The organism is Brevibacterium daeguense (genome assembly GCF_021729135.1).
Classification (GTDB): domain Bacteria; phylum Actinomycetota; class Actinomycetes; order Actinomycetales; family Brevibacteriaceae; genus Brevibacterium; species Brevibacterium daeguense.
The window spans coordinates 57,672-170,558 of sequence record NZ_JAJTWW010000004.1; the positions used below are offsets into that span (position 1 = coordinate 57,672).

Genomic DNA, 112,887 nt, shown 5'->3' on the forward strand with positions numbered 1-112,887 from the left:
CCAGCGGCGGCAAGCGGCGCAGAGGTGTGCGCTCGCTGCTCAGCACGCGTCCGGCGAGCAGCAGGGCGGCCATGTCGGGCCGGGCGGCCAGCAGCAGCGAGGTGTCGGCGAGCTGTGCCCGGGTCCGGGCGAGCGCCTGGGCGGCAGACAGGTGCAGGGGGCGCATGAGACTACTCCATCACACGGCGCCGGCCGTCGCGCGGGTACGGTCAGATCACCCGGCCGTCGTGGCCAGCGCTTCCTGCTGCCACGCCCAGCGGTCAGCGGACATCACCGCACCTCCGATTCGAGGGCGGGCTCCTCAGCGTCCTCGCGATTCGCCCGGCCGGGCCAGCGCATGAGCGGCACGGCGCGCACGGAGAACGCCAGGGTGATGAGCAGCACCACGGTTGCCATGAGGTTGATCCAGAGGAATCCGCCGGCCTCCAGCACGGTTCCGGCCATCGCAGCCATCAGCGCCCCGCCCAGGTTCATCGCCGAATCCGAGGCGCCCTGCAGCGTGACCTTCGCCCGCGGGGACACCGAGGACGTCAGCAGCGCCGAGCCGCCGATGAGGAACATCGACCAGCCCACGCCGAGCAGCAGCAGGGCGGTGCTCAGCAGCGCCATCGAGGACTGGGGCGCCACAGCGTCGATGACCCCGAGCGTGATCGTCACGATGAACACGACGACTCCGGCCGCGATCACCGTTCCCGGGCCCCAGCGGTCGGCCATCCAGCCGAACACCGGCGACAGCGCGTACATGCCCGCGATGTGGATGCTCACCACGATGCCGATCGCGCCCAGCGAGAACTCCTGGTGGTCCATGTGCACGGGGGTCATGACCATGACGTTCGTCATCATCATCTGCCCGGTCACGATGGTGACGATCGCGAACAGGGTCACCGGCCGCGAGGCCGCGTACCGCAGCGCCTCCCCCAGCCGGAGCGGAGCCGCCGAGGCGGGTGCCGGGTCGGGACTGACCGTCGAGGCGGGTGCCGGGTCAGCAGCTGCGCTCGGGCCCGAGGTGGTCGCCGGGGCAGCAGCTGCAGCCGGGCTCGTGGCGCCTCGGCGGCCTCGCCCGCGCGGCGCCTGCGCACCGAACTCGACCCCCGGACCGATCCCGCGACTCAGGGTCGAGGCCGCCAGGGTCGCGATCGCGAAGGCCGCCATGGAGATCAGGTACGGCCCGGCCAGCGCGTTCATCCCCAGCGCCTCGCCGAATCGTGCGCCCGGCTCGGTGAAGCTCGGACCCAGCACGGAGCCGACGGTCGTCGCCCACACCACGAGGGACATCGCGCGCCCGGTCTTGGCGGGGTCGGCGATGTCGACGGCGGCGTACCGGGCCTGCAGACCTGCAGCCGTCGACGATCCGCACATCATCATGCCCAGCATGAACAGCGGGAGGAACTGCACCGCGACGCCCACCAGCACCACGGCCGCGCCGAGCGTGCCGATCCCGAATCCCAGGGTGAGCGCCGTGCGCCTCCCGGTCCGCCCGGCCAGCGCCGCCAGCGGGTAAGCGACCAGTCCGGCGCCGAGGATCACGCTCATCTGCGCGAAGCCCGCCATGGCGGTGCGCCCGGTGATCTGCTCGGCGAGCAGCCCGCCCACGGCGTAGCCGGAGGCGATGCCTGCCCCGGAGAACAGCTGCGCGGTGATGAGCTTGGCCTGCGCAGCGGCACGCGATGTCACAGATGATCTCCTTCGACCCGGGTGGACAGGTGACCGCAGTCCGGGGACCGCAGTCCAGGGAACGCAGTCGGATAACCACGGTGAATCCGCCGGCAGTCACGATGACCGGCGTCACACACACCAGGATAGGCGTCGGAGGCGCCGGATCCGCCACCGGTCCCACCCGTTCCGTCCCACCCGTTCCGTCCCACCCCGGTCTCCCCCGTTCCACACTCCCGCTCTCCCCCCGTTCCGCCCTCCCGCTCTCCGTCACCCGACCGCACCGACAGCCGACCCACCGACATGCGAAACTGACCTCATGCGACTCGGCGTCATCATCCCCGCCTACAACGAGGCCGCCGGCATCCAGGCCACCCTCACCGCCCTGGCCCGGCAAGCGGATCAGGACTTCCTCCTCGTCATCTGCGACAACTCCTCGACCGACGCCACCGTCGAGGTCATCGAGGCGATCCGCAGCTCCTACCGCCTGCACCGGCCCGGCAGCCCGCTGGCCGAGCTCACGGTCGTCGGCGAATCCCTCAAGGGCACCGGGGCCGCTGCCGACACCGCCGCCCGCGCGGCCATCGGGCTGGGCGCCACTCACCTCGCCCGCACCGACGCCGACTGCCTGCCGGCCGCCGACTGGGCGGCCCGGGTGAAGGCAGCGTTCGCCTCGGGCCTGGAGCTCGTGTCCGGGCAGCTGCTGCCGCGCACCGACGACTATCACGTGCCCGCAGCCAAGCGCTGGAGCCTGCTCGCCGCGGTCGAGGTCGCGAGTGCCTTCGGCAGGGTCCGGCCCGGCAACCGCTCGAACCCGGAAGCCGGGTATTTGGGCCCCTACGTCATGACTCCGGGGTGCAACATGGCCATCACCTCACAGCTGTACGAGGAGATCGGCGGGTTTCCGCGGACCGCGATCGAGGACCTCCACGAGGACCGCGCCGTCGTCAACGAGGTCCGCCGGCGCACCCGCGCCTACGGGCTGCGCCGCGACATCCGCGTCCACGGCTCGATCCGCCGGGTCCACGCCTGGGGGCTCGTCCGGACCCTCGGCTGGTACGCCGACCACCGGTACAAGCCCGCCCACGTGGACATCCGATGAGCGCCGCATCGCCGAGCCTGCCTGCACAGGCCCAGCCCATCTTCCCCGCGCCGCCGGCCTTCCCGCTCGCCGAGCCGCCGGTGACGCCCGGGCTGACGCAGGCCGCGCAGTACTTCGCGATGGCACAGGAGAACCGGGTCCTCTACGGCGCTCACCCGTGGGTGCTGCCGATGCTCGATCGGATCGCCGCCCGCGGCCCGATCGTGCGCATTCCCGGCCTGGGCGTCGTGGTCTCCGAGGCGCGGCTCGCCCGGTCGATCCTCATGGACCGGGACCATTTCTCGAAGACCGGGCGGACCGCCTCGGCGGGGCTGTGGACTCCCGTGCTGGGGCCCAGCGTGCTGCTCAACATGGAGGGTGCGGACCACCTGCGGCTGCGCCGCACGATCTCCGGGATCTTCACCCCGAAGGCGGTCGCGGAGCTCACCGCCGACACCGCCGCAGGAGAGCTCGCCGAGGCGGTCGCCCGCCTGGAATCGGGCCTGCCGGTCGACGTCGTCAAGGTTGCCACGCGGATCGCAGGTGCCATCATCTGCCGGCTCACGGGGCTGCCGGTCAGCGAGGAGCGGATCGGCCGGATGCTCGCGGCGATCCACGGGGTCACGTCGATGGTGCGGCTGCACCGGCCCAGCCTCACTCCGCGGCAGGTCGAGCAGGCCAAGGCGGCGATGAGCGACATCGTCGACCCGGCACGCCAGGCGTGGCGGGCGCAGGACGAGTCGACGATCCCGGGGCGGATGGCAGGGCTCGGGCTGACCGAGGACGAGGCGGTCGGGGCGGTCGGCGCCTTCATCGTGGTCGGCACGGAGACGATCGTGTCCTTCCTGCCCAGGCTGCTGGCCCTGGCGCTGGACTCCCGGCTGTGGAACGACCTGGTCGCCGAGCGGGCCGCGGGATCCGCCGACCGGCGGGACCTGCTCGTGGAGGAAGCGCTGCGCGTCACCGTCCCCACGCCGGTGATGCTGCGCGAGGCGACGGCGGATGTGCGGGTGGGCGGCGCCTCGGCGGGCGGCTTCGGGATTCGCGCCGGGGAGCGCATCATCATCGCGACCCTGATGTGCTGCCGGAATGTGGGGCCGTTCGACCCCGCCGCTCGACGGGCGGGCGAGCTCAAGCAGCTGTGGTTCGGCGCCGGGCCGCACTTCTGCCTGGGCGCACCGGTCGCCACCGCGCAGACCGACGCGCTCCTCGACGCCCTGCTCGACGTCTGCGCGCGCACGGGATCAGGCCTGCGGATCGTGTCGCGGGCGGAGGCGCGCGGGGTGCTCATCCCCGGTTACGCCCGGCTGGAGATCGCGCTGACGAAGAGGTCCCAAGGACCGCACCGACGCGGAGTCCGGCGATGACCGCTGACGCGGAAGGCGCGGCGGTCGGCCCGCACGGCGAGGTCGGGACGGTGGGCGCCCACAGCGAGGCCCGGACGACGGGCGCGCGGGGCGACATCATCGTCCGCTTGCTCGCCGCCTGCGAGGAGTTCGCCGACCGACCCGCCATCACCGGAGCCGACGGCACCACCTGGACCTTCAAGAGCCTCGGCATCCGGATCCGCAACACCGCCGCGGCCCTGCGCGACCGCGGCTTCTCGCCCGGCGACCGGGTGCAGTTCTCGATTCGGCCGCAGCCACGGGGCATCGTGTTCGCGCTGGGTGTGGTGGCCGCCGGCGGAGTCATCGCCTTCGCCGACCTCGGCGTCGCCGAGGACGTGTTCGCCGCCCGCCGCCGGCGCATCGGGCCCAACCACGTCGCCGCCGAATCCGTTCTCTACTCCGCCGGCCTGCCCGGAGTGCGCAGAATCGCGCGCCGAGCCGGGATCCTGCTGCCGGGACTGCGCGAGCACACGGGCGGGCACTTCCATGCCGGCCCGCGCCTGCCGGGTATGCCGCGGCACAGCGCCGACGTGGAGGCCCTCGCCGCCCGGATCGGGAAGATCGAGGTCGGCGCGGAACCGGACCGGCTGTGCCTGCTGGTGTCGACCTCGGGAACCACCGCGCACCCGCGGATCGTCGCCCACTCCCGCGGCTCCCTCGACGCGGCCATGCAGCTGTTCTCCGGCGCGGTCGACATCGCGCCCGGCGAGCGCGTGCACTCCGACCAGTTCTTCCTCGGTCTGGCCGCGCTGTGCGCGGGAGCCCACTGGAGCATGCCGGCCGCCGCCGCTCCGCCGCGGAAGGACCCGGCGGGATTCGTGCGCGGGCTGCGCGGTGCGCAGGTGAGCTTCCTCGTGCCGGCCGACGTCGAGCTCGTCACCGACGCCATCGCCGCCGGCGCTCCCGATCCCCGGCTGCGTTCGATCATCGTCGGGGCCGCCCCGGTGACGGCTTCGCTCCTGGACACGGTCGCGCAGACGATGCCCCGGACCCGGGTGCTCGCCACCTACGGCATGACCGAGGTCCTGCCGATCGCCGTCACCGATGCCGCCGACAAACTCGCTCACCCCGGACCGGGCGACTACGTGGGTCGGCTGCTCCCGGGAGTGGAGGCTCGCGTCGTGCGCGGGCGCCTCGCCCTGCGAGGACCCAACATGATGGTCGGCTACCTCGACGCCGAGGGTGAGCCGACGACCGAGGCGATTTCGGAAGGCGCACCGAGGGCGGAGGCGGGCGCCGAGGGTGAGCCGACGACCGAGGCGGGTGCCGGTCACGAGGCACACACTCCTCATTTCGACGGAACCTGGCTGCTGACCACCGACCTCGCCGAGCTGCTGCCCGCTGCGCCCGGCGGGGCGACGCCCCGGACGACGGCGACGCCTCGGACGCCCGGCTCCCCGGGAGGGACGCCTGAACCGAGCGGCGCCTCGGCCGGCTCCCACCGGCCCGGCGTCGTCCTGCTCGGCCGCAGCGGTGACATGATCATCCGCGGCAGCACGAATATCTACCCCGGTCTCTACGAGCCCGCCCTCGCGGCCCACCCCGCAATCAGCCATGCCGTCCTCGTCGGCATCTCGGACGACTTCGGCGATGAACGAGTCGTCGCCGTCGTCGTCCCGCGCACCCATGAATCTGCCGGCGGCACCGTCCGGCTGCCCGAGATCGCTGAAGCCCTTCGCACCCGGATCGACCATGACGCCCAGCCGGATGCCCTCGTGCTTCTGCCTGCCCTCCCCACGTCCGGCCGCTCCGCGAAGCTCGACCGCCCGGCCGTGCGGCGGGCCGTCGCCGGCCTCCTCGGACTGGTGCCGACGACATGGGTGGGGGCGGGCGCCTCGGCGCTCCCGGTGTATTCGGAGCTGGACACCGACGAGGGATGATCGGCACCGGCGGCCGGTCGGTCTAGCCTAGGGGTGGGGAAAGGAGCACCATGCCGATCGTTGTGACTGGAGCATCCGGATTCATCGGGAAGGCCGTTGCCGTCGAGCTGAGGCGGCAGGGCAAGACGGTGGTGAGCGTGGGTCGCACGGACCCGCTGATTCCCGAGGTGGAGCACCTTCACTGGGACATTCGGGAGCCTGCCGGGCCGGAGATCACCGGGCACTTCCGCTTCCTCGAAGCCGTCGTCCACTGCGCCGCGGATGTCGACGACTGGGGCGACCCTGCCAACCTGCACGCCGTCAACGTCACGGGGACTCGCAATGTGCTCGACGCGTTTCCGGACGTCCGGATCGTGCACATGTCCTCGGCGAGCATCTACGACCCGAGGGTCCCGCACCACATGCTCCACGAAGAGGCCGGACCGGTGGAGGAGAAGCGCTACCCGACCGCCTACGAGCTGACCAAGGCCCAGGCCGAGGTGGTGATCCAGCGGGTCCGCCCGCAGGCGGTGGTGCTGCGTCCCCACGCCGTGTACGGCCCCGGTGACACGACGCTGATCCCCCGGGTTCAGGCCAACATCAAGAACGGGGTGCTGCGGATTCCCGGCGGCGGCAAGCAGCTCATCACGCTCACGCACATCGACAACCTCGTCGGCGCGACAGTCGCGGCCATCGGCAGACCGGACGTGTTCGGGCCGATCAACGTCGGCGACCCCCGCCCGTACGTGTTCCGCGAGGCGCTCAACACCTTCTTCGCCCGGGAGGGTCATCCGCCGGTGGTCTTCGACGCGGTGGCAGGCGACCTGGCCATGATCCGGGCATGGGCCTCGGAGCGGCGGGCGAAGATGACGGGCAAGCGCCCCAAGCTCACCCGCTACGCCATCCGCCACCTGATCCACGAACGCACCTACAACCTCGCTCGGCAGGAGCAGCTGCTCGGCTTCGAAGCGGTTCAGCACCTGGCGCCGCGCCGCGTGATCCCGCCACCGGCGCAGAACGGGGTGTAACCAGCGGGTTGCAGACGACACCGAACGGGCCCCCGGCCGGCCCTGCCGATCGGATGCGCCGGCCGGATCCACGAACGAAAGGCAGCATATGAGCGCGGACAACATCACCTCCCAGACGTCGCCCCTCACCGATGATCAGCGCGAGCGGATCCTCCGTGCGGTCGATGCGGCATTCGACCGGCAGGTCGCGTTCACCCAGGAGCTGATCCGGCATCCCTCACTCCGCACCGCGGAGAAGTCCGCGCAGGACCTCCTGTACGGCGCGATGTCCGCCCGCGGCTTCGAGATGGACCGGTGGGACCTCGACCCGGCGGAGCTCGCCGAGCATCCGGGCGCCGGAGCCGTCGAGGTGTCCTACGACGGGGTCTGCAACGTGGTCGGCACGTACCATCCGCGGGAGCAGCAGGCCGCCCGGGAGCAGCAGGCCGCTGCGCAGGCCCAGGGCCGCTCGCTCATCCTCAACGGTCACATCGACGTCGTGCCCGAAGGCCCGGAGGACCAGTGGCAGCGCTCGCCGTGGGACGCGGCTGTCCAGGACGGATGGTTGTACGGCCGCGGCAGCGGCGACATGAAGGCGGGGCTGGTGGCCAACCTGTTCGCCTTCGACGCGGTGCGCGCCGCCGGGCTGGAGCCGCAGGGCCGAATCCACTTCGAATCCGTGGTCGAGGAGGAGAGCACGGGCAACGGCTCGCTGTCGGCGCTCATGCGCGGCTATACCGCCGACGCGGTGGTGATCCCGGAGCCGGAGGAGGACATGCTCGTCCGCGCCAATGTCGGCGTGATCTGGTTCCGCGTCCGCGTGGCCGGCCAGCCGACCCACCCGCGCGAGATGACCAGCGGCTTCAACGCGATCGACGCCGCCTACTTCGTCCTGTCCGAGCTGCGCACGCTCGAGGAGCGGTGGAACGCGCAGAAGAGCGAGCACCGCTACTTCGAGGACCTGGACCACCCGATCAACCTCAACGTCGGCAAGATCCAGGGCGGCGACTGGGGCTCCAGCGTCCCCGCGTGGTGCGAGCTCGACCTGCGCTGCGCCCTGTATCCCGGTGTCACCGCCGAGGACGCCTGGCAGGAGCTGACGGACGCCCTTGCGCGGATCACCCACGACGCGAACGGCAACCCGATCGAGGCGACGGCGACGAAGACCGGATTCTTCGCCGAGGGCTACGTCCTGGAGGAGGGCTCCGACGCCGAGGCGGTCCTCGAGCGCACCCACCGTGCCGTGTTCGGCCAGGAGCTGCGCTCGTTCACCACTCCCGGCTATCTGGACGGGCGGGTGTTCGTCCAGTACGGCGACATCCCGACCCTCGTGTACGGCCCGATCTCCCGGGCCATCCACGGCTACGACGAATGCGTGGACCTGGAATCGGTCAAGCGCATCACCAAGTCCATCGCCCTGTTCATCGCGGAGTGGTGCGGGGTCGCGGACGCCCAGTGAGCGCCGAACCCGCGAGCACTCGAATCACCGGAGCAGCCATGACCCTCGATCTCACCGCCTTCAGCGCCCTGAGCTTCGACTGCTACGGCACCCTCATCGATTGGGAGACCGGCATCGCCGCCGTCATCGGCCCCTGGGCCAGGCGCCACGACCCGGCGATCACCGACGAGGAGGCGCTCGTCGCCTACTCCGAGAACGAGGCCGCGGTGCTGCGGGAGACCCCGGGACTGCTCTACCCCGACGCCCTGCGCGAGGCGTTCCGACGCACCGGCAGGACGCTCGGGTTCCCGGTGGGCGAGGAGGACGCGGACGCCCTGGGCACCTCGGTGCCGGACTGGCCGGCGTTCCCCGACTCCGCCGAGGCGCTCACCCGCCTCCAGCAACACTACGACCTCATCATCCTGTCCAACATCGACCGGGACGGCTTCGCGGCGAGCGGCCGGCGCCTCGGCGTCGAGTTCGACGCGATCCTCACCGCCCAGGACATCGGCTCCTACAAGCCCGATCCGGCGAACTTCGAGGCGCTGGCCGCGAAGGTCGAGGAGATGGGGCATACGGGGCGCCTGCTGCACGTCGCGCAGTCGCTGTTCCACGACCACCTGCCGGCGCGGGAGGCCGGGCTGCCCGGCGTCTGGATCAACCGGCGCCATGACACGCCGGGGTGGGGCGCCACCCCGGATCCGGGGACGGCGGTGCAGCCGGATCTCGAGTTCCCCTCGATGCGCGCCTTCGCGGACGCCGTCGGCGAGGCGTTCGCCCGGATGGACTGAGGACCCATCGGGAAGATCGCCCGTCACCCTCGCTCAATCACGCCCTGCTTCAATCACGAGAGAGTCCCGACCATGAGCAGCAAATCCCCGGAGTACTTCGAAGACCTCGCCGTCGGCGATCGGTTCAGCAGCATCGAGCATCAGCTCGACACCGGGCAGATCGTCGAATTCGCCCGCCAGTTCGACCCGCAGCCCTTCCACACCGACCCCGAGGCGGCCGCAGAGTCCTTCTTCGGCGGTCTCGTCGCGAGTGGCTGGCACACCGCCGCGATCACCATGAAACTGATTGTCGATGCGCTGCCGCTCGCCGACGGCGTCATCGGAACCGGAGGACACATCGAACGCCCCAATCCCGCCCGACCCGGCGACACGCTTCACGTGGAATGCACCGTCCAGGAGGTGCGACAGTCGCGCTCGAAGCCGGATCGCGGCCTCGTCAAGGTCGAATGCAGGACGTTGAACCAGAGCGATGAGCTGTGCATGCGCTACGTCACCACGCTCGTGGTGACCCGCCGACCCGAAGGCGGCGCGGACGCCCTGCAGGTGTGATCCCCCTCAGGTGCGGCTGGTGAGGATCGCGGCTCCTGTGAGCAGAGCGGCCATCACCGCGGCCATCATCGGGTATCCGCCCAGCAGGCTGGCAACAGCCGGCCCCGCCACCGGGGCGAAGGCCCCGACGAAAGTCATCGGAGCGGTGAAGATGCCGTTGATCGTTCCGAAGTGCTTCGTTCCCCATCGATCGGAGACAGCGGTGGCCTGGAGCAGCGTGTGGCAGCCGCGCACGGAACCGGCCAGCACGGCAACGGTGATCAGCAGCCAGCCCGGCCCGGGCAGGAGGGCCAGCGCCCAGAGTCCGACCGCACCGGCAGCGAAGATGACGACCGTCCGCGCTCGCGCGCTGGTGGCTCGGGCGAACTGCGGATATCCGATCCGACCCACGACCTGGCCGACGCCGATCAGGCCCAGCGCCAGGGCCGCCATGCCATAGGACATCCCGCGTTCCAGGAACATCGGGATGATGTTGATGGTGACGGCAAAGAGCGTGAAGGTCGCGACCGCCATGGTGACCTGCAGCGTGATGAATTGCCGTGACCGGGTCACGGCCCGGATTTCGGCGCTCGGGTTCTCGTGCGGGCTCGCACCGACGGTGTCGGTCCAGCGGCCGTTGAGGAACAGCGCGTGCAGAGGCACGGTGACGACAGCGAGGATGCCGGCAATCACGAGGTAGCTCATCCGCCAGCCGAACTGGTCGATCAGATACGCGACGAACGGCGCGAACACCGTCGAAGCCAGGCCGCCGACCAGCGTCAGGGTCGTCAGCGGGCCGACGCGCCGCGGCCCGTACCAGCGGGTGATGACGGCGAAGGCAGACGGGTAGAGGACTGCGGACTGGGCCAGGCCCGCGACCAGCCACGCGGTGAAGAACATCAGGAGGTTCGGTGACCACGCGACCAGCAGCATCGCCCCGACGCCGAGCACGGAGCCGGTCGTCATGACGGCACGCGGACCATGGCCGTCGAGGAGCCGTCCCACTCGGATGCCTGCCACCGCGGATACCACCAGACCCGCAGACAGGGCCGCGGTGATGACGGTATGGCTCCACCCGGTCTCCGCAGAGATCGGCGCGACGGCTACCGGCAATGAGTAGTAGAGCAGCCCCCAGCTGACGATCTGAGCAGCACAGAGCGCGACGAGCCCACCACGAGGACGATCAGTCATGGCTGGAATCGTGTCGGAAGATTGCACGGGGATTCATCACTCCAGTAAGTCGATGCCGTCGAGACGGCGATGCCGGGTCGAGCACCAGGGGATGGGAGGTCGGACTCAAGAGCTTGTGCGCAGTCAGGTTCGAACGTCGGTCGATGATGGCAGGGTCGCGGTCGAGGTGAGGTGCCGGCACTCCGTGATGCCGGCGACTGTGGCTTTCGCCGTCGATCCGACTCCGATGAGGGTGGCCGAGCCCGGGCCGGTCCAGTCCCCGTAGCCGACGAAGTGGAGACCGGGGATTCGGGTCGAGGCGGTGCCATCGAGCCCGACGCTGCCGTCGGGCTCGTGGAGATCGAGTTCTCGCAGGTGGCGCAGGGCGGGTCGGAAGCCGGTGCACCAGATCACGGCATCGATGCGGCGGGTGCTGCCGTCGGGCCAAGCGACACCGTCGCCGGTGAAGCGCTCGAACATCGGGTTCGGCGTGAGCCGCCCCGCGTCCCGTGCTGCCCTGACGGGCGGGACGGCAACGATGTCACCGAGGTCTGCAACTCCTCCGGGATCCGGCTCGCCTGCCGCCATTGCGCGCACCCGCTGACTGGCCACGCGGAAGAGCTCACGCCCGTCGACGTCATCGGGCAGGTAGCGCGGCTTCCCGCGCAGACACCATGTCACGTCCGCCACGCCCGCGAGGTCGGCTGCGATCTGCGCGCCGGAGTTCGCGCCGCCGACGACGAGGACGGCGCGGTTCTCGAACCGATCGGGGCCGCGATAGGAGGCGCTGTGCAGCTGATCGCCGCGAAAGCTCCTCTGTCCGGGCATGGTCGGCCAGAACGGCTGGCACCAGGTGCCCGTCGCATTGACGACGACACGTGCCCGCCATTCACCCTGGTCCGTTGCCAATCGGAAGCCCTCGGGGGCTCGGACGACGTGGTCGACTCGAACCGGCCGCTCGACCGGCAGCGAATAGCGCTCCTCGTAGTCGGCGAGGTACCGGATCACGTGATCGGCATCGGGGTTGCCGCCGGGCGACCTCGGCATCAGCCGACCGGGCAGGGAGGAGTACTCTGCCGGCGAGAACAGACGCAGCGAGGACCACGTGTGTCTCCAGGCGCCGCCGGGGGCGTCCTGGTCATCGAGAATCACGAACGACATCCCGGCGCGGCGCAGATAATATCCGGTCGCCAGCCCCGCCTGTCCGCCGCCGACGACGGCGACATCCACTCCCGGTGCCGGGTTCACCGCGGGAGCGTCAGTCAAGGGCGAGGAACTGGCGCAGCTCGGCGAAGGCCTCGCGGACGACGGTGTAGTGGGCCCACTTGCCGCGCTGCTCGCGGGTCAGGAGGCCCGCTTCGACGAGCTTCTTGAGGTGGTGGCTGATCGTGGGCTGGCTGATGTCGAGCGTCTCGGTCAGGTCGCAGGCGCACACGGCGTCGCACCCCTGTGCAGCCACATGCGACAGCACCCGCAGCCGAGTAGGGTCGGACAGCGCCTTGAGTCTTCCCGCCATCTGCTCGGCGTCGTCTGCACTCAGCGGTGCGGTCGCCAGCGAACAGCAGTCGCCCGCATGGGGAGCGAGCAGTTTCACGTTCTCCAGTACAGTGCTCATGTGACCAGCATACATTGACGCTTATCGAAGTGTCAGGCTACTCTTCGGATAGACATTCATCGATACGAGGAGCTGGGATGAGCACCACTGCAACGACGGCCGCGCAGAACGCGGTACCGGTGACGAAGGAGATGTCATTCCTCGACCGGTGGCTGGCAGTCTGGATTCTGGCGGCGATGGCCGTCGGTCTGCTGCTGGGCCGCTTCGTGCCGGGTCTCGACACGGCCCTGGATGCGGTGAAGATCGGCGGGATCTCCGTGCCGATCGCCATCGGCCTGCTGGTCATGATGTACCCGGTGCTGGCCAAGGTGCGCTACGACGAGATGGATCGGGTGACCGGGGATCGGAAGCTGCTGACGCTGTCGCTGTTCCTCAACTGGATCGTCGGACCGGCGTTCATGTTCACGCTGGCCTGGATCTTCCTGCCCGATCTGCCCGAGTTCCGCACCGGCCTGATCATCGTCGGCCTGGCCCGCTGCATCGCAATGGTGTTCATCTGGAACGATCTGGCCTGCGGCGACCGGGAGGCCGCCGCAGTGCTGGTGGCCATCAACTCCGTGTTCCAGGTCGTGGCGTTCGGTGCGCTGGGCTGGTTCTACCTGCAGGTGCTGCCGTCCTGGCTAGGACTGCCGACCACCTCGGCGGACTTCTCGGTGTGGGCGATCGTGGCCTCGGTGCTGGTCTTCCTCGGCATCCCGCTCCTCGCCGGCTTCCTCACCCGCGTTTTCGGGGAGAAGGCCAAGGGTCGCGAGTGGTACGAGGAGAAGTTCCTGCCGAGGATCGGCCCCTGGGCACTCTACGGACTCCTGTTCACCATCGTGCTGCTCTTCGCCATGCAGGGCGAGGCGATCACCTCCCAGCCCCTGGACGTGGCCCGGATGGCGGTGCCGCTGCTGCTGTACTTCGTTCTGATGTTCGCCCTCAGCCTGTTCGCCTCGAAGGCCGTGGGGCTGAACTACGCGAAGTCGACCAGTGTGGCCTTCACCGCCTCGGGCAACAACTTCGAGCTCGCGATCGCGGTGTCGATCGGAGCGTTCGGGATCACTTCCGGGCAGGCGCTGGCCGGTGTGGTCGGCCCGCTCATCGAGGTTCCCGTCCTCGTCGGACTCGTCTATGTCGCCCTCTGGGTCGGTCCCAAGCTGTTCCCGGGCGACCCGACCCTCCCGAATCGCCGAATTGCAGGAGCGCGCTCATGACCCCCACTGCCGACAGCAAGCCCAGCGTCCTCTTCGTCTGCGTCAAGAACGGCGGCAAGTCCCAGATGGCCGCCGCGCTGCTGCGCCGCCACGCCGGCGACGCCGTCGAGGTCCACTCGGCCGGCACCAAGCCCGGCAGCTCCCTCAACGGATTGTCCGCCGAAGCGGTCGCCGAGGTCGGAGCCGACATGTCCGAGGATTCGCCCAAGCCCATCGACCCCGAGCTGCTGCGCCGGGTCGACCAGGTCATCGTCCTCGGCGAGGAGGCCCACGTCGAACCCGTTGACGGTATGCGAGCAGCCATCGAGACGTGGACCACCGACGAACCCTCCCACCGCGGCATCGAGGGCATCGAGCGCATGCGGCTGGTGCGCGACGACATCGACGCCCGCGTCCGCGAACTGCTTCCCGCACTCCTGAACGGCTGACTGCTCTCTCCTACTGATTGGATCGCCTGTGACCCCTGCACCCGAAACCACCCCCAGCGTCCTGTTCGTCTGCGTCCACAACGCGGGCCGCTCCCAGATGGCCGCCGGCTACCTCGCCGAGCTGTCCGACGGCCGGATCGAGGTCCGCTCCGCCGGGTCCGAACCCGCGGATCAGATCAACCCCGTCGCCGTGCAGGCGATGGCCGAAGAGGGCATCGACATCACCTCGGCGTCCCCGAAGATCCTCACCACCGAGGCGGTGAAAGCCTCCGACGTCGTCATCACCATGGGCTGCGGCGACGCCTGCCCGATCTTCCCCGGCAAGCGCTATGAGGACTGGGAGCTCGACGATCCGGCCGGCAAGGGGATCGATGCCATCCGCCCGATCCGCGACGAGATCAAGTCCCGCATCGAGCGGCTGGTGGCTGAACTGCTGCCGGCGTCGACCAGCTCGTCCTGATGCCGCCCTTTCCGCTCACCGCAGCCACCGCCCACCGACCAGGAGCCGAAATGAACACCAGCGCGACCGCGCCGAACGCCCTGCCCATCGTCGTCATCGGCGCCGGCCCCGTCGGGCTGGCCGCCGCCGCCCACCTGCGCGAACGCGGCCTGACCCCGCTGGTGCTGGAAGCCGGTGACACCGTCGCGGCCGCGATCCGGGACTGGGGCCACACCCGCCTGTTCTCCCCGTGGCGGTTCAATATCGACGACGCAGCCCGCCGGCTCCTCGAGTCCGGCGACTGGCAGGCACCGAACCCGGAGATCCTGCCCACCGGTCACGAACTGGTCGACGACTACCTCACCCCGCTGGCAGCCGCGCTGGGCGAAGTCATCCGCACCGACTCCCGCGTGATCGCCGTCTCCCGGGAGGGCATCGACAAGACGCGGAGCGCGGACAGGGAGAACACCCCGTTCCTCGTCCGCATCGCCCACTCCGACGGGACTTCCGAGGACGTGGCGGCACGCAGCGTCATCGACGCCTCCGGCACCTGGCACCAGCCCAATCCGCTCGGCCGGTCCGGCCTGCCTGCTCCCGGGGAGGCCGAGGCGGCAGCCCGCGGTCTCATCACGAAACCCCTGCCTGCCGTCACCGGGGTCGACCGGGACCGGTTCGCCGACCGGCATGTCCTCGTCGTCGGGGCCGGCCACTCGGCGGCGAACGCCCTGCTCGACCTCGCCGCCGTGGCCGAGGATGAGCCGGGCATGCGAATCAGCTGGGCCGTCCGCTCCCCCGACGTCTCCCGTGCCTTCGGCGGCGAGGACCGTGACGAGCTCGCCGCCCGCGGCGCCCTCGGCTCCCGCCTCCGGCACCTGGTCGAATCCGGCAGGGTCGACGTCCACACCTCGTTCGTCATCACCGGCTTCGAGACCACGGGCGAGCAGCTGCGCGTCCACGCCAACGGGCCCGACGGGGCCGAGGAACTGGTTGTCGATGTGCTTGTGCCGGCCACCGGGTTCCGACCCGAGCTGTCCATGCTGGCCGAGCTGCGAATCGACCTCGATCCTGCCGTCGACGCCCCCCGCGGGCTCGGCCCGCTCATCGATCCGGAGTTCCACTCCTGCGGCAGCGTGCCCCCGCACGGCGAACGCCTGCTCGCCCACCCCGAACCGGGCTTCTACATCGTGGGCATGAAGAGCTACGGGCGTGCCCCGACGTTCCTCATGGCCACCGGCTACGAACAGGTCCGCTCCATCGCCGCCGCGCTGGCCGGCGACCGCACCGCCGCCGACACAGTCCACCTCGAGCTGCCCGAGACCGGCGTCTGCTCCACCGACCTCGGCGGATCCTGCGACGTGCCCGCCGGGCCGATCCCGGTCACCATCGGCGGGGCACCCGCCTCGTCGTGCTGCTCCTGAAACAGCCGCGGACCCTGCTGAGAACGTCTCCTCCGAACTTCTGGAACCGCCACGAAAGGACGACGCCATGACCGCCGAAAACCCGCCGCTCGATACCAAAGTCCTGCAGCTCTCCGTCAGCGACCTCACGCGCAAGTACACGGGCATGTTCTCCGCGGAAACCATCGAGCGCTACGTCTACGAGTCCTACACCACCCTGTCGCGGACCGCGCAGATCCGTGAGCACTTGGCGATCCTCGCCGAACGGTTCGCGGCCGACCGACTCCGCGCCCTGGCCCTGGCCGAGGGCAAGATCGCGAAGACGGTTCCCCAGGTGCTGTTCGTCTGCGTCCACAACGTCGGCCGCTCCCAGATCGCGGCAGCACTGCTGGCGCACTATGCGGGAGACAGCGTCGAGGTCCGCTCGGCCGGGTCGCTGCCCGGATCCGAGGTGCACCCGCTCGTGGTCGACGCGCTGGTCGAGCGCGGCATCGATCTGTCCGGCGCATTCCCCAAGCCGCTGACCGACGACGTCGTCCGCGCCGCCGACTACGTCATCACCATGGGCTGCGGCGACGCCTGCCCGATCTACCCCGGCAAACGCTACCTGGACTGGGAACTCGACGATCCCGCCGATGAGACACCGGAACGAGTTCGCGAGATCGTCGACCAGATCGACAGCCGCGTCCACGACCTCTGGACTCAGATCCGGAGCTGAGAGCGATCGACCCCAGCCGACGAGGCCATCGTGCGAGTGGTCCCGTCAGCGGGGCCGTCGTGTTCTACACTGAGTAGAACCAATCCGATGGTCCCCACGGTGGAGAATTTCGGTCGTCTGGGCACCGGTTGCGTCGTCGCGGCAGGAGGTGGGCATGTCTGCGCAGTTGCGGTTCGTCCGCGGGCTGCTTGCTGCCGTGATCTCGCTCATCGTCGGCCTGATGTTCCACGAGTCGGCCGACGGCGCCGTTCCCGTGCCCGCAGTTGTCGTGTCCCTGGTGATGCTGACCTGGCTGTCGGTGCTGCTGGCCGGTCGCAGGTTCGGGTACTGGTCGTTGACGGCGATCGTCGCGGCGGCGCAGCTGATGCTCCACTGCACGATGGTGCTGTTCAGCGGTTCTCCGCCGACCCTGCGAGGCCACCAGCACGGAGTGAGCCCGGGGGACGCATTGGCTGACGCTCTCGCCTCGTCCGCTGCGGCCGGGCATGTCCACGGGACGGCCGAGGCGACCGCAGCGCATTCAGCGGCACCTTCAGGGGCCATGGCTCTCGCTCACGTGGCAGCGACCCTGGTCACCGTCCTGGTGCTCAAGCGCGGCGAGGACGCGCTGTTCCGGCTGCTGGTGCTGATGCTCGGCGCCGGTGTCGTCATCTTCTTCGAACTCGTTCCGATCCCTCAGCCGCCGCGGGTGGCGACGCCTCGGCCTGCACCGCGTCTGACTGTCACCGATGCGGTGCTCGAGAATTCCTATCGACGCGGGCCGCCCATGTCCTTGGCTGCCTGAAGACCTTCATCACTCTGCCTGCCGCAGCCGGCTGGGCCGCAGCCGCTGCTCGCACACCATGCCCGAAGGGCCAGTGAGGCGGCACCGGCGCCAATGGCGACACCGGCCGAGCGGGCACGCGCAGAGAATCCCCCAATCGCGAGGCGACTCCTCGCATGCAAAGGACAGACCCATGCGTACTTCTCGACCCCTTTTTCCAGTCATCTCCGCCGGCCTCCTCAGCATCGCGCTGAGCACCAGCCTGGCAGCCTGCAGCAGTCCGGCGACTTCACAGGACACCTCCACGCCCGGCAGCACTGTCGCCACGACAGCGAGTGCCGCGCCGCAGCTGACTCTGACCGACGGGTGGGTCAAGGCCACCGATGAGGACATGACCTCGATGTTCGGCGTATTGACCAACGGCACTGGTGCCGACATCGTGCTGGAGTCCGCAACCAGCGAGTCGGCCGGCATGGTCGAGCTGCACGAGACCACCACCGACCCCTCTGGTTCCTCGACGATGCGTCAGGTCGAGGGCGGTTTCACGGTTCCCGCAGGCGGGCACCTCGCGCTCGAGCCAGGCGGCGACCACATCATGCTGATGGAGCTGCGAGAGCCGATCGAACCGGGCGGCGAGGTCGCCGTCGAGCTGGTGACGTCGACCGGAGAAACGATCCCGGTGACCGTGGTCGCCAAGGACTACTCCGGCGCTCAGGAGGACTACGACATGCATGAATCGGAGCACTGACATGCCGACGGTGAATCGCCGCGACCTGCTCGGTGCCTCGGTCATCGGATTGGGCGCAGGGTTGGCCGGAATGGGGGCTGGCGCGCTCATCGAGCGCGAGACGTCCGCCCCGCCGGCGGCTGGGCCGGACACCGCCGGCCTCAACGGCTCCCGACTGGAGCCGTTCCACGGCAGGCATCAGGCCGGGGTGGAGACCAGCCCGCAGACCCACGGCCTGTTCCTGTCCCTGTCCCTGCGACCCGAAACCGACCGCAGCGGTGTGACCCGGCTGCTCCGGCTGCTGACCGAGGACGCCGCACGTCTGACGCAGGGTCGGGCGCCGCTGGCGGATCCGGAACCGGAGCTGGCCGAGGACCCGGCTCGACTGACCATCACCTTCGGCTTCGGACGCGACCTGGTCGCGCGGGCCGGCAGGCGGCACGTGCCGGACTGGCTGGCGCCGCTGCCTCAGTTCGGCATCGACAGGCTGCGACCGGAGCTGTGCCGCGGGGACCTGCTGCTGCAAGTCTGCTCGGACGACCCCACGACGGTCGCCCACGCCGCGCGGATGCTGCTCAAGGACGCCGAGGCGTTCACCCGGCCGGCATGGCAGAAGGCCGGATTCCGGCGGGCCTATGGGTCCGATCCCGCCGGCACCACGGCACGCAACCTGTTCGGCCAGGTCGACGGCACCTCCAACCCGGCCGCCGGATCGGCTGATTTCGCCCGCCTCGTGTGGGGCGAGACCGGCAGCGGGCAGCAGTTCGGCCCGCGCGGCGCACCGCCGACGGACTTGGCAACCGACTACCCGGATTGGCTGGTCGGCGGCACCTCACTGGTGCTGCGCGACATCGCGATGAACCTGGACACCTGGGACGAGGTCGATCGGCCCGGCCGGGAGTTCTCCGTCGGTCGGTCCCTGTCCACCGGGGCACCGCTGACCGGTGAGCACGAATTCGACATCCCTGATCTGTCGGCAACGACAGAGGCGGGGCTGAAGGTGATCTCGCCGGTGTCACACGTGGCCAGATCGCGGAACGTCGACGAGCCGGCCGAACAGATCCACCGGCGCGTCTACAACTACCACTCGATCCCGATCACAGGCGAGGTGTCGGAAGGCGGAATGATGTTCGCCTCGTATCAGGCCAGCATCCACCGACAGTTCCTGCCGATCCAGCGCCGCCTGGACGAAGCCGACCTCCTCAACGCCTGGACGTCCCCGATCGGGTCAACGGTATGGGCGATTCCGCCGGGTTGCGATGCCGGGGACTACATCGGGTCCCGATTGCTTGAGGCGTGACATCGCAGGTCCTCGCGGGACCTGAACCCGACTCCCTCCCGCCCGGCAACCTCCTGCCCGGCAACCTCCTGCCCGGCAACCTCCCGCCAAGCAACCTCCCGTCCGGCACGCACGCTGCCCAGTGTGCGTGCCGGACCTGCTCGCTCCCCACCACCCGACCGCGGTGATGACCGCACCGTCGGCGACACGCTCCCTGAATCCGGCGCGATCGGTATGCGGGAATACACAATATGAATAACAGGTGAACGGCAATCAACCAACCGGTATTGCATAGGTGGAATTCCGGCTCTAGATTGAGGTGACGAGCAACAGCCACGCTCGGGAGGGAACCGCCATGACTGAGACTCAGCAGACACGCGCCCACGCGCTGCGCGCGCTGCACGCGAAGCATCCAGCACATCCACTGCACGCCCGCCGAGCACCCGACCCGGACACGGCGGTCACGCCCCTGAACCTGCATGTGCTGGAGCAGGTCGTCGAATCCCTCAGCCGCGAGTACGAGGGGATGTTCTCCCCGGAGACCGTCGAGCGCTACGTCTTCGAGTCCTACAGCTCCCTGGCACGGACGGCCAAGGTCGACACATTCCTCGGGATCCTCACGGAGCACTTCGCGAACGATCGACTGCGGGCACTGGCGAAGTCCCAGGGCAAGATCGCCAAGCTGGTGCCCCACGTGCTCTTCGTGTGCGCTCCGAACATCGGCCGCTCACAGATGGCAGCCGCGCTGCTGGCCCACGCCGCTGGCGATGCCGTCGAGGTGCGCTCGGCCGGCATCACCCCCGGCACTCGCGTCCACCCGCTCACCGCCGAGGTGCTCCGGGAGCGCGGAGTCGAGCTCACCAAGTCCTATCCCAAGCCGCTCACCGACGATATCGTGCGGGCCACCGATTACGTGGTGACGATCGGCCACGACAACGCCTGCCCCATCTATCCCGATAAGCGCTACCTGGACTGGGACATCGCGGGGCCTGATGTCGAGCACCTGGACGACGTCCGGATCGAGGAGGTCCGCGGGATCGTGGACCAGATCGAGGCGCATGTGCACCAGCTGTGGGCCGAGATCAGGGAGCAGAGTCGAGCGACCGAGGACGAGCAGGCGCGCACAGCCGTCTGAGCACCAGCAGCCCTGCAGACCGTCACTCGTCTTCCGCGGTGCGGGTATGGATCCGCGCGCCCTCTCCGTTGAAGATGCTCAGCACCTCGGCCGACCGCGAGCCCGACGCGAAGATCGCATGCGGCGTGCGCGTGTCGAACTCGGCTGCCTCGCCCGGCGTCAGGATCAGGTCCTGATCGCCGAGCAGCAGGCGGAGCCTGCCGGTGAGCACGTACAGCCACTCGAACCCGTCATGCACCTGCAGCTCCGGCACCGTCGACACCGGCGGGTACGAGATCTTGAACGTGTGCACCGGTGACCCGACTGGGGCCAGCGGTGTGATGATCATGCCGCCGCGCTGGACGGTGGGACGGCGGACACGGGGGTCGGGCACCTCCGGACGCACCAGGTCGTCGATCCGGATGCCGAGCTGACGCGTCAGCGGCAGGAGCAGCTCCAGGCTCGCCTGTCGTTTCCCGGATTCCAGTCGCGACACCGTGCTCACCGACACCCCCGCCCGCCGCGCGAGGCCTTCGAGCGTCCAGCCGCGCGCCTTGCGCATCGCCCGCAGGCGGGGCCCCAGGTGCTTGAGCTCGTCCACCGCGCCACCATCCTTTTGCTGATTCTGCAAAACTGTTTGCCGAACCGTCCTTCTCGCGCACACACTACACGCATGAACACCCCGCAGAACACCCTTCACACCACCTCGAACCACTCCAGTGGCTGGGAGGCCGCCGTCTGGGACGCGATCGTGATCGGCGGCGGCCCGGCAGGACTGTCGGCCGCTCTCATGCTCGGACGAGCTCGTCGCCGCACCCTCGTCATCGACGCGGGCAGCCCGCGCAACCGCTTCGCAGAGCACATGCACGGAGTCCTCGGCAACGAGGGCACTCCCCCGTCCGAGCTCCTCAGCCGCGGGCGCACCGAGGCCGGAGCCTACGGAGTCGAGTTCCTCGGCGCCCGCGTCCAGCGGGTGGACGAGTCCGGTCGGGTGGACGAGCACAGTGGGGATGCCGAACGCTCGGGCCGCCACGACGCCCACGACGCACGCGGGCAGGCGACCCTCGACGGCACTGCCCTGATCACCACCGACGTCGGCCGGCTGCGGGCGCGCGCCGTCATCGTGGCGACAGGCGCCCGCGATGAGCTGCCGGCCATCCCCGGCCTGGCCGAGCGCTGGGGCACGACCGTGCTCCACTGTCCCTACTGCCACGGCTGGGAAGTCCGCGACCGGCGCCTCGGCGTGCTCGTGACCTCGCCGCACGTGCTCCACCTCGCCGAGCTCATCCGCCAGTGGAGCGCCCAGGTCACCGTGTTCACGGCCCCGATCGGCCCGCTGGACCCCGAGGTGTCCGCTCGGCTGCGATCCCGCGGCATCACCCTGGTCGACGAGCCGGTGAAGGAAGTGCTCGGCGAGGGAACGACGATCGAGGCGGTCCGACTGGCCGACGGCGGCCAGATCCCGATCGAGGTGATCTTCACCGGAGGACGGCTGCGTCCGCAGGACGAGTTCCTGGCGCACCTGAACCTGGCACGGAACGAGAGCCCACTGGGTTCGTTCCTCGCTGTGGACATGTCCGGGAGGACGAGCGCGAAGCACATCTGGGCGATCGGCAATGTCGTGAATCCGACCGCCTCTGTGCCGATGTCGATCGGGGCCGGCGCCCTCACCGGCGCAGCGGTGAACGGCGCGCTCGTCGCCGAGGAGTTCGATGCGGCGGTGGGCAGTGCGGCGAGCACCGGCAGCGCAGGCAGCCCAGGGAGTGCAGGCAGGGGTGGCAGGGGTGGCAGGGGTGGCAGGGGTGGCAGGGGAGGCAAGGGTGGCAGGGGAGGCCGCATGAGCAGAGGTGACGGCGGAATGAGGGGAACCGAGGGCGGCACCGATCCCGCTGAGTTCTGGGAGCAGCACTACGCCGGCGAGGATGCCGTCTGGTCGGGCAGGCCCAATCGGGTGCTCGTCGACGTCGTCTCCGGGCTCCGCCCGGGCCGGGCACTGGACCTGGGCAGCGGCGAAGGGGCGGATGCGATCTGGCTTGCCACCCGCGGCTGGGAGGTGACGGGAGTCGACATCTCCGCGACTGCCGCCGGTCACGCGACCGCGGCTGCCCGGGAGGCCGACGTCGAGGCTCGGCTCCGCTTCGTCGTGGCCGACCTCAGCCGGAATGACCAGGAGCAGAGCACCGAGGGGCCCTTCGACCTCGTGACGGCCAGCTTCTTCCAGTCGCCGGTCGCCCTGGAGCGCATCCGGATCCTGCGCCGTGTGGCCGCCCGAGTGGCGGCGGGCGGACACCTGCTCATCACCTCGCACGCCGCGCCTCCCCCGTGGACCTCGGGCCTCGCTGAGCACGATCACGGCGAGGGCAGGGGCCCGGTCTTCCTCCGACCGGAGGAGGAGGTCGCCGCACTCGACCTGGATCCCGCTGCCTGGTCGGTCGAGATCTGCGAGATCCGCGAGCGCGACGCGACCGGCCCGGACGGGCAGACGGGCAGGCTCGAGGACTCCGTGGTGCTGCTGCGCAGGCTCTGACGGCTCAGAGGTGCTGGCTTTCGGCCGCGGCCGCGTACTCGTCCACGGTGTCGTTCTTGAAGGCGTCCCGGACCTTGCCGAGCTCCCCCTCGTCGATCGTGAGGTAGGACTGCCCGTCCGAGGACGTCCCCAGGCCGGAGACCGGAGCGGAGAAGAACTCGATGTCGCCGGAGCGGATATCGCGCATCCCGAAGGCCATGCTCGCGATCTTGGAGGCGGACAGCCCGGAGTCCACGGTCATGTAGGGCGAGAAGTCGCGCACCATGCCGGCGACCTTGTTCGGATTGCTCAGCGTGTCGGCCGAGATGATCTCGTTCATGATCCCGGTGAGGAAGGCCTGCTGATTGCGCACGCGCTGCAGGTCGCCGTCAGCGAACTGCTTGCGGGCGCGGACGAACGCCAGCGCCTCTTCGCCGTTGAGGTGATTGGTGCCCTCGTCGAACGTGTGTCCGTCGACGCTGAAGGCCTGCTCGGACTCGACGTCGACCCCGCCGAGGGAGTCGGTCAGCGCCTGGAAGCCCTCGAAGTCGATGACCGCCACATGGTGGATGGGCGCGCCGATGAAGTCGCTGATCGTCGACGTGGCCAGCGACAGGCCGCCGTAGGACATCGCCGCGTTGATCTTCGCCTGGCCATGGCCTTCGACCTCCACCCAGGCGTCGCGCGGGATCGACATGATCTGGACTCCCGAGCTGTCCTCGGGCAGGTGCATGACCATGATCGTGTCGGACCGGCTGCCGCGGGCGTCCTCGAGGTCGTCGCCCTCCGCGCGGGTGTCCGAACCGAGCAGCAGGATGTTGGTGCCGGTGCCCTCCGGATCCGGACGGTCCCCGCCGAACGCCTCTTCGTCCGTGACGCCCTGCGACCCGGAGTCCCACAGGTTGGCGACGTAGAAGGCATAGACGCCGATTCCGAGCACTGCCAGCAGCACGAGCACGAGCACCACGATCAGCACATTGCGGCCGGTCTTGCGCTTCTTCCGCGTTCGACCGCCGTCGCCGCGCCGGGAGTCCAGGTCCCGCTCGTCGACAGGTTCATCCTCAAGGAAGATGCTGTCGAAATCCGAGTGGTTGTGCGATTCGGGCACGAGGCGCCTCCAGAAGGTCGAGCAGTATGCTTCCCCTACTTTAGGCCGATTTCGGTTCCGTCACGCATCAGGGTCGGTCGAGTCGGCGCCTGCTCCGTCGGGACATCAGCGTGATGAAGGCGAGGATGAGCGCCAGGACCCCGACGCCGATCGAGATGTAGCCGGCCATGGTCAGATCCATCACGGACCACGAATCCCGCACCGCGAAGGCGAGGATCGCGCCGATGAGAATGAGGAAGATTCCGACTCCGAAACCCATTGCTGGCTCCTGACGTTGGCTGATGCTGGAGGATGCAGGTTCCGCTTCAGTATTCCGGACCCGCTCGGAAGTCACAACAGGCGCGCCGCGATCGGCCGCAGCCTAACCGCCGGGATCCTCAGCAGCTATCCGCGGCCGTCAGCGGCGACGCGCGCCGATCACACCCGGCTCACAGGCCGACCGAGCGGATCCGCTCCAGCCAGGCCTGCGCCTCCGCGAAGGACTCGTCCGTGTTGTGCGGCGCGACGAAGACCCGGCTGCCGGTCGCTTCGGGATAGGAGCCGAGGAACTGCAGCCGGCGCGCGACTCGGTGCACGCCGGCGAGCGCCTCGGCGACCCGCGCCTCGGCCAGGTGGCCCTGCGCATCGATGGAGAACTGGTAGAGGCCGAGGCCGTCCCCGGTGGGGCGCGATTCGATGCGGGACAGATTCACGCCGCGGGTCGAGAATTGCTCGAGGAGTTCGAGCAGCGCGCCCGCGCGGTCGCTCGCGAGCTGGGCGACGAGCGTGGTCTTGTCCGCGCCGGTCGGCTCCGGCAGGGCTCCCGGCAGCTTGACCAGGACGAACCGGGTGACCGCGCCGGTGATGTCGCCGATGTCCTCGGCGAGCACCTCCAGACCGTAGCGCTCGGCGGCCAGCGCGGGGCAGATCGCCGCCTGATAGCGGACATCGCCGGCGGAGCCAGCGCCTGTCGGCTGAGCATCCGCGGCCGGCTGACCGTCCGAGCCGGGAGGCAGCGGTGCCAGATCACGGGCCGCGGCAGCCGTCGACGAGGCGGGCAGGTAGTGCGCGCCGGGCAGGTTCCGCGCCGTCCAGCCGCGGGTCTGCGCCTCGGCGTGGGGGTGCGTGGAGTAGGTCGTGATGTCGCCCAGCTGCGTACCCGGGCGGGCGCACAGCACGAACTTCACGTGGACGAGCGTCTCCGCGATGATCTGCAGGTGTCCATGGGAGGTCAGCGCATCGAGCGTTGCGGGCACACCGCCCTCCACGGAGTTCTCGATCGGCACCACCGCCCCGTCGAGGCGCCCGTTGACCAGTCCGTCGAACGCGGCCTCCGTGTTGTGCATGGGGACGCGCTCGGCGTCGGTGTGCCCGCGCGCCTCGAGGAGCTGGATGAGGGCCGCCTCGGTGAAGGTCGCCTCGGGGCCCAGGTAGCCGAAGGCCAACGTCATGCGTTCCTCCTCATCAGCATCCGCCGGAGGCTCTCGAGCCGGCCGGAGCTCGTCAGCCGCCGGGCGCGGCGCACTGTCAGCGCCCGCAGCACGTCGCGGTACTGTGCCGCCCGGTGCACCTGCGCCTTGAAGTCCCTGCCGGTGACGCGGTGGTGGAGTTCGCATTCGACCTCGGCGACCCGCAGGCCGGCGTTGACGACGTCGATGGTCATCGCCGCCTCCACACCCCAGCCGGACGCGAACGGCAGCGCGACCTCGAAGGCCTCCCGGGTCAGGCAGCGCATGCCAGACAGCGGCTGGGTGGCCTGGAAGCCGGACAGCTCGGCGATGCCCTTCCTCGCCAGTCCGACCACCAGGCCGAAGCCGCCACCGGAGCGCTTCTGCGGCGGCAGGATCGCGATCGTCATGTCGGCCTCGCCGGCGAGCACCGGCGTGGCCAGCGGGGCGGTGTTGAGTGCGGAGTCCTCGAGGTCGGCGTCGATGAACAGCAGCGCACGGTGGCGCGGCCTCTCCCCCGGCTTGAGGTTCGAGATCTCGCGGTTGCGCACCGCGAACGCGCCGGTCATCATCGCCTGGGCCTTGCCGCGGTTCTTCCGGTGGGTCATCACCTCGGCGCCGGCCCGCCGCGCCAGCCGGCCTGTGTCGTCGGTCGAGCCGTCGTCGATCACCATGACCAGGTCGACACCCGGGACCTGCTTGGCCGCGGCCACCGTGGCGGCGATCCGCTGGGCTTCGTCCTTGGCAGGGATGATCACGGCGACGGCACTGGGTGCCTGGGGCACGAGCTCGGCCATCGGATGGGGGCCGGCCTCCGGCGCCTGCGGCACCTCGGGACCGGCCGACGCCTCGGGGTCGGGGTTCGCGTCCGCGGCGCTCATCAGCGGATGGTGAGCTGGCGGGAGACTACTCCGGCCTTGGCGCGGCGCTCTTCGAAGCTCAGCGGCTCGGTGCTGGCCATCGCCTCGTCGAGCTGCGTGCGGAACTCGCCGAGCGAGCCCTCGACCTCGTCGGGCTGCGTGTTGTCCGGCAGCTCCCAGACAGGGATGACGATGCCCTGCGCGCGGAAGCAGCCCAGGTACTTGCCGATCCCGCCGAGCGTGTTGTCGCCGCGGGCGTGGAGTCGGGCCAGCCCGTTCATCACGGCGTCCTCGCTCTCGGACTGCGCCCAGCGGACGTAGATCCGGCCGCCCATCTCGGTCCAGTACGCGGCCTCGGCGGAGACGAGCTTCTCGGTGGGGCTGATGTTCTCGTTGGCCTGCTCGAGCCCGGCCTTGAGGTCCTCGTCCTGCTGGTCGGCATCCTCGGGCAGCCAGTAGTCGAAGGACTCTGCGACGGTGACCTTGAAGGGCACGCTGGTGTCGAGGATGTCCTGCAGGCGCGGTCCGTCGCCGGGGTTCGTGTCGGCTTCCGCGTAGGTGCCGGGCTCGGCGTCCTTGACCTTGAGGATCGCGGCGGTGACGTCGCGGGAGGCATCCGGTGAGGAGAACGGGACCTGGAGACCGGCCATGATCTCGCCGTCGGCGCGGTGGAGGGCCTGCCAGGCCGCGGGCAGCAGCGAGGCGAAGGTGATCTCGGTGCCGCCGTACTCCTCGGTGAGCTTCGCCGAGGCGGTCGCCGCCGGGACCAGCTCGCGGAGGCAGATGAGGTCGGCCTCGAACGGCAGGCCTTCGAACGGCCGCTGCACGAACGCCGCCGCCTGCGCCTTCGCCAGGCGCTTGGCGATGATGTCTTCTCTGGACTTCTTGGACTTCTTACCCATGCGGTGCAGTCTACGTGTCCGCCCTGCGCGCCCGGTATTCAGCCACCGGGCGGCTGCGGCAGGCGAGAGCGCGTGGTCAGGCGCGGGTGACGGTGGTGGTCACCGGCGTCGGGTTCTGGAAGATGTCGAGCACGGGGCAGTGCGCGTCGACAGCGTCCTTGAGCTCCACGTAGCGCTCCTGCGACTCGGGTCCGCTGATCTCGATGCTCAGACGCACCTCGGAGAAGCCGGCCCGCACGGTTTCGTCGGCGCCGAACAGGCGAGCGGCGTCGAGGTCGCCCTCCGCGGTGATCGCGATCTCGTCGAAGGGGATTCCGAGCTGCTGGGCGTAGAGCCGGTAGACGACGACCTGGCAGCCGGCGAGCGCTCCGAGCGCGTACTCGACGGGGCTCGGACCGGCATCGTCACCTGCCAGCGGGGCGGGCTCGTCGACGATGAAGTTGTGCTTGCCGGCTCGCACGGTGGTCGCGACGGATCCGATGCCTTCGCTCTTGACCCTGTTGACGAGGTGGGAGCTGGTGCGGTCGGCGGCGATGCGGTCGGCCCAGGCCGTGCCGGCCTCGGTGAGCCGGGCGGCGCGGTCGTCGGCGGTGATCTCGGGGACTGCGGTCTGTGTCGTTGTTCCAGTAGTCATGGTGCCGACTGTAGGAGCGGGCGCCTGCGGAACCGCCTGTCACCCGACATCTGCCGCCATCTGGCGACATGGGCAGTCATCGGGCGACACAAACCGTCACTTGAGGACGCCGTCGCTGGGTGGCCTTGAAGAGAAGTCTGCCCTCCTGGAGACTGAAGCATGGCGAAATTCGCGACCGTTGACGAATACATCGAGTCCTTCCCTGCGGAGAAACGGACTCGGCTCCGGGAGCTGCGGATGCTCAGCCAGACCTGCGCCCCCGGCGCCGTGGAAAGCCTCAAGTGGGGCAGCCCCGCGTATTCGCTCAACACCATCCTCTTCGTATTCGCCGGATACACGAATCACGTGAACTTCGTGTTCACTCCCAGCACCCGGGAAGCATTCGCTGCCGAGTTGTCGCCGTTCAAGACCGGGAAGGGCTCAGTCCAGATCCCCTATTCCGAACCGGTCCCGGAGGAACTGCTGGGTCGGATGATCGAGCACCGAATCCGCGAGTACAAGGAAGACGGAGTCCTCTGGATGTAGAGCCTGGAGTGCCGGCCTAAGCGGATCGAAGCATCGCCGCGTAGGTGTCGCGCAAGCGCTCCCAGCTGACCTCCATGGCGTCGGCCCCGACCACGCGCTGCACCTTCCTGCCCGCGAGCACCAGCTGGAGCATCGCGAAGCAGATGTGCCATCCGGCCGCTGTCAGCGCGGCTTCCTCCGCCGAGGCGAACCGCTGCTCCAGCCGCAGCTCGGTTCCAGCACCGGACCCTTCCTGCGAACCAGCAGCCGCGCCGGCGCGTTCGGCCGCACCGGTTGCATCGGCCGCACCGGTTGCATCGGCCGCACTGGAGGCATCGGCCGCACTGGAGGCATCGGCCGCACCGGATGAGTCTGCTGCAACGGAGGAGTCGGCCGGTGTGAGATCCCAGCGGACTATCCCCGGGCCCCACCGGTGGACGAGCAGCCGCTCCCTTTCAACGGTGAGAACGGTGGCGTCGAGGCCTTCGTCCTCCGGGTTCTCACGCGCCTCGGCGGGGCCTTCGGAAATCAGCGGGCGATCCGGGACGATCGGCGACCACATGGTCAGCCGGTCGGGTTCGGTCAGGTGGGCCCACGCCTCGGCGGCTGATGCCGGCAGGGTCAACGTCTGCGTGAGGGTGATCTCCGAGTCGGCGGCGCTGCCCGCCGGGCCCCGGCTCTGGAACTCCGTCCGCAGCTGCAGCTGATCGATGGCCGCGACCACTTCTTCTCGGGTGGCCTCATCGAGCATGACGGACCTTCCTTCCTTCGGCACTCGCCTTCGCCGTTCGGCACTCGCCTTCGCCGTTCGGGCAACGAGGGAGACCTCCCTCCCAGCGGGGAGATCGGCAGTCGACGTGGCCTTCAGGATACTCGTCCCGCGTGCGGTCGGGCTGCGGTTCTCGGCCAGCTATCACCCTGCCGGATGGGGATCGATCATCCGGCGGAACAATCCGCATCCGAACACAACCACTGACAACACACCTTGTCGTTGTTAGATTGATGGCAGGTGCTCAGCGAGGAGCCCGCGGGAACCTTGAGCAGGGTCACCACGGACGTGCAGGCACGCCAAGAAGGCGCACGCGCACGACACCGGCGAATCCTACGAGTGAGGACGACTGACATGCGACGCAGCGCAACCCAACCCACCATCACCGGCCCCGATCGAACGAACGGCCCTCGCCGCCGCGGGCCTCGACGCCTCGCCGCGGCAGCCCTCGCAGTCGGGACCGCCCTCGCGGTCAGCGCGTGCGGAGCCGAGGGCGACGGAGAGCCCGTCGGCACTCCCATGGGCAGTGAGACCCAGCAGCCGGAAGCCACGGATCAGGCAGCCGACGCCGGCAGCACCCCGACCGAGGAGAAGGATGCGGGCGGCACCCAGCCCGCCGGCACCTTCCCGGTGACCGTCCCGCTGGCCGACGGCGGCGGCAACGAGGTCGGCGACGTCACGATCGACGACGCCGGTGCGGGTGTGCGGCTCGAGATCAGCATCGACAACATGGATCCCGGCTTCTACGGATTCCACCTGCACGAGATCGGCAAGTGCGAGCCGGACAGTGCGGCGCCGGACGACCCGGCGGACACCGGAGCGTTCAAGTCAGCCGGCTCCCATATTCCGGGTGAGGACGGCGCCGAACACCCGACCACGCCGGTGACCTGCCGACGCTGCTGGTCAATGAGGACGGAACCGCGACGATGACGATCGTCACCCACCGTGTGGATCGGGCCATGCTGCTCGACGACGACGGCAGCTCGGTGATGATCCACGCCGATCCCGACAACTTCGGCAACGTCCCGGGAGGCGGGGACGAGGACACCGCGTCCACCGGCAACGCGGGTGACAGGCTGGCCTGCGGAGTCGTCGGCGGCGAGTGATTGCCGACCCGGCTCACAGCTCCGGCTGGGCGCGCAGGTAGCGCCCGAAGTGCGGCACGGTGAACGCGATCCGGCCGCGCTCGCCGGAGTACACGAGCCCCTTCTTGATGAGCCCGTCGCGGGCCGGTGACAGTGACTGCGGCTTGCGACCGAGCACCGAGGCGAGGTCCTTGGTCGCGACCCCGTTCGCATCGGGCGCCTCCTCGAGGATCTCGAGGTCGGCCAGCGCCTTCATGTACTCGCGCTCGGCCGGGGTGGCACGCTCGTAGCGGGAGCCGAAGAAGCCGACGGCGAGCTCCGTTTGGGCCGCCGGCGCGGCGACCGTCACGTCCTCCTCGGTGATCGGCGACTCGGGAGCGACGTCCCAGGCCGACTTCCCGTAGGCCTGCACGAAATAGGGGTAGCCGTCGGTGGCCTTGTACAGGGCGGCGAGCGCCTCGGCGGTGTAGTCCGCGCCCTCGGCGAGCGCGGGCGAGCGCAGCGCCCGGTCGGCCTGCTCGCGGTCGAGCCGGTCGATCCGCCGGTACTGGAACAGGCGCTCGGAGTACGACTTCGACGCCGAGAGCACCGCCGGCAGGTGCGGCAGCCCGGCGCCGACCACGATGAAGGGCAGCCCCAGCTGCGAGATCTCGTGGCAGGCCGCGCACAGGGCGGAGACATCCGGCGGCTGCAGGTCCTGCATCTCGTCGATGAACACCGCCACGCCCCGGCCGGAGTCCTCGGCGAGGCCGGCGATGTCGGTGAACAGCTCGACGAGGTCGATCTCGATGTCGCCGGAGTCGGCGCGGCCGGTGATCGCGGGGACGTCGATGCCGGGCTGCCAGCGGTCGCGCAGCTTCGCGTCCTTGCCGGCGCTGCGCTGGGCGAAGGCCTTGAGCACGCCGAGGACGTAGTCGCGCGAGTCGTCGTCGCGGATCCCGAGCTCGCGGACCGCCTGGTGCAGCGCGGCCGACAGCGGCCGGCGCAGCTCGATGTCCGGCCGGGCCTCGATCTTGCCGGTTCCCCACCGCTTCCGCACCGCCGCCGAGCGCAGTGCGTTGAGCAGCACGGTCTTGCCGACCCCGCGCAGTCCGGTGAGCACGAGGGACCGCTCGGGCCGGCCGCGGGCGATCCGCTCGAGCACGACGGTGAACATGTCGAGCTCCGTGTCGCGGCCGGCGAGCTCCGGGGGGCGCTGTCCGGCGCCGGGAGCATAGGGATTGCGAATGGGGTCCATGAACCCACGGTACCGAGGTCTAAGCATCTCTAGCGCCTGCGACATACGCGCGTCTCCGGGCTGGTTCCCGGCGATTCGGTGTCCGAGCCCCGCGATACGGTGGGGCTCATGGCGATTCTCTACCCCGGGCTGCACAACGACGCCGTCAAGAAGCGGCACCTCCGCTACGCGCAGGCGCTGGTGGACGACGGGTTCACGTTCGATCTGCTCGTCGACGACGGCCGGGACGAGGTCTCCGCGCTGATCCGCGAGGTGACGTCGGCTCCCGAGGCGGGCCCGGCTCCCGAGGCGGGCCCGGCTGCCGAAGTGGGACCGGCTGCCGAGGTGGGACCGGCTCCCGAGACGGGACCGGCATCCACAGCCGCCGGCGCCTCGGCATTCGAGCTCCGGGCCCACGATTCGGGACTTGTCGTCCGCGATGGCACCGGTGCGCTCGTCGCGGCCGTCGTCATCACCGCGGTGAGCTACGACAACGGGACCGCCCTGTTCATCCGGGCGCTGGCGACCGCGCCCGCCTTCCGCTCCCGCGGCATCGGCACCGTGCTGCTGGGCATGGTGCCGCAGGTCCTCGGTCAGGCCGGACTGCCCACCCGCGCCCTCATCACCGGCGTGACGCCCCAGGCGCGGGCGAGCTTCGTGCACCGCGCCGGCTTCGTCGTCCTCGAACCCGGCGACGAGCCGCCATTCACCTTCGGCGGGGTCGAGGCCGAGCTGCTCGACGGTTCGATCGTGGCACCGAACGACCGGTGCTGGTTCTTCAAGGACGTCGCCTGATGCCGGAGGGTCATACCGTCCACCGGCTCGCCTCGGCGTTCGAGGAGGCCTTCGGCGGCGCGCGGGTCGGAGTCACGAGCCCGCAGGGGCGCTTCGCCGCCGGTGCCGCGCGCCTCAACGGGCAGCACCTCGTGAGCGCCGAGGCCTTCGGCAAGCACCTGTTCCTCGGGTTCGCGCCGGGTGAGGTCGCGGCCGAGGGCGGCCGGGCGCAGGAGTACGCGCACATCCACCTGGGGCTCTACGGTTCGTGGACGTTCGCCGGTGACTCCGAGTTCGCCCATGTCCACGCGATCGGAGCGCCGAGGCGCCGCCTGGGCGAGCAGGAGACAACACTTCCCGCACCGGAGGCTGAGCCCGACCCCGAGGCGAGATCCGCCGAGCACTCCTGGCGGCGCCTCGAGCCGGGTCCCAATGTGCGGATGCGGGTCGTCGGGCCGCACGGGCTCGCCGACCTCAGCGGGCCCACCGCCTGCGATGTGGTCGACGAGGACGGCCGCGCGGAGATCGTCGCTCGCCTGGGACCCGACCCGCTCCGCGCCGACGCGGATCCGAACGAATTCGTGCGCCGCGTCCTGAAATCGCGCACCGCGATCGGGGTGCAGCTGATGAACCAGGCGGTGGTGGCCGGCATCGGCAACATCTACCGGGCGGAGCTGCTGTACCGGGCGCGGCTGGATCCGTTCGTGCCCGGCACCGAGCTGACCGAGGGAATCGTGCGCGGCCTGTGGGAGGACCTGGTGCCGCTGATGCGCTACGGCGAACGCACCGGACGCATCGTCACCACCGAACCCGAACACCGCGATATCCACGCCACGATCGTCGAGCGCTCCCGCGGCACCCGCCAGAACGGCGACGAGGACCCGGACGTGGTGCCGCGCGAGAAGTCCTTCTACGTGTACCACCGGCAGGGTCTGCCGTGCCGGTTGTGCGACACCCGGATCCGGGAGCAGGAGGTCGGCGGCCGCAGCGTCTACTGGTGCCCCCGCTGCCAGATCGTTCGCAAGCGGCGCGCCGCCTCGATCCGCGGTCCCTGGCTCGCCGAGCCCGTGTCAGAGCCGGTCGGTCAGGGCCGCTGACCGACGGCGCGGCCCACCCACTCCGGCCGCGTCGGCTCAGCTCCTCCGGCGGAGTACGCCGCGATCCGCTCGGCCACCTCGGGCGCGAACGGGGCCGAGGCGGCAGGCTGTCCCGATACATGCAGGCACAGCACCTCCTCGGTGGCCACGACCTCGCCGCCGACGCTCATCTCGTGGGCCAGGTGCAGCTTCTTGGCACCGGAGCCGACGATCGTCGTGGTCACCGTGAGCTCCGCGCCCAACGGAACCTCCTGCACGTACCGGACGTGCGCCTCGACGGTGTAGAGGGAGGCGCCGGTCGCCTGCCGCACCTCAGGGCCGAGCCCGATCTCGGCCATCACCTGATCGGTGGCGAACCCGAACACCAGGACGTAGTACGCCTCGGACAGGTGACCGTTGTAGTCGATCCAGTCCTCGACCACCGGGGTCCGGTAGGCCGGCAGGGAGCTCACTGCGCCTCCCCCGCAGGGCCGCCCACGTCGACTGCGCTGTGCACGCCGGCGGGGCCCGCACCGGTGCGCAGGTCCTCGATCACCTTGCGGATGGCGATGATCGCCTTGTCGCGCTCGGCGACCAGCTGTGGCACGGTCCGGCCGTTCGCCTCGTCGTCGCAGCCGGCGACGACGGCATCCCGCAGCTCATCGGTCAGCTCGGGCGCCTCGAGCCGGGTCCACGGCGACTTCAGCGAAGGGCCGAAGTGGTCGAGCATGTGCTTCATGCCGCCGTTGCCGCCGGCCAGGTGGAAAGTCAGCATCGGGCCCTGCAGCGGCCATCGGAGGCCCGGCCCGTCGGTGATCGAGCGGTCGATCTGCTCGACGGTCGCCTCGCCGTTGCGGACCATGTGCAGGGCCTCCCGCCACAGGGCCTCCTGCAGCCGGTTGGCGATGAAGCCGGGCACCTCGCGGTCCATCGTGATGACGGACTTGCCCAGGTGCTCGTACCAGCGGGAGGACCATTCGATCGCGTCCGGCGCCGAGGCGGTCCCGCCGACCACCTCCACCAGCGGGATCAGATAGGGCGGGTTGAAGGGGTGGCCGACCACCAGCCGCTCCGGGTGCGCGGCCCTCACCGCCATCTCGGACATCGAGTAGCCGGAGGTCGAGGAGGCGATGATGACGCCGGGGGCGGCGGCCGCGTCGATGTCGGCGAGCAGATTCTGCTTCATCTCCAGCACCTCGGGCGCGGACTCCTGCACGAACTGCGCGCCGGAGAGCGCCTCGGCGAGGTCCGTGTGGACCGTGATGTTCTCCGGGTCGGCGCCGTCGGCCAGGCCGAGCTCGGTCAGCGCCGGCCAGGCGGCGGCGATGAGCTCGCGCACCCGGGCGGGCGCCTCGGGCGAGGGATCCCAGGCCTGGACGCGATAGCCGCGGGCGAGGAAGTACGCCGCCCAGCCGCCGCCGATGGTGCCGATGCCGACACAGGCGACGGTGGTGACGTCCTCGACAGCGGGCGGGGCGACCGCCAGGGTCGGAGCGGTGGCATCCGGGCCGGGATCGGCCGGAGCCTGCGTGGTCTGTGTGGCCTGCGTGGCCTGCGTGTTCGACGTCATCACACCGTCGCCTTCGTGTCGATCTTCAGGATTTCGCGGGCTTCGTCGGGCGTGGCGACGGACTCGCCGAGGCTGTCGATGATCTCGGCAGCCCTCTCCACCAGCTGCGCGTTGGTGGCCTTGACGCCCTTGCGCAGGTAGAGGTTGTCCTCGAGTCCCACGCGGACGTGGCCGCCGAGCAGCACCGACTGGGCCACCCACTTGAGCTGGTCGCGGCCGATCGCGAAGGACGTCCACTCGGTGCCCTCGGGGACCATGTTGACCATCGCGGTGAGCAGACCGGTGTCGACGGGCGCGCCGTACGGGATGCCCATGCACAGCTGGTACAGCGGCGGCGGGGCGATCAGCCCCTCCTCAACCATGAGATTGGCGAACCACAGCTGGCCGGTGTCGAAGATCTCCAGCTCCGGCTTGACGCCGAGCTCCTTGATCCGCGCCGCGCCCTCCCGGAGCATGTCGGGGGTGCTGACGTAGACGAGGCTGCCCTCGCCGAAGTTCAGGCTGCCGCAGTCGAGGGTGCAGATCTCCGGGCGCAGCTCCTCGACGTGGGGCAGCCGGTCGAGGCCGCTGACCAGGTCGGTGCCGGGCAGCATCTGGGTGGGGTTGTGCGGGTCGAGCACGAGGTCGCCGCCCATGCCGGCGGTGAGGTTGATGACCGGGTCGACGTCGCTCTCGCCGACCAGGCGCACCACCTCGCGGTACAGGGCGACGTCGCGGGAGCCCTGGCCGGTCTCCGGGTCGCGGACGTGGATGTGGACCACCGAGGCGCCCGCCCGGGCCGCTGCGATCGCGTTGTCGGCGATCTGCTCGGGGGTGACGGGGACGTGCTCGCTCTTGCCGACGGTGTCACCGGCGCCGGTGAGGGCGCAGGTGAGGATGACTTTCCGACTCATGGGAGTTCCTTTCGCTGGGTGGTTCTCAGGTGTGTGCTGTGTCTGGTCTCGCTGCCGCCGGTCCTGCCACCAGGCAGCGGTCGATGAACGCGCGGATGTGCTCGCGCATCTTCTCCACGCTCAGCGCCCCGGTCAGCACTTTGATCCCGAGGCCGTCGATGAGGCTGGTCAGCTGCGTGGACAGGTCCTCGACCGGCTCCGACACGAAGGCGCCGGCGTCCTGTCCGGCGCGGATCGCCTTGTGGATGGTCTGGTACCAGCGGCGGTAGGCGCGGGCCTGGTTCTCCTGTGACATCGCGCCGACCGCCGCGGCCGACCAGCTCTGCAGCCAGATCGACCACTCGTCGGCGGTCACGCCGGGGGTCGGCAGCTGCAGGTCGACGAGGTGGCGGAGCCGTTCGAGCGGATCGGCGACGGTATCGAGCGAGGCCACCTGCCGGTCGAAGGCAAGCTTGACCGAGTAGCGCAGGCTCTCCTCGAACAGCTCGTCCTTGCGGCTGAAGTAGTAGAGCACGTTGGAGCTGCCGGTGCCGCTCGCCTCGGCGATGTCGGCGATCCGGACGGCGTGGAAGCCGTGCTGGGCGAACAGCCGCCACGCCGCCTCGACGATCTGGTGCCGCTTGCGCCCGTGATCGGGCTCCTCGGCCACGCGCCGCGGCAGGGCCTCCGGGGCCGGCACCGCGGTCGGTGCGCTCGTGGAGTCCGAGCCGGAGAGCAGCCAGTTGACGGTGACGCCCGCGACTCGGGCGATCCTGATGAGCTCGTCGGGAGTGAACCTGCGGGTGCCGCGCAGCGACTTGGAGAGCTTGGTCTGGTCGAGGCCGATGAGGTCGGCGAACTCGTACTGCGCCAGTCCGGTCTCGCCGATGCACTCCCGTACGCGCCCACGCACCGCCGCGCCGAGGTCGGGCTCCTCTCCCGCGGATTCCCCGCCCACGAGGAGTTCTTGCGATTCATCGGCCACGAACTGAACTGTAGTCAGAAATTGCGATATCAGCAAGAGCGGGAGGTGGGCTGACAGGAGAGGCCGCCCATCCGACAGGAGACGGGCGGCCTCAGAGCTCCGCCTCGCAGGCCGACCTCAGCGAGGCCGACCTCAACGAAGCCGACCTCAGAGCTTGGGGACGTTGGTGAGCAGCTCCCTGGTGTACGCGTGCTGGGGGGTGTCGAGCACCTCGTCGACGGGCCCTGCCTCGACGAGCACGCCCTTGTTGAGAACGGCAACGCGCGAGGCGATGTGGCGCGCGAGCGCGATGTTGTGGGTGACGAACAGCATCGCCAGCCCGCGCTCCTCCTGCAGGGTGCGCAGCAGCGCGAGGATGCTCGCCTGCACGGACACGTCCAGCGCCGAGGTGATCTCGTCGCAGATCAGCACCGAGGGCATATTGACGAGCGCGCGGGCGATCGCGGCCCGCTGCCGCTCGCCGCCGGACAGGTCGCCGGGCCTGCGGCTGTAGAACTGGCGGCCCAGGCGGACCGCGTCGAGCGCGTCCTTCACCCGGTCCCGCCGGCCGGCCGCGTTGAGTTCACCGGACATCTCCAGCGGCACGGCCAGCGACTGCCCGAGCGTGCGCCTGGGGTTCAGGGAGGAGAACGGCGACTGGAAGATGTACTGGATCTGCTTGCGCTGGTCGAGCGTGCGCTGACGGGTGTTCTTCGCCAGCTCCTCGCCGCGGTAGCAGACCCGCCCGGTGTAGCTGTCGAGGATGCCGGCGATCGAGCGCGACAGCGTGGTCTTGCCGGACCCCGACTCGCCGAGCAGCAGGGTGCACTCGCCGGCCTCGAGTTCGAGGTCGATCCCGTCGAGCACGGTGTTCTCGCCATAGGCCAGTCCCAGCTCGCTCACCTCGAGGACCACCGCCGAGGCGCCCGCCGCCCGGACTGCCGCAGCTGCGGAGCCGGCTTCGGGCCGGCCAGCGAACCCGGCGCTCGACCCAGCCGGCGCCTCGGGCTCGTGGACGGACCCGGCCGGCGCCCCGGGCTCGGCGGTCTCGCCGATCCGGTTCCGACCGGCGAGATCCGGGACCGCGGCCAGCAGCTTCCGGGTGTAGGCATGCTGGGGCGAGCCGAGGACCTCCTCGGTCGTGTTCTCCTCCACGATCCGACCGCGCAGCATCACGGCGACGCGGTCGGCGATCTCGGAGACGACGGCCAGATCGTGGGTGATGTAGAGGCTCGCGACCTGGTGGCGGACGGTCATGTCGCGGACGGTGTCGAGCACCTGCGCCTGCGTGGTGACGTCGAGGCCCGTGGTGGGCTCGTCGAGGACGAGCACGTCCGGGTACATCGCGAACGCCATCGCGATGCCGATCCGCTGCTGCTGGCCGCCGGAGAGCTGGTGGGGATAGCGGGCCTGATAGGCGTCGTCCCCCGGCAGTCCGACCTCAGCCAGCACCGAGCGCACCCGTTCGGTGCGCTCCTCCGCCGACGCGCCGAAGTTGTGGATGTCGAGCACCTCGCGGATCTGCTCGCCCACCCGGATGCCCGGGTTGAGCGAGAGTGCGGGGTCCTGCGGGATGTAGGTGACGCGGGCCCCGCGCAGGCGGCGCAGCGCGGCGTCGTCGAGGGCGGTCATCTCCGCCGGCCGGTCGGTGTGGGAGGGGTAGAGCGTCACGGTGCCGCCGCCGTGGCGCAGCCCGGGGCGGAAGTGCCCCAGCACGGACAGTCCCACGGTCGTCTTGCCCGAACCGGATTCGCCGACGAGGGCGAGGATCTCGGCGGGGCGGAGGGCCAGGGAGACGTCGTCGATGACCGCGGAACCCGAGGCGACCGCCTCGATCTCCAGGCTGTCGATCTCGAGCACATTCGCGCCGGACTCCCGCCGCTCGTGCCAGGCCGAGCCGGAGGACAGGGCAGTGACCTGCACGTCCGGCTGGGCCCGGGAGGCGCCTCGGGGGCCCGAGCCGCGGCCGCCTCGGGCACCGGGGACGTGCGGGCGCTGCTGTCGGGTGGGGGTCATGACTGATCACCTGCATTCGCTGACGCGGAGGCTCGGGCGAGCGAGTCCGCGATGAGGTTCGTTCCGATCGTGAGCACGGCGATCGCCGCCACGGGCAGCAGCACTCCCCACGGCTGGATCGACAGCGCGATCCGGTTCTCGTTGATCATCAGGCCCCAGTCCGCCGTCGGCGGCTGCATGCCCAGGCCGAGGAAGGACAGCGAGGCGATGCTGCCGATCGAGTAGGTCAGCCGGAGCCCCGCCTCGACGGCGAGCGGTCCGGTGATGTTGGGCATGATCTCGCGGACGAGCAGCCGGGACCGGGGCATGGCGTACATCTCCGCGGCGCGGATGTAGTCCTCGCTGATGACTCCCAGGGTCGCCGAGCGAGCCACCCGGGCGATCCGGGGCGCATGGGTGATGCCGATGACCAGGACGAGCACCCAGCCCTGGGGCCCGAGCACGGTGATCGCCAGCAGGGCGAACACGAGCTGCGGGATGGCGAGCAGGACGTCGTTGGCACGCATGATCAGCGAGTCGAGCCAGCCGCCGACATAGGCGGCGAGCATGCCGAGGATGAGGCCGAGCACCATGCCCAGGGCAGTGGCCAGCGCGGCGTAGTACAGCAGTGTCAGACCGCCGCCGAGGAAGCGGGACCAGACGTCCCGGCCGAGGTTGTCGGTGCCGAACAGCCCGTCGGGCTGGAACGGCCGCGCGGCGAATTCGGTGGTGGTGTACCCGGTCGCCCACGGCAGCAGGAGCGGGCCGATCAGCGCCAGGCCGACGACGATCGCGGTCAGGATCACGCCGACCTTCGCCTGCCCCTGCGCCCAGAAGCGGGTCAGCACGGTGTTGCGGCCGCCGGTGTGGGCCTCCTTGCTCGCGGTGCTGTCCGTGCTCGTCAGCTCGGGATCGCCGGCGAGCACGGCGCGGGTCTCAGGGGACTGCGGCTGCAGCTCCGGTGTCTGCTCTGCCATCAGCTCTCACCTCCGGTGCGCAGTTTGGGGTTGGCCAGGATGCCGACGATGTCGGCGAGCAGGTTCACGATCACGTAGATCACCGCGATGATCATCGTCACCGCCTGCACGACCTGGACGTCGCGGTAGCTCACGGCGTCGATGAGCGCCTGGCCCAGGCCGGGATAGCGGAAGAGGAACTCGACGACGACCACGCCGCCGGCCATCCACGCCAGCTGGATCGCGATCACCTGGGCGACCGGGCCGATCGCGTGCGGCAGCGCGTGCCGCAGGACCACGCGGCGCTCGGGCACACCCTTGAGGCGGGCCATCTCCACGTAGCCGGAGTCGAGCACCTCGATCATCGTCGCCCTCATCATGCGTGCGATGTAGGGGGTGACGACCAGGACGAGGACGGCGACCGGCAGCACCAGCTGGAGCGGGAAATCCCACACCTGGGTCCCCGGTGGCTGCATCGTCACGGCCGGCAGGATCGTGAACACGGTGGTGGAGAAGAACGCCACGAGCGCGATGCCGACGACGAACTCCGGCAGCGCGGCCAGCACCAGCGAGATGCCGGTGATCGCCGAGTCGACGGCCTTGCCGCGGCGGAGCGCGGAGTAGATACCGAGCAGGATGCCGGCCGGCACGCTGATGAGCGCTGCGGCGACCATGAGGAACACCGAGGCGCCCACCCGCTCGCCGAGCAGCTCGCTGACCGGCTGGCCGGTGGCGACCGAGGTGCCGAGGTCACCGGTGAAGAGCCCGCCCAGCCACAGGAAGTAGCGGGTCCACGGCGGGGCGTCGAGGTTCATCTGCGCGTTGATCGCCGCGATCCGCTCCGGGGTCGCCTGCTGCCCGAGGATCGCCCGCGCCGGATCACCGGGCAGGAGCAGCGTGGCGAAGAAGACGATGAGCGAGACCGCGAAGAGGATGACGATGCTGATGAGGAGTCGGCGGACGACGAGGCGGGCGATCATGCCAGGTCCCCCATCCACACGCGGTGGAGCTGGAATCCGGACAGCGGGACGCCGGTCGCGTTCTCCTTGAGTCCGCCGACGTAGGCCTGGTAGGCGTCGAGCTGGTCCGCGAAGCCCCAGATGATGTTGCCTCCTCGCTCGTACATGATGCGCTGGGCCTGCTCGATGAGCTGCCCGCGGGCCGCATCGTCGGTCTCCGCGCGGGCGCGGCGGACGAGGTCAATGAATTCCTCGTCGTCGAAGTGGGTCTCGTTGAACGGCGAATCGGGCAGCATGCTCGAATTGGCCTGCGGCAGGAAGTTGCGGGTGTACCAGAAGCTCTGGGAGAACGGATAGTTGAGGTAGTCGCCCCAGTAGGCGGTGAGGTCCATCCGGTTGATCGAGACCCGGATCCCCGCCGCCGCAGCCTGCTCGGCGTAGACCTGGGCCGCCTCGACGACGCCCGCCTGGATCGGGGCGGTGACGAGCTCGACGTCGATGCCGTCGGGATAGCCCGCCTCGGCGAGCAGCCGCTTGGCCTCCTCGATGTCCTGCGTGCGCTGCGGGAAGTCGGGATAGGCAGGGTCGAAGGGGGCGAACATGTCGTTGCCGACCCGGCCGTGGCCGGAGAGCACCTGCTCGACCATCCCCTCCCGGTCCGCCGCCAGCCGGAAGGCCTGGCGGACGCGCTCGTCGTCGAAGGGCTCGACGTCGACCCGCATGGTGAAGGGCAGCCACATGCCGGTCTCGGAGTCGAGGATCCGCATCCGGGTGTCTGCGGCGATGACGTCGGCCAGCGCAGACGGGATCTGCGCGACCGCGTCGACCTGGCTCGACAGCAGGGCGTTGATGAGCGCGTCGGTGTCGTTGAAGTTGAGCAGCGCGATCTCGTCGAGGTAGGGCCCCTCAGCGCCCCAGTAGTGCGGGTTGGCCTTGAGGACCGTCGACTGCGCCGGCGTGAAGCTGTCGAGCATGAACGGCCCGGTGCCGACCGGGTTCTCGACGTCGAAGTCGGCGGGAACCATGATCAGGCTGTACTGCGCGAAGACCTCGATGAGGGAGGTGTCCGACGCGTTGAGCCGCAGCTCGACGGTGAGGCGGTCGAGGGCGGTGACCGATTCGAGGTGGGCCAGCGAAGCCGCGCCGCTCTTCGGATCATCCGGGTCGATGATCCGCTCGACGCTGGCGACGACGTCGTCGGCGGTGAACTCCCGGCCGTCGCAGAACTTCACGCCGTCGCGGAGGGTGACCGTCCAGACGCTGGCGTCGTCATTGGGCGTCATCTCGGTGGCCAGCATCGGCTGGAGCGTGTAGTCGTCGTCGAAGTGGAAGAGCGTGTCGTACATGTTGATCGCGCGGGCGATGTCGCCGAGGTTGGTGGCGACCGCGCCGTCGAGGGTGTCCGAGGCGCCGCCGCCGACGAATCCCACGCGCAGCCGCCCTCCCTGCTGGGGAGGGCCGGTCAATCGGACGTCGGGGCCGGCGACCTGTCCGCCCGCGCAGGCGGACAGCAGACCGGTGATCCCCAGCACGAGCCCGCCGCCGACCACTGCGCGACGGCTGGGCCGCGCGGCGGGGCTGAGCGAGGCCGGTGGAGTTGGTCGAGAGCGACTCACTCGCGTTCTCCTTCGTTGTGCGACTCGGTGTGGTCAGATGCGGAAGATTCGGGCTGGTCGAGTGCGGGTGCTGCGTCGTTCGAGGGGGCGAGGACCGCGTGGTGGAGGTAGGAGTCGATCGTCCGGTTCACGTCGAGGTCGGCGTCGCCCAGAGCCCGGATCACCACGCCGTCGAGGAAGATCGACAGCTCGGCGGCCCCCTCCTCCGGCGGGCGCTCGCAGAACGCCCCGGCGCGCTGACCGGCGGCCAGGCACGAGGTGAGCATCGTGTTCCAGCTCCGAGCCAGCATCGCGGCGTCGTCCCGGCTGCCCTCGCCGACGGCGATCTCCGCATAGTTCTGCAGCCAGATCGACCAGTCCCCCGACAGCATCGCGCTCCCGCCCGCAGCAGTCGCGGAGGTCTCATCGTTCCCGTCGGGCTCATCCGATTCCCGACCGCTGCCATCCAGGGCCGGGCCGTTCCCGTCGAGCACGGGATCCTCCGCAATGCTCGGCGGCACCTTGAGCTCGATGAGTCGGCGCAGCAGTGCGACGTGATCCGACGCCGACTCCACCGGAGCCGATCGCCGAATCTCCACCCGATCGCGGTCGACGTTCTCCGCGGAGATGCGCAGGGAGGCGAGGAAGAGCTGGCGCTTGGAGGTGAAGTGATAATGCACCGCCGCCGGACTGATGCCCGCCTCCGCGGCGATGTCGGCCATCCGCACCCGGTGGAAGCCGCGCTCCGAGAACTGGCGCCAGGCGGTCTCCGTGATCCTCAGGCGAACCCGGTCGGTGCGCCTGACGGGTTCGCCGATGCGGTCCATCCCCGCTCTCGAGCGGGCACGTGGAACGACGGCGTGCTCCCTGCCGGCAGGAGAACCACCGGCATTCCGGGGCGTGGGGATCGCGGCTCCGCCTGCGGGCGCCTCGACGGCCCCGCTCGCCGCTCCGCCTGGGGGCGCCGCAGCGGGTTCCTCCTCGGCGGCGGCCGTGCCGTCACCCTCGCCGAGCCACTCGAGGCTGGCGCCGAGGGTCCTGGCGATCGATGCGAGCTCCTCGATCCGGAACCTGCGGTCGCCCGCCAGTGACTTCGACAGCTTGGACTTCTCGATTCCGGTGCTCCGCACGAGGTCGGCCTGTGTCAGCCCCCGCTGCTGCAGGGCCTGGCGAATGCGCTGGGCGATGTCTCGCTGGCCCCGAGGGGCCCGGTGAGCCTGGGAAGGGGGAGCCTGGGGAACCTGCGGAGCCCCCGATTCGGGTCGCCGACGATCCGCCGCAGAGGGCAGGTCGAACCGCGATCCTGTTTCAGGCATGAGGTCAACCCTAGGAAGCGAGTGCGAAAATCGCAACTGGAACTGCGCTGCAGTCAGCTTTTCTGTTCCGGGGGTCACACGATCATTGCCTCCTGCGCTCCTCATGAACAATCGTTCGAGTACCATTCAATGAGCAACCCGATCGTCAGTGAGCAATCCGTTTGCAGGCCACCTGAGCCCGCGCCACCAGCAGTGCCGCCAGCAGCGTCACCAACTCGAAGGAGAGTACATGTCACGTCGTTTCGAAAACTCCGTCGCCATCGTCACCGGAGCTTCCCGCGGGATCGGCCTGGGAATCGCGCAGCGCCTGGTCGACGAGGGTGCGAAGGTCGCGATCACCGCCCGCGGACAGGAAGCCCTCGACGCGGCGGTCGAGCAGCTGGGCGGGCCGGAGCACGCGATGGCGATCGCCGGCAAGGCCGACCAGCCGGATCATCAGGACGAGGTGATCGCGAAGGTGACGGAGAACTTCGGCCCCATCGACATCCTCGTCAACAACACCGGCATCAACCCGGTCTACGGGCCGATGATCGATCTGGACCTCGGCGCCGCGCGCAAGGTCGTCGAGGTCAACGACATCTCGACCCTGTCCTGGACGCAGAAGGTCTACCGAGCCTCGTTCGCCGAGCGCGGCGGCCGGGTGGTCAATGTCGCCTCGGTCGCGGGCCTGGGCCAGCCGGAGGGCATCGGCTTCTACGGGTCCTCCAAGGCGATGCTCATCCACATCACCAAGCAGCTCGCCTACGAGCTGGGTCCGGACATCCGCGTCAACGCGGTGGCACCGGCGGTGGTCAAGACCCGGTTCGCCGAGAAGCTGTACACCCATGACGAGGAAGGCGTCGCCGCGGGCTACCCCCTCAAGCGCCTCGGCACGCCGGAGGACATCGCCGCAGCCGCAGCCTTCCTGCTCTCCGACGAGGCCAGCTGGATCACCGGCCAGGTGCTCGTCCTCGACGGCGGAAAGGGCCTCGTCGGCGGAGTGTGATCTGAGCGCGGAGTGCCCTGGGGTAGGTTGAAAGCATGGCGCAACAGACTTTCGAGGACATTCCCGCGTACATCCGCACTGCGTTCACTCCGCAGATGCGAGAGGTCGTCGAACACCAGCTGGCCCGCAGGGCCGGCCTGGCATCTCAGGCCTCACCTCCAGCGGAGCCGGTCGACCCGATCGCGCTGGCCGCCCGGATGCGTGAGGACTACCGCGACGAGCGGTCGTTCTGGAACGTCGGTGGACCGCAGCCCTTCCGCACCGAGGATCTGCACATCAGAGCCGCCGGCGTGGACGTGCCGGTGCGGATCCACCGCCCCTCGGACAGCGACTCGCTCCCGGCGATCGTGTACTTCCACGGCGGCGGCTTCAACGTCGGCGATCTCGACACCCACGACCGCATCACCCGGGTGCTCGCCGACGTCAGCGGAGCCGCCGTCGTCAGTGTCGACTACTCGCTGTCACCGGAGGCGAAGTTCCCGCAGGCGCTGCACGAATGCGCGGGCGTCGTCGCCCAGTTGGCGGTGAACGGGCACAGCTTCGGCATCGACCCGGACAGGCTGGCCGTGGCCGGTGACTCCGCAGGGGCGATGCTGTCGGTGGCCACCGCCCTGCTGCTGCGCGACGACCCGCAGTCGGTGCCGGAGCTGCCGGCAGGTGCAGCCGACCGCGCCTTCAGCTCCGTGCGGGCGATGGTGCTCTACTACGGCGGACACGGCCTGGCCGACTCCGCCTCGGCACGGCTGTACGGCGGCTTCTGGGACGACATGGGTCCCGCCGACCTGGATCAGCCGGACCTGAGCCCGTTCTCCGGCCCGGAAGACCGACGGAGCCCCTACGTCGACCACCTCTCCGCGGACCTGTCGGCACCCCTGCCCTCGGCCTACATCATCGGTGCTGAGCTCGACCCGCTGGCCGATTCCACTCGGGCGTTCGGCACCCTGCTGGCCCACCACGGGCACGACGTCTCCTGGCGGATTGTGCCGGGCGTCCTGCACTCCTTCATCCACTTCGGCCGGATGCTCGACGAGGCCAATGAGGTGCTGGCCGGCGGAGCCGCCTTCGTCCGCTCCCGGTTCGAGGCAGCCGCACCCCAAGCCTGACCACCGAGGCGCGCGCCGCCCCGGAAAGTGACGCGTCCCGCCGAGCAGCGGCCCTGCCGGCGGCAGCGCCTCCGCGCGTGGCCGCGGCTTCGCCGCTACCGGTTCGCGCGCGCCGGAACCTGTCCGGCCGGTCCGCCGATGACGGTGGTCAGCAGTGCGATGAGGGCCACCGCGGCGGCTCCGCCGTACAGCAGCACCGTGTTTCCCAGCGGATAGATCAGCGCGGCCCATGCGTACCCGGTGGCCAGGCCCATGAACCGCGCCGTGTTGTGGATCCCGAAGGCCATGGAATTCTGGGCGGCGGCGGAGCGGGAGATCGCGAAGGCGGCGATGCTCTGCCCGGCGTTGATGCCGACCCCGATCACCAGCAGGATCAGCACGACACCCGCCACCTGCACAGCTGTCGAGGACAGGCCCGCCACCGCGGGCGCCTCGAACCCGGTCCACCAGCCCAGCGCCAGCGGCGCGATGATGAGCACCCCGAGACCCAGCTCGATGACGAGCCGAGTCGACAGCTTCTCCGACAGCCATGACGTCAGCCGCCCGGACAGCGCCATCGACAGCGCCATCGCGAACACCACGAGCCCGACCGGACCGGGGGTGAGGCCGAGGTGCTCGCCCAGGTACAGCGGCAGGGTGACCAGGCACACGCCCATCACCAGCATCGTGGTCCCCGCGGACACCGTGCCGCGGATGTAGCGCTTCTCCAGCAGCGAGCGCGGCTCCAGCAGCTTCTCCGGGTAGCGGGTGGCGAGGAAGGCGTAGACCGCCAGGCCCGCCGAGGCGATGATCGCCACCACGATCTCCGTGACCGGGTCCGCCCGCTGGCCGATCAGGGTGATCGTCAGCACCGTGGCGCCCATCGCGATCATCAGCATCATCATTCCGAGGCCGTGGATCGGCGCGTTGACGCCCTCGACCTTCGGCACGAATGCGACGATCGCGATCGCGAAGAGCACGCACAGCACGGCCTGGAAGACGAACACCGAGCGCCAGCCGAACAGCTCCGACACCAGACCGCCGACGGGAGGGCCGATCGCCTGCCCGACGCCGATCGCCGACGCCCACGCGGCCATCGCCGCCTGGCCCTTCGACGGCCACAGCGCCGCCAGGGCGCGCTGCACGCCGGGTGGATAGGCCGAGCAGGCGATGCCCTGCACCGCCCGCAGCGCGATGAGCATCTCGAGATTGACCGAGAACGCCGCCAGGGCCTGCGCCACGACCATGACGACGAGACCGGCCAGCACCACCCGCACCGGCCCGAACCGGTCGCACAGCCAGCCGGTGAGCGGCACGAACACCACCATGGAGATGGTGAACGCCGCCACCGCCAGCACTGTCTGGCTGTCGGTCGCGCCGAAGTCCTGCTGAATCCGGTGCAGGGGTGCGTTGATGACATTGCCGGACAGCGTCCCGACCGAGGTCGTGCCCAGCAGGGCCAGGTATGCCACCCGGCCCGGCTCGCGCACCGCCGAGGCGCCCGCTCCCGTGCTCACAGCCGGCACCCTCCCCCGCTGCTCAGCTGTCCGGTGGTCACCTGCCGGCCGGGCTCGCCTCGGCGGCGGCGCCCTCGTCGCCGCGCTGGTAGTCCTGGCCCAGCCACTGGCGGACGAGCTCGCTGTCCTGTCCCAGCTCGGGCGGCGCGAGGTCGTAGCTGACCGGCGACTTCGACAGGAAGATCGGGTTGCGGACGGTGGGGACCGTGCGGTCGCCCGTGGTCACCTCGACGACGGGCTCCAGGCCGATCCGCTCGGCCAGCTGCACGCCCTGCTCGATCGTGTTGATCGGAGCGCAGGGCAGCCCGCCGGCGGTCAGGAGCTCGTACCACTCCTGCGCGCTCTTGTGCGAGAGCGCCTCGATGAGCACCGGCTCGAGCAGTTTGCGATTGGTGTTGCGCGGACCGGCGGTGGCGAAGCGATCGTCGGCGAGCCATTCCGGCCGGTCGAGCACGGTCGCCAGCACCTTGAACTGCCGGTCGTTGCCGCAGGCGATGATGAGGTCGCCGTCGGCGGTCGGCATCGGCTGGTAGGGGTAGAGGCTCGGGTGCTCGTTGCCCATCCGGTGCGGCACCACGCCGCCCGCGACGTACGCGGACGTCTGGTTGACCAGTCCGGACAGCGCCGAGGACAGCAGGTTGGTGTCGACCTTCTGACCCTCGCCCGTGTTCGTGCGGTGCTGCAGCGCTGCCAGGATGCCCACGGTGGTGTGCAGCCCGGTCATCACGTCGAAGATCGCCACGCCGGCCCGGAAGGGCGGGCCATCCGGCTCGCCCGTCAGGCTCATGAAGCCCGACAGGCCCTGGACCAGCAGGTCGTAGCCCGGCTGCGGATTGTTCGGCCCGAATCCCGTCACCGAGGAGTAGATGACGTTCGGGTTGGCGCGCGACACCGACTCGTAGTCGAGCCCGAACTTCGCGAGTCCGCCCGGCTTGAAGTTCTCCACCACGACATCGGCGCGCCGGGCCAGCTCCTGCGCCAGCGCCAGATCACCCTCGTCGTTGAAGTCGAGCACGACGTCGACCTTGTTGCGGTTGACCGACAGATAGTAGGTGGCATCCTCGCCGCGCACCGGCGGCTTCCAGATGCGGGTGTCGTCGCCGCCGGGCCCCTCGACCTTGATCACGGTCGCGCCGAGATCGGCGAGCAGCATCGTCGCGTACGGACCCGCCAGCACCCGCGCGAAATCGGCGACGAGAATTCCCGCCAGGGGTCCGCTGCCGGTCCGGCCGAACATCTCGCGCAGCTCTTGTGCCTTCTGATCCACGTCTCTCCTCATTCCTCTGTCTTCACCAAGTCCTGCGGCCCGTCCTGGGCAGCCGGGTGAGCACTCCGCCGGGCCCGGCAGCTGACCGAACCCGCGCGCACGCTCAGCGCAGGTACAGCCGCACCGTGTCGATCTCGTCGCGCAGCAGGCGGACCTCTTCGACGGTCGGCTCGGCCGTCACCCGGACGTCCTCGGCGACCGCAAGATCCCAGCCGGTGTTCGCGCGCACCTGCTCGACGGTGACGCCGGGGTGCACGTGCGTGAGCACGAGCTCGCCGAACTTGTCCTCGCGGCGCAGCACGCCCAGCGGGGTGATGACCACGCTGACCCCGTGGCCCTGCGGCTGGATGCCGACGCCTGCCTCGCGGGCGAGCACCGGCGACGGCGAGGTCACGAAGTCGACCGCCTCGGGGAACGCCGACAGGTCATGGCGGCGGATGATGACGAAGACCTCGCCGGCGTTGGCCGCGATGTCGGTGGCGCCACCGGACCCGGGCAGCCGCACCTTGGGCTTGTCCCAGTCGCCGATCACCGTGGTGTTGAGCGAGCCGAACCGGTCGATCTGCGCCGCCCCCAGGAAGCCGACGTCGACGTTGCCGCCCTGGAGCACGTAGCCGAACAGGGCCTGCATCGACACGACCGCCTCCGCGCCGGACACGACCACGGAGTCCGCGATCCCCTCGGCCATCGCCTCCGGGTGGGCGCCGGAGACGCCGGATTCGTAGATCAGCTGGATGTCCTGGTTGACAGTCCGGTGGGCCAGGTCCACAGCCAGCGTGGGCAGGCCGATCCCGGCGAACACCGTGCGCTTGCCGGCGAGCATCTTCGCGGCCGCGCACACGATGAGCTCGGTCTGCGAGTAGTCGGGCGCCACGGCGCCGGCACCGGACTCGCCGGCCACGGCCTGCTCACCGGCCACGGTCTGCTCCGCCGTCGTCTGCTCAGGTGTCGTCTGCTCAGGTGTCGTCTGCTCAGGTGTCATCATGCCTGTCCTCCATCCTTGTCCGCGCCCGCTCCGGAGCCGGCTGTCGAACCCACGCCCGAGGCGAGCGCCGCCCGGGCATCGGCCTCGGTGCCTCCGCTGCGGGCGGCGGCATGCTCGCCGGCGGCGGCTGCGGCCGTCTCCGTGCCCAGGAGCCGGCGGCCGTAGTCGACCGAGCCCGAGGGCCGGGGGCCGACTGCCAGCCCTGCCATCCGCTCGCGGCCGAGCACGTCGAGGTACTCCTCGTGATCCCGGGTGCTCCGGATGTGGGTGTCGAGCCATTCCCGCAGCTTCTGCGGATCCTTCGAGATCGGCGTCCACTCGCGGTAGAAGGCACAGTCGCGGTCGTAGGATCCCTGCACATAGGACGGATGGGCGCCCTGCGGCACCACGCACACGGCATCCACGGCATGAGCCGGGATCAGCGTCCGGTTCGGATCCGCGCGGACGACCTCGCGGTCCACGATCTCCTCGACGAGCACGATCGCGCGGTCGGCGGCGTAGACGGCCTCCTGCTGCACACCCGTGATGCCCCACATCTGCACATTGCCGTCCGCGTCGGCGCGCTGGGCATGGACGATCGTGACATCCGGGTTCAGGGGCGGCACGACGTAGGTGGTGCCCCCCGAGTAGGGGTCCTCGACGAGCTTGATCTGCGGGTTGATCTTGGGGATGTCGGAGCCGGCGAAGGACCGGATCGGCAGGAACGGCAGCCGTGCCGCACCCGCGTGATAGCGCAGGACCATGGCGTGGTGGCTGTACTCCTCGACCTCCAGCGGCGCCGGATCGTGCTGCTCGAGCCGGCGGCGGATCTCGTAGAGACTGCCGGCCGAACCCGAGGCGAAGAACGAGCACACGAGCTTCGACACGGCGCCGGCGGCCAGCATCATGTCGCAGATCAGGTCCGGCGTCATCCGGCAGAAGGTCAGGTCGTCGATCCCCTGCCGGATGATCTCGTGGCCGGCCGCGAAGGGGATGAGGTGCGAGAAGCCCTCGATGGCGATGGTGTCACCGGAGTGAACATGGGCGGCGATCGCGTCGTGCAGATCGACAACTTTGTCCGTGTACATGAGCGCTTTCGATAGTGCGGATGAAGTGTGCACCTAAGATTAAGTCATAAACGGCACAAATACCACTGGCATTTTGTGTCGCTCGTGCAATAATAGGCGGAGTTCCGCTGATCACGAGGCCCGTTCGCAGGCACGCGGTCGCAAGGAAGTGACCGGAGCGCCCCTCGGACCGACCCCACCAGGCCGGACCGATCCAGATCAACCGGACAGGGCCAACCGGAACGGATCAACCGATCCAGGCCAACCGGACCGGACCGACGATCGAACCGGGCCACGGCGGGCGATCCACATCGCCGGGTCGGCCGGAGTCCCCGGCACCTGCAGATTACCCGCATCGGAAGCAAGGACGTCATGGAGATCCACCAGATTCGCGCATTCCTGGCAGTCGCCGAGGAGCTGCACTTCGGCCGCGCCGCCGAGAAGCTCGGGATGGCGCAGCCTCCGCTGAGCCGCACCATCCGTCAGCTGGAGCGGGAACTCGGCACCGACCTGTTCCACCGCACCACCCGCTCGGTGACGCTGTCACCGGCCGGCAAAGCGCTCATCGCTCCCGCTCGGGCAGTCCTCGACAGCGCCGAGACCGCGCGCGAATCCATCAAGCTCGCCACCCTCGGCGAGATCGGCCACGTCCGCTTCGGCTTCGCCGGCGCCTCCTCGAACAAGCTCGTCGCCCGCCTCGCCTACACGGCCCGTCAGCGCAAGCCCGGGATCACCCTCGACCTCGAGTCGACGACATTCGCCACCGAGGCGCTGTCCCGGGTCATCGACGGGACTCTCGATCTGGCGCTGGTCCGCTGGCAGGCCAAGCCCCCTCGGATCACCGGTCGGCCGGTGATGATCGAGCGGCCGGTTGTGGCGATGTACAGCGATCACCCCTTCGTCGGCCGGCCCTCCCTGGAGATCTCGGACATCGCCGACGAGGAGCTGGTGCTGCTGCCGGGCGCCTCGGGCTCGGCCATGCGGGAGCTGATCTTCCACTGGTTCTTCCGCGCCGGCCACACCCCGAAGGTGGTCCAGGAGGCGCCGGACTCGTGGATGGTCGGCGCCCTCGTGTCGGCCGGGATGGGCATCTCCATCACCTACGACTCGGTGATCGCGAGCTTCAACGACCCCAACCTGGTGACCGTCCCCCTGAAGGTCGACCACGATCCGATCAAGGTCTACCTCGCCCATCGCGAGGACGATGACAACCCCGCCCTGCACGAGGTGCTCGCCGCCGCCGAGATCGCGCTGCCGACCGTCAGCGATGCGGCCGTCACCGCAGCGGCAGCCGGCTGAGCAGCGGCAACGACCGGCTGAGCGGCCGCAGCGGCGGCCTCGCCCAGCGGCAGCGGCAGGCTTGAGCAGCGGCAACCGGACCGGTTGTCATGCGAAGCCCGGGGGCGCCTCGGGCACGGCCAGTCATTATTTCGGATACCTGCATCAATCAAACCTGACTACCCACTAGACAGGTATAGATGACCCGTGACAGAGTATGGGTCATACGGTCGCAACGACGGGACACCGCGCGCACCGGGCCCGGCTCAGCAGCCGGCGGCACTCCAGCCCACGGCTGAGCCGCCTCCGCCCGACAGCGCGCACGAACCGGCGACAGCAACCGGAGAGCATCCGATCTCATCGCCACAAGGAGAACACATGTCCGAAGACATCGTCATCTGCGAACCCGTCCGCTCGGCAGTAGGCGGCTACGGCGGCCAGTTCAAGGACATCGCCCCGGAGGAGCTGGGCACCCAGGTCGTCACCGCCCTCCTCGAGCGCACCGGCATCGACCCCGAGGTCGTCGACGACGTCATCTTCGGCCAGTGCTACCCGCAGATGGAGGCCCCGGCCCTCGGCCGTGTCGTCGCCCTGAACTCCGGCATGCCCGTCACCGTGCCCGGCCGCCAGGTCGACCGCCGCTGCGGCTCCGGCCTGCAGGCCGTCATCGACGGCATGGCCGCGATCGTCACCGGGGGCGCCGAGGTCGTCATCGCAGGCGGCGCGGAGACCATGAGCCGTGCGAGCTTCTTCAACGAGAACATCCGCTGGGGCATCCGCGGCGGCAACGTCGAGCTCAAGGACAGCCTGGTCCGCGGCCGGCTGACCGCAGGCGGCAAGAACTACCCGGTGCCCGGCGGCATGATCGAGACCGCTGAGAACCTGCGCCGCGAATACGGCATCTCCCGCGAGGAGCAGGACCGGCTCGCCGTCGAATCCCACCGCCGCGCCGCCGCCGCAGCGGAGAACGGCACCTTCGCCGAGGAGATCGTCCCGATCACCATCCCGGCCACCCGCAAGAAGCCCGAGCAGCAGATCACCCTCGATGAGCACATCCGCCCGGACTCCAGCCTGGAGACCCTGGCCAAGCTCAAGCCGATCATGGGCAAGCAGGACTCCGAGGCCACCGTCACCGCCGGCAACGCCTCCGGCCAGAACGACGGCGCCGCGGCCTGCATCGTGACCACGCGCTCGAAGGCCGAGGAGCTCGGCCTGAAGCCGCTGGCCCGCTTCGTCAGCTGGGGCCTGGGCGGCGTCGAGCCCAGCCGGATGGGAATCGGCCCGGTGCCGGCCGTCGCGCGCGCCCTCGACCGCGCCGAGCTCACCATCAAGGACATCGACCTCATCGAGCTCAACGAGGCCTTCGCCGCGCAGGCGCTGGCATGCACGCGCGAGTGGAACTTCGGCGAGAAGGACTTCGAGCGGATGAACGTCAACGGCTCCGGCATCTCGCTGGGCCACCCGGTCGGCGCGACCGGCGTGCGCATCCTCACCACCCTGCTGCGCGAGATGGACCGCCGAGGCGCCCGCTACGGTGTGGAGACCATGTGCATCGGCGGCGGCCAGGGCCTGGCAGCCGTGTTCGAGCGGGTCGAGGCCTGATGCCGGTCCAGCCGCTCGCCGGAGTCACCGTCTTCGAGAACGACTCCTTCGTCGCCGGCCCATCGGCCTGCCTGGCGCTGAGCCAGCTCGGCGCTCAGGTCATCAAGATCGACCCCATCAAGGGCGGACCCGACATCGACCGCTGGCCGATCACCCCGGAAGGCCGCTCCATCTACTGGGGCTCGCTCAACCGCAACAAGCGCTCCGTCGCGATCGACCTGCGCAGCGAGGAGGGCCAGGAGCTCGCCCAGGCGCTCATCACCTCGCCCGGCGACGACTCCGGGGTGTTCGTCGAGAACAACGTCGGCCGCCCGTTCCTGTCGGATGAGGTGCTGCGCGCCAAGCGCGCCGACCTCGTCCACGTCAAGGTGCAGGGCTCGGCCGACGGCGGTCCGGGAGTGGACTACACCGTCAACGCCGAGGCCGGCATCCCGATGATCACCGGCCCGACCGGGGTCGAGGGGCCGAGCAACCACGCCCTGCCCGCGTGGGACCTCGTGTGCGGGCAGGCCGCGGTGACGGCGGTCGTGACGGGCCTCTACCATCGCCGGGCGACCGGTGAGGGCCTCTACCAGGAGATCGCGCTCAAGGACATCGCGCTGGCGGCCGTGGCCAACCTCGGCTGGTACACGGAGACCCTGCAGCCGGCCGGCGAGCGGACCAAGCACGGCAACCACATCTTCGGATCCTTCGGCACGAACTTCGCCACCGGGGACGAGCGCCACGTCATGGTCACCGCGATCACCAGGCGTCAGTGGTCCAACCTCGTCAAGGTCACCGGGATGTCGGACGTGGTGGCGGCGCTCGAGCGCTCGCTGAGCACCGACTTCACCGAGGAGACCAACCGGTACACCTACCGCGAGGTTCTCGAAGCGCTGCTCAAGCCGTGGTTCGCCTCGCGGACCGCGAACCAGATCACTGCCGACCTCGAGGGCTCGGGAGTCCTGTGGGCCCCCTACTCCTCACTCGGCGAAGTGACACAGGACGCCCTCGCGGGCGACGGGGCCGGCGTGCTGCGCACGCTGGAATCCGATGCACTGGGCACCATGCTGGTCGGCGCCTCGCCGATCCGGGTGGACGGCGAATACCTCGCCGACGAGAAGCCGACCGTGTTCGGGGCGGACACCGCCGAAGTGCTCTCCGAACGCCTCGGCTTGGGATCTGCTGAGATCGGCCGACTCTGTGATGAAGGCATCATCGCCAGTTGATAACGTAAGAGAACTATTCCCATTCGACTGTGCGCACGCGTGCGCTCGAACGGGTGACACGATCCTTAGGAAAGGACACAGCTCCACATGCGGATTGTAACTTTTGTCAAGTACGTCCCGGACGCAGCCGGCGACCGCTCCTTCGAGTCGGACAACACCGTCGATCGCTCGGTCGACGGTCTGCTCTCCGAGCTCGACGAGTACGCGGTGGAGGCCGCCCTGCAGATCGCAGACGACGCTGATGACGCCGAGGTCATCGCCCTGACCGTGGGTCCGGACGATGCCGTCGACGCCGTGCGCAAGTCCCTGCAGATGGGCGCGGACATGGGCGTGCACGTCCTCGACGACGCCCTCGAGGCCACCGATGCGCTCGGCACCTCGAAGACGCTGGCCGCTGCGGTCAGGAAGGTCGAGGAAGAGGAGGGACCGGTCGACCTCATCATCACCGGTCTGTCCTCCACCGACGGCCAGATGTCCGTCGTCCCGGTGCAGGTCGCCGAGCTGCTCGGCCGCCCCGCCGCCACCCAGGCCTCCGCGCTGGAGGTGACCGGCAGCACCGCCAAGATCCGCCGTGACGGTGACACCGCCTCGGAGCACATCGAGGTCGCGCTGCCGGCCCTGGTCTCCGTGACCGACCAGATCAACGACCCGCGCTACCCCTCCTTCAAGGGCATCATGGCCGCCAAGAAGAAGCCGCTCGAGGAGTACGACCTCGAAGAGCTCGGCCTGGACGCCTCCGAGGTCGGAACCGCCGGCGCCGCCACCGAGGTCGTCGAAGTCGTCGCTGCTCCCCCGCGCACCGCCGGTGAAGTCGTCACCGACGAGGGCGACGGCGGCACCAAGCTGGTCGAATGGCTGGCCTCCAAGAAGCTCGTCTGATCAGCGCCCGACGCTCTCGATACGCACAGACCCCACCTGCAAAGGGATTGATTACACACCATGTCTGAAGTTCTCGTTCTCGTAGACCATGTGGGCGGCGAGGTCCGCAAGTCCACCCTCGAACTGCTCACCATCGCCAAGCCACTCGGCGAGCCCGTCGCAGTCTTCATCGGCGATGCCGCCGCAGGCGAGGCCGCTGCCGGCCGACTCGGAGAGTACGGCGCCGAGAAGGTGCTCGTCGCCTCGGACCCGGCTTACTCGGAGTACCTCGTGGCACCCCACGCCGAGCTGCTGGCCAACCTCATCGAGACCCGCCAGCCCGCCGGCGTGCTCGTCCCGGCCACCGCCGACGGCCGTGAGATCGCAGCACGGGCCGCCGTTCGCACCAACTCCGGCGTGATCACCGACGCCAACGCGGTGGCAGACGGCTTCGTCGCCACCCAGTCGGTCTTCGCCGGCTCCTACACCGTGACCGGCAGGGTCATCAAGGGCACCCCGATCGTGGCAGTCAAGCCGAACTCGGTCGCCCCGGAGGCCAACGCCGGCGCAGGCACCGTCGAGACGGTCGACTTCGCGCCGTCCGACGCGGCGAAGACCGCCAAGATCGTCTCCGTCGAGGAGAAGCCGGCATCCGGTCGCCCGCAGCTGACCGAGGCGCCCATCGTGGTGTCCGGCGGCCGCGGCACCAACGGCGACTTCGGCCCCGTCGAGGAGCTCGCCGACGCTCTCGGCGCTGCCGTCGGCGCCTCGCGCGCGGCAGTCGACGCGGGCTGGTACCCGCACGCCAACCAGGTCGGCCAGACCGGCAAGACGGTCTCGCCGCAGCTGTACGTGGCCGCCGGCATCTCCGGCGCCATCCAGCACCGCGCGGGCATGCAGACCTCGAAGAACATCGTCGCCATCAACAAGGACGACGAGGCTCCGATCTTCGAGCTCGCCGACTTCGGCGTGGTGGGCGACCTGTTCCAGGTCCTCCCCCAGGCCACCGAGGCGGTCAAGGCCCGCAAGTGATCCTGCGCGGGTGACCCCACGGGGGTGACCCGCGCGGGTGGCTTGCGCGAGCCACCCCCACCCCACCGAATAGTGGTCAGAGAAGTCCGGTTTTCCACGTGAAAGCCGGACTTTTCTGCCCTTCAGATCGACGATTTCGGACTTCTCTGACCTTCGGATTCGCAGTTTCGAACGTTTCTGACCTTTCGATTGGATCTACAGTTTCGAACGTTTCTGACCTTCGGATCTGCGCTCACGGGGTTTCAGCCCTGGTCGTCTGTCAGGCGGGGCAGGGGCGAGTCGGGGTCGAACTCAGCCACCGAGTCGACTTCGCCGTTCGCGCCGATCAGGGTGATCCGTCCCGGCTCCCCCATCTGCCAAGCCGTGCCCAGCTGTCCAACCTCCCCATGCTTCCCAGCCTTGCCCAGCCGCACGGCTTCCCCCAGCCCAGCCTCCCGCGGTGCCCGCACGTGGGCGCCGGCTGCCACAATGCAGTTGCGCAGCCGCACCCCGGAATCGATCCTCACGCTCTCCAGCAGCACACTGTCGATCACCTCGGCATCCGCAGCCACCTCGCCGTCGACGCCGACGACCGAGTGCTCCACTCGCCCGTCGACGAAGGCTCCGCCGGCCACGAACGAGTCCCTGACCTGAGCCCGAGCCCCCAGGTGTGCGGGCGTGCGCTGGGGCTGCGCCGACAGCAGCGGCCAGCCGGCATCGGAGAGGTCGAGCGCATCGCCGTCGATGAGCTGCAGGTTGGCGGTCCAGTAGGACTGCAGAGTGCCCAGGTCCATCCAGTACCCGCCCAGCTCATGAGCGACGACCTTCTTCGCCTCCAGGACGTGCGGAAGGAGCTCGGCGCCGTAGTCGCTGAGCTGCTCGTACTCCTCGAGCAGCGACTGGAGCGCGGAGAACAGCGCCTCTGCCCGGTAGAGGAAGACCTCGGTGACGACGGAGCCGTCGCGGCGACCTTCGGGCTTGTCGGCGAAGTCGACCACCACACCCTCGGAATCGACCTCGACCACGCCGTAACGCGAGATGTCGCCGCTGCGATCAGTGGTGACGATCGTGAGATCGGCGGCTGCCGCCTCGTGGGTGTCGAAGACGTCGAGGAAGTTCAGCCGGTAGAGGTGGTCGGCGCTGAGCACCAGCACGTGGTCGGGGTCGAATTCCCGCATCGCCTCAAGCTGCCGGGCCAGGGAGTCCGCGTTGCCGCGGGCGAATCCCTCTCCCTGGGCGCCCTCGAACGGCGGCACCACCACGAGGCCGCCGTGCGAGCGGTCGAGGTCCCAGGGTCTGCCGTTGTCCAGATAGGAGTTGAGTCGGCGGGCCTGGTACTGCTCGACGATCCAGACATCCCTGATGTGGGAGTGAGCGAGATTGCTCAGCGATACGTCGATCAAGTTGTATGTTCCCCCGATCGGCAGCGTCGGCTTGGGCCGGCTATCGGTCAGCGCTTCGAGCCCGCCGCCTCTGCCGCCGGCGAGGATGACTGCGAGTATCCGGGGGATTTTCATAGCGGCAATGCTACTTGGCAGAACCCTGCACGGCGGGCAGTGTCGCGGGGCCGGCAGCTGCCGCCGTAGACTGCCAGCGTGGGTACGCAGAAGCGCAGGAGCAGCAGGAGACTTGGCCGAAGAGCGCGCAGCAGCGCTGCGGACAGCCGGACGGCCCGCGGCAGCAGCGCCGGCGGGCCGCGGACCGCTCCCCGCCGGCTCACCAAGACGTCCTGGAAGTACGCCTGGGCGCGCACGGTGCAGCAGTTCCGGCTCGATCGCAGGACTCATACCGCCGCACAGCTGTCGTTCTACTTCCTCCTGGCTGCGGTGCCCGGCCTGACCGCGATCCTCTCGATCTTCAATGTGTTCGGCGAGGGGCCCGAGACCGTCACGCGGATTCTCGATCGGGTTGAGCAGGCGTCCGGGCAGGAGGCCGCCGCCCAGCTCGAGCAGCCCCTCATGGACCTGGTGCAGTCGCCGGCCGGCGGTGCCGCCTTCGTCATCGGCATCCTCGTCGCGCTGTGGTCGGCGAGCAAGTACGTGTCCGCGTTCGGCCAGGACATCAACGACGTCTACGACATGCCCGAAGGCCGTCCGCTGTGGCTGCGTCGCCTGCAGACCTTCCTGGTCACCATCCTCGCGATCGTCATGGTCGTCGCAATCGTCGCCTGCGTCGTCGGATCCAGCAGCCTCGTCGAAGCGCTGGGCTTCAGCGGCACCGCCGCCACCGTCTGGATGTGGACCCGCTTCCCGCTGGCGGTGATCCTCACCCTGCTGCTGATCGCGCTGCTCTACCTGACCACCAGCAACGTCAAGCGCCCCGCCCTCAACCCGGCCACGCTCGGCGCTCTGATCGCGCTGCTGTCCTGGATCGTCCTCAGCGGCGCTCTGTATCTCTACGCGGTCGTGATCGGCGGATTCAGCTCGACCTACGGCTCGATGGCCGGCGTCCTCATCATCCTGTTCTGGCTCTGGCTGTCCAATATGGCGCTGCTGTTCGGCGCGCAGTTCGACGCCGAGGTGGAACGCGTCCGCCAGCTCCAGGCCGGCATCCGAGCCGAGGATGTCATCCAGCTGGCGCCTCGGTCCCGGAAGAAGATCGTCCGCGATGCCCGCACCCACGCCCGCTTCCAGGGCCGTGGGCGAGCCCTGCGGGAGAGCGCAGGGGCCACGGACGGCGACGAGAAGGCGCTGCCGGTATAGACTGAATCACGAACCGGCAAGCGCTTTCGCGCAGATCCGCGAAGGCAAGGACCCTTGCCGTGGACGACAGCGCGTCGACAGCGGCGCCGAACCCCTTGGGAGGGACAGTGAAGAAGCGTCTCATACTGCTGGCAGGTATCGGAGCCGGGTTCGTCCTCGGTTCGCGTGCGGGCCGGCAGAGCTACGAAAAGCTCAAGAGCCAGGTCGAGGAATGGTGGAGTGACCCACGGGTGCAGGACTCGATCCACAAGGCCACGGACACCGTGAAGGAACAGGCTCCCGCTGTCGCCGGCAAGGTGCAGAGCGCGGCAGGATCCGCCGCCGGCACAGTCCAGGGCAAGGTCGAGGACTTCAAGGCCGGCCGCGAGCAGAAGAAGGCCGAGAAGGCAGGCGACGACGCCGACGAGGCTGCGGAATCGGCTCCCTCGGAGGAGGACGCGAAAGCCGCTCTCGGGGTCGACGTCACCGAAGCCGACCTCACCGGAGCCGATGACCGGCCGATCACGCTCGACGACGTCGAGAACGAGGACGAGCTGATCCTCGACGACTCGATCTCCCAGCCGCGCACCGGACCGGTCGACGCCGGACCCGGCGCAGAACGCGACTGAGACGCAGCAGGACCGAGCCCCGGCGGGATTTCTCCCGCCGGGGCAGTTTTTTCCGGCACTGGCCTTCTGGTCGCCGGCGATGCCGCGTGGACTCCTGCGATCAGTCTTCCGCGGGGACGACCGCTCTCCCGCACTGTCGTCCCGCCGGCGAGAGCGCTACTGCAGGGAACTCGTCAGGCGGGCGAGGCTTTCCACGTACTTCCTCCCGATCGACCGCTCGCGCCACGCCGCGACATCGAGTTCGACCGAGTTCTCGCGGTAGTCGTCGAGCTCGAGCTGATACATCCGGGCGGTGAACTCCTTGTCGACGATGAACAGCGACACCTCCATGTTCAGCGCGAACGACCGCTCGTCCATATTCGAGGACCCGATGATCGTCACCTCGTCATCGATGAGGACGAACTTCGAGTGGAGCACCGTGGGCGCGTGGTATTCGAAGATGCGCACTCCGGCGTCGACCAGATCGTCATAGTAGGACTGCTGCGCCTTCTGGGTGATCGCGTTGTTGCTCGTCGCTCCGACGTACAGGCGGACGTCGACCCCCGAGCGCGATTCCGTGACCATCGCCTTCATCAGCGACTCATCGGGCACGAAGTACGGCGAGCAGATCACCACAGAGTGATTGGCGTTGTAGATCAGGTGGTTGAACAGCATCAGGTTATTCTCGAGCTCGAATCCGGGGCCGCTGGGCACCACCTGCGCCATCACCCCCGAGTCGTGTGACGACTCGATCGTCTCCTCGTATTCGTCGGCCAGGATGTCTCCGGTCTCCGCGTACCAGTCCGAGGCGAACACCGCGTTGAGCTCGGCCACCACCGGCCCGGTGCACCTGACCGCCAGGTCCTTCCACTGGAAGCCCTTGCGCACGTTGGACTTCTTGTTGTACGAGCGGTCGATGACGTTGAGCGAACCCGTATACGCGACCTCACCGTCGACGACCAGGATCTTCCGATGGTTGCGCAGATCGGGCCGTTGGTACTCCAACCGCCAGGGCCTGATCGGCAGGCACCGGCGCCATGAGATGCCCGAGGCGTCGAGCTGCTTGACGAGCTCGGAGTACCCCGGGTAACCGGCCGAGCCGAGGTGATCGATGAGGATCCGCACCTTGACCCCGCGCGCATGGGCGGCGAACAGGGACTCCAGCAGAGGAGCCGTGGTCTCGTCCATCGCCACGATGTAGAACTCGAAGTGGACGTATGTCGTGGCCCTGTCAACCTCGGCGGCCATGTCGAGGTAGCACTGGTGGTTGTCCTCCTGGAGGGAGAACTCGTTGCCATGCGTCATGGGCAGAGCGCCGAGGGAGTAATTCAGCTGTGCCGAGGTGGCCAGCGGCAGGGGAAGGTGCTCGGATCGACCGAGGATCGCCTTCTCCTCGGTCCCCTCACGGATGTAGTCGTTGATCCTGCTCTGCTTCTCGCGCCTGCTGCGAGGCAGCTTCGTGGAGCCGAAGATGAGGAATGCGAGGATGCCGACGTAGGGAATCAGGAAGATCGCCATCAGCCAGCCGAGTGCCGTCGTCGGCTTGCGCCGGTACGGGATCCATCCGAGGGCGACGAAGCGGATCACGAGGTCCACCGCGATGATGATGCCCGCCACCCAGGTGGGCCAATCAGCGCTGGCGGTAATGAGGAACAAGGGATCCACGGGGTCTCGTCACTTCTGAAGCGGACTGGGGCATCTTCGTCATCCTATCCGGCTGATGCCCCGGATCGGACTCGATCCGGGGCATCAGCAGAGCGCTCGCGGCCGCAGGAGGCGCCGGCGACTCCGAGGAGCAGCGCAGGTGATCAGATGTGGCGGCCGCCGGCGATCTCCAGCACGGTGCCGGACATGTACGACGACATGTCGGAGGCCAGGAACACCACCACCGAGGCGACCTCGCTGGGCTCACCGGCGCGGCCCATCGGGATCTCGGCGAGCTTGGCGTCGATGACGTCCTGACGCATCGCAGCGGTCATCGCGGTGTTGATGAAGCCGGGCTGGATGGCGTTGACGCGCACGTTCTTGAATCCGACCTCCTTCGCGGCGGCCTTGGTCATGCCGACGATCCCGGCCTTGGCGGCCGAGTAGTTGGTCTGGCCGAGCATGCCGACCTTGCCGGAGATCGAGGACACGTTGATGATCGAGCCGCCGCTGTCCTGCTCGCGCATGATCCCCGAGGCGGTCTTCAGGCCGTTCCAGGTACCGCGCACGTGCACGGCGATGACCTGGTCGAACTGCTCCTCGGTCATCTTCCGCATGGTGGCGTCGCGGGTGATGCCGGCGTTGTTGACCATGACATCGAGCGAGCCGAACCGGTCCACGGCGGTCTGGGCGAGCGCCTCGACCTGGCCCAGGTCGACGACGTTGCATGCCTGACCGACGGCGCGGTCGCCCACGCCGAGCTTCTCGGCGGCGGCGGCGACGGCTTCCTCATTGAGGTCACCGAGGACGACGTTGGCGCCTTCGGCGACGAACGCCTCGGCGATCGCGTAGCCCAGGCCCTGTGCGGCTCCGGTGATGACAGCGGTGCGGCCTTCGAGCAGACCCATAGTGACTCCTTAAGTTTCGAGCGCGGCCGGATCCCGGCCTGTGCAATGTATGTGACGAGTGGAGGGAGGGTGGTGTGCGGAGCAGTGCGGTGACGGGCGGAGGCGCCTCAGCGGACCAGGATCAGCGTCCGCTGAAGCGCGGGCTGCGCTTCTCGAAGAAGGCGGCCTTGCCCTCGGTGAAGTCGGCGGTGAAGAACAGCTCCCGCTGGCCTGCCGCCTCGGCGGCCAGCGCCTCTTCGAGAGTCGGGGTGCCCCCGGCGAGCGCCTGCTTGATCCAGCTCACGGAGCCCGGCGCCCGCTGGGCCATCCGGCCCGCGGTCTCGAGTGCGACGGGAAGCGCCTGACCGTCCTCGACCAGCTGGTCGACGAGGCCCCACGCTGCTCCGTCCTCAGCACCGATCGGGTCACCGGCGAGCATGAGCCGACGGGCCCGTGCCGACCCCACCCGGGCGGGCAGCAGCGAGAGCAGCCCGCCGTCGGGCACGATGCCCAGCCGCGAGAACGGCAGCAGGAACTTCGCGCCGGCGCCGGCCACGACCACGTCGCAGGCGCACGCCAGCCCCACCGAGGCGCCCGCGGCAGCCTTCTCCACAGCCGCGACGGTGATGACCGGAAGGCCGGCGACCAGCCGGATGAATTCCGCGACCGCCCCCATCCGCTCATCACTGGCCCCGGGGCTGGGCGGCGGCATGGTCGCCAGGTCGCCGCCGGCGGAGAACACGCCCTCGGCCCCGGTGAAGACCACGGCGCGCACCCCGGCCGGCAGAGGGTCGAGTGCCGCGACGATCTCGCTGCGCATCTCCGCGCCCAGCGGATTGCGCCGCGCCGGCTCGTTGAAGGTGACGGTCAGAATGCCGTCGGCCACCTCGGTGAGGATCAGGCTCATGCCGAATGCACGTCCTTGTGGGCTCCCTTGAGGAGCTGGCGGGCGATGACGAGCTTCTGGATCTCCGAGGTGCCCTCGTAGATCCGGAACAGCCGGGCGTGGCGGTAGAAGCGCTCGATCGAGGTCTCGCGCATGTAGCCCATGCCGCCGAACACCTGCACGCCCCGGTCCGCGACGCGGCCGAGCATCTCGGAGGCGAACAGCTTGCAGGAGCTGGGACCGAGCTTGCGGTCGGCGCCCTCGTCCCAGCGCCTGGCTGCGGCGAGCACCATCTCGCGAGCTGCGGACAGCTCGGCGTAGGACTCCGCCAGCAGTGCCTGGACGAGCTGGAACTCGCCGATCGGGGTCCCGCCCTGCTTGGCGACCTTGGCGTGCTCGACGGAGTCGTCGAGGATGCGGGTGGCCTGGCCCACGCACATCGCGGCGATGTGCAGGCGGCCCTTGTTGAGCGAGGCCATGGCGGCCTTGAAGCCGACTTCCTCCTGGCCGCCGACGAGGTACTTCGACGGGACGCGCACGTCATCGAAGAAGATCTCGGAGGTCCAGGCGCCGGCCTGACCCATCTTCTTATCCTTGGGCCCGACGGTGACGCCCTGGGACTCGGTGGGCACGAGGAAGACGGAGATGCCCTTGGTGCCGGTCGCATCGGGGTTGGTGCGGGCGAAGACCATGAGCACGTCGGACATCGCGGCGTTGGTGATGAACCGCTTGGAGCCGTTGATGATGTAGTCGTCGCCGTCCTTGACCGCCTTGGTGGTCAGACCGGAGGGGTCCGATCCGGCGTCCGGCTCGGTGAGCGCGAAGGAGGCGATCGCCTCGCCCGAGGCGATCTTGGGCAGCCATTCCTGCTTCTGCTGGTCGGTGCCGTAGTTGACGAGCACCTGACCGGCGATTCCGTTGTTGGTGCCGAACAGCGAGCGGAACGACGGCGTGGTGTAGCCGAGCTCGAAGGCGAGCATCGCGTCCTGGTAGGCGTTGAAGCCCAGCCCGCCGAACTCCTCGGGGATCGCCCAGCCGAACAGGCCCATCTCGGCGGACTGCTCGCGGATCTCCGCGGGGATCTCGTCGGTGTCCTCGATTTCGAGTTCGCGGGGAACGACCTGTTCGCGCACGAATTCGCGCACCGTGGTCAGAATGTGCTTGAGATCGGAATCGTCCATGTTCTTCTTTCTCTTCGTGCTCTTCGAGTGGTGCTTACGTGCGCGAGGCGCCTGCTCAGTCCTCTTCGACCATGAGGGTCACGGCTTCGGCGATGCACGCCGGGCGGTCCGAGCCCTCGATCTCGATGACGTGGTTCATGACCACCTGGACGCCGGAGCTCTTCCGCTCGACCTCCTTCAGGGAGACGACGTCACGGACCTTCGAACCGGCAGGCACCGGCTTCGGGAAGCGGACCTTGTTGAGGCCGTAGTTGATCTTCATCTTCATGCCGGAGACGTCCATGACCTCGGCGCCCAGGCGGGGCAGCAGCGAGAGGGTCAGGAAGCCGTGGGCGATCGTCGAACCGAACGGACCGGCCTTGGCCCTCTCCTCGTCGATGTGGATCCACTGGTGATCACCGGTGGCGTCGGCGAACAGGTTGATCATCTCCTGATCGATCGTCACCCACGAGCTCTCACCGAGCTGCTGGCCGATGAGGGTCTCGAGTTCGGCCATTCCCTGGATTGTTCGCATCTTTGCGTCTCCTCAGACGTAGTAGTTGGCACTGACGGCGGCTCCGCGCAGGGGCCAGAGTGCAGCCTCCACGCATTCTTGCCTGAACCAGTATTAATGAAGTCGGACTATTTGTGTTTTCGGTAACAGTGTAGCCTGCAGGGAAGAAGTTCGGTAGTCATCGTCCGCGCTGGACACGCACCCCGCCTCGTCATGGGCCGGGGTACAGTATCGAACAGGCACGCGATCCCGCGAGGCACGGGCGCCTCGGGGACAAGAGACCGCGATCGGCCCTCGCCTCAGCGGGTGGTGGGCAGGCCGCACGAGGAGGACCAGATGGTGCGTGAACTCAAGACCGAGGGCAGTGATCGTTCGGATCAGGTGGGCATGAGGACGGGAGTCTCGCTCGCGAGCAACCTGGCAGCCCCCGGCGTCGAGATGCCGGTCCGACCGGCCGTCAGCGTCATCGTCGCCCGCGACACCGCTCGCGGGCTCGAGGTGTTCGTCCAGCACCGGGTGAAGACCATGGACTTCGCCGCCGGCGTCGTCGTGTATCCCGGCGGCCGGGTCGATCCGCAGGACCACGAGGCGGCCGCCGCCCTGGATGTGCCCGATTCCCTCGTCGAGGAGCACGTGGCCGCATGGTCGCGCACCGAGCTCGGAGCCGATCCGACGTTCGCCAGGGCACTCATCGCCACCGCCCAGCGCGAGGTCGGCGAGGAAGCCGGCGCCACCATCCCGCCGTCGGCGCTCAAGCCATGGGCGAACTGGATCACCCCGCCCGGCCGCACCAAGCGCTTCGACACGTACTTCTACGTCGCCCGCGGCGATCAGATCGGCGATATGCGCCATCAGACCACCGAGGCGACCATGTCGGAGTGGATGAACGTCGAGCAGATCCTCCGCGAGGAGGCCGCCGAGCGCCTCAAGCTCATGCGTCCGACCCTCGTCCTGCTCAACGAAGTGCACCACCTCGGCTCGGTCGACGCGCTCATCAGCGCGCAGCGCGAGATCGAGCCGGTGCGGCCGTTCATGCCCGGCAAGCACGGCTGAGGCAGCGTCTCGGGGCGCCTCGCCCGAGCAGGGGACGAGGCGCCCCGTGAGAAGCGCGTCAGAGGCGGCGCGGCCGAGGCCGATCGACTTCCGCCGCGCGCTCAGTACGCCGGCGGGCGCTCCTGCGAGTCGTACGGATAGCGGCGGCGGAAGTCGTCGGCGATGTCGTTGAAGGTCGCCCAGCGCACCCCGTCATGGCCGCTGATGTACTCGATGAGCCGCTCGAGCATGAGCAGCACCTGCGGTCGGCCCGACACGTCCGGGTGGATGGTGATCGGGAAGACCGCGTAGTCGAGCTCCCGGTAGACCCAGTCGAACTGGTCCTTCCAGAGCTGCTCGATGACCTGCGGGCTGACGAAGCCGTGGCTGTTGGCGCTGTTCTTGATGTACATCATCGGCGGCAGGTCGTCGACGTACCAGTTCGCGGCGATCTCGACGAGGTCGACATCCGTGCCGAATTCCAGCGGCTTCATCCACTCGGCCGCGGATTTCGAGTAGTCGATGTTCGTCCAGGTCTCCCCCACTCGCGCGTAGTACGGCACGAAATCGCCGTGACTCTGGGAGTGGTCGTAGGAGAAGCCGAACTCCTTGAGGAGTTCGGCGGTGCGCACGGACATCTCCCACCAGGGGGCGACGTAGCCGCGCGGCGACGTCCCGGTCAGCGCGGACAGCACCTCGACCGACTTCTCCATCACATCGCGCTCCTGCTGGGCAGTCATGTCGACCGGATTCTCGTGCGAATAGCCGTGGGCGCCGATCTCGTGCCCGGCGTCGACGATCATCTTCATCTGGTCCGGAAAGGTCTCGGCGGAGTGACCGGGGACGAACCACGTGGCCGGGAGGTCCCGGCGCCCCAGCATCTTGAGCAGCCGGGGCACCCCCAGCTCACCGGCGAAGATGCCGCGCTGGATGTCGTTGGGCGAGTCCTGCCCGCCGTAGGAGCCCAGCCAGCCGCCGACGGCGTCGATGTCGATTCCGAATGCGCAGTAGATTTCCTTGGCCATTCGAGATGTCCTCTCTCTGTGGGAAGCGCTCCACTCCACGTGGGAGCTCTGCTCCCAGCCAACATGGGACGGCTGCCTGATGCAAGGACCACCCGCGACCCAGGACCACGTACTCCCGCACTCCGGCGGAGGCGTTGGCCCCGCGGAGCCGAAGTCTGACGAGGCTCGGAGACCGCGCCGAGGGACTGCACAGGCGCGCACTGTTAGCCTGGGGGAGATCTGCGTCACAATCGGAAGGGGGTACCGGTGGGCACTCTTGCTGCACTGTGGTCAGCGACCGTGCACTCCAGACCCGGATCCCCCTTCCTCACCTTCCTGTCCCGCTCCGGCGAATCCAACACCTGGTCGTATCGCCAGTTCGACCAGATCGTCGAGCTGACCGCGGGCCGACTGCACCGCCTGGGAGTGGGCAAGGGCGACGCAGTCCACCTCAACCTCCGGAACTCACCAGCCTTCATCATGTGCCTGCTGGCCTGCTCTCGGCTGGGAGCCTGGATCGTGTCGACGGATCCCGGCTCCGCGGCTCGGCAGATCTCCGAGCAGATCTCGCGCACGCAGCCGAGAGTCGGCGTCGTCGGGGTGGACCGACGCTCGGCCTATCACACCGGGGTCGCCCTATCGGACCTGCCGAATCTCACCGTCATCGAGGTCTCCGAGGACGAGCCCGACACCCTCGCCGGCTCCCCGCTGTACTTCGACGGTCGGACAGCAGGTCGGCGAGCAGCCGCCGAGGTGGTGCCCGAGGATCGCCTGGCCGTCGTCTTCACCCCCGGAGCAGACGAACGACAGCGCGCCGTCGTGCTCACCCAGGGCAACTACGCGCGGACGGCGCGACTGGCCGCGAAGCTCGCCGAGCTGCGCCCCGAGCACCGCTGGTTCATCACGCTGCCGCTCTTCCATCCCCACTCCCAGCTGCGCTCCCTGGCGTCTGCGGTGGTGCGCGGCGCCTCGGTCGTCCTCGCCGGGGAGTTCTCGGCATCGACGTGGCAGGCCCAGGCCCGCCGGACGGAGGTCACCCACGCCGCACTGTTCGCGGCACCGATGCGGATGGTGCTTGCCCGCTCCCCTGCGGGGGCGCAGCCGCTCACCCTCGAACACGTGTGGCTCACCGCAGGAGTGGACGCCGAGCAGTCCGGGCGATTCGCACGACTCGTCGGCACCACGCCCCAGGCGGTGTTCGGCACCCCGGAGACCTGCTCCCTCATCACCTGCGGCGACGGCGCGATCGGCGACGCGCTGGGCAGGCCGATTCCCGGTCGGCCGGCATATCTGGCGGACCCCGAATCGCGTGAGCCCGTCCCGGCGGGAACGATCGGCAGCATCGCGATGACGGGACGCCGCGGCGTGGAGCTCTTCGCCGGATACCTCGACGAGCCCCTGGCCACCGCCGAGCGATTCTTCGATTTCGACGGCCGCAGCTGGTTCGACACCGGCATCCTCGCGCGCGAGCTGCCGGCCGGCTCCTGGCAGCGCATCACGAGTTCGGACCGGATCGTCCAGGTGTCCGGAGTCGACGTCTCGCTGCCCGAGGTGGCTGCGCGGATCGAGGGCATGCCGAGTGTCGCGACGGCGGTCGTCGCGGCGGTCCCCCACGACATCCGGGACCACGAGCTCGAGGTCTTCGTGGTCCCGTCCCGGGCGGACGACGCCCCGACCTGCGCTGAGCTGACCGCCTGGGCCGAGGTGAATCTCGCCCCAGCCGCCCGGCCTGCCAGGTGGCGGGTGGTCCCCGAATCTCCGCGGACCCCCGCACCGCTCGGCAGCGAGCAGTCGCCTACGCGGCTCTGAGCCGCCTGCTCCGCCGCCTACTCCGCATTGAAGAGCGCCTGCTCGACCGCCTCGGTGATGTGGCTGGAGCCGACGAGCCCGAGGCCGCCGTCGACGATGTACTGCGCGCCGGTGACATATCCACCCAGCGGCCCGGAGAGCACCGCAGCCATCGCCCCGATCTCCTCCTTGTCGGCGTAGCGGCCCAGCGGGACCGCCTTCTTCCACGCCTCATCGCCGGACTGGGCTGCCAGCCGTGTCATTCCCTCGGTGCCGGACACCGGACCGGGGACCAGCGAGTTCGAGCGGATGCCGTGCGGTCCCCACTCGACGGCGAGGTCCTTCATGAGCATCTCGATGCCGGCTTTCGCCGCGCCCACGTGCGCCTGGTACTTGTTCGCCTTGTACGCCTGACCCGCGGAGATGAACAGCACGGAGCCGCGCGTGCGCTGGAGATAGGGGAAGGCGAAGCGTGCCGTGTGGTAGGCGCCCATGAGATCGATGTCAACCACGGTGCGGAACGCATTCGAGCTCATCTCCTCCGCCCTGGCGTAGAAGTTCCCGGCCGCACCCGCCACCGCGATGCTGATGTCACCGAGCTGTTCGGCGGCGTGGTCGATCGACGCCTGGAGCGCCTCGGGGTCGCGGACGTCGGCGGCCCGGTAGGCGACCGTCCCGCCGAGGGCCTCGAGCTCGGCGGCCGCTCCGGCCAGCCGCTCCTCGGTGCGTCCGCAGATCGCGACGGCGGCCCCGCAGCGGACGAACGCCTTGGCGATCCCGAGGTTGATGCCCGAGCCGCCGCCGGTGATGAAGGCGACCTGGCCCTTGAGCAGCTCCGGCGAGAGGAAGCCGATGGGGTCGTGGACGGAGTCCTGCACCTCGGTCATGAGACGCTCTCCTTCTTCCGGGCGGCCAGCTGCGCCATGCGCCTGTCGACGGCGGCGACCTGCTCGGGGCCGCCCATGAGCTCGGCGAGTGCGTCCTGCTCGGCGTCGAGCCCCTCGGCCAGGTCGACGGTGCCGGCCATGTCGATGAGCTTCTTCGCCCAGACCAGCGCGGAGCGGGACTTGTCGGCGATGTCGCGGCCGATCTCCAGTGCCCGCTCGACTGCGCTGTCCGCGACTTCGTCGGCCAGCCCGATCTCCCCAGCGCGAGCGCCCGAGAACACCTCGCCGGTGAAGGTCAGCAGCTTCGCCTGGGAGGGCCCGACGAGGCGCGGCAGCACCTGGGTGCCGGTCATGTCCGGCACCAGGCCCCAGTTGACCTCCATCATCGACATCTTGGTGTCGGGGGCGACGACGCGCACATCGGCGCCCATCGCGATCTGCAGGCCGCCGCCGAAGGCGACGCCGTGGACGCCGGCGATGACCGGCACCTCGAGCAGGGACCAGATGTGGACGGCCTGCTGGCCCAGCGCACGGGCGGCGCCCACGCGATCGGTCAGGGAGACGGCCGGGTTCTTCTCACCCGTCTTCATCTTGCCGAATTCGCCGAGGTCGAGCCCGGCGCAGAAGGCCCGCCCTTCGCCGGTGAGGACGACGCAGGCGACGTCCGTTCGCCCGCGCAGCCGCTGCCCGATCTCGACGAGATCCTCGAAGACCTCACGGGTGAGGGAGTTGAGCTTCTCGGGGCGGACGAGCTGAACGTGGGCCAGCCGGTCGTCGATCGTCAGCGTGACGGTGCCGTGGGAGGCAGTCTCGGTCATCGTGCTCCTTTGCAGTGACGGATCCGAGCACGAGCCCGGCGGGATCACCGGTCGGCACTCGGACTGATGCCCCCACTCTAGACCGAACCCGAACGCTCGTTAAGCGCCGGGTTCAAGTCGCTCGATGACGAGGTCGCTGAGAGGCGTGGAGCAGCACAGGAGGACCTTGCCCTCCTTGATCTCCCGAGGGCGGATCCCGCCGGCGTGGTCCATGTCGACGTCCCCGCTGACCAGCCACGATTTGCAGGTGCCGCAGACGCCCTCCTCGCACGAGGACGGGAGCGGAACCCCCGCGTCCTGAGCAGCCTCGAGCACTGTCGTGTCCTCGTCACACCGGACCGTGCGCCCGAGGCCGCGGAACTCGACGGCGAATCCGGCTGCCGACGCGCCGGCCTCATCGCCGGTGACCTGCACCGGCGCGTCGGCGGGCGAGGCCGAAGGCTCGGCCCGCGAAGCCGAAGGTTCGGCCGGCGCCGAGGCGCCCGCGGGGTGCCTGGACACGGCGACTCCGGCCGGATCACCGGTCGGCGGCGAACCCGCACCCCGCGCGCCCGCGAAGACGAAGGACTCCTCGTGGACTCGGGCGGGATCTGCTCCGAGCCCGGCGAGGATGCGCCGCATGCTCTCCATGTATCCCTTCGGACCGCAGAGGAACGTCTCCCGCTCGGCCAGGTCCGGGACGAGGCCGGCCAGCACGTCCGAGGAGATGCGCCCGCGGATCCGGTCCCAGGGCTCCTCCGGCGATCCCCGGGAGCAGACGACCGCGACGGTTACGCCTGGGCGCGGCGCCATCGCCTCGAGCTCAGTCCGGCGGATGATGTCGGAGGGCGTCCGTGCACTGTGGACGAACACGAGGTCGAGCGGGGGGTCCGGCGGTCGCCTCAGAAGCGTGCGGGCCATCGACAGCATCGGCGTGATGCCGCTGCCCCCGGACAGGAACAGCTGCTTGTCCGCAGGATGGCGGGCGGTGCTGAAGATGCCATAGGGACCGTCCGCTCCGACGACGTCGCCCACTGCGAGCTCGGTGTGGAGGTACGAGGAGACGACGCCACCCGGCTGCCGCTTCACCGTGATCTCGAAGCGATCGTGCTCGGTGGCCGGCGAGGAGATGGTGTAGCAGCGCTCCAGACCGAGCGCCGGGAAGCGGAATGTCACGTACTGGCCGGGTTCGAAGGCGAACCGGCCGCCAGTGCCCAGTCGGAACTCGAAGCTCATGACGTCGTGGGTCACCTGCTCGATCCGGGTGCACTCGACGAATCCCGTGATCTCATCCGCTCCGGCCGCGGCCGCCTCTGCGACCGCTGCCGGTGCGTCCCCGGCCGGCGCGACCCCGGCCGGTGCTCCCCCGGCAGGTGCCATCGCCTCGTAGTGGATCATTGCGCCCACCGAACGCTCAGCCCGGCCCGCAGACGTTGGATGTACCACGTGCAGAACTCGTCGACCTGGTACTCGTTGGGTGCATACGGCCCTGGCTCATAGGCGGGGCTCCTGACCCCGGCCTGGGCGCGGGCGACGAGGGCGGCGTCCTGCTGGTTCGTCAGATGCCACACCTCCGTGAGCGTCGCCAGGTCGTAGTCGACTCCCTCCAGCGCATCCTCGTGCACCAGCCAAGTCGTGCGGAGCAGGGTCCTGTCGACCGCCAGGGGCACCAGGCTGAAGGTCACCGCGTGGTCGCCGAGGAAGTGGAACCAGGCGTTCGGCTGGACGTGCAGGGAGAGCCTCCCGAGCACCGGGGTGTCGAAGGCCCCGAGCAGCTTCCGCGACGCCGCGCTGCCGTCGCGGGTATAGGACTCCCCGGCCCCGTCGAGGGCCTCGCGCTGGATCCGGAAGCCCGTGGGCCGGCCGCTGAGCTCCTCGATCGGCGCACAGGGCAGCCCATTGCGCCGGCTGTTCTCCGCCAGCAGCACCTCAGCCTGCCGGTAGCGCTGGTGGGCCTTGCGCAGCCGTTTGGGAATCTGATCCTCCGCGAAGCCGTAGGTGGGGAAGAAGGTGCAGGTCAGCTCCGGATGTCCGGCTTCGCAGTGGTAGCACTCCCGGTTGTTCTCCATGACGAGCTTCCAGTTGGAATGCTCGATGAGGTCTTCCTGGAAGGCGACCTTCGTCCGCTCCAGCGCATGCGGTGAGATGTACGGCGCAATCCGCTCGGCCATGTCGTCGACGTCGTCCGGGGGTTCGGCGGCGAGGCAGATGAATACCAGACCCGTGACCTCGCGCAGGTGAACGGGCTTCAGGCCGAAGCACCCGGGATCGAAGCCGGGCGCCTGAGTGCCTGCGAACAGCAGCTCGCCCTCGGGAGAGTAAGTCCACTGGTGGTAGCCGCAGACGATATTGCCCACCGAGCCCCGTGCCCCGTCCAGCAGCCGGGCGCCGCGATGGCGGCACACATTGTGATGAGCCCGGATCGCGCCGTCGTCGTCACGGATGATGATCACGGAATAGTCGCCGATGTCGATGGTGAGGTAGTCGCCGGGTTCGGCGATCTCTGCGACAGTGCCGACGAAGATCCAGTACCGCGCAAAAACCTCGGCGATGTCGACGCGGTAGAGGTCCTCGGACAGGTAGAAGGGTGCCTCCAGCGAGTACCCCGGTCGACGTTCGGCGAGCAGTCGCGACAGGGTTTCATCGTGCTGGGAGAGGTCAGAAGTCGCCGTCAATGCGCTCACTTCCTTCGCGCGCAGAACTGCCGGACTCCGGTGTCCGACTGCCCCAAGTTCAGCGTTGTCCGGTCAGTCTCAACCCCATGAACACCGGTGTCAAGGACTCATTCCAGCGAGTTCGGCAGGCGCCTGCTCCGCGGGTCTCGGCCCCGGATGCACGCTGTCGAAGCGTGCTGTCGAAGGCCACCCGAAGGACGTACAAGTTGGAATCAATCCAGAAAAGTGGGAGACTGGATCTCGAAGCCAGGCAGGTCGCCCCTGCCTGGACCCTGTTCGCCGACGAAGGATTGAATGTTTATGTTCGAGGACAACACCAAGCCGCTGACTACCGCCGCCGGTGCGCCGGTTCCGGAGAACGACAACGCCATGACCGCCGGTGCACGCGGGCCGATGCTGCTGCAGGATGTCTGGTTCCTGGAGAAGCTCGCACACTTCGACCGTGAGGTCATCCCCGAGCGGCGGATGCATGCCAAGGGCTCCGGCGCCTGGGGCACCTTCACCGTGACCAAGGACATCACCCAGTACTCGAAGGCCGCCATCTTCTCGGAGGTCGGCAAGCAGACGGAGATGTTCGCCCGCTTCTCCACGGTCGCCGGCGAGCGCGGCGCCGCTGACGCAGAACGCGATATCCGCGGCTTCGCCCTGCGCTTCTTCACCGAGGAGGGCAACTGGGACATGGTCGGCAACAACACCCCGGTGTTCTTCCACCGCGACCCCCACAAGTTCCCGGACCTCAACCGCGCCGTCAAACGCGACCCGCGCACCAACCTCCGCTCGGCCGAGAACAACTGGGACTACTGGACCAACCTGCCCGAGGCGCTGCACCAGGTCACCTACGTCATGGGCGACCGCGGCATTCCGGACGGCTACCGTCATATGCACGGCTTCGGCTCCCACACCTACTCGTTCCTCAATGCCCAGAACCAGCGGTTCTGGGTGAAGTTCCACTTCCGCACCCAGCAGGGCATCAAGAACCTCACCGATGCGGAAGCGGCTGCCGTCGTCGCGGATGACCGCGAGTCCTCGCAGCGTGACCTGTTCGAGGCGATCGAGCGCCGTGACTTCCCCAAGTGGACCTTCTATGTGCAGATCATGCCGGAGTCCGATGCCGCGACCTACCGCTTCCACCCCTTCGATCTGACCAAGGTCTGGTCGAAGAAGGACTACCCGCTCATCGAGGTGGGCGAGTTCGAGCTCAACCGCAACCCGGACAACTACTTCCAGGACGTCGAGCAGGTCGCCTTCACCCCGGGCAACATCGTGCCCGGCATCAGCTACTCACCGGACCGCATGCTGCAGGGACGCCTGTTCTCCTACGGTGATGCCGCCCGCTACCGCCTGGGTGTCAATCATCACCAGATCCCGGTGAACTACCCGCGCGGGGCGAAGATGGTCAACACCTACCACCGCGACGGTGCCATGCGGGTGGACGGCAACCAGGGCGGCGTGCCGGGCTACACGCCCAACAACTATGGACGCTGGGAAGCGCAGCCGGCCTACGCCGAGCCGGGCCTGGAGGTCGCACCATTCGCGGACCGGTTCGACTACCGCGAGGACGACGACAACTACTACGAGCAGCCGGGCGACCTGTTCCGCCTGCAGTCGCCGGAGGCCCAGCAGCGGTTGTTCGAGAACACCGCCCGCGCCATCAACGGGGCCTCGCAGGCGACGATCGAACGCCACATCTACAACTGCACCCAGGCCGATCCGGCCTACGGTGCCGGGGTGCGCGCGGCCATCGAGCAGCTGCAGGCCGGCCTGCTGCAGCCGGTCGACGCCAACCCGAACAACCAGCCGGTCTGATCAACCGGATCGGCTGAGCGGAGCGCCCGGGTTCGCTGCGGCGCTCGGCTCAGCCGTTGTTCGCGCCTGCTTCATCGCCCGAACATCTCAAGCGGCCGAATCGACAGTGTCGGTTCGGCCGCTTGCGGCTTCATGCAGGGTGACGTCTGCGAGAGGCAGCGCTCACTCACTCGAGGAGATCGGTCTTGCCGAACATCTCCGCGGCCTCACGCGCCGTCGGCACTCCGGAGTCGAGGTCTGCTCCGGCAGCCCGCAGCACTCGCACCACTGCGTCCTCACCTTTGAACAGCGCCCCGGAAATGGGTGGCTGATTGCGCGCGTTGGGCAGATCGACGTCGGCGCCGCGCTCGATCAGCGCCTGCACTGTCTCCGCATGGCCGTGGTAGGCAGCCAGCATGAGCGCGCTGTTGCCTTCCTCGTCCTGGGCATTCACGGGGAAGCCGTGCTCGAGGAATTGCTGCAGCTCTTCGGTATCGCCCTTGCGCGCGTGGTCCATGAACATCACCATCAGTTTGCGCATCTGCTCTTCGGATAGCGGTTGCATGGTTCCCACACTAGCCGCGCTGTGAATCTGCGCCGACTTCCGCTCGGGCAGGCCCCATCGCACACAGCATCCCGCGACAGGTATTAGGCTTGATCGCAGTGCAAACCGTAACAACTCGGTCTCCCCGACCATGACCCATGAATGGAATTCAGTGAACGGCAATACCACAATCCGCCATTCCAATGCCGCACTTCTGGGAATTGCCGAGGCAATCGCTCCCGTCGAAGTATCGTCAGACCGTTTCGACGAGCAGCTCACCGACACACTGAAGAACCTGCGCCTGCCGCACAATCTGCTGCAGCGAGTCGCCGGTGTCCATACCCGGCGCAACTGGGAGAACCACTCCGACTACGTCGAGGGAGCCGCTCAGGCAGGGCGTCAGGCTCTGGAGAACGCAGGGATCGGGGCGGATCAGATCGGGCTGATGATCAACACCTCGGTTTCGCGCGAGCGGCTCGAGCCCTCCGTCGCCGTGGCGGTTCACGACGGGATCGGGCTGGGCTCGCAGGCGATGAACTTCGACATCACCAACGCCTGCCTCGGCTTCGTCAACGGGATGACCGTCGCGTCGAGCATGATCGACTCGGGACAGATCGATTACGCGCTCATCGTCGCGGGCGAGGACATGTCGCGGGTGCAGGATGCGACTGTGGCGCGTCTCAACCGGGAGGGCATCACTCGGGAGGAATACCTCAACGAGTTCGCGACGCTGACCCTCGGCTCGGGCGCTGCCGCCGCGGTCATCGGGCCCGCGGACCGGCATCCGGAGGGACATCGGATCGTCGGTGGTGTCACGCGTGCCGCGACGTGGAACCACGAGCTGTGCGTCGGAGATTTCGACGGCATGTTCACCGATACCAAGGGTCTGCTCAAGAACGGCATGGAGCTCGTCATCGCGGCCTGGGAGGAGGCCCACGAGAACGGCTGGGATTGGCGCGAGATGACTCGCTACATCCCCCACCAGGTCTCGAACGTGCACATCGATGCGCTGACGAAGTCGGCCGACCTCGATCCGACCCGGGTGGCCAAGACCTACCCGGAGCTGGGCAATGTCGGGCCGGCGTCCGTGCCGATCACGCTTGCCCGCGAGGCCGACCAGCTCGAGCGCGGTGACCGCGTGCTGTGCCTCGGGGTGGGTTCAGGACTCAACACCGCGATGACCGAGATCGTCTGGTAGGACCACAGCCAATGACGAGCTCCCCCACGTCACCAGGCCCGAACCGCAGCTGCGGTTCGGGCCTGGTGCTTGTCGGCGGGGGGCGCCGAGCGGTCAGCCCGGAATCAGGGCCGACGACAGCGATGCAGTCAATCGACAGAGACCATGCCACCGAGCGCGAATTTCCGATATTCACTGATGAATCATGCATAATCCGGCCCGCGCTTCCCCGCGCGCTACCCGCTCAGTCCGATTCGATGTCGAACGGGTCCTCGATGGCCTCTCCGGTGACCTTCGCGGCCAACTGCAGAAACCCGTTGGCGATGTGCCTGCTGACCGCCTCGGCAGCACCGGCCGGGTCCACGCGGCGCACCGCATCCACGATCGCCGCGTGCTCGCCGCGGACATCACCCAGGCGCTCCGCGCTGTCCAGCGTCAGGTCCCAGGGGAAGGCGCGCCACCGCGCCTCGATGTCGTCGCGCAGCCCCGGCAGCCCGCAGCGGTCGTAGAAGAAGAAGTGGAACTCCTCGTTCTTGGCGTTGCGGCCTGCGGAATCCCCGACCGCCGAGAGTTCGTCGAGCTCGTGCAGCAGCCGTTCGGCCTTACGCAGCTCGTGCCGGGAAATCCGCGGAGTCGCGCGCTCCATCGCGTACGCCTCGGTGAGTCTGCGGGTGATGTAGAGCGCCTTGAGGTTCTCGATGTCCACGCCGGCCACACGCACCCCGCGGTGCGCCTCCGAGGTCACGAGCCCCTCCACCTCGAGGATTCGCAGCGCCTCGCGCACGGGGGTGATCGAGGAGTCGAACCACTCGGCAACCTCGTCCTGGCGCAGCCGGGAGCCGCGCTCCAGCTCGCGGGCCAGGATCCGGCGCCGCAGGCCCGCGACGATGAGATCGCGCTTGGTGACCCCGGCGGGGCTCGCAGTCATCCGTGAACCCCCTCTGCCACGTCGTTCTCTTCTCAGGTCGCATCTTCCAGCGGGTGGTATTTCTTTCGCCGACCGCGCCTCGCCGCCGGCCGGCTGCCGGCTCGGTTCTCCTAAGCTACCGCAGGCGCTGAAACTTTCCTATCAGAAGACATACTTTATGTTGGTATCATGCATTATCTGTGCGATCATGCTCAGAGATCCGTCGGACCCGGTTGGGAGAGCCGGCGGCCGCTGCGCAAGACACTTCTTCGGAGGCCTCGTGAGTTCTGCCCGCCCCCTCGAGGGCATCACCGTCGTCAGCTGCGAACAGGCTGTCGCCGCCCCGTTCGCCACCCGCCAGCTGGCGGACCTCGGTGCTCGGGTGATCAAGATCGAACGGCCGGAGGTGGGTGATTTCGCCCGCGGCTATGACACCACCGTCCAGGGCATGTCGAGCCACTTCGTGTGGATCAATCGCTCGAAGGAGAGCCTCGCCCTCAATCTCAAGGCGCCGGAGGCTGCCGGGATCATGGACGATCTCGTCCGCGAGGCCGACGTCTTCATCCAGAACCTGGCGCCGGGAGCCGCGGACCGCCTCGGCCTCGGCGCCGAGCGGCTTCGCGAGCTCAACCCGCGCCTGATCCACGTCTCCGTCTCCGGCTACGGCTCGGACGGGCCGTACCGCACCGCCAAGGCCTACGACGCGCTCGTGCAGTCCGAGGCCGGGCTGGTGTCGGTGACGGGCACCGAGGAGTTCCCAGCGAAGACCGGGATCTCCACGGCCGACATCGCCGCAGGGATGTACGCCTACTCGGGCATCCTCACCGCCCTGTACGACCGCGAGCGGACCGGGGCGGGCACCGCGATCGAGGTCAGCCTGTTCGACTCGCTCGTCGAGTGGATGGGGTTCCCGCTCTACTTCACCCGCTACGGAGGCACTCGCCCGGCCCGGGCGGGCACCTCCCATTCGGCGATCGCCCCCTACGGCTCGTTCACCTGCGGCGACGGCACCGACATCGTGCTCGCGATCCAGAACGAGCGGGAATGGGTGCGCTTCTGCGAGACCGTGCTCGCCGATCCCGCCGTCGCGACCGACCCGCGCTTCGACCGCGCCGCCAGCCGCTTCGCCCATCGGGCCGAGCTCGAAGAGCTCATTCACGCGAAGTTCGCCTTCTACACCGGCGACGAGTGCGAGAAGCTGCTGTTCGACGCCCAGGTCGCCCATGCTCGCCAGCGGGACATGTCCGAGGTCGCCGAGCATCCGCAGCTGGTCGAGCGCGACCGCTGGCAGCCGGTCGACACCCCCGTCGGCGAGATCGAGATGCTGCTTCCGCCGGTGACGATGTCGGGCGTCGAGTACCGGATGGATCCGGTCCCGGCCGTCGGCGAGCACACCGATTCCCTGCTGTCCGAGCTGGGGCGCACGCCCGAGCAGATCGCGCAGCTGCGCCACACCGGGGCCGTGTGATGCCCGAGTTCCGCTACTCCCCCATCCTGCCGGCGGGCCGGGCCGACATCCCGATGCGGCGCCTCGACATCGGAGGTGTGTCCACCGCCGTCGCCGAGGTGGCGGGCACCGAGCGCGAATTCCTCACCATCGCACCGAGCACCTTCGCCGAGCTGGCCGCGACCGCCTTCAAGGAGATCTCCCACTACCTGCGCTCCGATCACCTGACGAGCCTGCGCTCGATCCTCGACGACCCGGCAGCGAGCGCCAACGACCAGTTCGTCGCCCTCGACCTCCTCAAGAATGCCGTCGTGTCCGCCGGCGAGGTGCTGCCGATGTGCCAGGACACCGGGACCGCGATCATCAGCGCCAAGCGCGGACCGAACGTGCTCACGGACGGCCGCGACGCCGAACACCTCAGCCGCGGCATCCACTCCGCTTTCGCCGACCTCAACCTGCGGTACTCCCAGCTGGCACCGCTGGGCCTGTTCGAGGAGCAGAACACCGGGACCAACCTGCCCGCCCAGATCGAGATCGGGCTCGACCCGGAAGAGGACTACGAGCTCCTGTTCATGGCCAAGGGCGGCGGCTCGGCCAACAAGTCCTTCCTGTACCAGGAGACGAAGTCGATCCTCGACGAGCAGCGGATGCTCGACTTCCTCGCCGAGAAGATCTCCGCCCTGGGAACCGCGGCGTGCCCGCCCTATCACCTCGCCGTGGTGATCGGCGGCACCAGCGCCGAGGCGGCCCTCAAGACGGCCAAGCTCGCCAGCGCCCACTACATCGACGACCTGCCCGCCGCGGGTGACCCCGCCACCGGTCACGGCATCCGGGACCGCGAGTTCGAGGAGAAGGTCTTCGAGCTCACCCAGAACCTCGGCTTCGGAGCGCAGTTCGGCGGCAAGTACTTCTGCCACGACGTCCGCGTCATCCGGCTGCCGCGCCACAACGGCTCGCTGCCGGTCGCGCTGGCGGTCAGCTGCTCGGCCGACCGTCAGCTCGTGGCCCGCATCAGCCGCGACGGCGTGTTCATCGAGCAGCTGGAGCACGACCCCGCGCGCTTCCTCCCCGCCGCCGGCACCGCCGAGGAGATCGAATCCGGGGAGGTCACCCGGATCGACCTCGACCGGCCGATGGATCACATCCGGGCGGCGCTGAGCCGGCGCGGAGTCGGCGATCGCCTGTCGCTGACGGGCACGATGATCGTCGCCCGCGACATCGCCCACGCCCGGCTGCGGGAGATTCTCGAGCGCGGCGAGGAGCTGCCCGCCTACTTCCGCGACCATCCGGTCTACTACGCCGGCCCGGCGAAGACTCCCGAGGGGATGCCGTCGGGGTCCTTCGGGCCGACCACCGCCAGCCGGATGGACACCTATGTGCGGGGATTCCAGCAGACAGGCGCCTCGCTGGTCATGCTCGCCAAGGGCAATCGCTCCCAGCAGGTCACGGACTCCTGCGCGGAGTTCGGCGGGTTCTACCTCGGGTCCGTCGGCGGGCCCGCGGCGCGCCTCGCGGCCGACTGCATCAAGGATGTCGAGGTCCTCGACATGGCGGACCTCGGAATGGAGTCGGTCTGGCGAATCCGGGTCGAGGACTTCCCTGCCTTCATCGTCGTCGACGACAAAGGCCACGACTTCTTCGCCCGCTCCCCCGACACCGGCCTGCTGCTCGGACGCACCCGCACCCGCGCCGACGGCACCACGATCTGACACCCGTCCGCCCACTGAATACCGCCCCCACCTGCACAGCACCGTCCACCACTGAGGAGAAGCCATGCCGATCAGCAGCGAAGAGCAGATGATGATCAAGACCGTCGCGGACTTCATCGACCGCGACGTCCGGCCGCAGGTCAACGAGGTCGAGCACGCGAACGAATATCCCACCGAGTGGATCGAGCAGATGAAGGAGATGGGCATCTTCGGACTGGCCATCCCTGAGCCGTGGGGCTTCGGCAAGGTCTCCACCGAGGCGTACGTCCACATCACCCAGGAGCTCGCGCGCGGCTGGATGTCGCTGGCCGGCGCGATGGGCGGCCACACCGTGGTCTCCAAGCTCATCCTCGAGTTCGGCACCGATGAGCAGAAGGAGAAGTACCTGCCGAAGATGGCCACCGGCGAGATCCGGGCGACCATGGCGCTCACCGAGCCCGGTGGCGGCTCCGACCTGCAGGCGATGCGCACCGTCGCCCGCAAGGACGGCGACGACTACGTCATCAACGGCACCAAGACGTGGATCACCAACGCCCGCAAGTCCGATCTCCTCGCGCTGCTGTGCAAGACCGACCCGGAGGCGGAGCCGCGCCACCAGGGCATCTCCATCATCCTCGTCGAGAAGGGCGAGGGCTTCTCGATCTCCCAGGACCTGCCGAAGCTCGGCTACAAGGGCGTCGAGAGCTGCGAGATCTCCTTCGACAACATGCGCCAGCCGCAGTCGCAGCTGCTGGGTGGTGCCGAGGGAGTGGGCTTCAAGCAGATGATGAAGGGGCTGGAGATCGGCCGGATCCAGGTCGCCTCTCGCTCGCTCGGCGTGGCGCAGGCGGCGCTCAACGACGCGGTGAAGTACGCGCAGGAGCGCGAGTCGATGGGCAAGCCGATCTGGAAGCACCAGTCGGTGGGCAACCACCTGGCAACCATGGCCACCAAGCTCGAGGCCGCTCGACAGCTCGTGCTGCATGCCGCCCGCACCTACGACTCGGGCGACCGGGTCGACATGGAGGCGGGCATGGCCAAGTACTTCGCCTCCGAGATGGCCGCCGAGGTCGCCCTCGACGCGATCCGCGTGCACGGCGGCTACGGCTACTCGACCGAGTACGAGGTGGAGCGCTATTACCGTGACGCCCCGCTGATGATCGTCGGCGAGGGCACCAACGAGATCCAGCTGAATGTCATCGCCAAGCAGCTGATCAGCCGCAACGCGATCTGACGCGGGATTCGGGCGGTCGCCGGCGGGTTCACAGGCCGGCCGGCGACCGCCCGCGCCGACCATGGACCTGCCTGCCTTTCCCGCCCGCGTGACCGACGGACGGCGGCGGGGCGGCCGCCGGCTGGAGACTGGCGGCCGGCGGAGTCCACGGTTCGGCCCTCGGAATACCGCAGAGTAGGAAGCCGGCGCATCCCACGTCGCTCCGTCCTACTCTGGAGGTGAGTCGGAATCCGACCAGGATCCGGCCGCTCAGGGCAACGGAGTCCGTGATGACAACTCGATATCCTGTCACCGAACCGTCCTTCCCGCAGGAGTCTGCACCGACTGTCCCCGCACCTCACTACCGCCCGGCAGTCCCTCAGGAGAATCAGGGAAAGCCGTTCTTCACCACCTGGCTGCTCAGCCTGCTGCTCGGAAATCTGGGCGTCGACCGCTTCTACGTCGGCAAGGTGGGAACCGGCGTGCTCAAGCTGATCACCTTCGGCGGGCTCGGGATCTGGTACACGATCGACCTCATCATGATCCTCACCGGCCTGTTCCGCGACAAGGAGGAGCGCACGCTGGTCGGCTACGAGAAGCACCGGAACGTCGCCCTGATCACCAGCGCGGTCTACTACGCGCTGACGCTGCTCACCGGCATGGCGTACGGCGTGACCAGCATGGTGATCGGCGGGCTCGCGCCGATGATCGCCCAGCTGTGAGCTGAGCGCCCGATCGGAGTCCGGTTCCGTGCTCCGATCGTCGCTCTCCCCACGCCCCGGAGTCCGTCGTGCACTCCGCACCCCGGGATATCGTCGTGCTTCCCGCACCCCGGAGTAAGGGAAACCGCAGTGCCCGGAGCACCGCGCACGAGAAGACTTGGATGTGACAGAAGCAGCCGGGGCGCCGAGGCGCCGCGGACCGGACACCACATCGAGGAGTCGCCATGAGTTCCCCCACCCACCCGCCCCAGGACCAGTTCCCCACCACTTACCACGGACCTGCCGCCGATCCGGCTGGATCCGGCTCCCCCGATGCCGGCGTCCACGCGGCCTACACCGCCGGCGGGCAGGGCCGACACTGGGATCGGAGTGAAGGCTCCGCCAGTCCCCACCGAGAGTGGGACCGGAACCCCGAGTGGAATCAGCGCGATCGAAAGTCGTTCCTCCTCGCGTCCCTGCTCTCCATCCTGCTGGGCCCGCTCGGAGTCGACCGCTTCTATCTGGGCAAGATCGGCACGGGGATCCTCAAGCTGGTGACCGTCGGCGGGTTCGGCCTGTGGTGGGTCATCGATGTGGTGCTGCTGCTGTGCAATGTGACGCGTGACGTGGACGGGCGCGAGTTGACCGGCTATGAAGAGCACAAGACCGTCGTCTTCGTCGTCGGCGGCATCGTCGTCGGTCTCAGCCTCCTCAACGGCGCGTGGTTCCCCTTCTTCTGGTGAACCGCAGCCACCTTCTGGTGAGCCCCAGCCGCGCAGGGCCGCAGACGAGCTGTCGTCTGCGGCCCTCGAACTTTCAGCATTCTCCCAGCTCCAGCGGAATATTCTCGCCGCCCCGGTTGTCTCTTCTGGTGCAAGTTGATCCGCCGATGCTCAACTTCAGGAGGTGCGAAGAATGTCTCTCATGCGCGTTGATCCCTTCCGTGAATTCGACCGGCTGTCCCAGCAGATGCTCCAGGGCACTCTCACCCGCCCTCACGCCCTGCCGATCGAGGCGTGGCAGGACGGAAAAGCGACAACCTCGACACGGATGCCGTGAGCGCCACCTATGATGCCGGCGTGCTCACCGTTCGGATTCCCGTTGCCGAACAATCCAAGCCGCGCAGGATCGAGGTCACCAGACCGAGCCCCGGCGCGGGCAGCAGGGCCGTGTCCGGCTCGAAGAACCCGTCGGCGATCAACGCCTGACCAGGGCGACCACGCAGCTGCGCGTGCAGCACCCGCGATCACAGCGGGCTCCGCGCGCGGCTGAAGGTCTCATCCAGTGGACGGGCTCGGCAGCGCGCCGGGTCCGTCCACCGGTTCCGCTTCCAGGGATGACAACCCGAAGGGGGATGATGATGCGCAGCACCACCGACGAGAGCAGTTGGCGGCGCTACGACGACTGCCTGTTCCCGGTGTTCCATGAGCGCTTCGAGGAGCAGTGGGGTAAGGGAACCGCGCCGTTCCTCGATCCGAGCGTCATCGATGAACAGCAGCCGCGGCCGCGAGCCCAGTGGGTCAATATCGACACGGGAGCAGCGCTGGCCGTTGTCCCGGTCTGGCAGGACGATCCGACGAATCGGTCATTCGCGATTCTCTACCTGCCGCCGGTCGGAGGGATCTGGCCACTCCGACCGAATCCGCCGATCTACCTGGACACCGGCGCAGACGGAGTTGAGAAGGACGCGCGGGAGGACGCCTTCCGTGAAGCGGTGGCCCATGCGGAGCGGTTCATCTACGGCACTACCAACGAAGTCTGACTGCAAGCGAAATCTGACCAGGCACTGCTCGCGATCGCGGCAGATCACCCCGCACCGCCCTGGCCGGAGCCCCACCCTCGCCCAACGCGGTGCGGTGGGCGACACGGTCGGCAGGACGCCTTGTCAGCGCAGGCGGAACCGTGGAACAGTTGAGTGCACCATGCGGCGGCGGAACGGCCGAAGCACGGGCGTCCGGACGCCGCTCAGCGCGCAATCAGGAGGTCACTGTGAAGCTGCCATGGCTCAAGTCCACGCTCGAGAACGAGGGACCGTTCCTCTCCGTCTACCTCGACACCACCCGCACCGACCCCAATGCCGCCGCCGAGCTGGCAACCCGTTGGGGTCATCTGCGCTCCCAGGCAGCGGAGGACGGTGCCCCCGAAGCAATCCTCGAAGAGATCGAAGAGAGCGTGCTGCGTCAGCCGTCGATCGGCGGCAGACACGGCCGGGCGATCCTGGCCAGTGGGACCGAGATCCTCATCGACCGCGTCCTGCCGGTGCCACCGCACCAGGAGTCGGCTCACTGGGGCGAGCACCCGCAGCTCCTGCCGCTCCTGCAGCTGACGCCCTACGCCATCTCGCAGCTGCTCGTCGAGGTCGATCGCGCAGGAGCCGACCTGCACCTGCGAGCGTCGGAGGACCCGTCGATCCGGAAGAACGACGACGGGCTCGGGGAGGACGCCACCGTCGACGGCGGGCACGACGAGCTCCACAAGGCGAACCTGGGCGGCGGCGGGAACCGCGCCCATTCCGGCTGGCGGCAGAACAACTACGAGGCCCGTGTCGAGGACTCGTGGGAGCGCAACGCCGAGGCGGTCGCCGACACGGTCAACAGACTCGTGATGAAGCACAAGCCCGACATGGTGCTGCTGACCGGTGATGTGCGCGCCCTCTCGCTGCTCAAGGACGAACTGGGCCAAGAGGTCGTCGCCCGGCTCCACGAGGTATCCGGCGGCACGCGCGGCGTCAGCCTGGAACGGGCCTCGTTCCGCGAGGAGCTGGAGCGGGTCACGCAGGAGTACATCGACGCTCGTCAGCGTGAGCTGGCCGAAGAGCTGCACGAGAAGCAGGCCCGTGACGCGGAATCCCTCGCCGGCGCCGCCGAGGTGGAGATGGCGCTCGACCGTGGACAGGTCGACCTGCTCATCTTCGTGCCGGGTCGGGAACCCGAGAACATCGAGACGCTGATGCGCAAGGCCATCGACACCGACGCCGGGATCGCCGCCGTCGGAGACGAGTTCACCTCCCTGCCCGAAGGGGTCGGGGCATTGCTGCGCTGGAAGGACGACGCCACACCGTCGAACAGCATCGGCAGCATGAGCGGCGACCAGCGGCGCGAGGACGCCGTCGTTCCGGAGCGCGACGACGTATCCCCGCGCGAGGCCGAGGAGTCAGCGCTGCGCGGCTGATCCGGCGATCCTCTGGGGGACCTGGCCGCTCGCCGTTCGGTGAGGACCGATCCGCGAGCAGCCGGCCGGAAGCGAGGCGCTCCGGCGATGGGTGCGGTCAGCCGGCCGTGCCCATCGTCATCTCCGGACCGCCGAGGGCACGCTCCCGCAGGCGGGCGATCAGCGCATGATCCAGCCCTGCCCTGCGCAACGGGAGCAGCGGATCCTCGTAGTCCCGATCGAGATCGTCGAGCAGAGCCCGCATGGGCGCCTCGGAGAACCGGTAGCGCGCCGCTGACTGCGCGGCCTGATTGAGATCGGCGCCGAACCGCGCGAGAAGCGGGCGGATGACCGGCTGCACGCGCTCGAGGATCGCCGCGGAGTTCTCTCCGGTCCGTGCGTAGTCCGCGACGATGACGGCCGGCTCCGCGCCGAGCACGAGCAGCAGGGCGGCGGCCAGCACCCCGGTGCGGTCCTGGCCCGCCAGGCAGTGGAACGCGACCGCTCCCGGCGAATGGGCGATCACCGCGAGGGCGGAGACGATCTGCTCCGCAGATGTCTCGTACATCCGCGTGTACATCGCCATGAGCTGGGCCTGCAGCGCTTCGCCGAAGTCCTCGGCGTCGGACAGCGCACCGGAGTCGATGCTCGTCTCGAGGCTCTCGGTGAACGGAATGTGGTGGTAGGCGACTGCCCGATTCCCGAACGGGCCGCGCCCGGTGAGCTCGGTCTCCACCGCGGATCGCAGGTCGATCACCGTTCGGACGCCATCCGCGACGAGACCATCGGCGACCGCCTCGGTGACGGTGGCGAGATCATCCGACCGGATGACGAAGCCCGAGCGGATCGTTCCCCCGTCCACCGGGATGCCCCCGAGGTCACGAAGGTTCACGGGCGTGCTGAGCGGAACGTCGGCAATGGTCATGGGTTCTCCGTGGCATCAGGGCGACCGGGGGGCAGGTGACCGTCATGAGCGGGCCGATGCAGATGACAGTCGTGCTGACCTCGCCGCAATCGTACATTCCCGAGAGTGCCCCGGGACCCCGCAGATTCGATCCGACGCAGAGCTGCGGCTTCCCGCACCGACTGCGGTTCTGCCGACGGTGGACCGGTTCGACCTGCCGTCTTCGACCCGCGCCGAGGATGTCTGCGTCACTGCGCCACAAGCATGATGATGCCGCGGATCAGCGCCACTGCGCCTCCGGCCCCGGCGAGCGTGATCGCCAAGGTCCGAGCTGTGCTGATCGACACGCGCTCTGACAGCCACCCACCGGCCCTGATGCCGACGACGACCGTGACGATGATGATCGGGAACAGCCACCACGGCGGCAGCTGGTCCACCGTGGTCGCGCCGACCGCGAGTTTCGTGCTGACGGAGAAGATGCCCATGGACATGAAGGTCGGCTGCATGGTCGCGGCGAAGGAGCGTTGATCCCACCGTGCGAACCTGGAGTAGATCACCATTGCGGGGGCGGCCACGCCCGCGCTGGTGTTGAGGAACCCGCCGATCACTCCTGCCGCGCCCGTGAGCGCCCGCGAGCGCACCTGAGGCATTTGCGGCACCCCGAACGTCAGCCCGAGGGCCAGCAGCACGACAGAGCCGATGACGATGTTGAGCCATGCGGCGTCGAGCTCACGCACCACGAACCCGGCCGGAATCGCGCCGAGCAGAGCGGTGGGCAGGAAGATGAGGAAGCGCTTCCAGTCGACGCGGTCGAGGACGGCGAGCATGATGAGGAAGCCGGAGACGATGGTCGTCGAGTTCGTCACGAACACCCCGAGGCTGGGCCCCAGCAGGAGTGCGAGGACCGGGGAGACCACCAGGCCGACGCCGGTGCCCGACAGCCGCTGCAGCACTGAGCCGATGAGAATCGCGGCGACCGTGATGAGGAGGACGCCGCCGCTCACAGCGACGCTCGGGAAACGGATTCCGGAGATTGATCCATCATCGGCAGTGTAGCCCCGGGAACCGCGACCGACCGCTGAGAGCTGGATCACCCGCCGAAAAGGAACAAATTTGAACTATTTAGCCTTCTTACCGATGAGAGGCAATCGCGGGCCCTGGAAATCCGCGCACACCGTGTACAAGGAGTGATCGAACATGGCAGGACGTTTCGCCGACAAATCCGTCATCATCACCGGAGCAGGCTCGGGACTCGGGCAGGCGACAGCTCAGCGACTCGCGTCAGACGGCGCGGGGCTCGTGCTCGTCGACATGAACGCCGAAGGCCTCGACGCGACCAAGAAGCTCATTCTCGACACCGCCCCGGAAGCCAAGGTCGAGCTGGTGACCGCAGACGTCACCAAGGAGGAGGACGTCAAGAAGTACGTGGACACCGCGGTGTCCACCTTCGGCGCCATCGACGGCTTCTTCAACAACGCCGGCATCGAGGGCAAGCAGAACCTCACCGAGGACTTCGGGATCGAGGAGTTCTCCAAGGTCGTGGCCGTCAACCTCACCGGTGTGTTCCTCGGCATGCAGGCGGTGCTCAAGCAGATGCACGAGCAGGGCCACGGCTCGATCGTCAACACCGCCTCGGTCGGCGGCATCCGCGGAGTGGGCAATCAGTCCGGCTACGCAGCCTCGAAGCACGGCGTGGTGGGCCTGACCCGCAACTCGGCCCGCGAGTACGGGCAGTTCGGCGTGAACATCAACGCCATCGCCCCCGGCGCCATCATGACGGCGATGGTCGAGAACTCACTCAGGCAGCTGGATCCGGAGAACCCGGAGGAGGCCGGCAAGCAGTTCGTCTCCGTCAACCCGATGAAGCGCTTCGGCAAGCCGGAGGAGGTCGCCGGTCTGGTGAGCTTCCTGCTCTCCGAGGACGCCGGTTTCATCAACGGCACCGTGGTGCCGGTCGACGGCGGCCAGCACGCCATGTACTGATCCAGATCAGAGTTCGACCGGCCGGGCCGCACAGGGCCGTACCAGTCGACCTGGCCGCACCGGCCGACCGGACCTGTCCGGCCGCACAGCTGAAGGCCGCCCCCAATGGAGGGCGGCCTTCGCCGTCCGCACCGGCGGCTTCCCCGACCGGCGGCTTCCCCGACCGGCGGCTTGCCCGCACGGGCGGCTTGCCCCGACCGGACGCCTCGGCGAGGATGACCGTATGGCCACAGTCGTCCTCTTCCACTCGGCAATCGGACTCAATGACGGCATCCACGCGATGGCGCAGGTCCTCAGCGATGCCGGGCACCGCGTCCACACCCCCGACTACTACGACGGACACGTCTTCGACGCCACCTCCGACGGCATCAGATATCGCGACGAGGTGGGCTTCCCCACCCTGGCGAAGCGCGCCTCGGCGGCGATCGAGGGTCTGCCCGGACCGCTCGTCTTCGGCGGCTTCTCGCTCGGCGCCGCGATGGCCCAGTCGATGGGCAAGCGGGATCCGCGCGCTGCCGGCTCGCTGCTGTTCCACGCCGGCGGCGTCGCGCAGAAGACGTCCTGGAACTCGAGCGTTCCGCTGCAGATCCACCACTCGCAGGGCGACCCGTGGATCGAGGCCGGCCACCCGGAGAAGCTGGTGGCCTCCGTCGCCGAGGCGGGCGCCCCGGCCTCCCTGTTCGTCTACCCCGGCTCCGGTCACCTGTTCGCGGACCCCACGCACGCCGAGTACGAGCCGCAGCTGGCCGAGCTCATGTGGTCGCGGGTGCTGTCATTCCTCGAGCACGAGGCGACTCGGCCGCAGGCGTCGCCCGACGCCTGAGGTCCCGGCTCAGTCCATCACCAGGCCGTTGTCGACGACGAGGTTCTGACCCGTGACGGCCCGGGAGGCCGGCGAGGCGAAGAACGTGATCGCCGAGGCGAACTCCTCCGGAGTCGTGACCCGGCCCAGCGGAGTGCTCGCCGCGATCGCGTCGAACACGGACTCCGGAGTCGCCGACGAGGCATCTGTGGTCCGCAGCAGACCGCCGGAGACCATGTTGACCCGAACCCCCAGGGGTCCGAGATCCTTGGCGAAGGTGCGGGTCAGCGACAGCAGGGCGGCCTTCGCGGCGGTGTAGTCGTGGTAGGGCACGACCGGGTGCTGGAACAGATTGGTGCCGATGTTGATGACGCGCCCGGACCCGATCTCCCGGAACCCCGACATCGCGGCCTGGATGACGTGCATCGCCCCACCCACGGTGCCGCGGAACTGCTGGGCCAGCGACTCGAAGGCGATCTCGTCGGCGCGCTCCCGCTCGTCACCGTTGAACGAGAAGTCGACGAGTGCGTTGTTGACGACCGTCGACACCGGCCGACCGAACTCGGCGCGCGCCGCGTCGAACATCGCCACCACCGAGCGGAAGTCGGTGACGTCGGCCTCGACGGCGAGCGCGTTGCCTCCCCGGGCGCGCACCGCCTCGGCGAGCTCCTCCGCGGCGTCGGCGCTGAAGCGGTAGTTGATGACGAGGTCGGCTCCCTCATGGAAGAACGCCTTGACGATCGCAGCCCCCAGGCCGCGGCCACCACCGGTGACGAGCACGAGCTGCTCATCGATCGGCAGCGCGTTGGTCGCGTGAGCATGGGCGGGGGCGTGGACGTTCGACATGAGAGGACTCCTTCGGATCAGCGTTCACAGCGATGTGGACGATTCTCAGACCATCGGTCACGAGCCTACCCGCGTCATCCGCCGCGCCCTGAACCAGTCCACGGGAGCACCCGGAGCCCGTCCGCGGGAGCACCGCTGAGCCGGCACGGGCGCCTGCGGCAGGCCGGATCAGCACCGGGCGTCACCGCCGGGTACTAGGATGAGTCAGGATCTGAGCCCAAGTCGCCCGAACCGAACGGACCCCTGTGAACGGCAACTCCACTTTCCGGCATGCCGATGTCGCGCTGCTGGGGATCGCCGAGGTCACGGCTCCGGTGGAGGTCCCCTCGGGCTCCTTCGACGAGCGGCTCGCGGAGACGCTGGAGAACCTGCGCCTGCCCCAGGGGCTGCTGCAGCGGGTGGCCGGAGTCCATTCCCGCCGCAACTGGGAGGACCCCTCGGACTTCGCACCGGCGGCCGCGGAGGCCGGCCGCCGAGCGCTGGCCGCGGCCGGGATCGAGCCGGACCGGGTCGAGCTGCTGATCAACACCTCGGTCACCCGGGAGAACCTCGAACCCTCGGTCGCCGTCGCCGTGCACGCCGGAATCGGACTGGGCCCGCAGGCGATGAACTTCGACATCGCCAACGCCTGCCTGGGATTCGTCAACGGCATGACGATCGCGTCGACGCTGATCGACTCCGGCCAGATCGAGTACGCGCTGGTCGTGGCGGGTGAGGATGCCTCACGCGTCCAGGAGGCGACCATCCGCAATCTGTCGCGGGCCGGCATCACGAAGGAGGACTATCTCAACGAGTTCGCCTCCCTCACCCTCGGCTCCGGGGCGGCGGCCGTCGTCCTCGGACCGGCCGACCGGCACCCGGAGGGGCACCGCGTGCTCGGCGGCATCACCCGCGGCGCGACGTGGAACCATCAGCTGTGCCTGGGCGATCACGACGGAATGTTCACCGACGCCAGAGGCCTGCTGAGGAACGGCATGGAGCTGGTGACCCAGGCCTGGCAGGACGCCCACGACGACGGCTGGCAGTGGCAGGACATGGACAGGTACGTGATGCATCAGGTGTCGAACGTGCACACCGACGCGTTCACCGCGGCCGCCGGGCTCGACCCGGCCCGGATCCCGAAGACGTACCCGGAGCTCGGCAACGTCGGTCCGGCCTCCCTGCCGATCACGCTCGCCCGCGAAGTCGATACCCTGAAATCCGGTGATCGCGTCCTGTGCATGGGCGTGGGATCCGGTCTCAACACGGCAATGACGGAGATCATCTGGTGAAGTTCGCACACGCCCCGGCAGCACTCCCCGGCCCCCTTCCGCAGTGGGACCCGCAGTGGTCGCGCCTCGTCACGGTGGACACCGTCGACGGCGAGCACACGTTCCATGTGCTCGACACCCTGCCGGCGCTGCGGGCCGCGGGCAGGGAGCCCACGGGCACGATCCTCGCCCTGCACGGCAATCCGACGTGGTCCTACCTGTGGCGCCACCTCGCCGCCGCCACGGTGGACGCCGCGACCGCCGTCGAGGGCGGCCGGGTGTGGCGGGTCATCGCTCCCGATCAGCTCGAGATGGGCTACTCGGAGCGGCTTGCCCATGACGGGCTGCCCACCACCCACGGCACCGGCTACCGGCGGATCGCCGAGCGGGTGACGGATTTCGACGCGGTGGTCACCCGCCTCCTCGCCGAGGCACCCTCAGGCTCAGCCGGCGCCGCGCCTGCCGGTGCGCCCGGTGCCGCCGCCGAGGCGCCCGCCGGCCACCCTGTCGTCACGCTCGGCCACGACTGGGGCGGGGTGCTGTCGCTGACCTGGGCAGCCCGCCACCTCGACGTCGTGGATGCGGTGATCTCGCTCAACACCGCGGTCCAGCACACCGGCGACGAGTCGCTGCCGGCTCCCCTGCAGGCGGCCCTCGCCGGGCCCGTGCTGCCGACCTCCACGGTGCTCACCGACCTGTTCCTGCGGATCACCCTCGGGCTGGGCCAGGGACCGATCCCCAAGGAGATCAAGGACGCGTTCTCCTCCCCCTACCAGGACGCGGCCGCCCGCCGCGGGATCGGCGCCTTCGTCGCCGACATCCCCGCACAGGAGACCCACCCGAGCTACGCCGAGCTCCAGCAGCTCGGCGAGGACATCGCCGGCATCGACGTCCCGGCGCTGCTGATCTGGGGACCCAAGGACCCCGTGTTCGTGGAGCGGTACCTGCGCGACCTGCGCACGCGCCTCCCCCACGCCGACATCCACCGCTTCGAGCAGGCCTCCCACCTGGTCAGCGAGGACGCCGACGTCTCCGGCGTCGTGCTGCGCTGGGTCGAGGAGCGCTTCCCGGGGCAGGGCTCGCCGGCGGCAGGTGCGGCGGCCCGGCAGCCAGCGGATGTCACGGCGGGCGCGGCCGATGAGCCGGCCGGCGCCTCGGCGAGCATGACCAGTGAAGCGGCGAGCACAGCCGATGGGCCGGCCTCGGACCAGGCACAGATGATCTACGACGCGCTCGACGAGCGTGCGGGCAGCCGCGCCGTGGCCAGCGTCGACATGTCGCAGCGCCCGCCGCAGTCGATCACCTGGACGCAGCTGAGCTCCGTCGTCGACGGAATCGCGCGGGGTCTCCAGCAGCTGGGCCTGCAGAAGGGCGACCGGGTGTCCCTGCTGGTGTCCCCGGGCAACAATCTCACCGCCGCCCTCTACGCCGTGCTCAAGGCCGGCGGTGTCGCCGTGGTCGCCGACGCCGGCCTGGGACCGGCGGGGATGACACGGGCCGTCAAGGCTGCCGACCCGCAGTGGATCATCGGGCAGCGCCCCGGGCTGACGCTCGCCCGCGGTGCCGGCTGGCCGGGCCGCCGGATCTCCGTGACGCCGGTCGACGCCCTTGGGCGAGTGGCGTTCGGCGTCGAGACCAGCCTCACCGAGCTGTCCCGCACCTCGGCGACCGAACCGATCCGCACGCCGGAGCCCGACGACGACGCCGCGATCCTCTTCACCTCCGGGTCGACCGGACCGGCCAAGGGAGTCGTCTACACCCATGCCCGCCTCGGCGAGCTGGCCGCCGTGCTCCAGTGGTACTTCAAGGTCCGCCCGGGCACCGGGCTGGTGGCCGGGTTCGCGCCGTTCGCGCTGCTGGGCCCGGGGATCGGCGCCACCAGCGTCACCCCCGACATGTCGGTGACCAAGCCGCGCACCCTGACCGCTGCCGCGCTGGCCGACGCGATCATCGCCGCGGACTGCACGATGGTCTTCGCCTCCCCGGCCGCCTACACCAATGTCTGCGCCACCGCCTCCGAGCTCAGCGAGGAGCAGCGCGCAGCCTGTGCGAACATCGAGCTCGTGCTCTCGGCGGGCGCGCCGGTGCCGCTGCCGCTGATGGACGCTCTCGCGGAGATCTTCCCCGAAGCGGCGATCCACTCGCCCTACGGAATGACCGAAGGCCTCCTGCTCACCGACATCGATCGGCAGGGCGTTGCCGCCGCCGAGGCGCAGACGCGTCACCAGGGTGTGTGCGTGGGCACGCCGATCCCCCGGGTCCGGTTCGCCGTGGCGCCGCTGGACGACGCCGGCCGCTCAGGCCGGGAGCTGCTCACGGGTGAGGATGCCGTGGACGTCCTCGGCGAATTCGTCGTCTCCGCCCCGCACATCAAGGCCGGCTACGACCGGCTCTGGTACACCGACGCCGCCTCCAAGCGCGACGAGCTGGCCGGCCTGAGCTGGCACCGGACGAACGACATCGGCCACATCGACCAGGAGGGCCGCGTCTGGCTCGAGGGCCGCCTGCAGCACGTCCTCACCACTGCCGAAGGGCCGCTCGGACCGGGTGGGGTCGAAGCCGTGGTCGACCGGGTCCCCGGCGTCTTCCGCTCCGCTCTCGTCGGGGTCGGGCCGGAGGGCGCGCAGGTCGCGGTCGTCGTCATCGAACCGGACGCCGAGGCGCCCGCCGGCTCCCGGCAGAAGCCGGGGCTGGCGACGCTCGAGCTGGCCGACGAGGTGCGCGCCGCGGTGGCCGAGCACTACTCCACGGATATCGCGGCCGTGCTCAGCAGCCCGCCCTTCCCCACCGACATCCGCCACAACTCGAAGATCGACCGCGCCCGGCTGGCGGTCTGGGCCGACGCCGTGCTGCGCGGCGAGCCCGTCGGCAAGCCCTGATTCTCATGCGAAGGAGAGATTCGTGAAGGTTCTCGTCACCGGTGCGTCCGGACTGCTCGGCTCATCCGTGGCCCGCGCGCTGGTGGAGGCCGGCCACGAGGTCAGCACACTGCAGCGGCGCGCGTCCCTGGTGGACGGCGCCCAGGACCACCTCGGCAGCGTCAGCGACCCGGAGGTCGTCGGGCTCGCGATGGCCGGCCAGGACGCAGTCATCCACCTGGCCGCCAAGGTCTCCATGGCGGGCGACCCCGCCGCGTTCGAGCAGGTCAACATCGAGGGCACCCGCACCGTGCTGGCGGCCGCGCAGGAGGCCGGCGTGCACCGCTTCGTCCATATCTCCTCGCCCTCGGTCGCCCACTCCGGCGACTCGCTCGTGGGTGTCCCCGCCGAGCCCGCGAACCCGCGGACCGCCCGCGGGGAGTACGCGCGCACCAAGGCCCACGGTGAGCTGCTGGCGCTGGCCGCCGACTCCGAGGCGTTCCCCGTGCTGGTGCTCCGGCCCCACCTGATGTGGGGGCCCGGCGACACCCAGCTCACCGAGCGCATCATCGAGCGTGCGCGGCAGGGGCGGATGCCGATTCTGGGCTCCGGAGCAGCGCTCGTCGACACCCTCTACGTGACCAATGCCGTCGACGCGATCGTCGCGGCACTCGACGCCGTCAGCGAAGTCCACGGTGAACCCCTCGTGGTGACCAACGGCCAGCCGCGGCCCATCGGCGAGATCATCGAGCGGTTCGCACTCGCCGGCGGCGCACCGAAGCCCAAGCTGCGCATCCCGGTCAAGACCGCGTTGGCCGCCGGCACCGCCGTCGAGAAGGTGTGGGAGCTCGGCGAGCACGACGACGAGCCCCCGCTGACTCACTTCCTCGCCGAGCAGATGTCGACGGCGCACTGGTTCGATCAGCGCCGCACCAGAGAAGTCCTCAAGTGGGAGCCCGCCGTCAGCATCGACGAGGGCATGGCCGCCCTGGCCGCCCACTACGGCGGATAGCGGCTCAGCTCCAGCAGATCAGCGCACGGATTCGCGCAGGTTCGTCTTGAGGATCTTCCCCATGCCCGAACGGGGCAGCACGTCGAACACCTGCAGCTCCTTCGGGTGCTTGTACTTGGCCAGCTTGTCGCCGAGGAAGGCGCGCACATCGTCCAGGCTCGGCGGATTCTCCGGGTCCTTGGGGACGATGCAGGCGACCGGCACCTCGCCCCATTTCTCGTCGGGACGGCCGACGACACTGACCTCGACGACCTCCGGGTGCCAGGCCAGCACGTTCTCGATCTCGGCGCAGTAGATGTTCTCGCCGCCGGAGATGATCATGTCCTTGAGCCGATCCACCACATAGATGAATCCCTCGCTGTCACGCCGGACGAGGTCGCCGGAGTGGAACCAGCCGCCGTGGAAGGCCTCCGCAGTCGCCTCCGGGTTGTTCCAGTACCGGCTCATGACGCACGGGCCGCGGTAGACGATCTCCCCGACCTCATCCACGCCGACGTCGTTCATGTCGCCGTCGACGATCCGGACCGAGGTCTCCGCCGTGGGCTTGCCCACCGAGCCGATCTTGCGCAGCGAGTCCGCGAAGGGCAGGCTCACGGCGGTGCCGGTGGTCTCCGTCTGCCCGAACACCGCGGTGATCTCCGCGTCCGGCATGCATGCCGCCATCCGCGTGAGCAGCTTCTCGGTCGCCGGCGCCCCGCCCCATGAGGCGTGGGTGATCGCCAGGCCCTCGGAGCCCGTGCGTTCGATGATGTCGCAGATCAGGCTCCACTGCTGGGGCACCATGAACGCGGCGGTGACGGCGCTGGTCTTCATGTTGTGCAGTGCCTGCTCCGGGTCGAAGCCGGCACTGGGGATCACGAGCGCGGCGGCGCCGCCCGCGAGCGCGGCCTGGGAGGAGGCGAAGGAGCCGATGTGGAACAGCGGCGGGGCGAGCATGATGACGCCGCTGTCGCTGTTCGCACCCCACCGGGCGGCATTCTGCACCGCAGCCGAGAAGACCGTGAGGTTGGACAGCACCGCGCCCTTGGGATGCCCGGTCGTTCCCGAGGTGTGGAGGATGACGAAGTCGTCGTGCGGATCGGGGATGACGATGTCGCTGACTTCGAGCGGACCGGCCGGGTATGAGCTCGGGGTCAGCAGATCGACCTCGTCGCAGTCGACGAGGGCCGGCTGCGAGGTCGTCTCGCCGAGGGCGTGGACAGCCAGCTGGTGAGTCCCCGACTCGGTGAACAGGACGACGGGATCGACCATGTCCACGATGTAGGCGATCTCGCTGCCGGTGAGGCGGAAGTTCACCGGCACGATGATTGCGCCGATCGCGTCGGCTGCCGCGGTGACCACCAGGAACTCGGGCCGGTTCGTCAGGACCACGGCGACGCGATCGCCGCGCCCGACCCCACGGTCGCGCAGGTGCTGTGCCATCCGGAGCACGAGATCCGCATAGGTCGACCAGGTGATGCCATCGCCCCTGAAGACCACCGCGTGCTGATCGGGGATCTCATGAGCATGACGGAGCAGCTTGCCGGTCATCGACACTGACCGGCTGAGATCGAGCAGGTGATCGGTGGGCACAGAAGTCATCATCGACATCTCCGGGAGTTGTGGATCGAATGGAGGAGACTGAAAGTCGATCGTTAAAACACGAGCGATCGCTCAGTACTTATAACTATAATGCACTGCGGATAGTCTCATGCGAGGATCACGTCGAGCACGAGCCGGCGATGCCGACCGCACCTGGGCCGTCGGACGGCCGGCGGTGGCGCTGAACGGAGGAGTTCACATGGCTCAGACAGAACCGCCCATCGGCAGCGGAAGCACTGCCGGCGGGGAAGGCACCGCCGGCAGCGAAGGCGCTGCGCCGGAGAGCAGTCCGGAGATCGACCCGATCACCGCCGGCCTGGAGTCGGACACGCAGGCCCTGCTGTCAGCTCACCCGGTGGCGGAGATCCGCACCGAGGAGGACCGCTTCGCATTCCTCGAGGCCCGCTACGACGCGGGGCTCGGCGCCGTGCACTATCCGGAGGGCCGCGGCGGGCGCGGCCTGCCGCGGGAGTACCAGCTGGTCGTCGATGAGATCCTCGGTGCCGCCGGGGCCCCGGACAATCGGCCGGCGCACATCATCGTCAACCTCGGGATGGCGGGACCCACCATCCTCGCCGCCGGCACCGAGGAGCAGCAGCAGCGGTTCATGCGCCAGCTGTGGACGGGCCGGGATCGGTGGTGCCAGCTGTTCAGCGAGCCGGGTGCCGGCTCGGACCTCGCCGGTCTGGCCACCCGCGCCGTGCGGGACGGGGACGACTGGATCATCTCGGGGCAGAAGGTGTGGACCACCCTGGCCCACCTCGCGGACTACGCGATCCTGCTGGCCCGCACCGACCCGACTGTGCCCAAGCATCAGGGCATCACCTACTTCCTCCTCGACATGAAGTCCCCCGGGGTCACGGTGCGCCCGATGCGCCAGATCACCGGGGAGGCGGAGTTCAACGAGGTCTTCCTCGACGAGGTGCGGGTGCCGGACGCAATGCGCCTGGGCGCCGAGGGCGAGGGCTGGAGGCTCGCCAACATCACCCTGTCCAATGAGCGCTCCGGCTCGACGAAGAGTCCGCGGCGGGAGGGCGGGCCGATCCACACCCTGATTCAGGAGTGGCGGACGGCTCCGCCGGAGGATCGCGATCCGTCCTATCGCGACTCGATCGCCCGAGCCTGGGTGCGGGCCGAGGCGGTCCGCCTGGCCGGGATCGCGGTGCAGAGGCAGATGGCCCAGGGCCCGCCGCCTGCGGAGGCCAGCGCCCTCAAGCTCGCGAGCGCGGAGACGAACAAGCAGATCGCCTCGCTGGCGATGGAGACCGCGGAGACCGGTGCGCTGATCCACCCCGACGGCTACGCCTTCCACCAGCCCGACTTCATGAGCGTGGAAACCACCGGCCGCAGCGCCGGCTACTCCTACCTGCGCACGCGCGCCAACTCGATCGAGGGCGGAACCTCGGAAGTGCTCAAGAACATCATCGCCGAGCGCATCCTCCGCCTGCCGCGCGAACCCCGCACCGACACCGCCGTCCCCTTCACCGAGGTGCCCCGATGAGCAGCGCTGCACACACCACGACCACCGCCGATTCCGAATTCGCCGCAGGACTGCGCTCCGGCGTGCGGGGCCTCGGCGGCATCGCCGCAGTCCGCGACAATCTTGACGATCCGACGGAGGTCCGCCGCGCCCACCGCCGGATGATGGACGAGATGGGCCTGGCCGGCCTGCTCGTCACCGAGGAGCTCGGGGGACTCGACACCAGCATCCGCACCGCCGCAGCGTTGGGCAGGGTCGCCGGAGAGGTACCCGCGGCAGACCTCCTCGGCCCCTATGTGGAAGCCCCGGTGATCCTCGGGATCCTGCACGCCGGACATCCCGATGACGCGGTCCGCGAACTGGCCGCCCGCACGCTGACGACGATGGCCGACGGCGGCGACACCGTCACCGTGTCCACCGACGGACTGGTCTTCGACGCCGAGGCGTCCGAGCTGGTCGTCGTCTACCAGGACGAGTCCCTGCATCTGGTGCCGACCAGGGCGCTCGACCTCACCGAACTGCCGGCCTTCGACCCCACCCGCACGGTCCACCGCATCGATCCGGTGTCGGTGCTGGGCGCCGGCGAACTCCTGGCCGCCGGAGAGATCGCCTCGGAGATCGCCGGAGCAGCGCTGGTCGCCGGCCGCGTCTACCTCGCCGCCGAACTCGAGGGCACCGCGCGGGCGGTGCTCGACGCGACCGTGGAGTTCCTCCGCTCCCGGATCGCGTTCGGCCGGCCGCTGGGATCATTCCAGGCGCTCAAGCACCAGCTGGCCGAGATGTGGTCGGAGGTCTCCCTCATCGGCCCGCTCATCGAGGAGGCCGCCCGCGCCCTCGACGACGGCGAGGACGCCGACGAGGCGGCTCTCTGCGCCGCGGCAGCGCTGTCCTTCGCCGCCGACACCGCGGTCGCCGTCTGCGAGCGCGGCCTGCAGCTGCACGGCGGGATCGGCTACACCTGGGAGAGCCCGGTCCACATCTGGCTCAAGCGCGCGGCCGCCAACCGCGTGCGGCTCGGCACCCCGCACACCCTGCGCGCCGAGCTGGCGGCGCTGATCGACATCTGAGCGCCGCCGCAGGCGCCGAGGCGCCGGTCCGGATCTCCCGGACCGGCGCCTCGGTGCTCGGGCGGACTCCGGCCGTCACTCAGCCGGGGACGACGGTCTGCTGGTAGCAGGCCAGCCCCCAGCCGCCGCCGGCCCGCACGTAGGTGCTCGCCATCAGCGCCTCGAAGGGCGGCGAGCCGTCGTCCCGGCGAGCGGTGCCGCGATAGACCAGCACTGCCGCGTCCGCGCTGAGTCCGATCACCCGGGCGTCCTCGATCGCATAGCTGCTCCAGGGAGGAGCGTCGCTGAGCGATTCGAGCACGGCCTGCCGGTCGAACACGAAGCCGTGGGCGAGGATCATCACCCCGCCCGCGACCATCAGGTTCCCGTAGAAGTCCGATCCGGTGCCGTCGCACAGTGACTGCCAGCCCGCGTGCTCCAGCCGCAGCAGCTCGTCCAGCACGCTCATGCGGTCACCTTCCGGCACCGCCTGCATACCCAGACGCGTTCACTTCGCCTCGCCCACCTGCTCGGGCTCCTTGCCGTACTCCGCGCGCAGCTTGTGCTTGAGCAGCTTGCCCGAGGCGTTGCGCGGCAGCTCGTCGACGATCTCCAGCCGGGTCGGCTTCTTGAACGACGCGAGCTTGTTGCTGAGGAAGTCGTGCAGCTCCTCGAGGGTCGGCGGGTCCTGCGGGTCGGCGGGCACCACGATCGCCACCGGGGTCTCCACCCACTTCTCGTCGGGCACGCCCACGACCGAGGCGTCGGCCACCTTGGGATGGCCCGCCACGGCATGCTCGACCTCGATCGAGGAGATGTTCTCACCGCCGGAGATGATGAGGTCCTTGGCGCGGTCGACGACGTACATGAAGCCCTCCTCGTCACGCCTGACGAGGTCGCCGGAGTGGAACCAGCCGTCGTGGGTCGCCGCCTCGGTGGCCTCCGGACTGTTCCAGTAGCCGGCCATGAACCCGGGCCCGCGGTAGACGACCTCGCCCATCTCCCCGTCGGACACCTCGTTGCCGTCCGCATCGACGACCCGCACCGCGACCGGGCCGATCGCCTTGCCGATCGAGCCCATCTTCCGGACGGAGTCCGGGCCCTGCAGCTGCGCTGTCACCGGGGACATCTCCGTCTGCCCGAATGCGGCGGAGATCGCAGCGTTCGGGAAGGTCTCCGCCATCAGCTCCAGCGTCTGCCGGGAAGCCGGCGAGGCGCCCCACGAGATCGACCGCAGCGGCAGATCGCGCTCCTTGATCCCGGGCAGCGAGCACAGCGCCTGCCAGATCGTGGGGACCAGGAACATCGAGGTGACCCGCTCCTTCTCGATCATGTCCGCCAGCGCCGGGATGTTCGTGAGCACCTGCGGCGGGGCGATGACCAGCCGGGTGCCGGCGAAGAACGCCGGCGTCAGGAAGCCGACGCCGGCGATGTGGAACAGCGGGACGACCACGAGGTTGACGTCCGGGAGATCGCCGGGCGCGGGTGCGGAGCGGAAGATCGGGATGGTCTGGCTGAGCAGGTTGAGATAGCTGAGCATCACACCCTTGGGCGCCGAGGTGGTGCCGGAGGTGTACATGATCATCGCGATCGAGTTCTCGTCGATGTCCAGGTGCTCGACCGCGCCGCCGGCCTCGATGACGCCCGGCAGATCCTCGTCGAAGGAGATCACTTCGAGGCCGTGCCGGCCCTCGGCCGCGGCCAGCGTCTTGGCGCCCATCGCGTCGACGTAGATCGCCTTCGCCCCGGAGTCGGTGATGAAGTAGTCGAGCTCGCGGGGCACCGAGCGGATATTGAGGGGCACGGTGATGGCGCCCAGGGTGTTGATGGCGAGCATCGCCGCGATGTAGTCGGCGCGGTTGAGCGACAGGATGAGCACGCGATCCCCGGCTTCGACCCCGCGGTGCTGGAGGTCGGCGGCCATCGCCTGCACTTCGCGCTGCAGCCGTCCCCACGAGATGCTGTCCGACTCGGTGGTGATGATGATGTCGTCGGGCCGGTCGGTCGCATGGAGGTCGAGCATGTTCATCCAGTGCATCCGCCGGGAGAGGAAGGGCTGCCGATTGGGAAGAGCGGGAATTGTCACGTCACGGCCTTTCTGCACGTCGCTGTGCTGGTAGGGCATCAGTGTATTGGCCTTGAAGTTACCGAACAAGAGCTTTCATCGCTTCAATACCGGCTCCTGCGCTCGGGGGCCGGACTCGCCCTCCGTGCGGCTGCGGGCCGGATCCTCCGCCCGGCCGCCGGACAGGTCTTCCACCCAAGTGCCGGCAAAGTCGTCCACCCGGGTGGGAGCGCCGAGCATGCGGAGGTGGAACTCCGCAGGACCGAGGAGTGCGTCGATGGTGAGGATCCGCTTGTGCAGGTGTCCCACCGGCAGCTCATCGGTCATGCCGACGCCGCCGTGGAGCTGGATCGCGGACTCGCCCACCTGCCGGCCGAGCCTGCCGACCTGGGCCTTGAGAACCGCGACATCGCGCTCGGTCAGCCGGGCGGCTTCGGCCAGTGCCGTGGTGTACAGGAGGGTGGCCCGGGCCTTCGCATGTGCGATCCTCATGTCGGCCAGCCGGTGGCCCAGGGCCTGGAACGTGCCGATCGGGACGCCGAACTGCTCGCGGGTGAACGCGTACTCGGAGGTGCGGCGCAGCAGCTCGCCCATGGCGCCGACCGCCTCCGCGGCGAGGACGACGACTGCCCTGTCGAGCGCCTCACGGACCAGCGGCTCGGCTTCGGCAGCGAGGAGCACGGCGGGTGCGCCGGCGAATCGCAGGTGGGCTGCGGGACGGCCGTCGATGGTGGTGAACGCAGTGGCACTCGCCTCGGCGGGTTCGACGAGGAACAGCGCGAGCCGGTCGTCGAGCCGGGCGGTGACGACGAGGACGTCGGCTGCGGCGCCGTGGAGGACCATCCGCTTGTCACCGGTGAGGGCATGACCGCTGCCGGTGCGCTCGGCCCTCGTGGAGATCAGCGTCGGGTCGGGCGTGCCGCGGCCCTCCTCATGAGCCAGCGCCCCGATCGCCTCCCCGGAGGCGATCCGCTCCAGCCGGGAGCGCGCCTCGCGGCTGTCGGGCACGGCGGCGAGCATGCCCCCGGCCAGGACGACCGAGGCGGTCCAGGGCTCCGTGAGCAGGTGGGCGCCGAACACCTCGGCCACGGCGACGAGGTCGACGATGGACCCGCCGAGCCCGCCGATGTCCTCGGGGAAGGGGATTGCGGTGAGCCCCAGCTCGACGATCCGTCCCCACACCTCGGGCGACCAGCCGGTCTCCGAGGCGACGACGGCCTGGCGCTTCTCGAAGGGGCAGTCGCGCTGCAGAGCGCGGTCGACGGTGCTGCGGAGCTGGTCCTGCTCGTCGGTGAAGGTGAAGTCCATGGTGGCCTCCGGTCAGGCTCTCAGGGAGCGGGCGATCAGATCGCGCTGCACCTCGTTGGTGCCCGCGTAGATGGTGGTGGCACGGCTGTTGAGGTAGAACGGCATCGCGATCAGCGCGAGATCGTCGCCGAGCGCCTCGGTGTCGGAGCCGACGAGCAGTGCCGCGCGCTGATCCGGCAGCGCGTCGAGTCCGACGACGCGGGTCATCAGGACCGAGATGCGCTGGGTGAGCTCGGAGCTCATGACCTTGTTGAGCGAGGGATAGGCGGGGTCATCGACGATCGGGTGCCCGCTGATCGCAAGCTTCTCGAAGTGCTCGTGGGAGGCGACGTCGGCCTCGAGCTCGCCGAGATCGCGCTGGAAGACCGCGTCCTCGGCGAGGGTGCCGCCGAAGGGGGACGGCGTCGCGGCTGCCGCTGCCCGCAGGACGTCCAGCCGGTGGCGCATCGCGGGGCTCTGCGCGCCCCCGCCGCGCTCGTGCTTCAGCAGCTGCTTGGCCACCGACCAGCCGTCGTTCTCCGCGCCCACGCGCCCGGACTGGGGAACGCGGACATCGGTGAAGAACACCTCGCACTGCTCCGGTGCCCCGTCGATCCCGATGATCGGACGCACTTCCATGCCGGGATAGTCCATCCGGTCGAGCAGCAGGAAGGTGATGCCGGCCTGCTTGCGCCCCTCACGGCTGGTCCGGACCAGCATGAACATCCGGTTGGCATGATGGGCCAGCGTCGTCCAGATCTTGCTCCCGTTGAGGATGTAGTCGTCCCCGTCCGCGACGGCCGAGCAGCTCAGTGCGGCCAGGTCGGAGCCGGCTCCGGGTTCGGAGTAGCCCTGGGTCCAGTAGTCCTCGCCCGACAAGATCCCCGGCAGGTAGCGCTCCTGCTGCTCAGGCGTACCGAGCTCCATGAGGAGCGGGCCCACCATCTTCAGGCCGTTGGGCAGCAGCGGCGGCAGACCCCGCTTCTGGTGCTCGTCGGCGAAGACGTAGCGCTGCTCGACGGTCCAGCCGGGACCACCGTGCTCCACGGGCCAGTCGGGGGCGGACCAGCCCCGCGCATGCAGGATGCGGTGCCAGGCCATGACCTGTTCGTAGGGGGCGAAGGCGCTGGTGGTCTTCCGCCCGGCCTCAAGGATCTCCGGGGTGGGCGCCGTGTCCAGGAATTCGGCGACCTCGGCTCGGAACTGCGTGAGGTCGACGTTCGGTTCGATGTCCATCGTTCAGCCCTTCTTTCCCGTGAAGACGGCGATCCGGTCCTGCGCGTCCGGTCCGACCCCGGCGCTCTTCCAGACTTCGCGCTGCAGCCCGGCGTCCAGGGGCTGGCCGTCGGTGGCGTCGAGGAGCTCCTTGTTCGCTGCGTGGCTGAACGGCGACTGGTCGGCGATCCGGGTCGCCAATGACTCGATCTCGGCGTCGAAGTCGGCTGCCGGCACGGCGTACTCGGCCAGTCCGATCCGGACCGCCTCGGCGGCGTCGATCATGTCCGCGGTGAACATCAGCCGCTTGGCGGTTGCGGCGCCGACGCGCCGCGGGAGGCGCTGCGACATGCCCCAGACCGGAGTCAGCGCCCACTTCGCGTGGGTGTCACCGAAGCGAGCGTCGTCGGCGGCGACGATGAAGTCCGCGGCCAGCGCGACCTCGAGGGCCCCGGTGTAGCAGTGGCCGTGGACCGCGGCGACGACCGGCTTGGGCAGACTCTCGAGCATGCGCAGCGTTTCGCTGTGCCATCCGCGCGAGGGGACCGTCTCCCCGGCCCCGATGTCGGCCAGGTCGTGGCCTGCGGAGAAGCAGCGGCCCGCGCCGCGGATGACGACGCAGCGGATCGCCCCGTCCTCCCGCAGGGCTTCGATATGCTCCCGGAGCTGCGCGAACAGCGCCACGGTCAGCGCGTTGAGCTTCTCGGGACGGTTGAGAGTCAGCATCGCCCAGCCGTCGTGGTCGGAGCGGATCACCAGATCGCCCAAGGGCGCCTCCTAGGGAACAAGCGCGAACGCAGGAGCCGGCGGCTCTGCCAGCATCGTGAACGCCAGCTTACCAAACGATCGATCGCCTGGAATTCAAGTCCGGTCGGAACCGTTCTCCTCGTCCTCGGTGACGGATCCCGGCCCCTCGGCCCCCGCGTCGGGGCGGTCGATGGGCCGGTTCCAGGAGCCGTCGCGCTTCTGCGCTCGGCGGAGCTCGCGCGCCTCGGCCTTGGCCGCCTCCTCGATCCGGAGGCGCCTGTCGCGCTCCTCGGGATCCTCGCTGGGCTTCCTGACCTCCCAGATGTAGAGGATGGCCACCATGGTGATCCCGGCGATGGTGCCCAGCACCAGGCTTCCCCAGGGGCGCGGCAGACTGCCGAACCCGAACATCAGGTGGAACAGGAGCACCACGATCCCGGCGGTGCCGATGGCGACGATATAGCGCATGGACACATGCTTGCAGTGCGGGGGGCTTGCGGCAACACGATGCGGAGCGGCGATCGAGGAGAGCGGCACGAAGCGAAAGGCGTCCCACCGCGGCGGCCGTGACCGAGCGGAGCGGCGACCCGTGCGGGAGGGCGACCGGTCGTGGTTCCGCTCGGCCGATGCAGACGCAACAATAGGAGCATGACTGACTCATCGGTGATGCCCGAGGCCCCCAATCCCTACACGGCGGCGGCGGATCGTGCGGCCGCGGATCCGGAGCGGTTCTGGCTTCAGGCCGCCGAGCTCATCGAGTGGACGACCCCGCCGACGCGGGCACTCGACGACTCCCGCGCCCCGATCTACCGCTGGTTCCCGGACGGGGAGCTCAATGTCTGCCACAACGCGCTCGACCGGCATGTGGCCGCCGGCCGCGGTGATGACACCGCACTGGTCTACGACTCCCCCGTCACCGACACGGTCCGCCGCTTCACCTTCGCCGAACTGCTCGACGAGGTGTCCCGCTTCGCCCAGGCCCTGGCCGACCAGGGGGTGGGCAAGGGCGACCGGGTGGTCATCTACCTGCCGATGATTCCGCAGGCCGTCGTCGCGATGCTCGCCTGCGCCCGCCTCGGCGCCATCCACTCCGTGGTGTTCGGCGGCTTCTCCGCCCACGAGCTGGCCGTCAGGATCGACGACACGGCCCCGAAGGCCGTCATCTCGACCTCGTGCGGCATCGAGCGCTCGCGCGTGATCGAGTACAAGCCGCTGCTCGACTCCGCCCTCGACCTCGCCCGCGAACAGCCGGACTTCACCGTCATCGTCCAGCGCGAGCAGCACCGCTGCGAGCTCATCGCCGGCCGCGACTTCGACTACGAGGAGCTGCTCGCCGCCACCCCGGACGGCGCGCCCTGCACCCCGGTGGCCGCCACCGACGAGCTCTACGTCCTCTACACCTCCGGCACCACCGGCAGACCCAAGGGAATCGTGCGCGACGCCGGCGGCTGCGCGGTGGCTCTCGCCTGGTCGATGCCGAACCTCTTCGACCTGCGTCCCGGCGACACGATGTTCACCGCCTCCGACGTCGGCTGGGTGGTCGGCCACTCCTACATCGTCTACGGCCCGCTGCTGGCCGGCGTGACCACAGTGCTCTACGAGGGCAAGCCGATCGGCACCCCGGACGCCTCGGCCTTCTTCAGGGTCGTGGAGGACCACCAGGTCAACGTGTTCTTCGGCGCCCCCACAGCGATGCGGGTCATCCGCAAGGAGGACCCGGAGGGCCGGCTGATCGGCAAGCACGACCTGTCCTCGCTGCGCGCATGGTTCCAGGCCGGTGAGCGCCTCGACCCCGACACCTACGAGTGGACGACCCGAGTGCTCAGGCAGGCCACCGGGGACGACATCCCGGTCATCGACAACTGGTGGCAGACCGAGACCGGCTGGCCGATCGCATCCAACCCGATCGGCCTCCAGCGGTACCCGCTCAAGCCCGGGTCGCCGACCCTGCCCGTGCCCGGCTACCAGGTCGACGTGGTCGACGCGGCCGGCCGCGCCGTGCCGCCGAACGAGGACGGGCTGATCGTCATCCGGCTGCCGCTGCCGCCGGGCACGATGTCGACCATCTGGGGCGATGACGACCGGTTCGTCTCCTCCTACCTCAGCGCCTACGAGGGCTGCTACCTCACCGGCGACAGCGGACACCTCGACGAGGACGGCTACGTCTACGTGATGGGCCGCACCGACGATGTCATCAACGTCGCCGGCCACCGGCTGAGCACCGGGGTGATGGAAGCCGCGATCGCCTCGCACCCGGCCGTCGCCGAGTCCGCGGTGATCGGCGTCCACGACGAGACCAAGGGCCAGATGCCGCGCGCGTTCGCAGTCCTCAAGGACATCCCGGACCTCGACGTCGAGCAGGTCAAGTCCGAGCTCGTCGCCAAGGTCCGCTCCGAGATCGGCCCGGTGGCCGCGCTGCGCCGGGTCGACATCGTCGACGCGCTGCCCAAGACCCGCTCCGGCAAGATCCTGCGCAAGACCATGCGCGAGATCGCCGACGGGCAGACCGACGTCGTCGTCCCCTCGACGATCGAGGACCCCGAGGTGCTCGAACGCCTCCGTCCCGCGCTGGAGGGATGACGCCGATATCATGAGGACATGCCCCGCAGATCTGCCAAGCGCTCCGGACCCGTCGCGGGATCCGTCCTCGGCCTGGCCCTCACCGCCGGTCTGCTCGGGGTCGTCCTGGTGGTCGTCTGGGCGGCGAACGCCCTCAGCGGGATCGCACCGGCCTCGATCCGGCAGCTGGAGCTGAGTGGCGTGGACCGGCTCGACGATGCCCAGCTGCACAACGCGCGCACGATCATCGCGATCGGCCGCGGCGCCGACATGCCCGACAGCGCAGTCGTCATCGCGCTGATGACCGCGCTGCAGGAGAGCTCGCTGCGCAATCTCGACTACGGCGACCGGGACTCCCTGGGGCTGTTCCAGCAGCGGCCCTCGCAGGGCTGGGGCTCGCCGGAGCAGGTGACGGACCCGATCTGGGCAGCGAAGTCGTTCTACGGCGTCAACCCGGACGGCGTGAACCCGGGCCTCCGCCAGATCTCCGGCTGGCAGCGGATGACTCCGACCGAGGCGGCCCAGGCCGTGCAGCGCTCCGCCTATCCGAACGCCTACGCCAAGTGGCAGGACCTGGCCGAGGAGCTCATCCGGACGCAGACCGCGATCACCCCGATCAGCTGATCCGGACCTGGAGCGGTTCGGCGTCCCCGCCGCCGGCGGGTCGGGTCAGACGTGCTCGGCAGGTCCCCGACCTGCCGAACACTGCGGTTTCCCGCACCGCTGCGGCTGATTTATGCGGTTTACCACGGCCTTCGAACCTCCTTTCGGCGCCACCCCCCGGGCTAGAATCTCGTGCATGACGGACCAGCCCGACTCCCGCTTCCACAGCGATTCCCCGCCCGCTCAGACGGCCGGGGACGCCGGTGACGCGTACGACGGGCTCGATCATGTCAACGACACCGCTGCCATCGAACGCAGCGCCGAGCTCTTCAAGGCGCTGGCCACCCCCTCCCGCCTGCGCATCCTGCTGGTGCTCTCCCACGGGCCGTCGACGGTGACGAACATCGTCGATCACACCGGCCTCTACCAGCCGCTGGTGTCCCAGCATCTCAAGCTGCTGCGCGGGCTCCACCTGGTCAGCGTCGAGCGCCGCGGCCGGGAGGCGATCTACTCCCTCAGCGACGACCACGTCGCGCACATCATCCTCGACGCCCTGGCCCATACCCAGGAGCCCAAGGCCCCCATCGACTAGGCCTGCCACCCGGCGCCGCCCGTCACAGCTGCTCGGCGAGCCCGGCCTGGAATCGCCTGATCCGCTCGAGCGCCTCGTACGTCTTCTCCGGGCCGGCGGCCAGCGACAGGCGCACCGCCCGGTCGCCGTTGACCGTGTCGAAGTCCAGGCCGGGGCTCAATGCCACCCCCTCGGATTCCAGCAGCGCCTCGCACCACTGCGTGGCCGTCGCATAGGGACCGAGCACGTCGTCGATGTAGGCGTACATGTAGAAGGCTCCGTCCGCCGGCGCGAGGTCCGTCCAGCCGAGCTCCTCGACGGCATCGAGCACGTACTGACGGGCGGCTGCGAATCCGGCGACCGCGGCATCTCCCTCCGCGTAGGAGGCCTCCGTGAACGCCTCGACGGCGGCGAACTGGGCGGGCACCGGGGCGCACAGACTGAGGTTGCCGGCCAGCGCGTTGCACGGCTCGACGAGGTCCGGCGGCAGGATGGCCCAACCCAGCCGCCATCCGGTCATCCCCCAGTACTTGGAGAACGAGGAGATCACGACCGAATCATCGTCGAAGGCGAGCGCGCATTCGCCCTTGGCACCGGTGTACGTGATCCCGTGATAGATCTCGTCGGAGATCAGGCGCACGCCGTGCGTCCGACACCAGCCGGCGAGTTCGGCGAACAGCTCCGCGTCGATCATGGTGCCGGTGGGGTTGGCGGGCGAGGCGAGCATGAGACCGGACAGGGGCGCCTGGGCGTGGGCCGCCTCGAGCAGCTCCACCGTGGGCTGGAATCGCTCCTCCACGCCGCAGTCGAGCTCGATGACCTCGCAGCCGAGCGCGGCCAGGATGTTCTTGTACGCGGCATATCCAGGCCGGGCCAGCGCCACCCGGTCGCCCACGTCGAAGGCGGCCAGGAAGGCCAGCTGGAAGGCACCCGATGAGCCGGTGGTGACGAACACGCGCTCGACCGGCACATCCAGGTCGTACCAGCGCCGGTAGTGGCCCGCGATCGCCTCGCGCAGCTCCATGATGCCCGGCACCGGCGAGTAGCCCAGGTCGGTGCCGTCGACGACCACCTCGGCGGCCTTCTTCCGGACCCCGATCGGCGCGCCCTGCGACGGCTCTCCCACGCACAGGGAGATCACGTCATGGCCGGCGCCGCGCAGTTCGGCGACGCGCGCGATGATGTGCATGACCGAGAAGGCGCGCACCTCCTGGGACCGGGCGGAGACCTTCGGCTGGGCGCTCGACGGGACGGGACGATGCTGCTCGGTGTCGTCAGTCATGTCTCCCACTGTGGCACATCGGTCCGACCTCGCTGATTCCCTCACACCTGCTGATCTCGTTCGCACACCTCGCGCTTCCCATCACTCCCGGCGCTTGCCATCGCGCCCGGCACTTGCCATCACGCCCGGTGCTGCCCTCACGTCTCGCCGACCGGCCAGGTATGGACGGGCTTCTCGGTGCGCTGGTGGGTCGTGTACAGCTCCACGAGGCGGGCCAGCGCCGCGCGCCGCTCCGGCGAATCCGGGTGGGTGACGCGGGGCCGCAGCGCATTGAGCGTCCGCAGCTGCCAGGTTGCGCCGTTCTGCCTCGTGCGGGCCCGCTCCTCGATGATGCCGATGTAGAGGTCGATCGCGTCGGCGTCGGCGTCGAGCGCCTGCAGCCCGCGCCGCGCCCGCGGGGCCAGCACCTCGCGCACGAGTTCGGAGATGTCGACGCGCCCGACCTTCGGCCAGACCTGTCGGGAGTACAGCCCGGAGCGCGCCGCGGAGTAGAAGTTCGCCTCCGCCTCCTTGAAGGACAGCCGCGACCACACCGGCCGGTTCTCCGCGGTCAGGAACTTCACGAGCCCGAAGTAGAACGCCGCGTCCGCGACCATGTCGACGACGGTGGGGCCGGCGGGCAGCAGGCGGTTCTCCACCCGCAGGTGGGCGAACTCGCTGGGCGCGTAGATCGGCCGGTTCCAGCGCCAGACCGTGCCGTTGTGGAGGTTGAGGGCGTGCAGGGTGGGTGCGGAGCCCTGCATCACGGGCGCTCCGGCTTCTTCCCGGGATTCCGGCAGCATCGGCGGGAAGTAGCGCACGTTCTCCTCGAACAGGTCGAACACGCTGGTGATCCACCGCTCGCCGAACCACACCCGGGGCCGCACTCCCTGCGTCACCAGTTCGGGGGTCCGGGTGTCGATCGCCTGGGTGAACACCGGGATCCGGTTCTCGTGCCACAGCTTGTGGCCCAGGAACAGCGGGGAGTTCGCACTCAGGGCCACCTGCGCGCCGGCGATCGCCTGCGAGGCGTTCCATGCATCGGCGAAGCGATTGGGCGCGACCTGCAGGTGCAGCTGCATGGAGGTGCAGCTGGATTCGGGAGCGATGTCCGCGAAGTCGTGCTCGTAGTGCTCACGGTCGGAGATCTCGATGCGGACGAGCTCGCCGCGCATGTCGAGCACAGCGTTGTTCAGCGCCCGGTAGCGGTTCTCATCGGTCATCCACGCCGGGTCCTCGAGGAATTCGGTGGTCAGCGTGGGCAGGGTGCCGATCATCCCGATCTCCGCCCCGGCCGCCCGCGCGCCGGCGTGAGCCGCGGCCAGGCGTGCCTGCAGCCCGGCGTGGAGCTCCCGCAGGCCCGTTCCGGAGACGCTGAGCACCGGGTGGTTGAGCTCGATGTTGTACGAGCCGATCTCCGTCTGGAACTCCGGGTCGTCGATCGCCTCGAGCACCTCGGTGTTGACCCGGGTCGGCTGCATCTGGTCGTCGATGAGGTTGAGCTCGAGCTCCATGCCGATCGTGCCCTGGTCGACGAACGACGCCTCCTGGAGATAGCTGTCGAACGTCTCCAGGTCATCGTTGAGGAGTTCGCGGTAGCGCGTGCGCTGCTGCGGTGTGTATCGCTGCCTGGAGACCTTCTCACCCATGGGACAAGACAACCACAGTTGTCCCGGAGCGACCATACATCCGCGCGGCCGCCGAATCCGCCTGGTCTAGGATGGATCCGGCTCATCCGTCATGCCCAAGGAGAACCCGTGCCCGGCCCCACGACCCTCGACCACGCCGCGCTGGTGCGTGCGGCGCAGGACGCCCTGCCTGCCATGCTGACCGACATCGAGCGGGTGATCTCGATCGAGACGCCCAGCGATGACCGGGAGGCTGTCGCCCGAGGTGCCGCGGACTTCGCGGCCCTGCTCGAGGAGCGCCTCGGCGCAGCTCCGGAGACGCTGGTGATCGACGGGGTCACCCACCTGCGGCTGCGCTTCGGCACCGGTCCGGCGAGGGTCGTGCTCATCAACCATCAGGACACCGTCTGGCCGCACGGCACACTGGACCGGCTGCCGTACTCGGTCTCCGAGGGCGTCCTGCGCGGACCGGGCAGCTTCGACATGCTCACCGGGGCCATCATGAGCGTGTGGGCCACCAAGATGCTCATCGAATCCGCCGGACCCGAGGCGATCGATGGCCTGAGCATCCTCGTCACCGGAGATGAGGAGGTCGGCTCCACCACGTCGTCGGAGCTGATCCGCGCCGAGGCGCGCGAGGCGCGTGCGGCGTACGTTATGGAGGCGTCGGCCGGCGGCGCGCTCAAGCTGTCGCGCAAGGGCACCTCGATGTACACGGTCGTCATCCATGGCAGGGCCGCGCACGCCGGGCTCGAACCGGAGAAGGGGATCCACGCCGGCCTCGAACTCGCCCACCAGATGCAAGCGGTCGCGGCGCTGTCCGACCCGGAGCTGCAGACAACGGTCACTCCCACCGTGTTCTCGGGCGGCACCACCACGAACACCGTGCCGGCGCGGGCCCAGTTCGACGTCGACGTGCGGGCGCTGACCGCTGCCGAACAGCGGCGGGTCCACGACGCCATCTGCTCGCTGACTCCGCACATCGAGGGCACGCGGATCGAGGTGCTCGGTGGGATCAACCGGCCGCCCTTCGAACCCGAGATCTCCGCTGGACTGTTCGCGCGAGCCGTCGAGCTCGCCGCGCAGCTGGGCATCGAGGCGCCGCGCGGCGCCGCTGTCGGGGGCGCCTCGGACGGGAACTTCACCGCCGGCGACGGCATCCCGACCCTCGACGGCCTGGGCGCGGTGGGCGATGGAGCGCACGCCGAGCACGAGCACGCCCTCATCGAGTACATCCCGCCGCGCACCGCGCTGCTCGCCGCCCTCATCGCCGACCAGCTGGCCTGAGCCGGGGCCGGCTGGACCTGTCGGCTGAGGCGCGGCTGCCTCCGCCGCCGCACCGAGCCGGTGCCGGCCTCAATCGGTGACGGGGGCGAACTCCGCGAGGTCCTCCGGAGAGCGGGTGGTGAATAGCCAATCGCGGTGCCTGGGGTCCGGCGTGATTCGCGCACGCAGCTCCAGCACGTCGTCGCACACCAGATAGTACGAGTAGCCGT

General features: G+C 69.2%; 104 protein-coding genes and 2 pseudogenes (2 of these 106 running past the window's edge). 53 read left to right on the top strand and 53 right to left on the bottom strand.

Annotated elements, in window-relative coordinates:
• Both LXN01_RS05085 and LXN01_RS05090 read right to left on the bottom strand, forming a co-directional pair.
• Positions 1-166: the 5' end (the start) of a cytochrome P450 gene (locus tag LXN01_RS05085; RefSeq protein ID WP_236863497.1), read on the bottom strand. The gene continues 1,073 nt to the left of window position 1, outside the view; 166 of the gene's 1,239 nt are visible here — the first part of the coding sequence; its start codon is at positions 164-166; its stop codon lies off the left edge, out of view.
• Positions 167-270: 104 nt separating this feature from the next.
• Complete coding sequence (locus tag LXN01_RS05090) at positions 271-1,674, bottom strand: MFS transporter (protein WP_236863498.1); 1,404 nt, start codon at positions 1,672-1,674, stop codon at positions 271-273.
• 298 nt (positions 1,675-1,972) lie between these two features.
• On the opposite strand from LXN01_RS05090, the gene LXN01_RS05095 reads away from it, so the two are divergent.
• The 7 genes from LXN01_RS05095 to LXN01_RS05125 all read left to right on the top strand — a co-directional run bounded on the left by LXN01_RS05095 (position 1,973) and on the right by LXN01_RS05125 (position 9,766).
• Positions 1,973-2,755 (top strand): glycosyltransferase, encoded by a 783-nt coding sequence (locus LXN01_RS05095; RefSeq protein ID WP_236863499.1) that lies wholly within the window; start codon positions 1,973-1,975, stop codon positions 2,753-2,755.
• Positions 2,752-4,101 (top strand): cytochrome P450, encoded by a 1,350-nt coding sequence (locus tag LXN01_RS05100; protein ID WP_236863500.1) that lies wholly within the window; start codon positions 2,752-2,754, stop codon positions 4,099-4,101. Before LXN01_RS05095 ends, LXN01_RS05100 begins: the two co-directional genes overlap by 4 nt.
• A complete protein-coding gene (locus LXN01_RS05105; RefSeq protein ID WP_236863501.1) occupies positions 4,098-6,002 on the top strand; it encodes a class I adenylate-forming enzyme family protein in 1,905 nt (634 codons plus the stop codon). The genes LXN01_RS05100 and LXN01_RS05105 overlap by 4 nt, the downstream gene beginning before the upstream one ends.
• 50 nt (positions 6,003-6,052) lie before the next feature.
• Complete coding sequence (locus tag LXN01_RS05110) at positions 6,053-7,009, top strand: NAD-dependent epimerase/dehydratase family protein (protein ID WP_236863502.1); 957 nt, start codon at positions 6,053-6,055, stop codon at positions 7,007-7,009.
• A gap of 88 nt (positions 7,010-7,097) precedes the next feature.
• Positions 7,098-8,447: an ArgE/DapE family deacylase gene (locus LXN01_RS05115; RefSeq protein ID WP_236863503.1), complete on the top strand. Its 1,350-nt coding sequence runs from the start codon at positions 7,098-7,100 to the stop codon at positions 8,445-8,447.
• Positions 8,444-9,217: an HAD-IA family hydrolase gene (locus tag LXN01_RS05120; RefSeq protein ID WP_236863504.1), complete on the top strand. Its 774-nt coding sequence runs from the start codon at positions 8,444-8,446 to the stop codon at positions 9,215-9,217. Before LXN01_RS05115 ends, LXN01_RS05120 begins: the two co-directional genes overlap by 4 nt.
• A gap of 72 nt (positions 9,218-9,289) precedes the next feature.
• Positions 9,290-9,766 carry a MaoC family dehydratase gene (locus LXN01_RS05125; protein ID WP_236863505.1) on the top strand — a complete coding sequence of 159 codons (477 nt, stop codon included), beginning with the start codon at positions 9,290-9,292 and terminating at the stop codon, positions 9,764-9,766.
• 6 nt (positions 9,767-9,772) lie between these two features.
• Here the strand turns inward: LXN01_RS05125 and LXN01_RS05130 are convergent, their stop codons facing one another.
• The 3 genes from LXN01_RS05130 to LXN01_RS05140 form a co-directional block, all read right to left on the bottom strand.
• Positions 9,773-10,936: an MFS transporter gene (locus LXN01_RS05130; RefSeq protein ID WP_236863506.1), complete on the bottom strand. Its 1,164-nt coding sequence runs from the start codon at positions 10,934-10,936 to the stop codon at positions 9,773-9,775.
• A gap of 123 nt (positions 10,937-11,059) precedes the next feature.
• The gene (locus LXN01_RS05135) at positions 11,060-12,181 is read right to left on the bottom strand and encodes an ArsO family NAD(P)H-dependent flavin-containing monooxygenase (protein WP_236863507.1); all 1,122 of its coding nucleotides are present in this window, start codon (positions 12,179-12,181) and stop codon (positions 11,060-11,062) included.
• Positions 12,174-12,530: an ArsR/SmtB family transcription factor gene (locus LXN01_RS05140; protein WP_236863508.1), complete on the bottom strand. Its 357-nt coding sequence runs from the start codon at positions 12,528-12,530 to the stop codon at positions 12,174-12,176. The genes LXN01_RS05135 and LXN01_RS05140 overlap by 8 nt, the downstream gene beginning before the upstream one ends.
• Before the next feature lie 77 nt (positions 12,531-12,607).
• Between LXN01_RS05140 and arsB the strand changes: the two genes are divergently transcribed.
• The 9 genes from arsB (at position 12,608) to LXN01_RS05185 (ending at position 20,612) form a co-directional block, all read left to right on the top strand.
• Entirely contained in the window at positions 12,608-13,726 is a 1,119-nt protein-coding gene (gene arsB / locus LXN01_RS05145) for an ACR3 family arsenite efflux transporter (protein ID WP_236863509.1), read from the top strand.
• Positions 13,723-14,154 (top strand): arsenate-mycothiol transferase ArsC, encoded by a 432-nt coding sequence (locus LXN01_RS05150; RefSeq protein ID WP_236863510.1) that lies wholly within the window; start codon positions 13,723-13,725, stop codon positions 14,152-14,154. The genes arsB and LXN01_RS05150 overlap by 4 nt, the downstream gene beginning before the upstream one ends.
• Positions 14,155-14,182: 28 nt before the next feature.
• Positions 14,183-14,614, top strand: coding sequence for an arsenate reductase ArsC (locus LXN01_RS05155; protein WP_425547653.1), 432 nt, complete (start codon positions 14,183-14,185; stop codon positions 14,612-14,614).
• 50 nt (positions 14,615-14,664) lie between these two features.
• A complete protein-coding gene (locus LXN01_RS05160) occupies positions 14,665-16,011 on the top strand; it encodes an FAD-dependent oxidoreductase (RefSeq protein ID WP_236863511.1) in 1,347 nt (448 codons plus the stop codon).
• 67 nt (positions 16,012-16,078) lie between these two features.
• Entirely contained in the window at positions 16,079-16,708 is a 630-nt protein-coding gene (locus LXN01_RS05165) for an arsenate reductase ArsC (RefSeq protein WP_236863512.1), read from the top strand.
• Positions 16,709-16,862: 154 nt separating this feature from the next.
• Positions 16,863-17,492: a hypothetical protein gene (locus tag LXN01_RS05170; protein ID WP_236863513.1), complete on the top strand. Its 630-nt coding sequence runs from the start codon at positions 16,863-16,865 to the stop codon at positions 17,490-17,492.
• Between the two features lie 172 nt (positions 17,493-17,664).
• A complete protein-coding gene (locus LXN01_RS05175) occupies positions 17,665-18,219 on the top strand; it encodes a copper chaperone PCu(A)C (RefSeq protein ID WP_236863514.1) in 555 nt (184 codons plus the stop codon).
• Positions 18,203-19,498, top strand: coding sequence for a Dyp-type peroxidase (locus LXN01_RS05180; RefSeq protein WP_236863515.1), 1,296 nt, complete (start codon positions 18,203-18,205; stop codon positions 19,496-19,498). Before LXN01_RS05175 ends, LXN01_RS05180 begins: the two co-directional genes overlap by 17 nt.
• Positions 19,499-19,832: 334 nt before the next feature.
• On the top strand, positions 19,833-20,612 hold the full coding sequence (locus tag LXN01_RS05185; protein ID WP_236863516.1) for an arsenate-mycothiol transferase ArsC: 780 nt from the start codon (positions 19,833-19,835) through the stop codon (positions 20,610-20,612).
• Between the two features lie 22 nt (positions 20,613-20,634).
• Here LXN01_RS05185 and LXN01_RS05190 read toward each other — a convergent pair whose 3' ends face one another.
• Complete coding sequence (locus LXN01_RS05190; protein ID WP_236863517.1) at positions 20,635-21,192, bottom strand: helix-turn-helix domain-containing protein; 558 nt, start codon at positions 21,190-21,192, stop codon at positions 20,635-20,637.
• 72 nt (positions 21,193-21,264) lie between these two features.
• On the opposite strand from LXN01_RS05190, the gene LXN01_RS05195 reads away from it, so the two are divergent.
• Entirely contained in the window at positions 21,265-23,118 is a 1,854-nt protein-coding gene (locus LXN01_RS05195) for an FAD-dependent oxidoreductase (RefSeq protein ID WP_236863518.1), read from the top strand.
• Between the two features lie 4 nt (positions 23,119-23,122).
• Here the strand turns inward: LXN01_RS05195 and LXN01_RS05200 are convergent, their stop codons facing one another.
• From LXN01_RS05200 to LXN01_RS05225, 6 genes are all read right to left on the bottom strand, one after another.
• Positions 23,123-24,205 carry an LCP family protein gene (locus tag LXN01_RS05200; protein ID WP_236863519.1) on the bottom strand — a complete coding sequence of 361 codons (1,083 nt, stop codon included), beginning with the start codon at positions 24,203-24,205 and terminating at the stop codon, positions 23,123-23,125.
• 67 nt (positions 24,206-24,272) lie between these two features.
• Positions 24,273-24,464: a DUF6458 family protein gene (locus LXN01_RS05205; RefSeq protein ID WP_236863520.1), complete on the bottom strand. Its 192-nt coding sequence runs from the start codon at positions 24,462-24,464 to the stop codon at positions 24,273-24,275.
• A gap of 169 nt (positions 24,465-24,633) precedes the next feature.
• The gene (gene pheA, locus LXN01_RS05210) at positions 24,634-25,635 is read right to left on the bottom strand and encodes a prephenate dehydratase (RefSeq protein WP_236863521.1); all 1,002 of its coding nucleotides are present in this window, start codon (positions 25,633-25,635) and stop codon (positions 24,634-24,636) included.
• Entirely contained in the window at positions 25,632-26,429 is a 798-nt protein-coding gene (locus LXN01_RS05215) for a glycosyltransferase family 2 protein (RefSeq protein ID WP_236863839.1), read from the bottom strand. Before LXN01_RS05215 ends, pheA begins: the two co-directional genes overlap by 4 nt.
• Positions 26,430-26,512: 83 nt before the next feature.
• On the bottom strand, positions 26,513-27,394 hold the full coding sequence (locus LXN01_RS05220) for a DUF5926 family protein (protein ID WP_236863522.1): 882 nt from the start codon (positions 27,392-27,394) through the stop codon (positions 26,513-26,515).
• 76 nt (positions 27,395-27,470) lie between these two features.
• Positions 27,471-28,028 (bottom strand): OsmC family protein, encoded by a 558-nt coding sequence (locus LXN01_RS05225; protein ID WP_236863523.1) that lies wholly within the window; start codon positions 28,026-28,028, stop codon positions 27,471-27,473.
• Positions 28,029-28,187: 159 nt separating this feature from the next.
• Here LXN01_RS05225 and LXN01_RS05230 point away from each other — a divergent pair, with 159 nt between their 5' ends.
• On the top strand, positions 28,188-28,553 hold the full coding sequence (locus LXN01_RS05230) for an iron chaperone (protein WP_236863524.1): 366 nt from the start codon (positions 28,188-28,190) through the stop codon (positions 28,551-28,553).
• 16 nt (positions 28,554-28,569) lie between these two features.
• Here the strand turns inward: LXN01_RS05230 and LXN01_RS05235 are convergent, their stop codons facing one another.
• A complete protein-coding gene (locus tag LXN01_RS05235) occupies positions 28,570-29,283 on the bottom strand; it encodes an SRPBCC family protein (RefSeq protein ID WP_236863525.1) in 714 nt (237 codons plus the stop codon).
• 747 nt (positions 29,284-30,030) lie between these two features.
• Here LXN01_RS05235 and LXN01_RS05240 point away from each other — a divergent pair.
• Positions 30,031-30,407: pseudogene (locus tag LXN01_RS05240) on the top strand (superoxide dismutase family protein).
• Positions 30,408-30,420: 13 nt separating this feature from the next.
• On the opposite strand, the gene LXN01_RS05245 reads toward LXN01_RS05240, so the two are convergent.
• Positions 30,421-31,623 (bottom strand): ATP-binding protein, encoded by a 1,203-nt coding sequence (locus LXN01_RS05245; protein WP_236863526.1) that lies wholly within the window; start codon positions 31,621-31,623, stop codon positions 30,421-30,423.
• A gap of 108 nt (positions 31,624-31,731) precedes the next feature.
• Here LXN01_RS05245 and LXN01_RS05250 point away from each other — a divergent pair, with 108 nt between their 5' ends.
• Positions 31,732-32,397, top strand: coding sequence for a GNAT family N-acetyltransferase (locus tag LXN01_RS05250; RefSeq protein ID WP_236863527.1), 666 nt, complete (start codon positions 31,732-31,734; stop codon positions 32,395-32,397).
• Positions 32,397-33,473: an Fpg/Nei family DNA glycosylase gene (locus LXN01_RS05255; RefSeq protein WP_236863528.1), complete on the top strand. Its 1,077-nt coding sequence runs from the start codon at positions 32,397-32,399 to the stop codon at positions 33,471-33,473. The genes LXN01_RS05250 and LXN01_RS05255 overlap by 1 nt, the downstream gene beginning before the upstream one ends.
• On the opposite strand, the gene LXN01_RS05260 is transcribed toward LXN01_RS05255, so the two are convergent.
• From LXN01_RS05260 to LXN01_RS05300, 9 genes are all read right to left on the bottom strand, one after another.
• Positions 33,461-33,925 (bottom strand): thioesterase family protein, encoded by a 465-nt coding sequence (locus LXN01_RS05260; protein ID WP_236863529.1) that lies wholly within the window; start codon positions 33,923-33,925, stop codon positions 33,461-33,463. The two genes, LXN01_RS05255 and LXN01_RS05260, sit on opposite strands and share 13 nt — an antisense overlap.
• Positions 33,922-35,022: a 3-hydroxyacyl-CoA dehydrogenase NAD-binding domain-containing protein gene (locus tag LXN01_RS05265; RefSeq protein ID WP_236863530.1), complete on the bottom strand. Its 1,101-nt coding sequence runs from the start codon at positions 35,020-35,022 to the stop codon at positions 33,922-33,924. Before LXN01_RS05265 ends, LXN01_RS05260 begins: the two co-directional genes overlap by 4 nt.
• Positions 35,022-35,915, bottom strand: coding sequence for a beta-keto acid cleavage family enzyme (locus LXN01_RS05270; RefSeq protein ID WP_236863531.1), 894 nt, complete (start codon positions 35,913-35,915; stop codon positions 35,022-35,024). The genes LXN01_RS05265 and LXN01_RS05270 overlap by 1 nt, the downstream gene beginning before the upstream one ends.
• Positions 35,916-35,940: 25 nt before the next feature.
• The gene (locus LXN01_RS05275; protein WP_236863532.1) at positions 35,941-36,879 is read right to left on the bottom strand and encodes a TetR family transcriptional regulator C-terminal domain-containing protein; all 939 of its coding nucleotides are present in this window, start codon (positions 36,877-36,879) and stop codon (positions 35,941-35,943) included.
• Between the two features lie 147 nt (positions 36,880-37,026).
• Positions 37,027-38,874 carry an ABC transporter ATP-binding protein gene (locus LXN01_RS05280; protein ID WP_236863533.1) on the bottom strand — a complete coding sequence of 616 codons (1,848 nt, stop codon included), beginning with the start codon at positions 38,872-38,874 and terminating at the stop codon, positions 37,027-37,029.
• A complete protein-coding gene (locus LXN01_RS05285; RefSeq protein WP_236863534.1) occupies positions 38,871-39,830 on the bottom strand; it encodes an ABC transporter permease in 960 nt (319 codons plus the stop codon). Before LXN01_RS05285 ends, LXN01_RS05280 begins: the two co-directional genes overlap by 4 nt.
• Positions 39,830-40,789: an ABC transporter permease gene (locus LXN01_RS05290; protein WP_236863535.1), complete on the bottom strand. Its 960-nt coding sequence runs from the start codon at positions 40,787-40,789 to the stop codon at positions 39,830-39,832. Before LXN01_RS05290 ends, LXN01_RS05285 begins: the two co-directional genes overlap by 1 nt.
• Positions 40,786-42,384 (bottom strand): ABC transporter substrate-binding protein, encoded by a 1,599-nt coding sequence (locus LXN01_RS05295; RefSeq protein ID WP_236863536.1) that lies wholly within the window; start codon positions 42,382-42,384, stop codon positions 40,786-40,788. Before LXN01_RS05295 ends, LXN01_RS05290 begins: the two co-directional genes overlap by 4 nt.
• On the bottom strand, positions 42,381-43,679 hold the full coding sequence (locus LXN01_RS05300) for a TetR family transcriptional regulator (protein WP_236863537.1): 1,299 nt from the start codon (positions 43,677-43,679) through the stop codon (positions 42,381-42,383). Before LXN01_RS05300 ends, LXN01_RS05295 begins: the two co-directional genes overlap by 4 nt.
• Positions 43,680-43,908: 229 nt before the next feature.
• On the opposite strand from LXN01_RS05300, the gene LXN01_RS05305 reads away from it, so the two are divergent.
• Complete coding sequence (locus tag LXN01_RS05305; RefSeq protein WP_236863538.1) at positions 43,909-44,664, top strand: SDR family oxidoreductase; 756 nt, start codon at positions 43,909-43,911, stop codon at positions 44,662-44,664.
• 35 nt (positions 44,665-44,699) lie between these two features.
• Entirely contained in the window at positions 44,700-45,767 is a 1,068-nt protein-coding gene (locus LXN01_RS05310; protein ID WP_236863539.1) for an alpha/beta hydrolase fold domain-containing protein, read from the top strand.
• A gap of 95 nt (positions 45,768-45,862) precedes the next feature.
• Here the strand turns inward: LXN01_RS05310 and LXN01_RS05315 are convergent, their stop codons facing one another.
• From LXN01_RS05315 to LXN01_RS05330, 4 genes are all read right to left on the bottom strand, one after another.
• Positions 45,863-47,263 (bottom strand): MFS transporter, encoded by a 1,401-nt coding sequence (locus LXN01_RS05315; protein ID WP_236863540.1) that lies wholly within the window; start codon positions 47,261-47,263, stop codon positions 45,863-45,865.
• Between the two features lie 37 nt (positions 47,264-47,300).
• Entirely contained in the window at positions 47,301-48,500 is a 1,200-nt protein-coding gene (locus tag LXN01_RS05320) for a CaiB/BaiF CoA transferase family protein (RefSeq protein WP_236863840.1), read from the bottom strand.
• A 133-nt stretch (positions 48,501-48,633) separates the two neighbouring features.
• Positions 48,634-49,515 (bottom strand): CoA-transferase subunit beta, encoded by an 882-nt coding sequence (locus LXN01_RS05325; protein ID WP_236863541.1) that lies wholly within the window; start codon positions 49,513-49,515, stop codon positions 48,634-48,636.
• Positions 49,512-50,582: a CoA transferase subunit A gene (locus tag LXN01_RS05330; protein WP_236863542.1), complete on the bottom strand. Its 1,071-nt coding sequence runs from the start codon at positions 50,580-50,582 to the stop codon at positions 49,512-49,514. The genes LXN01_RS05325 and LXN01_RS05330 overlap by 4 nt, the downstream gene beginning before the upstream one ends.
• 351 nt (positions 50,583-50,933) lie before the next feature.
• On the opposite strand from LXN01_RS05330, the gene LXN01_RS05335 reads away from it, so the two are divergent.
• From LXN01_RS05335 to LXN01_RS05355, 5 genes are all read left to right on the top strand, one after another.
• On the top strand, positions 50,934-51,860 hold the full coding sequence (locus tag LXN01_RS05335; RefSeq protein WP_236863543.1) for a LysR family transcriptional regulator: 927 nt from the start codon (positions 50,934-50,936) through the stop codon (positions 51,858-51,860).
• Positions 51,861-52,217: 357 nt separating this feature from the next.
• On the top strand, positions 52,218-53,441 hold the full coding sequence (locus LXN01_RS05340) for an acetyl-CoA C-acetyltransferase (RefSeq protein WP_236863544.1): 1,224 nt from the start codon (positions 52,218-52,220) through the stop codon (positions 53,439-53,441).
• On the top strand, positions 53,441-54,649 hold the full coding sequence (locus tag LXN01_RS05345) for a CoA transferase (protein ID WP_236863545.1): 1,209 nt from the start codon (positions 53,441-53,443) through the stop codon (positions 54,647-54,649). Before LXN01_RS05340 ends, LXN01_RS05345 begins: the two co-directional genes overlap by 1 nt.
• Positions 54,650-54,736: 87 nt before the next feature.
• Entirely contained in the window at positions 54,737-55,528 is a 792-nt protein-coding gene (locus LXN01_RS05350) for an electron transfer flavoprotein subunit beta/FixA family protein (RefSeq protein WP_236863546.1), read from the top strand.
• 60 nt (positions 55,529-55,588) lie between these two features.
• The gene (locus LXN01_RS05355) at positions 55,589-56,539 is read left to right on the top strand and encodes an electron transfer flavoprotein subunit alpha/FixB family protein (RefSeq protein ID WP_236863547.1); all 951 of its coding nucleotides are present in this window, start codon (positions 55,589-55,591) and stop codon (positions 56,537-56,539) included.
• Between the two features lie 242 nt (positions 56,540-56,781).
• Here LXN01_RS05355 and LXN01_RS05360 read toward each other — a convergent pair whose 3' ends face one another.
• Positions 56,782-58,035 carry a glucose-1-phosphate adenylyltransferase family protein gene (locus LXN01_RS05360; RefSeq protein WP_236863548.1) on the bottom strand — a complete coding sequence of 418 codons (1,254 nt, stop codon included), beginning with the start codon at positions 58,033-58,035 and terminating at the stop codon, positions 56,782-56,784.
• Positions 58,036-58,113: 78 nt separating this feature from the next.
• Between LXN01_RS05360 and LXN01_RS05365 the strand changes: the two genes are divergently transcribed.
• Both LXN01_RS05365 and LXN01_RS05370 read left to right on the top strand, forming a co-directional pair.
• Entirely contained in the window at positions 58,114-59,220 is a 1,107-nt protein-coding gene (locus tag LXN01_RS05365) for a YihY/virulence factor BrkB family protein (RefSeq protein WP_236863549.1), read from the top strand.
• A 107-nt stretch (positions 59,221-59,327) separates the two neighbouring features.
• On the top strand, positions 59,328-59,828 hold the full coding sequence (locus LXN01_RS05370; RefSeq protein WP_236863550.1) for a hypothetical protein: 501 nt from the start codon (positions 59,328-59,330) through the stop codon (positions 59,826-59,828).
• Between the two features lie 156 nt (positions 59,829-59,984).
• Here LXN01_RS05370 and cls read toward each other — a convergent pair whose 3' ends face one another.
• The 5 genes from cls to LXN01_RS05395 all read right to left on the bottom strand — a co-directional run bounded on the left by cls (position 59,985) and on the right by LXN01_RS05395 (position 64,919).
• A complete protein-coding gene (gene cls / locus LXN01_RS05375) occupies positions 59,985-61,472 on the bottom strand; it encodes a cardiolipin synthase (RefSeq protein ID WP_236863551.1) in 1,488 nt (495 codons plus the stop codon).
• Between the two features lie 143 nt (positions 61,473-61,615).
• Positions 61,616-62,359 carry a 3-oxoacyl-ACP reductase FabG gene (gene fabG, locus LXN01_RS05380; protein ID WP_236863552.1) on the bottom strand — a complete coding sequence of 248 codons (744 nt, stop codon included), beginning with the start codon at positions 62,357-62,359 and terminating at the stop codon, positions 61,616-61,618.
• A gap of 121 nt (positions 62,360-62,480) precedes the next feature.
• A complete protein-coding gene (locus LXN01_RS05385) occupies positions 62,481-63,245 on the bottom strand; it encodes an enoyl-CoA hydratase/isomerase family protein (protein WP_236863553.1) in 765 nt (254 codons plus the stop codon).
• Positions 63,242-64,405 (bottom strand): acyl-CoA dehydrogenase family protein, encoded by a 1,164-nt coding sequence (locus LXN01_RS05390; RefSeq protein ID WP_236863554.1) that lies wholly within the window; start codon positions 64,403-64,405, stop codon positions 63,242-63,244. The genes LXN01_RS05385 and LXN01_RS05390 overlap by 4 nt, the downstream gene beginning before the upstream one ends.
• A gap of 55 nt (positions 64,406-64,460) precedes the next feature.
• Positions 64,461-64,919, bottom strand: coding sequence for a MaoC family dehydratase (locus LXN01_RS05395; protein ID WP_236863555.1), 459 nt, complete (start codon positions 64,917-64,919; stop codon positions 64,461-64,463).
• Between the two features lie 315 nt (positions 64,920-65,234).
• Between LXN01_RS05395 and LXN01_RS05400 the strand changes: the two genes are divergently transcribed.
• Positions 65,235-65,951 carry an NUDIX hydrolase gene (locus tag LXN01_RS05400; RefSeq protein ID WP_236863556.1) on the top strand — a complete coding sequence of 239 codons (717 nt, stop codon included), beginning with the start codon at positions 65,235-65,237 and terminating at the stop codon, positions 65,949-65,951.
• 101 nt (positions 65,952-66,052) lie between these two features.
• On the opposite strand, the gene LXN01_RS05405 is transcribed toward LXN01_RS05400, so the two are convergent.
• Positions 66,053-66,955: a polysaccharide deacetylase family protein gene (locus tag LXN01_RS05405; protein WP_236863557.1), complete on the bottom strand. Its 903-nt coding sequence runs from the start codon at positions 66,953-66,955 to the stop codon at positions 66,053-66,055.
• A 246-nt stretch (positions 66,956-67,201) separates the two neighbouring features.
• On the opposite strand from LXN01_RS05405, the gene LXN01_RS05410 reads away from it, so the two are divergent.
• Entirely contained in the window at positions 67,202-68,743 is a 1,542-nt protein-coding gene (locus tag LXN01_RS05410) for an AMP-binding protein (protein WP_236863558.1), read from the top strand.
• Positions 68,744-68,760: 17 nt separating this feature from the next.
• Here the strand turns inward: LXN01_RS05410 and LXN01_RS05415 are convergent, their stop codons facing one another.
• The 4 genes from LXN01_RS05415 to LXN01_RS05430 form a co-directional block, all read right to left on the bottom strand.
• Complete coding sequence (locus LXN01_RS05415; protein ID WP_236863559.1) at positions 68,761-69,609, bottom strand: SDR family oxidoreductase; 849 nt, start codon at positions 69,607-69,609, stop codon at positions 68,761-68,763.
• Positions 69,606-70,427, bottom strand: coding sequence for a crotonase/enoyl-CoA hydratase family protein (locus tag LXN01_RS05420; protein WP_236863560.1), 822 nt, complete (start codon positions 70,425-70,427; stop codon positions 69,606-69,608). Before LXN01_RS05420 ends, LXN01_RS05415 begins: the two co-directional genes overlap by 4 nt.
• A gap of 99 nt (positions 70,428-70,526) precedes the next feature.
• On the bottom strand, positions 70,527-71,804 hold the full coding sequence (locus LXN01_RS05425; RefSeq protein ID WP_236863841.1) for an FAD-binding oxidoreductase: 1,278 nt from the start codon (positions 71,802-71,804) through the stop codon (positions 70,527-70,529).
• On the bottom strand, positions 71,801-73,081 hold the full coding sequence (locus tag LXN01_RS05430) for an aromatic ring-hydroxylating oxygenase subunit alpha (protein WP_236863561.1): 1,281 nt from the start codon (positions 73,079-73,081) through the stop codon (positions 71,801-71,803). Before LXN01_RS05430 ends, LXN01_RS05425 begins: the two co-directional genes overlap by 4 nt.
• A gap of 300 nt (positions 73,082-73,381) precedes the next feature.
• Here LXN01_RS05430 and LXN01_RS05435 point away from each other — a divergent pair, with 300 nt between their 5' ends.
• Positions 73,382-74,887 carry a catalase gene (locus LXN01_RS05435; RefSeq protein WP_236863562.1) on the top strand — a complete coding sequence of 502 codons (1,506 nt, stop codon included), beginning with the start codon at positions 73,382-73,384 and terminating at the stop codon, positions 74,885-74,887.
• Between the two features lie 166 nt (positions 74,888-75,053).
• Here LXN01_RS05435 and LXN01_RS05440 read toward each other — a convergent pair whose 3' ends face one another.
• Complete coding sequence (locus LXN01_RS05440) at positions 75,054-75,431, bottom strand: ankyrin repeat domain-containing protein (RefSeq protein ID WP_236863563.1); 378 nt, start codon at positions 75,429-75,431, stop codon at positions 75,054-75,056.
• 130 nt (positions 75,432-75,561) lie between these two features.
• Between LXN01_RS05440 and LXN01_RS05445 the strand changes: the two genes are divergently transcribed.
• Positions 75,562-76,608, top strand: coding sequence for a 3-oxoacyl-ACP synthase III (locus LXN01_RS05445; RefSeq protein ID WP_236863564.1), 1,047 nt, complete (start codon positions 75,562-75,564; stop codon positions 76,606-76,608).
• 223 nt (positions 76,609-76,831) lie between these two features.
• Here LXN01_RS05445 and LXN01_RS05450 read toward each other — a convergent pair whose 3' ends face one another.
• Complete coding sequence (locus tag LXN01_RS05450; RefSeq protein WP_236863565.1) at positions 76,832-77,515, bottom strand: GntR family transcriptional regulator; 684 nt, start codon at positions 77,513-77,515, stop codon at positions 76,832-76,834.
• Positions 77,516-77,774: 259 nt separating this feature from the next.
• Between LXN01_RS05450 and LXN01_RS05455 the strand changes: the two genes are divergently transcribed.
• The 8 genes and pseudogenes from LXN01_RS05455 to LXN01_RS05490 all read left to right on the top strand — a co-directional run bounded on the left by LXN01_RS05455 (position 77,775) and on the right by LXN01_RS05490 (position 85,714).
• The gene (locus LXN01_RS05455; RefSeq protein ID WP_236863566.1) at positions 77,775-78,962 is read left to right on the top strand and encodes a CaiB/BaiF CoA transferase family protein; all 1,188 of its coding nucleotides are present in this window, start codon (positions 77,775-77,777) and stop codon (positions 78,960-78,962) included.
• Positions 78,962-80,650, top strand: coding sequence for a FumA C-terminus/TtdB family hydratase beta subunit (locus LXN01_RS05460; RefSeq protein WP_236863842.1), 1,689 nt, complete (start codon positions 78,962-78,964; stop codon positions 80,648-80,650). The genes LXN01_RS05455 and LXN01_RS05460 overlap by 1 nt, the downstream gene beginning before the upstream one ends.
• 64 nt (positions 80,651-80,714) lie before the next feature.
• Entirely contained in the window at positions 80,715-81,863 is a 1,149-nt protein-coding gene (locus LXN01_RS05465) for an acyl-CoA dehydrogenase family protein (RefSeq protein WP_236863567.1), read from the top strand.
• Between the two features lie 269 nt (positions 81,864-82,132).
• Positions 82,133-82,564, top strand: a complete 432-nt coding sequence (locus LXN01_RS05470) for a TM2 domain-containing protein (RefSeq protein ID WP_236863568.1) — start codon at positions 82,133-82,135, stop codon at positions 82,562-82,564.
• Between the two features lie 224 nt (positions 82,565-82,788).
• Positions 82,789-83,286 (top strand): TM2 domain-containing protein, encoded by a 498-nt coding sequence (locus LXN01_RS05475; protein WP_236863569.1) that lies wholly within the window; start codon positions 82,789-82,791, stop codon positions 83,284-83,286.
• 172 nt (positions 83,287-83,458) lie between these two features.
• Positions 83,459-83,751, top strand: a pseudogene (locus LXN01_RS05480) (Hsp20/alpha crystallin family protein).
• 152 nt (positions 83,752-83,903) lie between these two features.
• Positions 83,904-84,305 (top strand): hypothetical protein, encoded by a 402-nt coding sequence (locus LXN01_RS05485; RefSeq protein ID WP_236863570.1) that lies wholly within the window; start codon positions 83,904-83,906, stop codon positions 84,303-84,305.
• A gap of 227 nt (positions 84,306-84,532) precedes the next feature.
• The gene (locus LXN01_RS05490; RefSeq protein WP_236863571.1) at positions 84,533-85,714 is read left to right on the top strand and encodes a baeRF2 domain-containing protein; all 1,182 of its coding nucleotides are present in this window, start codon (positions 84,533-84,535) and stop codon (positions 85,712-85,714) included.
• A 97-nt stretch (positions 85,715-85,811) separates the two neighbouring features.
• Here LXN01_RS05490 and LXN01_RS05495 read toward each other — a convergent pair whose 3' ends face one another.
• Positions 85,812-86,618, bottom strand: a complete 807-nt coding sequence (locus tag LXN01_RS05495) for a tyrosine-protein phosphatase (protein WP_236863572.1) — start codon at positions 86,616-86,618, stop codon at positions 85,812-85,814.
• A 227-nt stretch (positions 86,619-86,845) separates the two neighbouring features.
• Positions 86,846-87,601, bottom strand: coding sequence for a TSUP family transporter (locus tag LXN01_RS05500; protein WP_236863573.1), 756 nt, complete (start codon positions 87,599-87,601; stop codon positions 86,846-86,848).
• Between the two features lie 193 nt (positions 87,602-87,794).
• On the opposite strand from LXN01_RS05500, the gene LXN01_RS05505 reads away from it, so the two are divergent.
• Together LXN01_RS05505 and LXN01_RS05510 are read left to right on the top strand one after the other, a co-directional pair.
• Positions 87,795-88,580: a glucose 1-dehydrogenase gene (locus LXN01_RS05505; protein ID WP_236863574.1), complete on the top strand. Its 786-nt coding sequence runs from the start codon at positions 87,795-87,797 to the stop codon at positions 88,578-88,580.
• Between the two features lie 223 nt (positions 88,581-88,803).
• Positions 88,804-89,403 (top strand): dienelactone hydrolase family protein, encoded by a 600-nt coding sequence (locus LXN01_RS05510; RefSeq protein WP_236863575.1) that lies wholly within the window; start codon positions 88,804-88,806, stop codon positions 89,401-89,403.
• A 9-nt stretch (positions 89,404-89,412) separates the two neighbouring features.
• On the opposite strand, the gene LXN01_RS05515 is transcribed toward LXN01_RS05510, so the two are convergent.
• Positions 89,413-90,228, bottom strand: a complete 816-nt coding sequence (locus LXN01_RS05515; protein ID WP_236863576.1) for a 3-oxoacyl-ACP reductase — start codon at positions 90,226-90,228, stop codon at positions 89,413-89,415.
• Between the two features lie 245 nt (positions 90,229-90,473).
• On the opposite strand from LXN01_RS05515, the gene LXN01_RS05520 reads away from it, so the two are divergent.
• From LXN01_RS05520 to LXN01_RS05530, 3 genes are read left to right on the top strand one after another with little or no spacing between them, the layout of a single operon-like run.
• Positions 90,474-91,499: a 3-oxoacyl-ACP synthase III gene (locus tag LXN01_RS05520; RefSeq protein ID WP_236863577.1), complete on the top strand. Its 1,026-nt coding sequence runs from the start codon at positions 90,474-90,476 to the stop codon at positions 91,497-91,499.
• Positions 91,496-94,357 (top strand): alpha/beta fold hydrolase, encoded by a 2,862-nt coding sequence (locus LXN01_RS05525; protein ID WP_236863578.1) that lies wholly within the window; start codon positions 91,496-91,498, stop codon positions 94,355-94,357. Before LXN01_RS05520 ends, LXN01_RS05525 begins: the two co-directional genes overlap by 4 nt.
• A gap of 22 nt (positions 94,358-94,379) precedes the next feature.
• The gene (locus LXN01_RS05530; RefSeq protein WP_236863579.1) at positions 94,380-95,348 is read left to right on the top strand and encodes an NAD-dependent epimerase/dehydratase family protein; all 969 of its coding nucleotides are present in this window, start codon (positions 94,380-94,382) and stop codon (positions 95,346-95,348) included.
• A gap of 18 nt (positions 95,349-95,366) precedes the next feature.
• Here the strand turns inward: LXN01_RS05530 and LXN01_RS05535 are convergent, their stop codons facing one another.
• Positions 95,367-96,932, bottom strand: a complete 1,566-nt coding sequence (locus tag LXN01_RS05535; RefSeq protein WP_236863580.1) for an AMP-binding protein — start codon at positions 96,930-96,932, stop codon at positions 95,367-95,369.
• Positions 96,933-97,128: 196 nt separating this feature from the next.
• Here LXN01_RS05535 and LXN01_RS05540 point away from each other — a divergent pair, with 196 nt between their 5' ends.
• Entirely contained in the window at positions 97,129-98,430 is a 1,302-nt protein-coding gene (locus LXN01_RS05540) for an acyl-CoA dehydrogenase family protein (protein WP_236863581.1), read from the top strand.
• The gene (locus LXN01_RS05545; RefSeq protein ID WP_236863582.1) at positions 98,427-99,476 is read left to right on the top strand and encodes an acyl-CoA dehydrogenase family protein; all 1,050 of its coding nucleotides are present in this window, start codon (positions 98,427-98,429) and stop codon (positions 99,474-99,476) included. The genes LXN01_RS05540 and LXN01_RS05545 overlap by 4 nt, the downstream gene beginning before the upstream one ends.
• A 79-nt stretch (positions 99,477-99,555) precedes the next feature.
• Here LXN01_RS05545 and LXN01_RS05550 read toward each other — a convergent pair whose 3' ends face one another.
• From LXN01_RS05550 to LXN01_RS05575, 6 genes are all read right to left on the bottom strand, one after another.
• Entirely contained in the window at positions 99,556-99,924 is a 369-nt protein-coding gene (locus tag LXN01_RS05550; protein ID WP_236863583.1) for a nuclear transport factor 2 family protein, read from the bottom strand.
• 39 nt (positions 99,925-99,963) lie between these two features.
• Positions 99,964-101,580 (bottom strand): AMP-binding protein, encoded by a 1,617-nt coding sequence (locus tag LXN01_RS05555; RefSeq protein WP_236863584.1) that lies wholly within the window; start codon positions 101,578-101,580, stop codon positions 99,964-99,966.
• A 36-nt stretch (positions 101,581-101,616) separates the two neighbouring features.
• On the bottom strand, positions 101,617-102,828 hold the full coding sequence (locus LXN01_RS05560) for an acyl-CoA dehydrogenase family protein (protein WP_236863585.1): 1,212 nt from the start codon (positions 102,826-102,828) through the stop codon (positions 101,617-101,619).
• 12 nt (positions 102,829-102,840) lie between these two features.
• Positions 102,841-104,043: an acyl-CoA dehydrogenase family protein gene (locus LXN01_RS05565; protein WP_236863587.1), complete on the bottom strand. Its 1,203-nt coding sequence runs from the start codon at positions 104,041-104,043 to the stop codon at positions 102,841-102,843.
• Positions 104,044-104,046: 3 nt separating this feature from the next.
• On the bottom strand, positions 104,047-104,790 hold the full coding sequence (locus tag LXN01_RS05570) for an enoyl-CoA hydratase/isomerase family protein (RefSeq protein ID WP_236863589.1): 744 nt from the start codon (positions 104,788-104,790) through the stop codon (positions 104,047-104,049).
• A gap of 93 nt (positions 104,791-104,883) precedes the next feature.
• A complete protein-coding gene (locus LXN01_RS05575) occupies positions 104,884-105,237 on the bottom strand; it encodes a hypothetical protein (protein WP_236863590.1) in 354 nt (117 codons plus the stop codon).
• 180 nt (positions 105,238-105,417) lie between these two features.
• Here LXN01_RS05575 and LXN01_RS05580 point away from each other — a divergent pair, with 180 nt between their 5' ends.
• The 3 genes from LXN01_RS05580 to LXN01_RS05590 all read left to right on the top strand — a co-directional run bounded on the left by LXN01_RS05580 (position 105,418) and on the right by LXN01_RS05590 (position 108,523).
• The gene (locus LXN01_RS05580) at positions 105,418-107,349 is read left to right on the top strand and encodes an acetate--CoA ligase (RefSeq protein ID WP_425547654.1); all 1,932 of its coding nucleotides are present in this window, start codon (positions 105,418-105,420) and stop codon (positions 107,347-107,349) included.
• Positions 107,350-107,367: 18 nt separating this feature from the next.
• On the top strand, positions 107,368-107,952 hold the full coding sequence (locus tag LXN01_RS05585) for a peptidoglycan-binding protein (RefSeq protein ID WP_236863592.1): 585 nt from the start codon (positions 107,368-107,370) through the stop codon (positions 107,950-107,952).
• A gap of 175 nt (positions 107,953-108,127) precedes the next feature.
• Positions 108,128-108,523: an ArsR/SmtB family transcription factor gene (locus tag LXN01_RS05590; protein ID WP_336885232.1), complete on the top strand. Its 396-nt coding sequence runs from the start codon at positions 108,128-108,130 to the stop codon at positions 108,521-108,523.
• A 22-nt stretch (positions 108,524-108,545) separates the two neighbouring features.
• Here the strand turns inward: LXN01_RS05590 and LXN01_RS05595 are convergent, their stop codons facing one another.
• Together LXN01_RS05595 and LXN01_RS05600 are read right to left on the bottom strand one after the other, a co-directional pair.
• The gene (locus tag LXN01_RS05595) at positions 108,546-109,784 is read right to left on the bottom strand and encodes a pyridoxal phosphate-dependent aminotransferase (RefSeq protein WP_236863593.1); all 1,239 of its coding nucleotides are present in this window, start codon (positions 109,782-109,784) and stop codon (positions 108,546-108,548) included.
• 137 nt (positions 109,785-109,921) lie between these two features.
• Positions 109,922-111,412, bottom strand: coding sequence for a glutamate-cysteine ligase family protein (locus LXN01_RS05600; protein WP_236863595.1), 1,491 nt, complete (start codon positions 111,410-111,412; stop codon positions 109,922-109,924).
• Positions 111,413-111,520: 108 nt separating this feature from the next.
• Here LXN01_RS05600 and LXN01_RS05605 point away from each other — a divergent pair, with 108 nt between their 5' ends.
• Positions 111,521-112,678: a M20 family metallopeptidase gene (locus LXN01_RS05605; protein WP_336885233.1), complete on the top strand. Its 1,158-nt coding sequence runs from the start codon at positions 111,521-111,523 to the stop codon at positions 112,676-112,678.
• Positions 112,679-112,747: 69 nt separating this feature from the next.
• On the opposite strand, the gene LXN01_RS05610 is transcribed toward LXN01_RS05605, so the two are convergent.
• Positions 112,748-112,887, bottom strand: partial view of an FkbM family methyltransferase gene (locus LXN01_RS05610; RefSeq protein WP_236863597.1) — the 3' end only. 931 nt of this gene lie beyond the right edge of the window; the window shows 140 of its 1,071 coding nt (coding positions 932-1,071); its start codon lies beyond the right edge, outside the window; it ends in the stop codon at positions 112,748-112,750.

What these genes read in the sequence shown, in the direction of transcription:
- LXN01_RS05095 (WP_236863499.1), top strand. Translation starts at nt 1,973, where the DNA reads ATGCGACTCGGCGTCATCATCCCCGCCTACAACGAGGCCGCCGGCATC.
- LXN01_RS05100 (WP_236863500.1), top strand. Translation starts at nt 2,752, where the DNA reads ATGAGCGCCGCATCGCCGAGCCTGCCTGCACAGGCCCAGCCCATCTTC.
- LXN01_RS05105 (WP_236863501.1), top strand. Translation starts at nt 4,098, where the DNA reads ATGACCGCTGACGCGGAAGGCGCGGCGGTCGGCCCGCACGGCGAGGTC.
- LXN01_RS05110 (WP_236863502.1), top strand. Translation starts at nt 6,053, where the DNA reads ATGCCGATCGTTGTGACTGGAGCATCCGGATTCATCGGGAAGGCCGTT.
- LXN01_RS05115 (WP_236863503.1), top strand. Translation starts at nt 7,098, where the DNA reads ATGAGCGCGGACAACATCACCTCCCAGACGTCGCCCCTCACCGATGAT.
- LXN01_RS05125 (WP_236863505.1), top strand. Translation starts at nt 9,290, where the DNA reads ATGAGCAGCAAATCCCCGGAGTACTTCGAAGACCTCGCCGTCGGCGAT.
- LXN01_RS05130 (WP_236863506.1), bottom strand. Translation starts at nt 10,936, where the DNA reads ATGACTGATCGTCCTCGTGGTGGGCTCGTCGCGCTCTGTGCTGCTCAG.
- LXN01_RS05140 (WP_236863508.1), bottom strand. Translation starts at nt 12,530, where the DNA reads ATGAGCACTGTACTGGAGAACGTGAAACTGCTCGCTCCCCATGCGGGC.
- arsB (WP_236863509.1), top strand. Translation starts at nt 12,608, where the DNA reads ATGAGCACCACTGCAACGACGGCCGCGCAGAACGCGGTACCGGTGACG.
- LXN01_RS05150 (WP_236863510.1), top strand. Translation starts at nt 13,723, where the DNA reads ATGACCCCCACTGCCGACAGCAAGCCCAGCGTCCTCTTCGTCTGCGTC.
- LXN01_RS05160 (WP_236863511.1), top strand. Translation starts at nt 14,665, where the DNA reads ATGAACACCAGCGCGACCGCGCCGAACGCCCTGCCCATCGTCGTCATC.
- LXN01_RS05165 (WP_236863512.1), top strand. Translation starts at nt 16,079, where the DNA reads ATGACCGCCGAAAACCCGCCGCTCGATACCAAAGTCCTGCAGCTCTCC.
- LXN01_RS05170 (WP_236863513.1), top strand. Translation starts at nt 16,863, where the DNA reads ATGTCTGCGCAGTTGCGGTTCGTCCGCGGGCTGCTTGCTGCCGTGATC.
- LXN01_RS05175 (WP_236863514.1), top strand. Translation starts at nt 17,665, where the DNA reads ATGCGTACTTCTCGACCCCTTTTTCCAGTCATCTCCGCCGGCCTCCTC.
- LXN01_RS05180 (WP_236863515.1), top strand. Translation starts at nt 18,203, where the DNA reads ATGAATCGGAGCACTGACATGCCGACGGTGAATCGCCGCGACCTGCTC.
- LXN01_RS05185 (WP_236863516.1), top strand. Translation starts at nt 19,833, where the DNA reads ATGACTGAGACTCAGCAGACACGCGCCCACGCGCTGCGCGCGCTGCAC.
- LXN01_RS05195 (WP_236863518.1), top strand. Translation starts at nt 21,265, where the DNA reads ATGAACACCCCGCAGAACACCCTTCACACCACCTCGAACCACTCCAGT.
- LXN01_RS05205 (WP_236863520.1), bottom strand. Translation starts at nt 24,464, where the DNA reads ATGGGTTTCGGAGTCGGAATCTTCCTCATTCTCATCGGCGCGATCCTC.
- pheA (WP_236863521.1), bottom strand. Translation starts at nt 25,635, where the DNA reads ATGACGTTGGCCTTCGGCTACCTGGGCCCCGAGGCGACCTTCACCGAG.
- LXN01_RS05215 (WP_236863839.1), bottom strand. Translation starts at nt 26,429, where the DNA reads ATGGCCGAGCTCGTGCCCCAGGCACCCAGTGCCGTCGCCGTGATCATC.
- LXN01_RS05220 (WP_236863522.1), bottom strand. Translation starts at nt 27,394, where the DNA reads ATGGGTAAGAAGTCCAAGAAGTCCAGAGAAGACATCATCGCCAAGCGC.
- LXN01_RS05225 (WP_236863523.1), bottom strand. Translation starts at nt 28,028, where the DNA reads ATGACTACTGGAACAACGACACAGACCGCAGTCCCCGAGATCACCGCC.
- LXN01_RS05230 (WP_236863524.1), top strand. Translation starts at nt 28,188, where the DNA reads ATGGCGAAATTCGCGACCGTTGACGAATACATCGAGTCCTTCCCTGCG.
- LXN01_RS05235 (WP_236863525.1), bottom strand. Translation starts at nt 29,283, where the DNA reads ATGCTCGATGAGGCCACCCGAGAAGAAGTGGTCGCGGCCATCGATCAG.
- LXN01_RS05245 (WP_236863526.1), bottom strand. Translation starts at nt 31,623, where the DNA reads ATGGACCCCATTCGCAATCCCTATGCTCCCGGCGCCGGACAGCGCCCC.
- LXN01_RS05250 (WP_236863527.1), top strand. Translation starts at nt 31,732, where the DNA reads ATGGCGATTCTCTACCCCGGGCTGCACAACGACGCCGTCAAGAAGCGG.
- LXN01_RS05255 (WP_236863528.1), top strand. Translation starts at nt 32,397, where the DNA reads ATGCCGGAGGGTCATACCGTCCACCGGCTCGCCTCGGCGTTCGAGGAG.
- LXN01_RS05265 (WP_236863530.1), bottom strand. Translation starts at nt 35,022, where the DNA reads ATGACGTCGAACACGCAGGCCACGCAGGCCACACAGACCACGCAGGCT.
- LXN01_RS05270 (WP_236863531.1), bottom strand. Translation starts at nt 35,915, where the DNA reads ATGAGTCGGAAAGTCATCCTCACCTGCGCCCTCACCGGCGCCGGTGAC.
- LXN01_RS05280 (WP_236863533.1), bottom strand. Translation starts at nt 38,874, where the DNA reads ATGACCCCCACCCGACAGCAGCGCCCGCACGTCCCCGGTGCCCGAGGC.
- LXN01_RS05285 (WP_236863534.1), bottom strand. Translation starts at nt 39,830, where the DNA reads ATGGCAGAGCAGACACCGGAGCTGCAGCCGCAGTCCCCTGAGACCCGC.
- LXN01_RS05290 (WP_236863535.1), bottom strand. Translation starts at nt 40,789, where the DNA reads ATGATCGCCCGCCTCGTCGTCCGCCGACTCCTCATCAGCATCGTCATC.
- LXN01_RS05300 (WP_236863537.1), bottom strand. Translation starts at nt 43,679, where the DNA reads ATGCCTGAAACAGGATCGCGGTTCGACCTGCCCTCTGCGGCGGATCGT.
- LXN01_RS05305 (WP_236863538.1), top strand. Translation starts at nt 43,909, where the DNA reads ATGTCACGTCGTTTCGAAAACTCCGTCGCCATCGTCACCGGAGCTTCC.
- LXN01_RS05310 (WP_236863539.1), top strand. Translation starts at nt 44,700, where the DNA reads ATGGCGCAACAGACTTTCGAGGACATTCCCGCGTACATCCGCACTGCG.
- LXN01_RS05320 (WP_236863840.1), bottom strand. Translation starts at nt 48,500, where the DNA reads ATGTTCGGCCGGACCGGCAGCGGACCCCTGGCGGGAATTCTCGTCGCC.
- LXN01_RS05325 (WP_236863541.1), bottom strand. Translation starts at nt 49,515, where the DNA reads ATGATGACACCTGAGCAGACGACACCTGAGCAGACGACACCTGAGCAG.
- LXN01_RS05330 (WP_236863542.1), bottom strand. Translation starts at nt 50,582, where the DNA reads ATGTACACGGACAAAGTTGTCGATCTGCACGACGCGATCGCCGCCCAT.
- LXN01_RS05335 (WP_236863543.1), top strand. Translation starts at nt 50,934, where the DNA reads ATGGAGATCCACCAGATTCGCGCATTCCTGGCAGTCGCCGAGGAGCTG.
- LXN01_RS05340 (WP_236863544.1), top strand. Translation starts at nt 52,218, where the DNA reads ATGTCCGAAGACATCGTCATCTGCGAACCCGTCCGCTCGGCAGTAGGC.
- LXN01_RS05345 (WP_236863545.1), top strand. Translation starts at nt 53,441, where the DNA reads ATGCCGGTCCAGCCGCTCGCCGGAGTCACCGTCTTCGAGAACGACTCC.
- LXN01_RS05350 (WP_236863546.1), top strand. Translation starts at nt 54,737, where the DNA reads ATGCGGATTGTAACTTTTGTCAAGTACGTCCCGGACGCAGCCGGCGAC.
- LXN01_RS05355 (WP_236863547.1), top strand. Translation starts at nt 55,589, where the DNA reads ATGTCTGAAGTTCTCGTTCTCGTAGACCATGTGGGCGGCGAGGTCCGC.
- LXN01_RS05360 (WP_236863548.1), bottom strand. Translation starts at nt 58,035, where the DNA reads ATGAAAATCCCCCGGATACTCGCAGTCATCCTCGCCGGCGGCAGAGGC.
- fabG (WP_236863552.1), bottom strand. Translation starts at nt 62,359, where the DNA reads ATGGGTCTGCTCGAAGGCCGCACCGCTGTCATCACCGGAGCCGCACAG.
- LXN01_RS05385 (WP_236863553.1), bottom strand. Translation starts at nt 63,245, where the DNA reads ATGAGCCTGATCCTCACCGAGGTGGCCGACGGCATTCTGACCGTCACC.
- LXN01_RS05390 (WP_236863554.1), bottom strand. Translation starts at nt 64,405, where the DNA reads ATGGACGATTCCGATCTCAAGCACATTCTGACCACGGTGCGCGAATTC.
- LXN01_RS05395 (WP_236863555.1), bottom strand. Translation starts at nt 64,919, where the DNA reads ATGCGAACAATCCAGGGAATGGCCGAACTCGAGACCCTCATCGGCCAG.
- LXN01_RS05400 (WP_236863556.1), top strand. Translation starts at nt 65,235, where the DNA reads ATGGTGCGTGAACTCAAGACCGAGGGCAGTGATCGTTCGGATCAGGTG.
- LXN01_RS05405 (WP_236863557.1), bottom strand. Translation starts at nt 66,955, where the DNA reads ATGGCCAAGGAAATCTACTGCGCATTCGGAATCGACATCGACGCCGTC.
- LXN01_RS05415 (WP_236863559.1), bottom strand. Translation starts at nt 69,609, where the DNA reads ATGACCGAGGTGCAGGACTCCGTCCACGACCCCATCGGCTTCCTCTCG.
- LXN01_RS05420 (WP_236863560.1), bottom strand. Translation starts at nt 70,427, where the DNA reads ATGACCGAGACTGCCTCCCACGGCACCGTCACGCTGACGATCGACGAC.
- LXN01_RS05425 (WP_236863841.1), bottom strand. Translation starts at nt 71,804, where the DNA reads ATGATCCACTACGAGGCGATGGCACCTGCCGGGGGAGCACCGGCCGGG.
- LXN01_RS05435 (WP_236863562.1), top strand. Translation starts at nt 73,382, where the DNA reads ATGTTCGAGGACAACACCAAGCCGCTGACTACCGCCGCCGGTGCGCCG.
- LXN01_RS05440 (WP_236863563.1), bottom strand. Translation starts at nt 75,431, where the DNA reads ATGCAACCGCTATCCGAAGAGCAGATGCGCAAACTGATGGTGATGTTC.
- LXN01_RS05445 (WP_236863564.1), top strand. Translation starts at nt 75,562, where the DNA reads ATGACCCATGAATGGAATTCAGTGAACGGCAATACCACAATCCGCCAT.
- LXN01_RS05450 (WP_236863565.1), bottom strand. Translation starts at nt 77,515, where the DNA reads ATGACTGCGAGCCCCGCCGGGGTCACCAAGCGCGATCTCATCGTCGCG.
- LXN01_RS05460 (WP_236863842.1), top strand. Translation starts at nt 78,962, where the DNA reads ATGCCCGAGTTCCGCTACTCCCCCATCCTGCCGGCGGGCCGGGCCGAC.
- LXN01_RS05465 (WP_236863567.1), top strand. Translation starts at nt 80,715, where the DNA reads ATGCCGATCAGCAGCGAAGAGCAGATGATGATCAAGACCGTCGCGGAC.
- LXN01_RS05470 (WP_236863568.1), top strand. Translation starts at nt 82,133, where the DNA reads ATGACAACTCGATATCCTGTCACCGAACCGTCCTTCCCGCAGGAGTCT.
- LXN01_RS05475 (WP_236863569.1), top strand. Translation starts at nt 82,789, where the DNA reads ATGAGTTCCCCCACCCACCCGCCCCAGGACCAGTTCCCCACCACTTAC.
- LXN01_RS05485 (WP_236863570.1), top strand. Translation starts at nt 83,904, where the DNA reads ATGCGCAGCACCACCGACGAGAGCAGTTGGCGGCGCTACGACGACTGC.
- LXN01_RS05495 (WP_236863572.1), bottom strand. Translation starts at nt 86,618, where the DNA reads ATGACCATTGCCGACGTTCCGCTCAGCACGCCCGTGAACCTTCGTGAC.
- LXN01_RS05505 (WP_236863574.1), top strand. Translation starts at nt 87,795, where the DNA reads ATGGCAGGACGTTTCGCCGACAAATCCGTCATCATCACCGGAGCAGGC.
- LXN01_RS05510 (WP_236863575.1), top strand. Translation starts at nt 88,804, where the DNA reads ATGGCCACAGTCGTCCTCTTCCACTCGGCAATCGGACTCAATGACGGC.
- LXN01_RS05515 (WP_236863576.1), bottom strand. Translation starts at nt 90,228, where the DNA reads ATGTCGAACGTCCACGCCCCCGCCCATGCTCACGCGACCAACGCGCTG.
- LXN01_RS05535 (WP_236863580.1), bottom strand. Translation starts at nt 96,932, where the DNA reads ATGATGACTTCTGTGCCCACCGATCACCTGCTCGATCTCAGCCGGTCA.
- LXN01_RS05540 (WP_236863581.1), top strand. Translation starts at nt 97,129, where the DNA reads ATGGCTCAGACAGAACCGCCCATCGGCAGCGGAAGCACTGCCGGCGGG.
- LXN01_RS05545 (WP_236863582.1), top strand. Translation starts at nt 98,427, where the DNA reads ATGAGCAGCGCTGCACACACCACGACCACCGCCGATTCCGAATTCGCC.
- LXN01_RS05550 (WP_236863583.1), bottom strand. Translation starts at nt 99,924, where the DNA reads ATGAGCGTGCTGGACGAGCTGCTGCGGCTGGAGCACGCGGGCTGGCAG.
- LXN01_RS05555 (WP_236863584.1), bottom strand. Translation starts at nt 101,580, where the DNA reads ATGCCCTACCAGCACAGCGACGTGCAGAAAGGCCGTGACGTGACAATT.
- LXN01_RS05560 (WP_236863585.1), bottom strand. Translation starts at nt 102,828, where the DNA reads ATGGACTTCACCTTCACCGACGAGCAGGACCAGCTCCGCAGCACCGTC.
- LXN01_RS05565 (WP_236863587.1), bottom strand. Translation starts at nt 104,043, where the DNA reads ATGGACATCGAACCGAACGTCGACCTCACGCAGTTCCGAGCCGAGGTC.
- LXN01_RS05575 (WP_236863590.1), bottom strand. Translation starts at nt 105,237, where the DNA reads ATGCGCTATATCGTCGCCATCGGCACCGCCGGGATCGTGGTGCTCCTG.
- LXN01_RS05580 (WP_425547654.1), top strand. Translation starts at nt 105,418, where the DNA reads ATGACTGACTCATCGGTGATGCCCGAGGCCCCCAATCCCTACACGGCG.
- LXN01_RS05585 (WP_236863592.1), top strand. Translation starts at nt 107,368, where the DNA reads ATGCCCCGCAGATCTGCCAAGCGCTCCGGACCCGTCGCGGGATCCGTC.
- LXN01_RS05590 (WP_336885232.1), top strand. Translation starts at nt 108,128, where the DNA reads ATGACGGACCAGCCCGACTCCCGCTTCCACAGCGATTCCCCGCCCGCT.
- LXN01_RS05595 (WP_236863593.1), bottom strand. Translation starts at nt 109,784, where the DNA reads ATGACTGACGACACCGAGCAGCATCGTCCCGTCCCGTCGAGCGCCCAG.
- LXN01_RS05600 (WP_236863595.1), bottom strand. Translation starts at nt 111,412, where the DNA reads ATGGGTGAGAAGGTCTCCAGGCAGCGATACACACCGCAGCAGCGCACG.